Source organism: Gemmatimonadaceae bacterium, from assembly GCA_020846935.1.
In the GTDB taxonomy this organism is placed as follows: domain Bacteria; phylum Gemmatimonadota; class Gemmatimonadetes; order Gemmatimonadales; family Gemmatimonadaceae; genus RBC101.
In genome coordinates, this window is the sequence record JADLCY010000002.1 from 285,051 (window position 1) to 400,393 (window position 115,343).

Here is a 115,343-nt window from a genome sequence, read left to right on the forward strand (position 1 = left end):
ACCATCTCCCGGATGGTGCGTTGCACGTCCGGGTTGGAGACGTCGGCCGAAGCGAAGATCGCGGAGTCCCCCGCGGAGGGGCAGGCGTCGGGCTGCTTGTTGGCGTAGAACTCGGTATTCGCGAACAGCCCGTGCTCCAGGTTGTCGATACCAAGAGCGACCGCCTCGCGATAGCCCACGGAGCACAAGTGCGCGGTCACCTTCACTCCGTGCTTGTGTGCCTCGTCGATCGCGGCGCCGAGGGCGGCGCGCGAGACCTGCGTGTAGGCCTTGAACCAGGTGACGCCCTCCTCGGCCCAGTACTTCACCATGCGGCGGGCGTCGTCAGGGCCGTCGACCGGGTGCATTGCCCCGGGGCCCGGGCCGGGCCCCTGCAGATACGGGCCGGTCACGAACATCTCCGGCCCCACCATGAGCCCGCGCGTGATCGCGTTCCGGACGTTGATCTCCTGGTACGAGTCGGTACTCCCGGCCGTGCGCACCGTGGTGATCCCGGCGCCAAGAAACAGCCGGGGATAGCTCTGCAGCATCATCTTCATCGAGCCGCCTGCTGCAGAGCTGTAGTACATGTGGTCGTGCAACCCGACGATGCCGGGGATGACCGTATGGCCCGAGAGATCGATCACGCGGGCATTCCCCGGGATCGTGACGCTGCCCATGGGACCGGTGGCGCGGATGCGCTCGCCCTCGATGAGGACCACCTGGTTCTCCCTCGGCGCCGCGCCCGTGCCATCGATCACACGCACGTTGGTGAGGGCCACGATCGGCGCGTCGACCGAGACGAACGTGCGAACCTGTGGCGAGAGCTGACGTTCCTGCGCCGTGACGAGGGCCGGCACGCAGGCGAACGCCGCGACGAATCGGAGGAGCGCTGAGGTCTTCATCGTGTCGTGGGTCGAGACGGTGAGTCAAGCTGCATGCGTCGTGCTGCGTCGATCCTGCCTCGTGCCAACCTCCCGCCCCGCGCCTTCACCGCACCTCGAACATGCCCATCATGCCGGTGCCCAGGTGCTCGGCGACGTGGCAATGCATCATCCAGCGGCCGGGGTTCGTGAGCTCGAGCAGGATGTCCATGGTCTCACCGGCCGGCAGGACCGCCGTGTCCTTCCACACCATGTTCGTATTCGGGGCGCCGTTGCGCGAGGTGACGAGAAAGCGCTGGCCGTGGAAATGGATCGGGTGTGCCATGGCGTGCGTGACCGACGGGTCGTTCACCAGGCGGATCTTCGCGACCTGCCCGACATGGAACTGCCAGGCGATGGCCATGTTCTCGCGGCCCTGTTCGTCTCGCAAGATCCACGTGACGTCGCGCGCCGTGAACGGGAAGTTCATCATGGGCATGGCGTCGTTCCAGTCCACCGGCACCGCGATGCCGGTGAGCATGGCCACGGTCGCGGGCGGGACGGCCGGGTCGAGCCGCATGCCCAGCGTCAGGACGTGATCGGGCTCGCGGTCCGCCAGGTGTCGGTAGCGCGCCACCTCCGCGCGCACCTCCGCATGCTCGCGCAACCGTGCGAACGACGACGCGAGGTCCGGGGCGGCACGTTCGGCCCCGACCTCTACCACGCCAAGCGTATCATCGACGGGCTTGGCCGTGCCCCGCATGTGATCGAGCCATCGCACGCTGTTGAGCAGCGGGTAGCGGCCCGGGCGGTCGAATCGCGCTTCGACCACATAGCGTTCGGCGGGCGCCATCACGATCGATTCGACCCAGGCCTCGCGTTCGAAGTCACCGAGGTCGGATCCGATGAGCTTGAGGCGCGCGCCGGGCAGCCGGAGGTTGAAGAGGCGGGCATTGGCGACGTTGGTGAAATGGAAGCGGACGACCTCTCCGCGCCGTACCTGCAAGTGATAGTTGGGCTCACCGTTCACCAGCAGCAGGTTCCCGAACCGCCCCATGAGCGCGTGCGTGACCGTATCGGCGCCATAGGGCATGAGCGTGCCGGTGTCGGTCAGCAGGAAGTCGTCGAGCGCGAGCACCTCTTCGCGGTGAACGGGCACCTGCGCGCGCGCACGCCGGGCGACGAGGATGTTGCCGTAGAGACCGAGGTCCTGCTGGATGTCCTCACGAACGTGCGGGTGGTACCAGTAGATGCCGGCGTCGGGGAAGCGCAGGTGATAGGTGAACGAGTCGCCGGGCGCGACGGGATCCTGCGTGACGTGCGGGACGCCGTCGCTGCGATTGTCGAGCCGCAGTCCGTGCCAGTGGATCGTGGTGGGGAGGTCGAGCGCATTGCGGAACTGCACGGTGACGTTCGCGCCCTGCCGCACGCGAATCAGCGGGCCCGGGTACTGGCCGTTGTACCCGTACATGACGAAGGTGCGACCGGCGACGGTGCGCCTGACGAGTGACGCGGTGAGCTGCAGCGTATCACCGTTCCGCACATCACGCACCTCGCGCGGCCTGGCGGGCGTGACCAGGCGGCCCGTGGTGTCTGGCAGCCACGCGCGCGTCGATGGCGGCGTGTGCGTCATGGAGGTGGGGGCGATGCGCGGATCGACCCACGGCATGGGCCACCCGGTCGCGTGGCCGGCGTGTTCGCTGGCCGGGGCGCCGGCCAGCATGGTCGCCATGGCGTCGCGGTGGGCGAGCAGGAGCGCACCAGGGCTCGTGGCGCGCACGACGAGCCGCCCGCTCCGCGTGCGCACCATCGCCGACGACTCGGCCGACACCAGGACGCGGAAGTTCTCGAACGGAAGTTCTCCGAGGGCGTTGGCGCCATTGCGCACCACGCCGAGCTTCACCTCGCGGGCGTGCGTGAGATCGTAGCCCCAGGCGACGAATGCGCGATAGGCACCTAACGATGCCGGTGGCGGGAGGCCTTCGAGACGAGCCACCAGGAAGTGGCGCAGCTGGCCATCCGGGCGTACCGCTACCCCGAACGGGGTGGGCACCCAGCGCAGCTCGAGCATGCCACGCACGCCGTCGAGTCCCGGGGTCGGCACCAGCTCGGCGCAGAACGGCGTCGCGAAGGGCGGCAGGTCCATCGCACAGCGCGGCTCCTGCCAGCCGGGCGGGGGGAGCTGAGCACGTGCCGCCGTCCCCCCAAAGAGGAGGGCGAGTCCGCAACCCATCGCGAGCCCCCGCAGTCGCGCGTACCGTCGCATGGCGCGGAATCTCGCTGGCGGACCTCCATCGCACGAGCGCCGTCAGGCCTTACGTCGGCCGCTCCGCGCACCGAGCTTAGAAACAGGACCGATGCGCGCTCCCACACACCGCCTACCCGCCGGCTCCGGTCGGCGCCGCATGCGACGTCTGTTCGGCGTTGCGGCGGTGTCCATGGGCGCGATCGCCTGCTCGGGCACGCCGGACCTCGAGGCACCGCCGCCCCTCGTCGTCGACGATCCCGTCGATTCCCTGAAGCCCATCGAGCCCTCGGTCATCGAGTCGGAAGTGCGCTACGACCTCGCACCGGCGCTGGCCGCGCTCGAGCAGGCGGTGCCGCGACGCTTCGGCGACATCGGTCAGAGGCTCGACGTCGAGACAAACCGTCGACTGCATGTGGCCTTTGCCGCCACCCGCGCGCCTTTTCGCATCGACATCGACGGGCTTCGCGTCACCGTGTCCACCGTCGTGGAGTACGAAGGCCGCGGCTGGTACAAGCCACCGATCGGCCCGGAGATCAGCTCGGCGTGCGGCACCGGCCCCGACGTACCGAGGCCGCGTGCGCGTGTGCGGCTGGTCAGCCAGATCGCGATCAATCCCACGTGGGCCCTCTCGGCCCGCACCCGCATCGCGAGTGTCGAACCCGTCACCACCACCGAGCGCGACAAGTGCCGCGTCACGATCTTCCGCGCCGATGTCACGGACAAGGTGATGCAGGCGACGCGATCGGTGCTCCAGCAGCAGATTCAGCGGCTCGATCGATCCATCGCCCAGGTCCAGACGCGCGATCGCTTCGAGCGATGGTGGCGGGACATGTCGCGCGCCATTCGACTGACCGACAGCGTGTGGTTCACGATCAATCCCTCGGACGTACGGCTGATCGGTGTGCGCACCGACTCCGGTACCATGGTCGCGAGCCTGCGATTGACCGCCCGACCACGTATCGAGACGGGCAATCGGCCGAATGATTTCGACCTGTTCACGCCGCTTCCGCGGCTCGAGCGGTCGGACTCGACCGGTGGGCGCCTGCAGGTGACGCTCGACGGCGAGATCGACTACGGCGTGGCCACCGGGATGCTGCGGCGCGCGCTCGTCGGAAAGGAGATCCCGGTCGCCAACCGCACGGTGACCATCCGGTCCATCACGTTGCTCGGCATCGGTGGGGGACGCGTGGCGCTCGGCGTGCGCTTCAGCGGTGGCGTGACCGGGCAACTCTACCTCACCGGAACGCCACGTTACGACACCGACGCGGATCAACTCCTGGTGCCCGACCTCGCATACGATCTGCGCACGAGCGACGCCCTGGCGCGGGGTCTGGCATGGCTCAAGGATGATGCCATCCAGAACTTCCTCCGCGACCGCGCGCGCTTTCCGGTGACGGGGCAGCTCGATCGCCTGCGGGTGCTGGCCGAGCAGGGCATGAACCGCGAACTGGCCAGCGGGGTGCGACTGGTCGGTCAACTTGACCGCGCCGAGGCGGTGGCTGTCCGCGCCACACGAGCGGCGCTTCGCGTGAGGGCCGTGGCGTCCGGATCAGCGTATCTCGATATAGACAAGCCACTTACGTTCCGGCGTCCCGTGCCAGGTCGACCGGCGTCATCCGGCAGGGCCGCCGGTCCCCCCGCCAACGACTAGTAGTTGCCCCAGTGTTCAGGCCGCGTCGAGGGCTGGCATCCTTCGGTCCGACGGGGCCAGGGGTAGCCCCAGTGTCCAGCCGCCGAACCCGTTCTCAGCTTTGGCGTCTGGGTCAGATGGGTGCGGACGCTGGGTGGCGGGGCGAGTGAGGGGCAGGGATCGACGCGCGGACGTCACGGGCGGTGCGTGGGGCCGGAACCCCGGCCAGGGTTATCCGGGCGCGTCGTTCTCCTTCGCCGGTGACGCGGAGAAATCGTCGGGGATACGTGGGGAGCAGAACGCGAACGGCGCGGCGATCGAGTGATCGCCGCGCCGTTTCGCTACCCACGGGTTCGCAGGAGATCAGGGCACGTTGAAATCGGTCGAACGCGTGGATCCGCGCAGCAAGTCTCCCGCACGGGGCTGCGGGGTGATGATGCCGGCGCCCGTCCATCCAAACGCGGTCGTGCCTGTCGTGTTCTGCCCGGCTTCGAGCCGCGACCCCACCGGGAAGCCATTGAGACCAGCGATGTCCGGCATCGCGAGGTCGTACGTGCTCGCGCTGCCTACCGCCGCGAGATAGCCGCCCGTCGCGCTGATAGTGAGGCTGTTTGACGTGGAACCGGCGGATGAGGTGATGGAGAAGCTCACCAGTTGACGGTATTCGGTCGGCAGCGCACCCTGGAACCGGAAGCGCGGATAGGCACCGACGGCGAGCGACGTGATCGTGGGCTCGGTGATCTTGGGGCCCAGGTCCATGGTCTGATTGGCGACGGCGCCCACGTACTTGAGCAGGATCCTGGCGTCGCTGGAATTGCCACCCGCCGGAGACGCGAAGGCATAGAGGCCATGCACGTCGCCGCTGATCATGCGGCTCCCCGGCAGTCCAGCCCAGGTGCGTGCCGGATCGACACTCGGGGAGAAGTCATTGGCAAAGCCCAGCGTCTCGCCGTTCGCGGTGGTGAGGAGCGTGTTGAGCATGAGCTCTTCATTCATCGTGTTCGTGAACGTGGCCGTCGCGGTGGCCGGTGCGAAGGCGCTGGCCGCGTCGAAGTCGATCACGCTCGGCATTGCGCCTCCATCGGGAATGCTGAGGTTGCGGAAGAGCACGACCTTGTCCGCCGGCATGCCGACGGTCGAGCGCGTGCCCACGAAGTCGACGGCGCCACTGGCCACACCGCGGAACGTCACGGTTGGACTCCCGGTGCCGGTGTACATCGCCAACGCCCCACCGAGCGACAGCACGGCAAGCTGCCCGACGCCGACTCCGGCCACGGTGCCGGTGATGGTCTTGGTCGACTGCGTATCGTTGCAGTTGTCCGTGCCGACGGTCGTGAGCTCGGTCGCGGTGCCGTAGAAGACTTCAGTCGTGTACGTCCCGGCGAGTCCGGCGCGGGCATAACTCCCCCGCGCGCGCCGGTTGGTGCTCCGCTGCTGCTCGAACAGGGCCCGCCCCCTCACAAGCCGCGAGCGCGAGCCACGCACGGTGGCATCGGCTGCGATGCGCGCGCTGGTCTCCTGGAGCACATACGCGACCGCGCCGCGACCGGAACTGATGGTGAAGTTGAACTTCGTGACCGTCCCGGCGGTCGATGGTGTCACCCGCTGCCAGGCGTTGGTGCCATCCTGATAGGCAAAGAACACCGGCGTCTCCGACGCGCTGCAGAACTGCCACTCGGCGTTCCCGCCGGAACCCGGCGTGGCGACGGTGAGCGAAAGGGAGGTATTGACCGGCGTGAGTCCCGCACCCGTGCCGGTGATCGTGACCGAATATGTCCCGGCGGGCGTGCCGGCACCGACCGCGATGTTGGCCGTACTGCTGCTCGCCGTCGTTGGTGACGGAGTGAAGCCGATCGTGACGCCGCCCGGGGCGCCGGAGGACTGGAGCGTGACGTCACCAGGATAGTTCGTGCGCGTGATGTTCACGGTCGTCGATCCGCTCGCGCCCTGCTGCACGGTGACCGCGGCCGGTGACAGCGAGAGCGCAATGCCGCCCGGCGCTGCCGACACGGTGACGGGGAAGAACAGCACGCGATCGGTGAGCCCGGTCGCCGTCGCCCGCAGCGACAGGTTGTAGGTGCCAAGCGGCGTGTTGCTGGCCACGTTGACCGTGAAGGTCGACGACGTCCCGGTGGTCGTTCCCGGCGCGAACGTGCCAGAGATGCCGGCCGGAGGACTGTCGAACACCAGGCTCACGGCGCCGGTAAAGTTCGTGCGACTGATCGTGAGCGTTGCCGTGCCCGCGTTCCCCTGCTGCACGGTGAGCTGCGTCGGCGCGATGGCGATGGTGTAGGCCGGCGCGGAGACATTCAGCGTGAACTGCGCCGTGCGATCAGCGAGGCCCGTCGCGGTGCCGCGCACCGTCACGGTGTACGTGCCCGGTGCGACCGCGGCACCAACGCTGACGGTCATCGTCGACGCGTTGGTGGTCGAGGCGGCCGGAAGGAATGTGGCCGAGATGCCGGCAGGCGGACTGTCGAGCGACAGCGTCACCGCGCCCTGGAAGTTGGTGCGGTCGATGTTCACCGTGGCCGTCCCGTTGCTCCCCGGTGCGAGCGCCATGGTGGCCGGCGCTACAGCGAGCGTGTAGCCCGCGGCCGCCGTGACCGTGATCGCCAGCGCCGCTGACTTTGGTGCGATGCCGGTGCCCGTGCCCTGGATGGTCACGTTGTATGTGCCCGGCGCGACCGTGGCCGCGACCGCGACCGAAAGCGCCGAGGCGTCACCCGTGGGCGCTGCCGGCGTGAAGGTGCCGGTAATGCCGGCCGGAGCGTTCTGAAGTGCGAGCGCGACGGCTCCGGCGAAGTTCGAGCGCGTGATGGCGATGTTGCTGGTCCCGTTGCCGCCCTGAGCGATGGTCAGCGCTGCCGGTGTCGCTGCGAGCGTGAAGTCCGGCGCTGCGGTCACCGTGAGAGTGTAGGTCGTGGTGGCTTCACCGATCCCGGCCGCCGAGCCTCGCACGGTGGCCGTGTAGGTGCCGGCGGGCACGGTGCTGGCTACGGCCACGAGCACTGTCGCCGAGGTGGTCGCACCGGACAGCGAGGCCGGGGTCACGGTGGTCGTCACGCCAGAAGGGAGCCCGGCGATGGCGAGCGACACGGCACCGCTGAATCCACCGCCGCGCGTGAGGGCGATGTTCACGGTACCCGTCCCGCCCTGCTGAACGGTCAGGGCACCGGGATTCACCGCGACGGTGATGGAACCGGGGTTACCGGTCGGACCTTCGTCGCCCCCTCCTCCACAGGCCGTACCAATGGCGAGAACGAGCAACACTGCTGACGAGACAGCGCGGTTCCTGATGTGCGACCACATAGCCAACCTCCCCTCGAATCGATGTATGAGCAGCATCGGGGGATCGGCGCGCACACTCGCGCATGCGACGACGTCCCGGTGCGCCGAACCAGTCAACGCGACGGTGGCTGCCTTCGGGGCATTTGCCCGAACCACCTCGCGTGCCGTTCAACGAACCGAGACGTCTGTTTTTCTCGCGTTGCCTCAGGCCTGGTCGCGAACTCGCTAGCCAGCGACCTCGACCGATACATCCGGGCACGCCGCCGCCACGGTCCCGTAGAGCGGGCAGCGCTTCTGGAATTTCTGCACGAGCTGGACGGCGGTGTCGCGCGGGGTGTTGGCGATCCTGAACGTCACGGCCACCTGGTTGAACACCGTGAGATCGGCGCGCACGGGATGGTCGCGATCGACCATGCCACGGATCGTCGCGTGAATCGGGCCAATCGCGACACCATCCTCCTTCGCGATCACCTGCACGAGTTCCACTCCGCACGCGGCGACGCCGGCCAGAAAGCTTTCCGCGGGCGTCAGGGCTTCACCGGGACACTGATTCTGTACCGGTCCGTCGATGACGAAGTGGTGCTGGCGCGCGTTGAGCAGCACACGACCGAAGGTGTCGGTCGTGGTCGCGTGGACGGTATGTTCTCGGATGTTGCTCATGGGGAGAGTCGGGTAGGCCTACTGGGTGGTGGTGCGGCCGATGGCATCCCAGATCAGCGGGTAGGTCGCGTTGGTCTGCCCGCGATACTGCGGGCGGAATCCGAAGAGAACGACCTTGCCCTTGCCAACGGTAGCCTCGACCATCGCGGCCTTGCCGTTGAGCCGCTGACCACCAAGGAGCCAACCTGAAAGCAGCGGGTTGCCGGTCGCAGGATAGGTGAGTACGGCGGTCGCGCGCGTGGGATCGGTGATCTCGAACGCGGGAGAGTCCTCGAACCAGACGCCGAGCACGGGCGCGGTGAGCCCGCGCGCTGCGGGGTGTGCTGGAGTTGCCTCGGCGGCAAGGATCGATCCGGGCGCGTAGAAGTCCGTATTGCGGACGCCGTTTAGGACGTTTCGCACGGGCAGTTTCATCGCGTCGATGGCGAAGAGGCTCGCGTCGTTGAATGTGAGGAGCGTACCGCCCTGTTCCACGAACTCGACGAGGGCGCGAGTTCCCGTTTCGCCGAGTCCACCGCGGACGGAGTCGGGGTAGGCGCTGGGCAGGCCGCGCGTGATGGCCGCGGCGGACTGGTCGGGGATGATGATCGCGTCGAAACGCGCGTTGAGGTTGCCCGCCTTGATATCGCGATCGACGAGACTGGTGAAGGGAATGCGATTCACATCAAAGACCCAACGGGTCCAGCCTTCGTCCATGGAGGCCGTGTAGCTCCGATAGATGCCGATGCGACGGCCGCGGTTCTCGGTGAGTCCTGCGACGCTGTAGTGCGGTTCGGGGATCGCCGCGATGGGCGCGCTCGTGGCCGGGGCCGGGCCCATGACCGTCGCGACGTCGACGCCGAACAGCAGTGGGAGTGTGTGGGCGGTGACGTCGTACGGGCGCTTGGGCGGTCCGCCGGGATACTCCTTGAGGTCGGGGTAGCGCTGACGCTCGAGCAGGGCCTTGGCGTAGCTGCCGAAGTTCTGCCTGACGAGTACGGCGTAGCTCCCCGCGGGGTACGCCTTGCCATCGATGGTCGTCGGTGCGGTGGTCTCGCGAATCTCGACCTGGCCGTGTTGCAGCGTCCAGATCAACCGATCACGCGCCTGCACATCACGCTGCATTTTCGGGACGATGAACGCCGATGGCACGGCGACGCCGTTGGCCCAGGGCGCGTGGTCGGCGAGCGCACGTTCGCCGAGGGCGGCATAGCTCTCGAGCCACATGCGGCGATCGCGAGCGGCAGCCGCGAGCATGGCCCAGGACGCGCTCGTCTGGTAGTCGACGATGTTGCCGATGCCCCACGTGCCACCGCGCCAGACGGCGGGATGATTCCAGCTCGCGACCTTGGCGTCGTAACCGCGTCCGGTGCCTAACGCCTGGAACGCGATGCTGATGGGCGTGGCCAGTCGGGCGCTCGCGGTCTCGGTGAGGATGCGGACGCCGCGGTGGTTGAGCGAATACTGGCGCGCCGGTGACCACTGGTCATACGACGCGTTGGTGGCGACGCCGGTCTTGCCTTCGGCGAGCAGGCGCCAGGCCATCTCCATGCCGAGCGCGTTGGTGCCGGCGGTGAGCACCGGGTCGATGTTGGGTTCGACCGGGTCCATGTACGGCGGGATGAAGATGCGACCGGCGTTGGAGCCTTGCTGGTGGATGTCGTTGACGATCTGCGGGTTCCAGGGCGTGTAGAGCGAGTCGATGGTGTAGCGCGTTTCGGGCTGGGTGAAGGCGTACCAGTCGCGATTGTTGTCGTGGCCGGTGTAGTGGTGGTAGAGGTCCGGCGGCGACGAGCCTTCGGCCGGCGTGCCTAACGTGGCTCGGTACCAGTTGCCGACAATGTCGACGCCATCGGGGTTCTGCGACGGCACGAGCATGATGATGGTGTTCTGGAGGATCGCGCGTGTTTCCGCGGTGGTGCCACGAGCGAGTCGATCGGCCAGAAGCAATGGCGTGAGGAACCCGCCGACCTCGGTGGAGTGGATGCTCGAGGTGATGAGGATGATGGTCTTGCCCTCGTCCAACAGCTGGCTCTTTTCGGCGGCCGTGCGGAGGGACGGGTCCATGAGCCGGCGCTGGATGGCACGGTACTTCTCGAGGTTGCCGAGGTTGGCCGGGTCGGAAATGAAGGCCACGAGGAAGGGGCGTCCCTGGACGGTTTTCCCGAGCGTGCGGACGGACACGCGGGGCGAGGCGTTGTCGAGGGCGGTGAAGTACGCGGTGACCTGTTGCCAGCTGGGGAGCTTCCGATCGGCCCCGGGCTCGAAACCGAGGATGGAGGCGGGGGTGGGGACGCGCTCCTGGGCGGGGGTGGGGACGCGCTCCTGGGCGGGGAGCGGCGTCCCGAGCACCAGGAGCAGGACGAGGGGCAGTGTGTGGCGCATGTCTGACGGGCGTGGGTCGGGCGAAGCTGGTTGCCGGTTCCATGCGGGTCAATGCCGACCGCGTCCTTCACGTGACGCTGACGTGACGCGGCGCGCGAGGTTGGCTGAGGCTGGAGGGGATGTGGGGTGCGAGAGCGGCGCTGCGGCGTCCGCAACTGCGTGAGACCCCATCTCGACGGATGATCGACCTGCGCAACCGCGCAGGGCAGCTCTTGTACGAGATGGAACCATCCAAATGCACAGACACGAGAACCAACACGGAGTACATCGCACCCACGGTCCCGCAGCGCTCATGCCCCGACGGACGGCGATCGGGACTCTGCTTGGCGCCGCGGCATCGCTGATCATGGTCAGCGCGTGCAACGATCAACTGCCAAACCAACCGATTCCGGTCACTGCGATGCCGGGCCTGCTGTCCGACGCTGGTGGTGCCGCGGGCACGACGTTCCGGGCATCGGGACGCGGCGTGATCGAGCTCAAGGATGAGAAGGGCGGGTGGAAGCGCGAGGTCTACCAGCCGTGGACCCTGGCGGCGACGATGGGGGCCGGGGGTGTGGCAGCACTCGATGTCGGCGCGTCGCCTGCGCTTCCCTCAGCGGGGACGGCTGCGACGATCCAGAACTACCTCAGGTACCTGACGCCGATCGTCGCGGTCTCGGGCGATCGTCGGGCCGCGGCGTTCTTCGAAGGATTCAGCCGCAAGTCGATCGACTCTGCCGGTAAGGTGGTCGAGATTCGAGGAGTGGCGGACAACTCCGGAAAGCCGCTCTCCGAGATCCAGGTGCTCCATGACGGGGTTCTGATCTCCCGGGTCCGGCTGACGTGGGCAACGGAGGCCGGCGGGTACATCCTTGTGAAGCAGGTCGCCTCACTGCATCGGGGCCGGCAGGCCGAGCCGTTTGCGGTGATGACCGCCGAGATCAAGTACAGTGAAATCAGTCCGGCCGGGATGGCCGCCCGGGCGGCTCGGTTGCTTCAGCGGTACGCGATCGCGGCCGGCTTGCCCGCGACGGCGTTCGCCCAGAGTTGCGCACGCGGCGTGTTGGATGCCACACTCGGGTTCGCGGGACTCATCGTCACCGCCCCCGCCGCCGGTTCCAATCCGGCAACCGCCGTCATGTGGGTCATCGGATGGGTGAAGTGGACCGAAGTGCTGTACGACGCCGTGGATGCCTGCGACGACGCGCGTCAGGAATAACCCGGAGGAGTCAACTCGATGGCTGGCGAACAAGTCCTGGACCGGTTTCAGCTCATACTCGCGTGGATCACGATCGCACTTTCTGCGCTCACGTTTGTTTGGGTGATCCTGCGCATCATGCGCACGACGCGGGGGCCGTACTACACCGAGTTCAACATCATCGTTGGACTGACCGGGTGTACGCTCTCCGTACTCAAGTACCTCGTGACTCCCGAAGCGCGCGGCGTCCTCGAGACACTGAGCGTGATCGGCCACTACATGTGGCTGGCATCGTGTGCGGTCGCGGTCGCGCTGCACCGGGCGGCGCCCGCTCAACCCCTTGGCTCTGAACGCACGCACGTGGGATAGAAAAGACGCGCGGCGCAGGAGTCATCCTGCGCCGCGCGCCCTCGGTGTCAGCTCGCCGCTACGGCACCACCACGGTGATCCCTCGTGCCCCGATCCGCAGCTGGTCACCGGCCTGCGGACGCGGCGCGACGATGCCCGTCCCCGTCCAACCCAGGCCCGAGACACGCAGGTCATTGGTCCCGGCCGACAGCCTCGACGCGGTCGGGAAACCGGTCAGCGCTGCCAGGGCAGGCATCGACAGGTCAAACCCCTGCAGCTGCGCCGAGTTGGTCAGCCACTGCCCGGTCGCCACCAGGCGATATGAGTTGCCGGTCGCCGTCGGCAGGTTCACGAACAGCTCCACCGCGTTGCGGATCCCCTGTGGCAGGGTGTTGGCCTGCACGCGATAGCGGGAATCGCCAAAGCTGCCGATCGGCGTCACTGCGATCAGATCCATTTCCGGCCCCATCGCCAGGTTCGTATTGGCCACCGGACCCACGTACTGCAGCAGCGAGCGGAAGTCGTTCGCTCCACCGCCGGTCGGCGTCGCGATCGCGAGCAGCCCGTGCACGTCCCCCGAGAGGAACTTCGACGCGGGGACGCCCGACCAGAGCCGCGATGACGCCGTGCTCGGGCTCTCATCGAGGCCAAACAGGCCGGCCTGTCCGTTCCCGGTGAAGAACACCGAATTGAGAACCAGCGTCTGCGCCAGCGAATTCGCGATGTTCGCGGTGGCGACGGCCGGCACGAATGCATTGGCGCCCTCGAAGTCGGCCACCGTGCCAAGTGTCCCGCCGTTCGCGACGTTCAGGTTGCGAAGCACGAGGCCCTTCTCGAAGCCTTCCGATGCCGAGAAGCGCGTGCCGACGAGATCCACGGCGCGCGAGGGTACACCCGTGAACGTCAGCGGCGACGTCGTCGCGCCACCCACGAAAGACTGGCTCACGCCCCCCATCGAAAGCGTGGCCACCTGCCCCGCCCCGACCCCCGCCACGTTCACGAGGTTGGTCTTGGTGTCCACGACCGTGGTGCAGAGATCCTGCCCGAGTGCGCTCATCTCGGACTTCGCCAGGAAGTAGACGAAGGTGTCGTACACATCGACGTTGCCGGCAAAGGCCAGCGTCCGGGAGAGTGTGGCCTGCCGCGACGAAACGCGCACCGCGTCACGTTGCTGCTGGAGTGCAAAGGTCTGCAACAGTCGGTTGCGACGCAGTGAGAACCCGGACGCCACGCGCGGCGTCGTCACGACACGCTTGGTGATGAACGCGACGCCACCGCGATCTGACACGAGGTCGAAGTAGTACTTGCTCACCGTCCCGGCCGTGACGGGCGTGACCGGCGTCCACGTCCCGGTGCTGTCCTGCACCGCAAAGAACACGGGCGTGCGCGCCGGATCGCAGAAGGTGAACGACAGCGAGCCGGTACCGGCCGCGGTCACGTTCACCGGCACCTGGAGCGTGGCGGCAGTGATTCCCGTACCGGCGCCGGTCAGCGTCACGACGTGGCGCCCCGCGGGCGCGGTGGCGTTGGCGGTGACCGTCATGACGCTCGAGGTTCCGGTCGCCGGGTTCGGCGCAAAGGACACGGCCAGCCCGGTCGGCGCGCTCGCCGAGAAGGTGACGTCGCCGGCAAAGTTGTTTCGCGCGATCGCAACGGTCGTGGAGACCTGCGCGCCCTGGAACACCGACACGGACTCCGGCGCCGCCGAGAGCGTGATCGATTGCGGTGCGGCGGTCACGGTCAGGGTGATCGGCAGCGTGCGATCGGCGAGGCCGGTGGCCACGCCGCGCGCGGTGAGGTTGTAGGTGCCGGCCGCGACAGACGTCGCGACGGAGAGGGTGAGCTGCGATGCGCTGGTGGTGGTGCTGGCCGGCGCGAACGTCGCGGTGATGCCCGCCGGCGGTGCGTCGAGCGCTAACGCCACGGCGCCGGTGAAGTTGGTGCGCGCGATCGCGATCGCGCTCGTGCCGGACTGGCCGCCCTGGACGGTGAGCGCTGCTGGCGTGGCGGTCAGTGCGTACGCGGGCGCCGGGAGTGCGACGTTCACGGTGAGCGTTGCGGTGCGCTCGGTGACGCCGGTCCCGTTCGCACGCACCGTTGCGGTGTACGCGCCCGCCGGCACGTTCTGCGCGACCGCGACCGTGAGCACGCTGGCGTTCCCGCCCGTGGCGCCAGGAACAAAGCTGCCGGTGATGCCGGGGTGTGGCGCATCGAAGGCAAAGTTGACTCCATCACCGTAGTTCGTGCGGACGAGCGTGACGTTGGCCGTTGCGGACGCACCGGTGGTGATCGTGAGCGCCGTCGGCGCCACGCTCAGCGCGAAGCTCGGCTCCGCCGAGACCGTGAGGTTGAACGTGGCCGTGCGGTCGGTCATGCCTGACGATTGGGCCCGCACTGTTACGGGATACGTGCCAAGCACCACCGTCGGTCCAACGGTGAGCTGTAGCCCTGAGGTTGTTCCCGTGACCTGAGATGGCGTAAAGACTCCGCTCACGCCAGGCGGCTGATCCTCGATGGAGAGGAGCACCGGCGCGGCGAAGTTGGTGCGTGTGAGCGTCACCACCGCGCCCCCGGTGCCGTTCTGGTTTACGGTCTGGGACGTCGGCGTGACCGCGATCGTGTAGCTCGGTGGCAACACGACCGTGAGCGACGCTGCGGTGGTCTTTGCGACACCGGCTTTGGACGTTGCGGTGACGGTGATCGTATAGATGCCTGGTGCGACCGTCGTACCCACCTGGACGGCCATTGTCGCCGTGGCCGAACCCAGGGTCGGCGCTGGGAGCGGGCCCGGGGGGAAGGTGATCGTCACCCCGGTTGGCGCGCCGGTGGCGCTGAACGTGAACTCCGACGCCGGGCCGGAGGTGATCGTCGCCCGCACGTTGAGCAGGACGTTTTCTCCTTGCCGAGCCGTGACCGCGCTGGTGACCATGGCCACGGTGAACTCCGTGGGCTGGGGCGCATTCGAACCATCGCCTCCGCACGCCGCGAGCACCGGCAGCAGCATGACGGCGAGGCGTGCGTGCGACGGGCGGGAGAACCAACGCATGGAGGCGACTCCTTCTGGTGTGTAGTGTCAGACCGCAGAGCTTGGCTCAACGAGTGCCCTGCTTGCCGTGACCCAAGCTACACTGCGAGGTCGTGACAGGCGGACCGGCAGGCGGGCATGCGTCTGCCTGACGAGCCGGGCATCGACAGCGCCGATGCTCGGCACGCCGCTCTGCCTCATGCCCTGACACCGCGCGCCCTGCGGCCGCGTGTGCGACGCGGTGCGACCGTTGCCCGCGCACGGAGGCCCCGACCATTGGCGTCGACGCACGCAGATCGACGACCCGGTCTCCGACAGCAGCTCGGCGTATCGCTGTCCCACCACGAAGAACGGCCCAGATCGCCGAGGGGGATCTGGACCGTTATCTCTCTCTGTTGCAACGAGTTGGAACGACACTGGGGCGGCTGGATTCGAACCAGCGACTTCCTGATTAACAGTCAGGCGCTCTGCCAGCTGAGCTACACCCCATCACCGGATTGCGGCGAGCGGGTAATCTCTCGACCGCGACCCGCGGAATCAACCGGCGATGCTGCACCGGAGGTATCGGCGCGCTACGGCTTTCCCGGACCTGCAGACACCCAGCGATGCGCGCACGCACGCTCGCGCCCGCTTCGGCGGCTCTCCACATGTACGCACCCCGGACCACATCGAACGCGGACTCAGGTCCTGGGAGCAGCAGGTTGTCGATGCGTACTTCGATCGGTCCGGATCCCTCCTTCTCGGGTCGGCCGGTGGGGGGCGCGAGGTGGTCGGCCTGCGGCGGCTCGGTTACGACGTGGACGCGTTCGAGTGCCACCCCGACCTGGTCACGTATGCCAACGCGCTGCTCGAGCGGCTCGGGTTGGGCGGCACGGTGACGCTGGCCGCTCGCGACGAATGCCCGAACATGGGTCGGCCGTACGGAGAGGCAATCGTTGGTTGGGGTGGCTACATGCTCATCCGATCACGCGAACGGCGGGTGCCTGCGACAGGTCGCTACGCACCTCGTGCCCGGAGCGCCGCTGCTGGTGTCCTTTTTCGCGCTGGAGGCCGAGTTCGACCGCTTCCGTCACGTCGCCCGCATGGCCAACGCCCTACGGCCGCTGCTCGGCGGGCCACGCGTCGAGGTGGGCGACTACCTCGTGCCAAACCTCGTGCACTGCTTCCGACGCGATGAACTCGCGGACGAACTCCGCGAAGCGGGATTCGAGCTCGTGTACTGGAACGCACAACCATACGGCCACGCCGTCGCTCGCCTGACGGATTCGCGAGCCTAGGCGTCGGCACGCGTGCTCAACCGCTTGCGGTACTTCGCGAGCTTGGGAGCGATCACGAACGCGCAGTAGGGCTGCGACGTGTGCTGCCGGTAGTAGTTCTGGTGGTACTCCTCCGCCGGATAGAACTCCGGCAGCGGCCGAATCTCGGTGACGATGGGGTCGCGAAACACCTGCTCACGCGTCAGTTCGTCGATGACGGAGCGTGCGGTCGCAACCTGCATATCATCGTGCGTGAAGATCACGGATCGATATTGCGGACCCACATCGTTGCCCTGCCGGTCCACCGTCGTCGGGTCGTGCGTCGCAAAGAAGGTCTCGAGAATCTCGCGATAGCTGACCTTCCCGGAATCAAAGCTCACCTGCACCACCTCGGCGTGGCCCGTTCCCTTGCCGCACACCTGTTCGTAGGTCGGATGCGGAACGTGGCCACCCGCGTAGCCCGAGACGATGCCCGTCACCCCGGGCATTTCCTGATAGACCGCCTCGAGGCACCAGAAACACCCGCCACCGAGCGTGGCCACTTCCTGTTGATTGGTCATTGGCGTGGTTGCTGTCGCCACACTAACGCCAGGGATGCTCTCTTGATTCCCGGAGCGACTCGGGGCAATTGCCCGGCTCGAGGTCGTCGTGGGCGACAACCAGCCTCACTGGCCCCCACGGACAGCAGCCCGGCCTTCATCGGCGACCCGGCCATCGTCACTAGACGCGCATGCTCTCCGGCGCGAGCGCTGCCGAGCATGCCAAGCCCAGCTCGTCTCGCGACACGCGGGGCGCGGGGGTGGACCGCAGGGTATCTTGCCCGTCGCCCCTTCCCCCGCCCATGCGCCTCCTCGTACTGCTCGGCCTGCTTGCCTCGCCCCTGTCCCTGCCGGCTCAGGGCATGCGGGTAAACGTGGCCGGCGGCCGGCCGATCTCACTCGAAGGCTACGGCGTTGCAAAGGGAAAGGCGACCGCGCCGATCTGGATCGTGGAAATGGCAGACTTTGGCTGCGGCTATTGCGCGAAGTTCGCCGCGGAGACCATGCCGGCACTGGACTCACTCTACACGAAGCCCGGCAAGGTCCAGTGGCGATTCGTGCCCTTTGTGCTCGGGATGTTTCCCAACGCTCGCGAAGCCGCCGAGGGGGCGATCTGTGCCGCGGAGCAGGGCAAGTTCTGGCCGATGCACGACAAGCTCTACGCCAACCGCAAGGCATGGATGGCGTCGCGCTCCCCGCAGATGCTCGTGGCGCGTTATGCCAGCGAAGCGGGCGTGAACCCTGCGGCGTACGGCGCCTGCGTAAAGGGCAAGGCGGTGAGCGCGACCCTCGCGCGCAACAATGCGCTGGCCCAGTCGCTCCTGGTCCGTGGAACCCCAACCTTTGTGATCAACGGGGAGATCGTCCCCGGCGCACTCCCTCGCGACGTGTTCGTGAAGGGACTGGACGCTGTGTATCAGTCAGTGACCGCGCGGCCGCGCTGATCCCTCCTGGCCGTCGCGTACCTCGGAGCGCCGCGGGCGACTCGGCACGAGGCCGCGACCGGCGCCGCACACCGGCGGGTTCGAGCAAGGACGCAGGCGTGTGGGTGTCCCGACCCTGCGCCACTCCGTAAGTTGTCCGGCCACACCTGAATTCATCTGTAACTCATCATCATGACACTCCAGGGGTTTCGCGCCGCCGCCGGCGTCGTTCTGCTCGCGTCGTCCGCGATGGCGCAGTCACAGGGGCCGACCACACCCGGAGCCGGCGCTTCTGCGGGCCGCGCGGGCAAGGTTGCAGTCACGACCTCACCGCCGACGATCGACGGCCGCCTCGACGACGCGGTCTGGCGCGAGGCGGAGCTCTTTACCGACTTCGTCCAGCGGGAGCCCCTGGAGGGGACGCCGGTTTCCGAGCGGACCGAGGTCCGCGTGGCAACCGACGGACAGGCGCTCTATGTCGCGGCCTGGCTTTATGACCGCGACGCCGCATCCATTGTCCCGAGCGAGAAGATTCGCGACGTCACGCTCACCAACTCGGACTACTTCGGCTTCATCCTCGACACGTATCACGATCGGCAGAACGGCTTTCTGTTCGGGACCACGCCGTCAGGCGTCGAACACGATGCGCAGATCGTTCGAGAGGGCGAAGGGGGCGGCGTGTTCGCGGGCGGGCAGACCAGGGCGCAGGCGGGGTCGATGGGTGGCGTGAACCTGAACTGGGACGCCTCCTGGACGGTCGCCACCTCGACGGACTCGGCGGGCTGGTACGCGGAGTTTCGCATTCCGTTCTCGACCATCCGCTACGGTGCCGGCGCGACGCAAACGTGGGGCTTCAACATCATGCGAGGCATCCGTCGCCGGAACGAAGAAGCGCTGTGGTCGCGCGTGAACCGGCAGTTCAACATCCATCGTCTTTCGCAGGCCGGGACGCTCGAGGGTGTGCAGGTACCGGTGAAGCGCATCGCGACGGTCACGCCCTATGTCCTCGGCCAGTCGACGCGCACGTACGCAACGCAGTCCGAGTTCAGGTATCCGGCGGAGTGGGGCCTGGATGCCAAGTACGGTGTGACGCCGAGCCTGACGCTCGACCTGACCTACAACACCGACTTTGCGCAGGTCGAAGTCGACGAGCAGCGCACGAACCTCACGCGGTTTCCGATCTTCTTCCCCGAAAAGCGCCCCTTCTTCCTCGAGAACGCGGGCGTGTTCTCGGCGGGCACTCCGCAGGCCGTGGACCTGTTCTTCACCCGACGCATCGGGATCGACTCGTTAGGGCAGGTGACACCGATCATCGGCGGCGGTCGACTGACGGGCCGCGTGGGCGGCCTCACCGTGGGCGCGCTGCAGATGTTCACCGACGACGTCGGGCAGGTGAACGGCAACTCGTACACGGTGGGTCGTGTGCTCAAGGAGATCTCCTCGCGCTCGCGGATCGGCGTGATCGGCGTGCAGCGGCAGCGCATGGGTGACAGCGACGACTACAACCGCGTATTCGGCGTCGACGGCCGACTCGGCGTCGGGCAGGCGTGGACCTTCGATGCGTGGGCGTCGAAGTCGCAGACGAAGGGCCGCGACGGCGACGATGCCGCGTTCAGCGGCCGCGCCGAGTTCCGCACGCGGGACTGGAACAACAACGTGCGCTTTCTGCAGGTGGGCGAGGACTTCAATCCTGAAGTCGGCTTCATGGGACGCCCTGGCGGGTACCGGTTCTACGACATCTCCACGATGCGCCTGGTGCGCAGCACGAAGTGGACGCGGGTGCGCCAGTGGAACCCGCATGTGAACTTCCGCGGCTACTACGACATGGACGGCTACTACCAGAACGGCACGATCCACGTCGACGTGACCGAGGTGGAGCTGAACAGCGGGGCGCGGTTTGGTCCCGAGATGAACGTGACGCACGAGGGCCTGCAGGTGCCGTTCGCGATCGCTCCGGGGGTGAACATTCCGGTGGGGTCGTACGACTGGGCGCAGCTCGGATTCGATTTCAACTCCAACCCGAGTGCCCCGCTGTCGTTCAGCGGACGCACGGACTTCGGGCCGTTCTACAACGGCACGCGCAACGGTGGCAACCTCACACTCACCGCGCGCAAGGGTTCGTCGATCTCCTCGTCGCTGCTGCTGGACTACCAGGACGTGAACCTCGACCAGGGCAGCTTTATCCGGAAGCTCGTGGGCCTCAAGTTCGCGTACTTCTTCACCCCGCGCGTGTTCTTCCAGTCGCTGACGCAGTACAACAACCAGCAGCAGGTCTTCACGTCGAACCTGCGGTTTGCCTGGCTCAACACCGCAGGCACCGGGCTCTTCATCGTCTTCAACGACGGGCAGACGGCAGACGGCTTCACGCGCTGGCGCGACCCGATCGCGCGGTCGTTCACCGTCAAGTACACGCGGCAGATCGGTTCCGGCGGCTAGCCGTCGTCGCGCTCGCCGCGCCAGTCGGCGTCCAGAGGGCTTTCGTGCTTCGTGTCCCGCGCGTCGACCCCACTGCTTAGCGGCAGGATCGACGCGCTCATGAGGTCGGCGGTGGGTCGTCGCGCTGGGCGGGCGGAACCATCGGGGGCAGGATACCCGCGTCGGTGACCATGCCTTCGATGGCTTCGGGGATCATCGCGGGCCAGAGCACGAACCCCTGCAGCAGGATGAGCGGCCGCGGTGAACGGCCCGTCCCGGCATAGCGGCGGCGTGCCCAAAGTTCGTACGCCAGCACGAACAGGCCACCCGCGGCGGCAAAAACGCACCACGTGACGACGGCAACTTTCCACGGCAGCAGCAGCACCATCGCGAGCCCCGCCGCGTAGCACGTCACGAGTCCGACCGTTCGCATGCCCCGCATGGCACGGTTCACGACCACGACACAGCTCGTGAAGAGCGTGACCCCGAAGAGCATCATGGCCCACATGATGTCGACGTTCCAGATCGTCATGGCGGCGTGGCGGGGGCGATCACGGGTTCGGACCAGCGGATCGTGGAGATACGTTCGCGGGCCTTCGAGCCGCAACGTGCCGATGGCTGCGCGGAGGTCGCCCTGCGTGTAGTTTCGCGACACTCAAACCTGAATGAATCATGAGTTCGCGAACTGCGTGGTGGCGCCAGTGGCATCGCTGGATCGCCTTTCCTGCCTCGGTCTTTATCCTTTTCGCTGCCGTCACGGGCATTTTGACGGCGTTCACCGAGTTCTTCGGCGAGGAGGAGACCATTCGCGAGCGGACTCGGCAGCTGGTGAGTCCGGTGACCCTTGCTGCGCCGGCAGCGGCGTGGTCGGAGCCCATCGGCCGGGCGCTGGCCGCGGCCCGCGAGACGGCTGGTGACGCGCCGATCGACAAGGTGACGATCGAATTCAAGGGTGATGCGCCGCGCGTGATGGTTTTCACGGGTAAGCCTGAGGGCGGCGAGGATCGCAAGTTCGTGATCGATGAAAAGACCGGTCGATTGCTCGCCAACGAGACGTACGCGGACAAGCCGTTGCTCTACCGGATCCACTCCGGCGAATTCCTGGGCGACGGTGGCCTGGTGGTCGCGATGGGCTGGGGGCTGGCGCTCGCGTTCGTCGGCCTCTCAGGCGTCGTGATCTATCTGCGGATCCTCCTGCGACCTCGCACACCCGAGCCAGTTGGCCTGAAGCGATTTTTCTGGTAGAACCGATGGTAGAGTAGATCGATGGCAGGAGGTTCGCAAACCGAAGGAACGCGCCCCACCGCACATCTGTCCCGGTCCGTCCATGCATCCGTCCGTCATTGGACGGGCCGAAGCGCCACCTCAAACGGCGGATAGCCACGAAGGGCCCGGAGGGGGTAGGAGGCATGCCACAGGCTCTTTGGAACACCCTGCTTGTAGGCCTCGGCTAGCCCTGTCATCGCCGCCTCGCGGTCGCCAAGCTCGGCCATGATTGCCGCTCGCCAGAACGTGTGATTGCCAAAGAGCCACGGCCGCGTCAGTGCACCTAACGAATCAGCGACCGCCATCGCTCCGGCGCGGTCACCCTTGCGCGCGAGCGCTAGGCCGCGGTAGCCCGCGAGCGTCAGCAGAGGCGCCGAGGATGGCTCGGGTTCCGTCGGCCCAGTGCGTGAGAACACCTGGAGCGCCGAATCCACGAGGCCCTGCACGAGGAGGGCCGATCCCAAGGTGACGCGATGGAAGGCGTCCGGTCGCCCTCCTCGCTGGGCAGCATACCAACGCGTGACCTGTCCAGCGATCTGTCGAGCGGTCACCGAGTCACCGTGGGCGTCGAATTCCAGCGCTCCAGCCTGAACGGAGTGCACGACGCGGTCGAGACCCGCCGTGCCTCGAAGGAGAGAGTCCGCGAGCGCAGCTCCCCAGGCCCCCTGCCCAAGTCCTGCCAGGGGCATCATGTGCGATGCAAGGAGACGACGATCATCCGGATACGCGCGACGCCGATCCAGCAGCATAGCAAGTTCGTGTGCGTAGTCGGAACCCAGATGATACGTCCCGGCGAGCACTGAAGTCTGAAATCCCAGCGGCCATCGCCGTGCCAGAGACATCGAGTCTACTTCCAACAAGGCGCGGAGCGCTTCGCCATGACGCAGGGACCAGAGTGCATAGAGCCCGGTCAGGTACGCCGGAAGCCCACGTGGATCGCGCTTCATCAACCTGCGAGCGGCCACGAGTTCCGCCTCGATGTCTCCCGCCAGGATGCCTCTGTTCATCGCGAGCCAGTCGCGCTCATCGGCCGACAGGCGATTCTGAAATCGGCCAAATAGGCTGACGACAGCGGCGCTCGAATCCCACATGGCGACGTTCGCGTACGCCGTGGCAAGCGTCACGTACGCTGCGAACAGGGTGGAGTCGATGGCGATTGCGCGATGCAGATGCCGGCGGGCACGTGGATAGTCGACGCCGAAGAACGCCAGGCCCTCGCTGAACTCGAGATACGCCTCGATCTTCGGCGCGCGAGTCATCACCCAATTGCCGTCGATGGCAAACGCGCCAAGCACGCGGTCACGCAGCACGTCGACGGCCTCGCTCGCTGCGGTGCGCACGCCCACCACGGGATCTATGGCTCTGGGCATGGTTCCGCCTGCCGCGCGGGTGATCGTTGCCTGCAAGCGCAGAGAGTCCCCCTGAAGGTAGATGGAGCCATGCACGATCACCGACGAGTTCGTTGCATTCGCCAGGTAGGAGGCGACGTCCACGTCGCGTGGCGCATTGCTGAGCGCTGCCTGAACCGCCGTCGCGGAGAGCACGACCAGCGTATCGTCCCGCGAGAGTTCACGGGTCAGCACGTCGGCCGTGTAGCGTCCAAGAACGTCGAACTGCGGTTCACCCGTCTCGTTCGCGAACGGGGCAACAGCGATGAGCTGCGCCCGAGGCACTACTTCGCGGGGACGCGTCCCGGCAAACCAGCCGCCGACGGCGGCGAGCGCGAGGACCGCCCCGCTCGTCCAGAGCACGACGGCGCGACGAGTGCCCGGAGTCCGCACCGGCGCCGGATGGCCGACGGACGACGCCGCACCAGCGCGTTCCGTGACCGACGAAGGCAACGTGCCGCTGGGTGTGGCGAGCGCATCGAGGGTTTGAATCAGCTCCGACGCCGCCTGCGGTCGGTCCGCGGGTGACTTCTCGAGGCAGCGCATCACGAGAGTAGCCAGCGCGGGCGGCGTGGCCGGCCGCGCCTGCTGAACAGGGACGGGCACCTCGTTCACGTGCGCCGCCAGCGTCGCCTGAGCTGAACGGCCCGCGAAGGGCGTGTGCCCGACGAGCATCTCGTAGGCAACCACGCCAAACGCATAGACATCCGCACGGTGATCAGTCCGCGGGTCAGCGGTGCCCTGCTCCGGGGACATATATGCCGGCGTGCCCAACGCCATTCCCTGCGACGTCAACGAAGCTTCGCCGGCGTCGGCGATCGCCTTGGCGACGCCGAAGTCGGAGACGAAGGCTGCACCATCGGACAGCAGGATGTTTTCTGGCTTGATGTCTCGATGCACGACGCCGCGTGCATGTGCGTGAGCCAGCGCGCTCGCGATCTCCCGCAGCGTGGGAACAATCGCGCCAATCGGCAGTTCTCCCTGGTGTTCGAGCCTTGCTCGCAACGACTCGCCAGCAACGAACGGCATGCTGTACCACGGCACGCCGGCCGCCTCGCCCGCACTGAGAAGCGGGACGACATGTGGGTGCTGGAGCTGCGCAGCCACTCGGATCTCGCGCATGAAGCGCTGGATCGAGACGGCGCCCGCCATCTCCGGCGGCAGGACCTTGAGCACCACTTTGCGACCGAGTGCCGTCTCCGTTGCGACAAAGACGCGCGCCATCCCTCCAGGAGCAAGCTCGCGCTCAAGCCTGTACCGCTCCCCCAAGGTCTCCTGCAGCCGTTCTGTGAGGTTCTGACCGTCCACGCCGCCCTCGGGGATGCAATGTCCAGCTCCTCGAATGCACAAAGTCTGCAAAGCGTGCGAAGGACAAGCAAGGCGTGTGGCGCGAAGCGGTAGAGGTTGCCACCGGTCCGCTGAACCTGTCATCCCAGCCGTCCATCCCTCGACCCTATGCTAATACCGCCAGCTCCGCAGGTCCGCGCCCGTCGGCGCCGTCGTCAGCATGCGCTCCACGAACCATGGCGTCGCCATCTGCACGTAGCGCAGACGAGACCACGCGTTTCCGCGCGTGTGATCGCCGTTCCAGCAATGCTCGTCGCGATCGCCATAGTCCACCACCGCATCCGCCGCAGGGTTCGCAGTCTTCAGGAACTTCTCCACCTCGTAGACCGCGTTGTTCAGGTAGTAGTTGTCCATGTCGCCCACGTAGATCCGCAACTTGCCCTTGAGCTTCGGCGCCAGCCGCGGCCAATCGCGCTGCAGGATGTGCGAGAGATCGTAGTGTTCCTTCCAGTACGCCGCGGTCACGGGGTCGATCTTCCCTGTCTCCTTGTCCCACAGGCGCCGCGGATAGCCGTCATCCCCCACGGGCGAATACACGCTCTCCCACACGTCCCACTGGTCGCCCGAACGGCCCCTGGTGCCGAGCGTGAGCTCGTACTGGTTCACCTCGGCGAGCGTGGCATCGACGTGACCGAGGTAGTTCCGATGCCCGGGACGCGGAGTCTTCTTGAAGCGCGAGGGCATGAAGTACGCGTTCGTGTCCTTGTAGATGTCCACGACGGTGTAGTGCCGGAAATCAATCGGGTCCGGGCAGGCCACCCACGCACCGTTGTACTCCTCAGGATAGAACATCTGCACGGCCATGGACTCCCAGCCGCCGGTGGATCCACCGAAGACAAACCGCGCCCAGCCAGCGCCGATGCCACGGAACCGCTTCTCGATCTCGGGAATCAGCTCGTACTGGATCGCATCGCCATAGGGCCCGTTGTTCGCCGAGTTCACCGCGTACGAGTCGTCGTAGTAGGGCGTCGCATGCTGGATCTGCACGAGCAACACGCGCGGAAACCCGGGGCCGGTCCAGTCCTTGTACAGTTGATACGATTCCGCCTGCTGGATGCGGTTGTACCCGGCCAGCGAGAAGCGCTCGGAGTAGTCCGGAGCGAGGTTCGGGTCCGGTGGCGTCTCCCGCCAGTTGTCCGGCGTCGTCGAGAAGTGCCCGTGGTTGATGACCAGTGGATAGCGCGACCCGGGGTGATCGTTGAAGCCCCACGGCAACGTCACGAACGCCGCGACGTACATGTCGCGTCCCCAGAACTTCGAGAGCCGCTCGCTCCGGATCCGCACGTGCTTGACGTATTCGGTCTCCCTGAACGCCGGGATCGGCGGGATCTCCTCCTCGAGGCTCAGGCGAATCACATCGGCACGCCGCGGATCGACCGCCGTCCATGTCGGGCGGGAGTAGAGGTTGCCCGGCTTGATGTTCCAGTGCTGCCCCTCGCCCTTGTCGGGGGGCAGCTTCACGGTGTGGCCATCGCCGCGGACAAACGTTTCGTAGCGATTGATGATCGCCTGCACGCGATAGCGCCCGGCCGCGAAATCGGCGAGATGCCTGACGGGGAACCCGTGCGCGCCGGCGTCGACGTACCGCACCTCGCCGGGCTTCCAGTTTTCGACGTCGATCGCGAACGCGGCACTGGTGCCGAGGCCCCACGAGAACTGATCCTTGGGCTGGCCGGTGCTGTCCGCCGAGAGCAGCACGAGGAGTCGACCGTCAATCGGCGCGGCACTGCGCGTTGCCGGAAAGGTGACAGCAAAGCGCAGGCGCGCGACGGGCTGCTGCGCCCCGAGCACCGTGGCCGTCGCGAGGAGGAGCGGGAGAAGGCGCATATAGAGGGGGACTCCGCGCACGAGGGAAACGTGAGGAACTTCAGGCCGCTGACGTCGCCCAAACACTGAGGCGCTGTACCGGATCAGGCAAGCCGATGCCGCGCCCGGTACCCCCGGGACGCCACCGTTGCGCGCGCCGCGCGTGACCCCGCGCACGGCCGCTGCTCAGGCGTCAGCGGGTCCGTCGCCCCCAGAGCGTTCAGACACCAGGTACGGAGCACCTCCACCCGTTCGGGTCAGGTCGGAGATGCCTAACGCGCGGTTGGCAGGATGCCTCGTTCGATTGCCGTCGTGACGGCCGCCGTCCGGTCGTCCACGCCGAGTTTCCCGAAGATGTGCAGCAGGTGCGTCTTGACCGTTGCCTCGCTGATCCCCAGGTCGCGCGCGATGAGCTTGTTGCTGGCCCCGCGGGCGACGAGCGCCAGCACCTCCAACTCGCGAGCGCTCAGACTGCGGTCATCGTTGCCGCGCGCCAGACCGACCAGACGCGAGGCGACAGACGGCGACAACACTGACTGCCCCCGCGCCGTCGCTCGTACCGCCCGGAACAACTCCTCGCGCGGCGCCTCCTTGAGCAGGTAACCCGTGGCGCCAGCCTCGATCGCGCGCAGGACATCGGCATCGGTGTCATACGTGGTGAGAACCAGCACATGCGTTCCCGGGAAGCGCTGGCGGATCTCCCGCGTGGCACCGACTCCGTCGAGAACGGGCATGCGCAGGTCCACGAGGGCAACAGCCGGCGTGAAGCGCTCCACCAGAGCGATGGCTTCGCGACCATTCGCTGCCTCACCCACCACCTGAAAGTCGGACTGCGATGCCAGCAGGCCCTGCAGACCGGCGCGCACGATCGGGTGATCGTCGGCCACGATCAACGTGATGCGACTCATGAAGGCCTGGTCCAGGCGCGCGTCTCTGCCGTCTGCCACGTCGGGAGCAGGACGCTGACCGTGGTCCCGACGCCCATTTCGCTCTCGATCGCAAGTTCGCCACCGAGTTGCTCGATTCGCTCGCGCATCGCGCGCAGGCCGAAACCGACTCCGTTCATGGCCTCGGATGGCACGAACCCTGTTCCGTCATCGCGCACGTCGAGCGCGACCCGTTCGCCCATATAGGAGAGCGTCACCACGACCTGCGCGGCTCGCGCGTGCTTCCACACGTTGTTCAGCGCCTCCTGAACGGCACGCAGCAATGTGATGTCCGCCTCGGCATGCAAAGGCAGCGCAAGCCCCACCACCGAAGTGCGTACGGCCACTCCCGTGCGCATCGACCAACGCTGACCAGCGCGCGCGATCGCCTCGGGCAGCTCTGCGTGCTCGAGCAGATCAGGACGCAGCGCCCCGATGACACGACGCAGATCCTCCAGGCTCTCACGCGCTACGCTCCGCGCTCGCCCCAGATGCTCGCCCACCTCCGTCGACGCCGCGGGCAGCATCTGCTCGGCGGATTCAAGGTGCATGATGGCTGCGCTCACACCCTGCGTCACCGTGTCGTGCAGCTCACGCGCGACGCGCTGCCGCTCCTCCAGAGCGCCGGCGATTCGCTCCGCGGCCGCCAGGTCGTCGCGAGTCGCAGCAAGCGTCTCCGACAGAAGCTGGACTCGCGCCGACTGCCGGACGACCGAGCGAAGGAAGAGACCAACGAATACCAGCAGTATCCCCCGCGAAGCGAGAAAGGCGATCAGCTCCACCGCACTCATCTCGGTCGTGCTCGGGGCCCGCCCCGCCAGTCCTGCATGCCCGGCCAGCACGATCGTGCATCCGATCGCCCACGGCAGCGGGAGCACGACGAAGTACATCGGCGCGATCGCGAGACCAACGAGCCAGAAGGAGAGCGCGTGATGGGTGAGCCCGATGTTCAGCGCGATCGCTGCGACGGCCAGCAGCCGCAGGTCCCTCCACCGTGTGACTCGCGGGCGCGTGATCGTGTACACCCACACGACCACCCAGCCGATGAGCGCAAGTGTCAGTGGAACAACGCGCACGGGGCCGGGGGCGCCATCCTGCCACCAACCGGTGAGCGCAATCGCGAGCAGCACCGCGAACGCCAGCGGCCAGCGGCGCATCCAACGCGTCCAGGCCCAGGCGGCCCACTCGTCGCGCTTCAGGTCAAGGGAAGTCGCCACGACCGCAAGTTACCCACGACCATGAACCTTGCAGCGGCCAATTGACGGAGCGCGGCATCCATCGATCGATGGATGGCCGCACGACGAACGAGCGATACAGTGTCGCGCGAGGGGCGCGTAGTGTCGACAATCGCGATGCATCACGCTCGCGAGCACCGACTTCCATACTCGCCATGCGACGCCTCTTCATCACCTGCCTGCTCGCCCTTGCGGCGTGCACCGATAGCACCGCGCCGATCGGGCGCGAGCCCACACGCGGATTCGTCACCGTGGCCGCCGACGTCAAGCTGGAGTACATCGACTACGGCGGCTCGGGTTACCCTCTCGTCCTCCTCGCCGGACTGGGCAATACCGCGCACGTCTTCGAGTCCTTCGTGCCCCGCCTGAGTGGCACGTATCGTGTCATTGCCATCACGCGTCGGGGATTCGGCGCCTCCACCCAGGCCAGCTACGGCTACGACACCGGCACGCTCGCCGAAGACATCCGCACGGTGCTGGACTCTCTCCGGCTGTCACGCGTGCATGTCGTCGGCCACTCCCTCGCCGGTGACGAGATGACGCGCCTTGCCCTGGATCATGCCGATCGCATCGGCAAGCTCGTATTCCTCGACGCGGCCTACGACCGGACCGCACTCGGCGCCCTCATCGCCGCACATCCGTTCCCCGCAGCTCCCCCACCCGGTGGGTTGGATCTGGTTTCCTCGTCGGCGCTCGGCCGATACCTGGCACGCATCCGCGGCATCACGCTGCCGGACGCCGAGGTGCGCGCGACCTACACGTTTGATGCGGATGGAAGCGTGTCCGGTGAAGTGACGCCTCCGGAGGTGCTGCTGGCGCTCCTCCAGGGCATCGAGGCACCAGAGTGGACGCGGGTACGGACGCCGTCGCTCGCGGTGTACGCCGTACCCCAGGATGCGGGTGATGTGTTGCCATGGCTCGGCGCCGCGTCACCCGGATGGGCGAGTGCCCAGCGCCTGATCCGGGACGTCTACATGCCCTTCTACCGACACGAGCGTGAGCGCTTCCGCGCATCCACATCCGATAGCAGGGTGCTCGAACTCCCCGGAGCGAACCACTACGTCTTCCTCTCGGACCCTGCTCGCGTAGCGCAGGCCATCCGCGACTTCCTTGGACGCTGACGGAGTCACGACGATGCGCACTCTGCTCGCTCATGCATTCCTGCTCGCCGTCTCCACCTGCTACGCTGGATGCCATCGGGCGGTGTCGCCAGAGCGGCCGTCACCGCAACGCACGGCGTGGGTGGACACCCTGGGTTTCCGGAATCGGCTCGTTGGGACCGGGGATACGTGGGTACACACGATCGACTATGGCGGACGTGGACCGGCCCTCGTGTTCCTCGCCGGACTCGGCAACTCCGCGCATGTATTCGATGAATTCGCCCCACGCTTCACGAACGCCTATCGCGTGGTCGGCCTCACGAGACGCGGCTACGGCGAGTCAGGGCGGCCCTCCGATGGCTACGACACCGCACGACTGGTGGAGGACGTACGGATCGCCCTCGATTCGCTTGGCATTACCGCCGCCGTGCTCGTGGGTCACTCGGTGGCAGGTGATGAACTCACCGGGTTTGGTGCGCGATACCCTGCGCGCACGCTCGGCCTCGTGTATCTCGACGCGGCGTACGACCGACACGGCATGACAGCCAAACTGGTGCAGCGCTTCTTCCTCAATCAGTTGCCACCGTCGGCCCCCGGGCCGCGCGGCGACGATCGCAAGTCCGCGCTGGGCATGCAAGCATTTCTCGAACGCACCTACGGCGTCCCGTGGCCGCTCACCGAGGTGCACGCCACCCGGCGCTTTGATGCTGACGGTCGCTATGTGGGCGACGCGGGGGCCGGTAGCACCGGCTTCAAAGTCATGCGCGGCGAGGAGGCGATGGCATACGAACGCCTGACCGCTCCCGTGCTCGCGATGTACGCCACCGAGCGTTCGGTCGAGCGGGACTACCCCTGGATCCGCCACATGACGATCGGGCGCGGCTTCAAGTACATGGACGCGCTGCGTGCAAGCCGCGCTCAGGATCGCTTCGAGCGGGGTGAGCGCGAGAGGCTCCGGAAGGCGCTACCGAACGCTCGAGTCGTGGAACTGAAGGACGCGTCGCACTACGTGTTCATCTCGCACGCAACGATCGTCGAGGAGGAGATGCGCCGTTTTCTCGAGAGTCTCCACCCGGCCAGTTGACGCGATCTATCGGAACCCCGCCCCGCCCCGCCGATCGTCCGGAACGAAGCGATCCCGCGACGGCATCCGCACGGCCGGGAGCGACGTGGCGTCCATCACCTGCTCGCGCGGGATCACGTCGTTCTCGGCCAGGATCCACGCGATCACGGCATAGGTTTCGTCAGCCGTGAGCGTGCCGGGCGCGGTCTGCGGCATGGCGCGGCGGATGTAGTCGAAGAGCGTCGTCGCGTACGGCCAATAGTTGCCGACGGTCTTCACCGCGGCTGGCGCCGTGGCAAACGAAAAGTCACGGGACTCGCGGCCCACGAGCCTCGGGTTCGGTGGCACGCCACCCTCGCCACGCGCGCCATGGCACGAGCTGCACCTGGTGGCGTACACGACCGCACCCGCCGCCGCGTCACCGCGGCCGGTTGGCAGGCCCTCTCCCGCGGCATTCACATCGATGTTCCACGCCGAGACCTCCTCCGGCGTAGCCGGGCGACCGACGTCAAAGCGCGCCGGCATCGGCTCGGCCTTGTGCACCGTTCCGCGCTCTGCGCCAGGGGCGGACGGAGCGCACGCGAGGCACACGATTGCGGCCAACTGCACGCCGACGTTCGTGCACGCAGGCCTCACGCCTCGCCTCCGTAGGTGATGCCCCCATCGGCGGCGACCTTCCAGGAGCGGATGTGATTGTAGTGGTAGTCGGTGCCGGGTCCGCGCGCGGCCCTGAACTCGGCGAACGTCGGCTGCACGTAGCCGGTCTCGTCGACCGCCCGGCTCATGAGCGTGGCGGGTGCGCCGTCCCACTTCCACATGTGCGTGAACCGGATCGCGGCCCTGGGTGAGGACGTGCCCTGCAGTTGCGCCTCGATCCACGAGGCACCGCCGTCGGTGGAGACGTCGACCGCGGTGATGCGCCCACGACCGGACCACGCCAGCCCAGACACCTGCACCCACCCCTGCCCGACGAGTCGGTTGGGCCAGGTGGGGTACGTGATCGTCGACTTCGCATCGAGGTCAAACGAAAAGATGCGTGCCTTGCCACCGGGCAAGGGGTCCGTGTACTTCGAGGTTTCGTCCTTCGACATGTTGGGTTCGCGATTGAGCTCGAGCCGCCGCAGCCATTTGACGTTCGTGTTCCCCTCCCAACCAGGAAGCAGCAGGCGCACCGGATAGCCGGCCGGCGGCCGCAAGGGCTCGCCATTCTGAGCGTACACCAGAAGCGCGTCGTCCTGCAGCTTGGACAGGGGAATGCTGCGCGAGAGGAGGGCCGCATCGCCGCCCTCGGCCAGGGCCCACTGCGCCTCCTTTCTGACGCCGCCCGCCTCAGCCAGCACGGTCGAGACCGGGACACCCGTCCACTCGGCGTTGCACAACAGGCCGTCGATGTTCTGCGGGGACAGATCCGGCTTGATGCCCTTGTAGCCGACGCGCCCGTTGCCCGAACACTCGAGGAAGTGCACGCGGGTCACCGACGGCAGCGTCATCAGGTCGTCCAGCGTGAAGACCATCTCGCGGCCCACCAGTCCGTGAACGAGGAGCTGGTAGCTGGTCGGGTCGATCGTGGGTACGCCGGCGTGGTGTCGCTCGAACTGGAGGTCGGTGGGCGTGATGTTGCCGGTGAACTGATGCAGGGGAGTGAACGAGCTGCCCGACACGGCGCCTGTCGGCGACCGCCCGGTGACCACGAACGGTGAGCGTCCACTGGTGGCCGAGGTGGGCGCGCCGAGGACTTTCGTCGGGTCCGGGGGCGCCTCGGGAATCGAGGGCACGGAAGGCGCGGGCGGCGCCGACTGCCCCGCAGCACCTCCGGGAAGCGTGGCGAAGATGACGGCACCGGCCACAGCCGCTGCCCCACCCACGAGGGCGCGGCGACTGAGTAGCGGGTCGGCGGCTGGATCGCCCGATGGCGAATTCGGCATGGACAAGCGAAGGTGACGAGGGCAATTCTGTAGCCCGCCCCACCGCTTCACTAGTTCACGCGGCCTGCCTGCATGCTCCAACGCCAGCCGACGCTCCCGGTCGCGGTACCACCGGCCCGCTCATCTTCACCGCTCCGACCGTGCGAAACCAGATCCGTCTCTACGCACTCGTCCTTGCCGCCGCACTGATCCCGTCGGCGTGCTCCCTGAGTGACCGTCCCGGTCGAGCAACACTGCCGACCGAGCTCAGCGCCGATCTCTCGGGCGCGGAGGCAAGCGCCGGTGGCAACGACATCGTACTCGTCACGGTGACCCCCGATTCCAGTTCGATCGCCATCGGTGGCACAGTCGCGCTCATGGCGAAAGCCTACAACGCGAATGGCGGCCAGAACCCCTGGGTGCGCTTTACGTGGAGTTCGTCGGCGCCGGCCATCGCGGCGGTGTCCGCGTCGGGTCTGGTGACCGGCGTGAGCGCCGGAAGCGCGACGATCAGCGCGACCACGATGGGAAACTTCACCGTCGGCACCGCCACCGTGCATGTCGCGGGACCGCCGCCTCCGCCTCCGGGAGGCTCGGAGACCCTGATCGCCGCGGGCGACATCGGGGTCTGCAGCACAACGTATGACGAAGCAACGGCGACGGTCATCGATGGGATTCCCGGCACCGTTGCCGCGCTTGGCGACCTCGCCTATCCAGCCGGGTCGACCACGGATTTCCAGAACTGCTATGACCCGTCGTGGGGACGGCACAGGGCGCGTACCCGCCCGGCCATCGGCAACCACGAGTATCAATCGGCGAACGGCGCGCCGTACTTCACGTACTTCGGTGCCGCGGCGGGCTCGCCGACCCAGGGCTACTACAGCTACGACCTCGGCGACTGGCACATCGTCGTGCTCAACAGCAACTGCTCGCGCGTCTCCTGCGCCGCGGGCGCTTCGCAGGAAACGTGGCTTCGCGCCGACCTGTCGGCCACGACGAAGGCCTGCATCCTCGCGTATTGGCACCACCCCCGCTTCACCTCCGAATGGCGCGGGGGCAATCTGAACGTCGCACCGCTGTGGGACGCACTCTACCAGTTCGGTGCCGACGTCGTCCTCAACGGACACACGCATTTCTACGAGCGCTTTGGGCTGCAGAACCCGTCGGCGGTGGCCGATCCCAACGGAATCCGGCAGTTCATCGTCGGTACGGGCGGCAAGTCGCCGCTCGCGGCGTTCAGCACGATCAAGCCAAACAGCCAGGTGCGGCAGAATCACACGCACGGAGTTCTCAAGCTCACGTTGGGGAGCTCGAGCTACACGTGGGACTTTGTCCCCGTTGCCGGCAAGACCTGGACCGACAGCGGGACACAAGCCTGCCATTGAGCGGGCGCACACCTCGTACGCTCGTACGCCGCTGACGGGTTCGCAGGTCGCGCAGCTCGCCAGGACACCCCGGCACACCCCTTCCGGTGAGGTTGCGCTCGAGGCTCCGGCCCGGCGGCACGCTCCTGCATCGCGGAGCGAAGCAGCGAGAAGACGCGCTGGCGCTCGGATCGCCGTGCCTGTTTCGTCCTCCAGTCGCTGCCGATCATGCATCTCCGGCGTCGACAGGCGCACGACAGCGAATGCCGCGATGCCCGCGTAACCGCATAGCCGCTGGCACCCACATGCTCTCCGCAGGAGGACGACTCTCATGATCTCCCGTCGCGATTGGCTGGCAGTGAGCGCTGGCGCCGGAGCCGCGCTTTCCCTTACACCGGCTCTGCTGCGCGCGATCGAACAGGGGCAGCTCATCCGTCGCGCCATCCCCTCGACCGGCGAGCTGCTGCCGGTGATTGGCCTGGGCAGCTCGGCGACCTTCTCGCAGGTGGCGCGGAGCGAGGAGGTCAGTGCACTGGAAGCGGTCTTCACGGCGATGACCGACCGCGGCGCGTCGGTCTTTGACACCGCGCCAGGGTATGGCGCATCGGAACAAGTGGCTGGCGGTATCGTCAACCGGCTCGGCATTGCCGACAAGGTGTTCTGGGCCACCAAGGTCAACGTTGCGGGCCGTGGCGGTGCGTCCGCCGATCCGGCGGCGGCGCTCGCGCAGATCGACCGGTCGTTCCAGATCCTCGGCCGGCCAAAGATCGACCTCATCCAGGTCCACAACCTGGCCGACGTGCCAACCCAGCTCGCTGTCCTCAGGGACGTGAAGGCGCAGGGCCGCATCAGGTACCTCGGCGTGACGACCACGAGCGACAGCCAGTACGGCGAACTCGAGGCCATCATGCGCGACGAGCCGCTGGACTTCATCGGAATCGACTACGCCGTCGACAACCGGGGCGTCGCCGAACGCATCCTGCCACTGGCACAGGAACGACGCATCGGAGTGCTCGCGTACGCGCCGTTCGGGCGCACGAGCCTCTTTCGCCGCGTGGCCGGCCACGAGGTCCCGGCATGGGCGCGGGAGTTCGACGCGACCACGTGGGCGCAGGTGTTTCTCAAGTACATCATCGCGCACCCCGCCATCACGGTGGTCACTCCGGCGACGAGCCGGGCGAAAAACATGATCGACAACATCGGCGGCGGGGTCGGCCGGCTCCCGACCGAGGCACAGCGCCGTCAGCTCGAGTCGTTCATCGACGGCCTGCCCGCTGCTTCCCGTCGTTAGCACATGCCACCGACCGCCACCACGAACGAAACCGGGCTCGCCGCGCGACTCAGGAACGCGCTGGGCGCACAACCGGGCGAGGGCTTCGTCCTCCTCTGGTCGACGGCCTACTACTTTCTCGTCCTCTGTGCGTATTACGTCATCCGCCCCATCAGGGACGACATCGGCGCGTCGAGCGGTGCGGAGAACCTGGCGTGGCTGTTCACCGGGACGATGGGCGGCATGCTGCTCGTGCATCCGCTCTACACGGCCCTCGTCTCCCGGCTCACGCGCCGCCGCTTCATTTCATGGACCTACCGGTTCTTCATCCTGAACCTGGTGGGGTTCTACGTGGCCTTCCGCCTCGGCGATCCGGCAAACGCCGTCTGGACCGGGCGCGTGTTCTTCATCTGGACCAGCGTGTTCAACCTGTTCGTGGTGTCGGTGTTCTGGTCGCTCGTCGCGGACGTCTTTGAACCGGCCCAGGGCAAGCGACTGTTCGGCATCGTCGCGGTCGGCGGCACCGTTGGTGCCATGCTCGGCGCCACGATCACCACGGCGCTCGTCGGCGTCCTCGGCCCGCTCAACCTGATGCTCGTGTCTGCCCTGGTGCTCGAGCTGGCCGTGCGCGCCTCACATGGGCTCGACCGTGGCGAAGCGGCGATGCGCCGCGCCACCGACGCATCGGCGACACAGACAACATCGAGCAGCGACGCCGAGCGCGTGATCGGTGGCGGCGTGACGGACGGCATTCGCCACGTGCTGTCGTCGCCCTACCTGCTCGGCGTGGCCGTCTTGATCCTGTTCTACACCATCTCGTCGACGTTCCTGTATTTCCAGCAGGCCGACATCGTTGCCCGCGTCTTCAAGGACGACCCGACGGGCCGGACGCGCGTGTTCGGCGCGCTCGACATCGCCGTCAACGCGCTCACGCTGATCGCCCAGCTCTTCCTGACGGGTCGCGTGATGAAGTGGCTGGGCGTCGGATTTGCGCTCGCCTTCCTCCCCGTCGTGACGCTGGTGGGTTTTGGTGTGCTTGGCGCCGCACCGGTCCTGTGGGTACTCATTGCGTTTCAGGTGGCGCGTCGCGCCGGCAACTTTGCCATCCAGCGACCCGCGCGCGAAGCGCTCTTCACCGTGGTGCCGCGCAGCGACAAGTACAAGGCGAAGAACTTCTCCGACACGTTTGTCTACCGGCTGGGTGATCAGGTGGGCGCGTGGGCCTACGCCGGCATGGCCGTGTTTGGGCTCGGCCTCTCTGGTCTGGCGTTCACCATGGTCCCGCTCTCGGCCGCCTGGCTCGCCCTCACCGTCTGGCTCGGGGGCCGGTACCGTACGCTCGAGCGCGCTCGACAGGACGCCAGCGCCGGAGCCCAGCGCGGCGCGGCGTGAGTGAGCGGTGCCGCGTGAGGAGGCGCGACGACGCACGCCTCACTCACGACGCACCCGTCGAACTACATCTTGTGGAACATCAGGTCGCCGCAGGCAACGATCTTTGCCATGTTGGACGCGGACTCGTGGATGTTCACGTAGTAGCTGCCCTTGTCGGGCAGCGCAACGGCGAGCGTCGCCTTGCTCGTTCCACCGCCGCTGGCGTCCGCCGTGATCGGCGTGTAGGCCGACCCGTTGCCGAACACGCCGCCCGGCTTTGTGCAGCTGCCGATGTGTACGTGCCAGGGTCGCACCGAACCCGCGGCGTCTCCCATCAGCTTCACCGAGACCACGGTGGTGTTGGCCTGGGTGCCGGGATTCATCTCGGCGCTGCCCTTGATCTTCGAGCCGTCCTTTCCGGTGATCGAACCCATCCACATGTTCGCCACGCCGGTGAAGGCGGCCGTCGCCAGCACGAGAGTGGACAGGCCGATGAAGCGATATCGCATGGTCCTTGGGAGTGTGGGTGAGAACTGCAGTCTTGCTCACGGTCGCGCTGCGGGCAATCTGGACGCGGTCGCCGCGCGGCGAAATACACCACGGATCGCTCGACGTTCGTGAACGACCTCCGCCGGCGACACCGGGAGCGCACGCGCCTCACCGTGCGGGCGTTCGCCTATGGCAACGAGCGCTCGGCCGCAACCATGACGCCGCGGATGCCGTGGTCAGCGATGAGCCTTCCCACCATCCCGGCACCGATGGCCGAGCGCACGAAGGACGCCACGTGCTGAGCACCAGCCGGGCATGACCGCCGAGTGCCGATTGCTTGTCGGACGCGCATGAACTGTCCGTCGAGAACGGTGGAGCCCGGCAGTCGCTCCTGATCCTGCAGGAGCCCCGCCCGCAGTCCGGCGAGCGCATCCAGGCCCTCTCGGCGGAAAAGGTCGAAGGAAGCGGGAATGCTGTCCGCGCGAACGAGCTGCGCGGCACGCAGCCCGCGCTCGAGGTGCAGGTCGTACGCACTGCGTCTCGCCGATGCGATGCGGATGCCCGGCGCATCCACGTCGGCGATCGTCCGGAGGCGTGACCCGGGCGGCACCAGGTAGGTGGCCTCGATCTCGACATACGGATCGGAGGACACGATCTCCGATGCGCGCGCCGGATCGGCGCCGATGAACGCGACGTCCCACGCATCGTGCGCCGCCGCATCGGCGGCGAGTCCGGCATTCTCGAACCCGACGAACCGTGGTTCGGCGTTCAGCGACTGTGCCAGCGCGCGCCCGAGGTCGGCGGCGACGCCGGCGGCGTCCGGTGCTGGCGCGGTGACGAGCAGAAAGTTCGCGTGGTTGAGCGCTACACGCAGAATGCCGTTGGGTGCCAGTTCGATGCGCGCCGCCTCGACCGTACAGGCTGATTGCATGTGGACCTCAGACCGCACGCGGCGCACCGCCGGCGCGATCCTGGAGAATGGCGAAGATCTGCTCGGCGGCGAATCCGGAGGCGTTCTTCCTCATTGGGCCCCACAGTCAGTCGCGACTCGGATAGTCATAGTAGAGCAGCTGCTGTAAGCCGTCGGCGGTTGCGCGAGCCGCGTACAGGCCTCGCGCACCAAAACCAAGCAGACGCGTGCCGGCCGGAAACCGTGCGCGTGAGTAGGGCGACGCGCGCGAGGAGAGGATGGCGTACTCCACAGGGTTCTTCTCGTTCTGCGGGGCAACCTGAACCCAGACTTCCCCACTTGGAGCAGCCACCAGCGGAGCATCACCAACAAAGGGAGGCAGGAACTTCGGCCATCGATAGTCCTTGTCGGTTCGTAATGTCCGACGCGCGGAGGCAGCAAACACCTTTCGAGTGCCCTGAGCGTCAATGCCCATGATCATCTGCGGGGTGGCGTTCTTCCAGGACAGCCACAGCTGGCGATGCCATTCAGCCACCGGCACGCGCCGTGCCGGGAGCGCAAGGGAGACGGTGGCGCCCCTGGGATTCACGTCGACGCGCGCGCTACCTGCTCGCGCGACGAAAACATCGCCATTCTCTCCGACTGCCCATGCATCGGTCGCCGGAAAAGCTCCAGGCGGAGCTCCGGCGACACGAACAGGCACTCCCAAAGTCGCCACGGTATCGAGCTTCCCCGACCCCCGGGCCAGCCGCAGGAGCGGAACTGAATCAATCCCGTCAGCGTCACTGCTCGTGCGCGGAGTACCCGAGAAGTACATCCGGCCTTGTCGATCCATGAACTGAGGCGGCTGAAAGCGGACCTCGCTGCCCCGCCATGTCGCGAAGGCAATGGTCTGCAAGAGCCGCGCGTCCGCTCCAAGCAAGGTGAGTCGCTCTGCACCCACATCCACCAACACTGAGGTGTCGCCGCGTAAGGCATACAACGCGGCAGGAAGGACGTACTCGCCAGGGCCCTGCCCCTCTCTCCCCACCTGCGTCGCGCGCCCGCTCCCTCGCGAGAGGATCATCACTCGGCGGTCGCCCGTATCCAACGTGAGGATATCTCCACTTGATAGCTCACGCACGGACACCAGGTACGTGAACTCCTGAGAGTAGACAATCTGGGGTGTGGCAAACGCGATCTCTCGCTGGGCCTCAGCTCGTGAGTTCGCAATCAGCAGTGCGCCACAGCTCAGCACGACCGACAAACGAGCGAGCCAAGGCCTGGGGCCGCTGGGCAGTCGCCTGCTCAACGCACGTGGGTGAGGCGGGGTGTCCCGCTGCCCTCCGAAGTACTTTCTGCCTCGCGTTCTCATTTTCAGGCCTCCGTTCAACTCGTCCCTCCACCGACGTGAAACCTCGGCGGCTCGCCCAACTCGTTCGTCGCGCGATCTGGAGGCGTCGTGCGTCACCCAACCCGCCCGACGAAACTAGAGCGCGCCCAGGTGCCAGGGGCCGCGGATCGCCAGCGTCACGCCCTTCGCGGTGCCGGCATCGACGGTGGCTCCCATGATGTTCAGAAACAGCACGCGACCGTCGGGGCTGAAGCACGCGCCCGCAAACTCGCTGGTGTTGAGCACGTTCCTGGCAAAATCGAAGATCGCACCATCGCGCGTGAGGCCCCGGATGTGCTGTTCGCCGGAACCGTCCTCGCAGATCACGATACCACCGCGCGGACTCACCGTGATGTTGTCGGGATAGTCCAGCACGTCGCGTCCCGGCGACTCGAACACGAGCGTCAGTTCACCACCGTCGCTCGCCGTAGGTCGATACTGCCACACCTGGCCGCACCGGGCATCTCCACCATTGGTCGCATGGAAGTACACGCTGTGGTCGCGCGCCCCGCCGTACCAGCACCCCTCGAGGCGCGAAAAGCGGGCGGCGCCCTGGTCGAACCCCTGCGCAAACACGGCGCCCGTGTCGTCCCAGGTATAGTCGGGGTCGGGGTTGTCGATGTTCACCCACACCACCGGGAGCGCCTCGCCCACACGCTGGCCGTCGGCGGTGTCGTAGTTGGGTCGACCACGCACCGCGAGCATCTGGAGGCGTCCGCCGTCACGCAGCATACCGCGCGTCGTCGGAATGAAGCGGTAGAAGCCGGCGATCAGACGATCTTCAGTCTCATAGACGATGCCGGTGCGCGGATCGACGGCGACGGCTTCGTGGATGAAACGCCCCATCGCGATCAACGGCTCGGCGACCACTTCGGCTTCGGCGCTGGCGCTCACCTCGAAGATGTAGCCGTGCTTCTTCTGCCACCCATCGCGCGTGCCTTCGGTGCTCTCCTCGCAGGAGAGCCAGGTGCCCCACGGGGTGGGGCCGCCCGCGCAGTTGACGATCGTGCCGCTCAGGCTCACGAAGTCACGGACCAGCGTGCATTGCCCATCAGCATCGATGCGCACTTCGAGCGATGTGGTGCCCCCGCCGCCCTTCGGGTCCCACGCCGTGGCCACGTCGCCCTTGAGCTTCGCGTTCGGCGACGAGTCGCGGTTCTCGTGGTTGCGAATGAGCCGCACGTTGCCGTTTGGGAGAGCAAAGGTCGCCATCCCGTCGAACGCATTCGGCGTCTGCCGTCCGTCGGACATGGGCTGCCCCGCACGGCTGATCACGGTGTAGCTGAATCCCTGGGGAAGCGCCAGCTCCGGTCCGGCCACCTGGAGCGGGCCGTAGCCTCCATCGCCCAGTCCGGCGGTCCTCACCGCCACACCTGAAGACGGACGCACGCCACGAGAGCACGCAACGAGGCCGGCGAGCGAAGGAGCAACAAACGGAACGCTGCCGGCAAGGTGCGCCGAGTGTCTGAGGAAAGCGCGACGGGACGTCATGAGAGCTTCAGCTGCGCACCAGCTTCTTGTACTTGATGCGGTGCGGTTGATCCGCGTCCGGGCCCTTCCGCCGCTTGAGGTCGTCGATGTACGCGCCGTAGTTCCCTTCGAACCACACCACCTCGGAGTCTCCCTCGAACGCGAGGATGTGCGTCGCGATGCGATCGAGGAACCAGCGGTCGTGCGAGATGACTACCGCGCAGCCGGCAAAATCGAGCAACGCTTCCTCGAGCGCACGGAGCGTGTCGACGTCGAGATCGTTGGTCGGCTCGTCGAGCAGCAGCAGGTTGCCGCCGCCCAGCATCGTCTTGGCCATGTGCAGGCGGTTGCGCTCACCGCCCGACAGGTTGGCCACGAGCTTTTGCTGGTCACTGCCACGAAAGCCGAACGAGCTCACGTAGGCGCGCGAGTTCATCTCGCGCTTCCCGACCATGATGCCTTCGCTGCCGCCGGAGATCTCGTCCCACACCGTCCGCGCGCCATCGAGCGTGCGCGTCTGGTCGGAGTAGGCGATCTGCACCGTCTCGCCGATCCGGAGCGAGCCCGAGTCCGGCGACTCGCCGCCGGTGATCATGCGGAACAGCGTCGTCTTGCCGGCGCCGTTGGGGCCGATGATCCCGACGATGCCGCCACGCGGCAGCGAGAAGTTCACCTGCTCGAACAGCAGCTTGTCACCAAACGACTTCTTGAGGCCATCCGCGATCACGACATCGTTGCCCAGCCGCGGCGCGGGAGGGATGACGATTTCATTCTGCGCGATGCGCTCGTTCTGCGCTTCGCTCGCCAGCTCCTCGTACTTCTGAATGCGCGCCTTGTTCTTTGCCTGACGGGCGCGCGGGGCCATGCGCACCCACTCCAGCTCGCGTTCGAGCGTCTTCTGCCGCGCGCTGGCGGTCTTCTCTTCCTGCGCCATGCGCGTCTTCTTCTGCTCGAGCCAGCTGGAGTAGTTGCCCTCGTACGGAAAGCCGCTTCCCCGGTCGAGCTCGAGGATCCACTTGGCGACGTTGTCGAGGAAGTAGCGATCGTGCGTGATCGCCACGACCGTCCCCGGAAACGTTTCGAGGTGCTTCTCCAGCCAGGCCACCGACTCCGCGTCGAGGTGGTTCGTCGGTTCGTCGAGGAGCAGCATGTCGGGCTGCTCGAGGAGGACGCGGCACAACGCAACGCGGCGCTTCTCGCCGCCCGAGAGGATGCTGACGTCGGCGTCGCCCGGCGGCAGCCGCAGCGCGTCCATCGCCACCTCGATGTGGTTGTCGAGGTTCCACAGGTCGAGATGGTCGATGCGGTCCTGCACCTTCGCCTGCTCATCCAGCAGTTTCTGCATTGCGTCGTCATCCATCGGTTCGGCGAACGCCATGGAGATCGCGTTGAACCGGTCCAGCAGCGCGCGCTGCTCCTTCACCGCCAGTTCGACGTTGCCGCGCACGTCGAGCGAGGGATCGAGCTGCGGCTCCTGCGGCAGGTAGCCGATCTTCGTGCCGGCCGCGGCCCACGCCTCGCCGTTCCAGTCCTTGTCGACGCCCGCCATGATGCGCAGCAGCGAGGACTTGCCGGCGCCGTTGGAACCGAGCACGCCGATCTTGGCGCCCGGGTAGAACGAGAGCCAGATATCGTTGAGGATCACGCGCGAAGGTGGAACCACCTTCGTGAGTGCCTTCATTACATAGATGAACTGCGGAGCCATGAGTCGGGTCTTGGGGGGAGGTGCGGGCGAGGGAATCTAACGCGGCACCACCGATCCCGAGTCAGCGACCCAGGCCTTCCCGCGCCTTTCGGATGCGCTCGATGTAGTCCAGCGTCTCCCGGTGACGCCACCTCGGCACACGTGGAGCCACCGCGCGGATGCTCGGCCAGACGCGGGGATCGAGCTTTGAACGTCGCGCCTCGCCCTGCGCCCGGAGCAGAGTGCGTCGGCCGGCGTTGTAGCTGCCGAACATGAACTCCGTTCGGTGATCGATGATCGAGTCCGCTTCCCACAGGAGCCACAGGCGCCGGTTGTAGTGAATGCCGGCCGCGATGTTCATGTCGGGGTCGTCGATCCACTTCAGGTCCTCGTTCTCGGACTGGATCGCGCGAAAGGTCGACGGCATGAGCTGCATCACGCCACGCGCGCCTGCTCGGCTGCGCGCCGTGCTGTCCAGATTGCTCTCGGTCATGCCCTGGGCCTTGAACAGCTTCCAGTCGAACGTCGGGCCGAAGTAGCGCTTGCTGTACTTCCGGAAGGTGTCGTCGTAGTCCACCCTCGTCCGCGAGCGCTGCGCGTGTGCCGTCATTGACGCGACGAGCACGGCGAGCGCCGCCAGCAGGTGCCGCCGCCTCACGGTCAGTTGAGCGCCTGGCCGATCACGATCGCGATCGCGAGGAACAGGGCGGCGATGAAGATCGCCACGGCCACGTTCCCCTTGCGCAGCTCTTCATTGAAGTTGACCGACGGTGTGATCCAGTCGATCACGCGGTAGGCCATCACCATGAGGACCACACCAAGCGCGGCGTACAGGAAGTTCTGCCCGACGATTCGCCATTCCATGCTGGTCTCCGCGAAAGACGCCCACCATGCCTGACGACCGGCCGGCCGCCCGGGAAATGTAGCGCGCCCATTCCGCTTCCGTGCGTCGTGTCACCTATTCGAGGGATCTTTGCCATCCCGCGCATGACTCACGAACTCACGCGGCGGGCCTTCGCCCGTCAGGCCGCCCTCGGTGCCCTCGCCGCGCCCCTTCTCCCGCGCGTGACGCTCGCCGAGGCCCCATCCGTGCCGCCATCAGCGTGGCCAGGCTACGAGCGCGCCATGGTGATCGACATGCTCGCGACGCCGGGCCCGTTCAACGTCCCGGACATGTACGCCCGTCCGCTGACGCCGGCGATGGTCGAGAACGTCCGACGCTCCGGCATCACCGCCGTGAACTCCACCATCAGCGGCGGAGGCCGCGCCGAGGAGGCGTTCGAACAAACGATTGAGAGCATGGCGGCGTGGCACCATGAGTTCGTGGCTCATCCGGACCTGTTCCTTCAGGTACGTCACGTGGCCGACCTCCACCAGGCGAAAGCCGAGCGCAAGCTTGGCGTGATCCTTGGATTTCAGGACACCACCGCCTATGGGGATCGCCTGGCGCGTGTCGAGACCTTTCACCGGCTCGGCGTGCGTATCGTGCAGCTCACCTACAACGGCCCGAACCTCGTTGCCGACGGTTGCCTCGTGCCGAAGGATGCCGGACTCAAGCCGTTCGGGCGCGAGATCATCTCCCAGCTGAACGCTCGCGGCACCCTCATTGACCTGAGCCATACGGGGTGGGAAAGCACGAAACAGGCCATCGAGGCCTCGCGCGCGCCGGTGGCGGTGACGCATTCCGGCGCAGCCGCGCTCAACGACGTCCCGCGCAACAAGCCCGACGCGCTGCTTCGCCAACTCGCGGCCAGGGGCGGCGTCGTGGGCGTGTACATGATGCCGTTCCTGCGCGCGCGGGGACAGCCGACAGGTGAGGACTTCCTGCGCCACCTCGGCCACTGCATCAACGTGTGCGGTGAGGACCACGTCGGCATCGGCACCGATCTGTCGATCTCTCCGCTCGACCTCAACCCGGAGTTCCGCGCCCTGCACGCCGGGTTCGTCAAACAACGCCGTGCGGCGGGCATTTCCGCGCCCGGCGAGGCCGAAGACGTGTTCAACTACGTCCCGGAATTCAACCAGCCCCGCCGCCTCGAACTCGTAGCCGACGCAATGGCAAAGGCCGGCCATGGCTCGGCACGCATCGCCAAGGTGATCGGCAACAACTGGTTGCGACTGTTGGGGGAGGTCTGGACGTGACGCTGACACCGGGTTGGCCCCGCCGCACCCCTCTGGTTGCCACCCGCTAGATTGCGCGAATGGACTTTGCACGGATCTCCGAACAGATGACCGGGAGCCCGCTCACCGCGCTCCCGGTGCTGTTTCTTGCCGGCGTGCTCACGAGCCTCACGCCGTGCATCTACCCGATGATTCCGATCACCGCCGCGATCGTTGGTGGCGGAGAGGCGACCGCGGGCGCCGCACGGCCGCGGCTCCGACCACTGCTGTTGTCCCTGACGTACGTCGTCGGGCTCGCGCTCGTGTACGCCGGCCTCGGACTTTTTGCCGGCATGTCCGGCACGATGTTCGGACGCATCTCCACCAACCCATGGCTCTACTTCGCCATGGCGAACCTGCTCCTGTTCGCGGCGCTGGCGATGTTCGACGTGATACCGCTGCGCCTCCCATCCGTCGTTGTGGAGAAAGCCGCAACGGCCGGGTCCGGCGGTCGGTTCGGCGGAGCCTTGGTGATGGGCGCGATGTCCGGGCTGGTCGCGGCGCCCTGCTCTGCCCCGGTCATGATCGCGGTGTTGACCTGGGTGACGGAAACCCGGAGCGCGCTCCTCGGCTTCGTCTACCTGTTCGCCTTTTCGCTCGGAATGTGCACCCTTCTCGTGGTTGTCGGGGTTTCATCGGGTGCGCTCTCGCGACTCCCACGCGCGGGTTTGTGGATGGTGCGCGTGAAGAAGGCCTTCGGTGTCGTCATGCTCGGCGTTGCGCAGTACTACCTCATCAAGATGGGTCAGCTGCTCATATGATCACGAAAACTCTCGCCCTTGCGGCGGTGCTCCTTGCGGCCCCTGCGGCCGCCAGGGCCCAGTACGCCATCGATCTCCCGATGGGGGCCACCGCGCCGGACATGAAGCTCGAAACCCTCGATGGCAAGCCCGCGAACATGTCGCAGTGGCTCGGCAAGAAGCCGATGCTCATCGAGGTGTGGGCCACGTGGTGCGAGAACTGTGAACAGCTCGCGCCCGCCATGATGGCGGCAAGAAAGAAGTACGGCGACCGGATGCAGTTCCTCGGCGTCGCGGTGTCCTTCAACCAGTCGCCCGCGCGCGTAAAGGCGCACATGGAGAAGCACGGCTTCGACATGCTGACCTTCTACGATCGCAAGGGCGAAGCCGACGTCGTTTACGGCGTGAAGGCCACGTCCACCGTGATCGTGATCGACAAGGCCGGCAAAGTCGTCTACGCCGGGGCCGGCGGCACGCAGGATCTCGAGGGCGCGATCAGGAAGGGACTGGGCGGACCGTAGGCGAAGCAGCCCGCGCACCCTCGCCGTCCCCGCCACCCAACGACAGTTCCAGCAGCGTGCGCGGCGGCATCGGCTCGTTGGTGAGCGAACACCGGATGTGCGTGATCTGCACCGGCTCGTCGATGCGCTGGGCGAGCAGCTCGCGAGTCGTCGACGGCTCCAGCGTGCGATAGAACGAGAGCGTGACGTGCGGGGTGAACGCGAACTTGGCCCGCCCGAATCGCAGGCCGCAGCCCGCGATGCGCTCGTGCAGCTCGCGCAGCGCCCCGTGCGGGTCCAGGGGCAACACCACGATGTCCGTCTGCATGAAGCGATGCGGCGCCTGCAGCGGAAGCTCCAGGGCCGGTGTGGATGCGCAGATCGGCTCGAGTCGTTCGCGCAACTCCGCGACCGTGGTTTCCGCCGAGATCGGCCCGACGCCCGAGGACCCCGCAATGGTCACGTGGGGCGGCAGCGATCGGGCCAGCTTGGGGTCATACGCCTGCTGGATCGCGCGGATCCTGGCCCCCACCGCCCCGTCGACTTCGGCGATGATGAAGATGCCCGGTGGCGAACGCCACCCCTCGCTCAGTTCGAGGTCGATGGAGGATGACACGAGTCCTGGACGAGGAGAATGCGCGCCCGCCGAGGTGCGGCCCGCGGGTGTGGACGCTATCCGGCGGACATACCGGTGGAAAGGGCTTGCCGGCGTCTTGCCGAGTTCGCCTGAACCGGCACGCAACGCAGGTCAGCTCGTGACCAGACCTCGCAACCAGAGCACGACAAACGTTCCGTAGAAGACCGCCACCAGCACCAGGCCAATGCGCCGCCAGAGCGGAGGGCGGCAGTGCGCGGGCAGGATCCGCGTATTGAGGTACAACAGGTGCAACGAGGCGATCACGAACACCACGCCGGCGATATTGGCGCCCAGCTGGAGCAGAAACACAGGTTGCGCCAGCTTGAGCGCCACCAGGCCCCAGACCACCAGCACCGCGAGGACCGTGTAGTACACCACGCGCACGTCGCCACCGCGCCATCGGCGAACCCGCTCACTGCCCGTCCACACGATGTCGGTGAGGGAGCGCGTCATTCCCTCGACGATGTCGAGCTGCGTCTTGAAGAGAATCCATGCCCCGATGAGCGCCACCGTCCCGCCGAGCCACGGCGAGCCCGTCCCCACGATGGCCTGGGCGAGCGCCGCCGCGATGCCGTACCCGCGGATATCGGTGCCCCGCGCAAGGAACGTCACGTAGAGCAGAGCTGGCAGCACCATGCCCAGCACCGCACCAATGAAGAACACGCCCCACTGGTCGGCGTGTACGATGCGCCACCACCCGCGCCACTTCGACATCTCCACCGGCGTGTCGGGAAAGACCGATCCGCTGTGGGCAAGCTCGTGTTTGGTGCCGCCGATCGCGGAGGGGATGAACCCGGTCACCCCTCCCATGCCGTAGCCGCGATCGCGCGCCCAGTTGGTCAGCGTGAGGTTGATGACGCCTCCCCCGCCACTGTACCCGGCGAACGCCCCGATCAGGAAGAAGTCGGCGCCCTCGGGAAGGAACGCGAACGACTGCGATGAAGGCGAATAGCCGACCAGCCCGGCGACCGCCTCCCACACCGTGCCCGCGGGCACGAACCGCATCGCCAGCACGACGAAACCGGTCAGGATGCAGGCCACCAAAACCCAGTTCAGCATCTCGAGCGTACGCTCGATCCGTCGACCAACGAGCAGGAGCAGCACGCAGATCATGAAGAGCCCGACCCCGATCAGGTACACCGTGGTCGCATCCGCCGCCGCGGAGAGCCGCTTGGCGAACAGGAAGAAGAACGCCCCTGCCGCAGTGCCGGCCCACGCCGGCCAGCCCACCTGGAGGAAGTACAGCAGTCCGTAGATCAGTGCCCAGAAACTTGCGTGCGGCTTTGTCCGCATGAATCCGGTGACCACGGGTTCGCCGGTGGCCAGCGTGTAGCGCATGCACTCGACGTTGAAGAGGGTCTGCAGGGCCATCGCGCACCCGGCGACCCACAACATCGTGAGGCCATACTTCACGAACGCGGCGGGTCCAAGAAGGAACTCGCCGCTGCCGATCGACGCGCCAAGCACGATGACCCCGGGGCCGACGACACCGAGCCATTGCAGTCCGCGCGGCATCGGCGGCTGTGGCAGCGTGCCGGGCTTCCAGGCAGGCAGGCCAGATCTGGACTCGGGGGCAGGCGTCATCGAGGTGCGGTTGGGTCAGGGACAGCGAACGCAACGGGCTGCCGACCACGTAGCGCAGCGTGGACGCGCGCGATATGCTCGCACGTCCCGATCCGCACCGCTAGGTTCGCATCAACCCGGGGCGCGAGGTCACCCACGCAGCACCCGGGCCCCCTGCACGTCATCGGCAATTCCCGCTTCGCCCTGGAGCTTCATGTCCCTCGCCACCGCTCGCGACCGACTGCTCACGCTTCCCAGCGTTGAGCTGGGCGCGCTCCCCACGCCCATCGACTTTGCCTGGCGATTGCGCGACGCCATCGGCATGGGAGCCCGGCTCGTCGTCAAACGGGACGACGCACTGCCCTTTGGCTTTGGCGGCAACAAGGTGCGCAAGCTCACGCTCGTCGCCGCCGAAGCGCAGGCGCAGGGCTGCGATACGCTCATCACCTGCGGCGGCGTGCAATCCAATCATGCACGCGCCACGGCGGCCACGGCGGCAAAGCTCGGCATGGCGTGTCACATCGTCGCCAACGGCTCGGCGCCGGAGCGACTCACCGGCAATGCGCTCATCAATGCGCTGCTCGGCGCGCACGTGACCTATGTTGCCCAACGCACCGATCGGAATCCCGGCATGGAAGCCATCGCCGCAAAGGTGCGCCGCGAGGGCGGGCACCCGTACATCATTCCGCTCGGGGCGTCGACGCCACTCGGAGCTCTTGGCCTCGCGCGCGGGGTGGGCGAACTGGCCCTGCAGGGCATCGTGCCCGACGTGATCGTGTCGGCGTCTTCGTCAGGCGGCACGCAGGCCGGACTCATTGCCGGATGCGCCCTGTTCGAACTGCCGACGCGTGTGATCGGGATCAGCGCAGACGACTCCGTCGAGGACATCGGACGCGTCGTGGCCGAGATCGGCGCCGGCATGGAAGAGCGCCTCGGCCTTCCACGTGGAGCGCTTGGCACGGGCGGTCGCTTCGAGGCCGATGCCTCGTTCGTGGGCGAGGGCTACGGCATTCCGACCGACGCGTCGCGCGAGGCGCAGCGACTCGCCGCACAGCACGAAGCGCTGTTCACCGACCAGTGGTACACGGCCAAGGCAATGGCCGCGCTCATCGCCTATGGTCGCGCCGGTCGCTTCCGCGACGGATCGACCGTCATGTTCTGGCACACGGGAGGTCAGGTCGGGCTCTTTGCTTGAGCGCCGCCGCAGCGCTCCGGTTCGCACGCGATCTCCCCGCCCTCTGCGACTCATTGGCATGGCACCTCGCCACCGATGCGACGTCATCAGGGCGTCTTGCCCGGGCCGTACAGGATCCGCCCTGTGCGCGCACCGGTGTGCCTGCCCCGATCGATGGTCACGACCCCGTTGACCAGCACATATTCGATGCCGGTGGGGTATTCGATCGGCTTCTCGTAGGTCGCGCGGTCATCCAGCGTTTCGAGATTGAAGATCGTAACATCGGCCCAGTGACCCTCCTTGATGGAGCCGCGCTCGGCGAGCTTCATGCGCGCTGCCGGCCACGAGGTCTGCTTGCGGATCGCTTCCTCCACGGAGATGACCTTGCGATCGCGCGCATAGCGCGAGACGACGCGCACCGCGTTGCCATACGCACGCGGATGCGGCAGGCCGAGTCCGTCCCCGGCGCCCGGACTCAGCGCGGCGCCAGCGTCGCTGCCGATCGACGTCCAGGGAAAGCGGAGCGCGGTTTCGATGTCCGGTTCGCTCATCATGTGATAGATCGCCATGACGCGTCCCGTGCCCTCGAGCACCAGATCCCAGGCGGCGTCCGCGGGCTCTTTTCCCATCTCGCGCGCAATCTCGGTCAACGACTTGCCCACCCACCGATCGTTCGCGGGGTTCTGTGCGTTGGCCAGCACGACGCCGTCCCACCCTCCGGCTGCCTCCACGATGTTCCACCACCCCGGTGAGCCGGTGGTGAGTTCGCGCTTGAGCCGCGCACGGATCTCCGGCCGACGCAACCGCGCCTTGAGCGAGTCGGTGCCGCCTTCCTGCGCCCAGGCGGGCACCGTGGCCTCGAGTCCGGTGCCGCCTGCTGTGTACACGTAGAGGTCGGCCGCAACGTCCACGCCGCGCCCTCGCGCCGCCTCGATGACGCGGCGTACGCTGTCCATCAGCGTGCCCCATCCGGGCCGATACGCGGCCTTGAGATGGAACACCTCGCCCTGCAACCCGGCTCGCTCCGAGATCTCGATCAGCTCACGCACCGATTGCACGACCTCGGCGCCCTCGCCGCGAATGTGGCTCGCGTAGGTGCCGCCATACGCCGCGGCAACCTTCGCGACCTCGACCAGCTCGGCGGTGGTGGTGTAGGAGCTTGGCGGATAGATGAGGGCCGTGGTCATGCCCATGGCACCGGCGCGCATGGCCGTGTCCATGCTCGCGCGCATCCGGGACAGCTCGTCGGGCGTCGGCGCGCGGGACGTGTGCCCCATGGCCAGTGTACGCGCCTGCGTCTGCGAGTAGTAACTGCCGAAGTTGATGCTGATGCCCTGGCGCTCGAGCGTGGCGAAGTACTCCGGTATCCGCGACGCCGATACGGGAAAGCCCCCTTCGCCGCCGATCGCCGTGGTCACACCCATGCGCAGCTTGTTCTCCGCGTTGCCGTTGCGGGGCAGCACGGCGCCTGACTGGTCCATCATGTCGATCCAGCCCGGCGACACGTAGAGGCCCGCGGCGTCGATCTCACGTGCGCCGCGCTCCGGGATGCGGCCGAGCTTCGCAAAGCGGCCATCGCGGATCCCCACGTCGGCACGTATCCACGGATTTCCCATGCCGTCGATCACGCGTCCGTTGCGGATGACGACGTCGAATTCCGCGGTGCGGGTCGGAGTGGCATCGGCCGGGCGCGCCGTCGCCTGGTCGGCAAGGCCGGGCCGCGTCGACGGGGCGCCGGTACGGCAGGCGGCGAACACAACGACCGAAAGCAGGAAGCGTCTCATCGTCGTTCGATGCGTCAGGGAGTCAGACACTGGGGCGCGCTCCACCGGCAGGAGAACAGACGACGGACCTGGTCCAGTGCCTTCGGTGAAACAGGAAACGCGCCACGGCAAGCCATTCGGCCTCACCACGACCCGCGTTCGCCGACCGACGCGATCACCGCGCCGAGTCGCGTCGCGGCGTTGCGCCAGTTGGTCTGTACCGCGGACTGCGCGGCGTCGGGATTGCCGCTCCGAATCGCTCGCGCGATGGCGCGGTGTTCACTCCCCGAGGTCGACAGGTCGCGCACCAGCAGGCTCACGTACAGGCGTTCATACCGCTCGGCCTGCGGCTTGACCGCGTCGTGGAGGGCGACGAGCCGGGGCCCGGCACCGGCCTCCACATAGCAGCGATGGAAGCGCTCGTCGAGTTCCCAGAGCCGATTGTGATCCGGGCGCTTCGCCTTCGCCGCGCGGAGAAACTGATCGTTGATCGTGGTCAGCTCCTTCGCCAGGGCCTCGCGATCACGGGCAGGGCGCATCGCGGCGAGCCGCGCGGCAAGGCCCTCGATCTCGGCGACGATGAAGAACAGCTCGTGTGCGTCTTCCCGGGTGAGTGGGGCCACCATAGGCCGCGATTGCTGCAGGCGCGGCGACTCCACGATGTACCCCTCCTGGTTGAGGCGCTGCAGCGCCCCCCGCACCGGCGTGCGGCTCACGCCGAGTCGAGTGGCCACGTCCGTCTCGATGATGCGCGCACCCGGTGCCAGCTGACCGCGCACGATCAGCTCGCGCAGCTTGCGGTACACGACCTCCGGTCGCGCGCTTCGGCGCGCTGTGGATCGTGGCGTGCTCACCGGCTGGCTCCGGTCCATCCGGGCCCGCGCAGCACGCGACCCGGCTTGGCGCCGGTGTGCTGCCCATCCCGCCAGACATGCGTTCCGTTCACGAACACGTGTCGCACCCCGGTCGAGACCTGGTGTGGCTGGGTGAACGTCGCGCGATCGGCAATGGTGGCCGGATCGAAGATCACCACGTCCGCGTAGAAGCCCGGCTTGAGCAGGCCACGATCGCCGATCGACAACCGCGTCGCGACCGCAGCGCTGGCCTTGCGCACCGCATCTTCGAGCGGGAGGACGTGACGATCCCGCACGTAGTGCCCGAGGATACGCGGGTAGGTGCCGTATGCGCGTGGGTGGGTGAGCCCCCTGGCCGCGGAATCCGGATCCCAGCCATCGGCATCGGTCCCGAACTTCATCCACGGCTGCCGCATCTGCATTTCGACGTTCTCCTCCGACATCATGAACACCAGCATGCCCAGCTGGCCGTTGGTGGCGAGCAGCAGGTCGACGATGGTGTTGGCCGGATCGCGGCCGCGGGCCGCGGCGATCTCGGAGATGCGCTTGCCCTCGTACACCCTGAGCGAATCCTGCGTGTAGCCGACCGTCATCACGCCCTGCGCGGTCGCCATTCGACACAGGTTTTCCCACGTGGTGCGATCGCTGTTCATCTCGGCCAGGATGCGCGCGCGCGTGCTGGCATCACGCAGGTTGTCGAGGAGTTTGTCGTTGGCGGATGCCCAGGGCGGCGTGCACGCGGCCAGGCCGGTGCCGCCGGCGACGTACGGATACATGTTGGCCTGCACGTCCTGCCCCGCGGCCCGCGCCGAGTCGATCTTGGCGACGGCGCGTGCCGCCTTGGGCCAGTTGCGCACGCCCGCCGCCTTGAGGTGATAGATCTCGGTGGCCACGCCTCCTTCGCGTCCGATGCGCAGCAGTTCGTCGATCGCCTCGAGGTATTGGTCGCCCTCGGAACGCATATGGGAGATGTAGAGACCGCCGTACGGGGCCATCGCCTTTGCGATCTCCACCAGTTCTTCCGTGCTGGCAAAGTTGCCCGGCGGGTAGATGAGGGCGCTGGCGACGCCAAAGGCGCCGTCTTCCATCGCACGCCGCGTGGCGGCCCGCATGCTGTCGAGTTCCGCGGGCGACGCCGGTCCTTCCGCGGACCCTTTGGCGAACGATCGCAGCGTGGTGGCGCCGACAAACGACCCGATGTTCGGCGAGACGCCATGTGACGACATCGCGGTGAGCCAGGCGTCAAAACCATGGGGACCGGTGAAGCGGCGCGCGATCGAGTCGGGCGCGTTCGCCGGGTCGATCGCTGGCAGCACGCCGATGGTCTGGTGGTTCGCCGGGGCGTTGGTCCACCCTTCGCCCATGATCTCGGTCGTGATGCCCTGGCTGATCTTGCTGATGACGCGCCCGTCGCCGGTGAGGAACGCGTCGCGCGAGTGGCTCTGGATGTCGATGAAGCCCGGGGCGACGACGAGTCCGCTGGCGTCGAGGCGAAGGGTTGCCGGCGCCTCGCGCAGGCGACCGGCCGGCGTCATCAGTGCAATGCGATCGCCGCGGAGGGCGATGTCGCCCATGAACCACGCGTTGCCGGTTCCGTCGACGATGCGCCCGTTGGTGATGACGACGTCCCACGGCGCGGCACTGACCGGACGCGCGGAGGTCTCGGCGCCCTCACCTCCACAGGCCAGAATCAGGACGACGAGGCCACCGAAACCCATGACGCGCTTGCGCATGTCCCATGCTCCTTTCATTCTTGCCGTTAAATTGTATACAATTCTGGTGTGCACAATAAGACCGGCGGCCGACGCCGCTGGCAAGAGCCCCCCGTCACGCCCCGGATGAGCGCTTCCCCCGACGTCACGATCCGCGACCTCACCACCCTCGAGGAATACCAGGAGTGCTGTGAGCTGCAGGAGGAGACGTGGGGCCGCGGCTTCTCGGAGCGCGTACCCGCGGCCATCCTGCGCGTCGGCCAGAAGGTGGGCGGCGTCACGGCCGGCGCCTTTGACGGCAACGGTCGCATGCTCGGTTTCGTCTTTGGACTCACCGGCGTGCGCGGCGGCCGGCTCTCCCACTGGTCCGATATGCTCGCCGTGCGCGAGGACGCGCGCGGTCACCGCATCGGCGAACGCCTCAAGCACTACCAGCGCGAGCAGGTCCTCGCCCTCGGCGTCGAGGTGATGTACTGGACCTTTGATCCGCTCGTGTCCCGCAACGCGCACCTCAACCTCAACCGGCTGGGCGCGCGCGTCGCCGAGTACATAGAAGACATGTACGGGTCCAACACGAGGAGCCCGGTGCACGGCACGGTGCCCACCGATCGGTTTGTCGCCGAGTGGGAGTTGCGACCGCACATGCCGCCCCCGTTCCCCGGCGCCGACCTCGCGGACGGCGACGCCGCGGATGCGCCGTTGCTCAATCCGCTCGATGGCGCGGGACGCCCAACCGCGCGACCAGCCGAAGGCGCGCGCATCGTCCGTCTCCAGATCCCCGTCGACTCGAGCAGCCTTCACCAGCAGGGCGCCGACCTCCCGATTGCCTGGCGACTCGCCGTCCGCGGCGTCGTCGTGCCTCTCCTCGCCAGCGGATACCGGGTCACGCGTTTCGTGCGTGCGCGGGAGGGCTCGCTGCCCTACTACGTCCTCACCAGTCAGCCCTGAGTCGCATGCTGCAACTCGTTCGCGTGACCCTGCGGGAAATCCGCCTCCCACTCCGGGAGCCGTTCCAGATTTCTTCCGGCACCATGACGGAGCGCCGTATCGCGCTGCTCGAACTCGAGGACGCGAGCGGTGCGATCTCCTGGAGTGAGTGCGTGGCCGACGACGCGCCCAACTACCTGCCCGAAACCATCGATGTGGCGTGGCTGGCCATGACGAAGTGGGCGATTCCCCGCGTGCTGGGCAGCTCGTTCGCGGGGCCGGGCGACGTACACGCCGCGCTCGAGAAGGACTTCCGCGGGCACCAGATGGCCAAGGCAGCCGTCGAGATGGGAATGTGGGGCCTCGAAGCCGAGCGGCTCGGGATCCCGCTGGCCCGACTCATCGGGGGGACTCGAGAGGAGATCGACGTCGGGATCTCGCTCGGCATCCAGGCCTCGCCGGCCGCGCTGGTGGACAAAGCGCGCGCCGCCCTCGCACTCGGCTATCGCAAGATCAAGCTCAAGATCAAGCCGGGAAAGGACGTCGACTACGTGCGCGCGGTGCGCGAGGCGCTGCCCGACGCACCGATCATGGCCGACGCCAACAACGCCTACACGCTGGAGGACGTAGACGCGCTCATCGCGATGGATTCGCTGGGACTCATGATGTTTGAGCAGCCGCTCGCCTGGGACGACATCGTTCGCCACGCCGAGCTGCAGCCCCGACTCACCACGCCAATCTGCCTCGACGAGTCCATCACCAGCCTCGAACGCGCGCAGGACATGCTTCGCCTGGGCAGCGGGCGCATCATCAACATCAAGCCGGGCCGTGTTGGCGGCTTCACGTCGTCGCTCGCCATTCATGACTTCTGCGAAGCCAACGGCATCCCCGTCTGGTGCGGCGGCATGCTCGAAAGCGGCATTGGCCGCGCCTACAACGTCGCGCTCGCCTCGCTCCCCAACTTCGTGAAGCCGGGTGACGTGAGCCCGAGCGCCCGCTACTGGACCCGCGACATCGTCACTCCGGAATGGACGATGACCCCGCAGGGTACCACCCTCGTCCCGCTCGACAAGCCCGGCATCGGCGTGCTGGTCGACCGGAACCGCGTCGACCAGCTCACCGTTCGCAGCGAGACGCTGCGACATGGGAGCGCGTGACCACCGCCAGCGAACGCGCACGACAGCGCGCACTTGGCGCCTTTTCGCCCGCCGAGCGCGAGGTGGTCGTCGCCCTGCGCCGCGACCTCCACCAGCACCCGGAGCTTTCGTGGCAGGAACAGCGCACCGCCGCTCGGCTGGAGAAGGCGTTGCGCGACCTTGGCCTCGGTGACATTCGACGCGTTGCACGAACCGGCGTGGTGGCGCGCATCCCCGGCCGGCGATCCGACGCACCCGTCGTCGCGATTCGCGGTGACATCGACGCGCTGCCCATCCAGGAGGAAACCGGCCTCGCGTTCGCCTCGACCGTCGATGGCGTGATGCACGCCTGCGGACACGACGTCCATGCGTCGTGGGCGGTGGCCGCGGCGATGCGCCTGCTCGCCGAACCTGCGGCAGGCGACGTCCTCGTGGTGCTGCAACCGGCAGAAGAAGTGGGCGCGGGCGCGTTCGCGATACTCGAGTCCGGGGCGCTGGACGGTGTTGCCGCGATCTTCGGCGGGCATGTCGATCGACGCTTCGCGGTGGGCGAGGTAGTGGTGGAGCCCGGCCCGCTGGCCGCGTCGGCCGACAGTTTTTCGATCGAGATCATCGGCCAGGGTGCGCACGGTGCGCGCCCGCACGAAGCCGCGGACCCCATCGTCGCCGGCGCCGCGATCGTGGCCGCGCTGCAGACGATCGTCGCGCGCCGCGTGGATCCGGCCGCACCCGCCGTGGTGTCGGTGGGCTCGTTCCACGCGGGCGTCGCGGCCAACGTGATTCCCGAGCGAGCGACGCTCACCGGAACGCTTCGAGCGATGGATCCCGTCACCCGCCAGCGACTGCTCGACGAGGTGGCCCGGATCAGCGTCGCCGTTGGCGAGGCGCACGGCGTGAACGTCGCCGCTCGCGTGGAGCGCGGCACGCCGCCGATCGTGAACACGCCCCGCGAAGCAGAATGGGCGCGGGCCGCCGCGGCCAGCGCGCTGGGCAGCGATGCGGTGGTGCCGTTCGGCATCACCAACATGGGCGGCGAGGACTTCGCGTTCTATATGGAGCGCATTCCCGGTTGCTTCATGCGCATCGGGGCGCGCGAAACCGGTGGTGAGCGGATCGCCGCGCACTCACCGCGGTTCCACGCATCGGAAGACGCGATCTTCGTGGGCGCTGCGCTCCTTGCCGAGTGTGCCCGGACGGCGAGTCGGGAGCTGCTCGCGGCCCGTTAGGCGACGCGCCCGTTCAGCAGCGCGCCGCGGCGAAGCCGTTGTACATCAGCCTGGAACTGCTCGCCGCCCGTTAGGCGGCGCGCGGTTCAGCGGCGCGACAGCCAGGCGAAGTCGTTGTGCACCTGGTCGAGGGTGCCTGGCAGGAGCGTCATCGAGATCGGCCGGTTCTGCCGGGCGTCGGTGATCTCGACCCTCAGCGTCCCCGCGGCGAACTCCGACGGCGCGTACGCGGCAATGAACGACCGGGCGATCGGCCGCGAGCCGTTGGCCGTGAGCGCACTGTACGTGCCGCTTTCGATCGGCGCGACGAGCGTGTCGTTGCGGAACAGCCGGATCATGGTGACGTCGCCACGACGAAAATCCACGTCTCCGCGCGAGCTGAACGGAAAGGCCGCGTCCTTGTTCGACGCATTCAGCATGACGACGGCGCGCCGCTCGCTCACGTAGGCGTCGAACGGCTGCCAGCCCCGGATGGGATCGGCCGGAATCTTCATCGGATCGGCCGCCTCGTCGGCCCGATACCGCATGACCTGCGGCGTCATGACCAGCAGCGTCACGTCGTTTGCAGTCTGCCGATAGGACTCGATCGTCGGTCGGACACGCTCGGCGACGTCATTCAGCTGTGCACGCGGCACGCTGGCCTCTGGCCAGACGGGGATCGACTCCTCGCTCGCCGCCGTCGTGCGGGCGAGCACGCGCCCCTTCACCACCGCATCACGAATCGCAGTCGGCGTCACGAGTCGGCGTGTAGCGGTTCCAAGCGCCACGAGGCGGCCCTGTGCGCGTGAAATCACGGGCGCGCCGCGCGCGCCGCGCGGAGCTGACGCGGTCGCGATCGACCTGGCATCGAAGGCCGAGACCACCGTCGCCACCGGTGAGCCCTCGGCGCGGTTGCTGGCCGGCAGGAAGAACACCGAGTCCGCCACGGCTGGGTCTTCGGCGACCGGGGCCACGATCGCACAACGCTGACACCGTCGCATGGGCAGCAGGAGCGTCGCCAGACCCGAGGTCCGGTCCACGGACAGGACGGTCGCCTTCAACTGGGTGTTGGCGTCGATGAAAACACCAACCACGGAATCCGGAGGCACCAGGTCCGCCGACGTGAGCGCGAGTCCGGAAGAGTCCACGAGCACGGCGGCCCCACGTCCGGCCGACGACCAGGCGGCAAGCGTTGCGCGACGCGCGGTGAGGAGCAGCAGGGAGTCTGCGGCGGCGTCCGGAGCCGCTGCCGAGTCCGAGCCCACCGGTGGCCCGACTACGGCGACCGAGTCGACCTGCACGGCAGCGGTTGGTGCGACCGGCGCCACGGAGGCCGGCGGCGTCGCCTCACCCGCGTCGCGCGTGACCAACCACCCGATCAGCGCCGCGGCGGCCACACCCGCAACGCCCCAGGTGATGGCGCGCGGCCGCTGACGGCCGCCCGCTGTAGATGGTTTGGTTTCAGGCGACTCCCGCTGTGGCAACGCTGCCGGCTCCTGCTGTGGCGACGCTGCCGGTTCCGGCTCCACGGTGGTCGGCACGGTGCCGGACGGCGCGGCGTCATCCGGCGAAACCGCTTCGGGCGTCGTCGCCACGGGGTCGAGCACCGAATCCGGCGCCCGGGCCACCGCCGGTCGAGGCTGTGTCTGTCGTGGCATCGACGGGGGCGTCAGCAGCGCGGACGCTTGCGCCGCCAGGGGCTCGACCCGCTGCACACCGCTGGCAGGTCGTGCGGGCGGCGTGGGAAGAGAAGGCGTGGACAGCGCGGGCGTCGCAATCGATGGCGACGCAATCGACGGGCTGCGCGCCGGTGTCGCGCTGCGCTGCGACAACGCCACCAGGTACGCCTGTTCCGCGTCGCTCAACGGCATCGCCGAGACCGCCGCGTCGATCTCCGCGACGAACTCCAGCGCATCGGCGTAGCGGGCATTGGGATCGGGCGCGAGCGCTCGATTGAACGCGGCCTGCAACGCGTCCGGCCATGCCACCTCGGGGCGCACGGTCAGCAAGGGTCGCGGCTGACTCGTCAGGCGCGCCACCATCGCTTCGCTGCTCGACCCCTCCGGGTACGCGCTGGCGCCGGTGAGCATGCGGAACGCCATCAGCGCCAGCGCATACAGGTCGCTCCGGCCGTCGAGATCGTCGCCGGCCAGTTGCTCGGGACTCATGTAATCCGGCGTACCGACCACGAGACCCGTGGAGGTGAACTGCTGCGTGCCGCGATGCATGGCGCGCGCAATGCCAAAGTCCACGAGCTTGACCAGATCGGTGCCGTTGCGACCCTTGCCGATCATCACGTTGTCCGGCTTGAGGTCGCGGTGCAGGATGCCCATCGCGTGCGCCGCCGTCAGGGCCTCGCCGGTTTGCCGGACGATTTCCGCGGTGCGGACCGTGTGCAGGCGCCCGTCGCGACCCAGGATACGCGACAAGGGCTCGCCGTCCACGTACTCCATCGCCAGGTACACGATGCGGTCCGTCGTCTCGCCGAAGTCGTAGACTTGCGCCACGTTCGGATGCGAGATCTGGCTGGCGTTCTCCGCTTCACGATGAAAGCGCCCCACCGCAACCGGATCGCCCAGCATCCACGGTCGCATGAGCTTGAGCGCGACTTTGCGCTTCATGCGAACGTGTTCGGCCAGGTAGACCTCACCCATGCCGCCTTCGCCCAGTTTCTCCTGGACCAGGAACCGGTCAGCGACGACGGTGCCAAGCAGGGAGCCCGAGCCGGACGCAACCAACGCGGCGCCGTCGACCGTGCAAAACCGGTCGTCGCCGCCGTAGGTCCGTCCGCATTGGGGGCAGGTCCTGACGTCGTTCACGCGAAGTGGGCGAGAGCGGGCAAGGGGCTAATCTAGCGTTTTGGCGGGTGGGTCATGGATACGACGCTGATTCGCCGGGTAGGCAATCTCCGTGCTGGCAACCCGGGACCGCCGTCCACGTTCGTAACGTGGTGCCATGCGTTGAGTTGCGTGAAGACGGGACGGAACGCGACACCGGGCGCCGACCGGGCTCATGGCCGCCAGCCCGGCCCGCGGAGCGCAACACCGGGCCGGGCGCCCGTGTGCTGACCGTTTCGCAGGACGCGCACCCCGTTGACCCAGACCTGCTCGACACCGCGACTCACCTGGTGCGGCCGTTCCGGCGTCGCGAGGTCCATGATGGTCGCGTCGTCAAAGATCACGAGGTCGGCCTTCATCCCTTCGCGCAGGAGTCCCCGATCGCGCAGCGACAGCCTCGATGCCACCGCCGAGGTCATGCGTCGAACGGCGTCCTCGAGGGTGAGGAGCTTCTGTTCCCGCACGTAGCGTCCGAGGATGCGCGGGTAGGTGCCATATGCACGCGGGTGCACGACCGCTTTGGTGCTGTCGGGGTCAACGCCACCGGCGTCGGTGCCGATGACGACCCACGGAAACTTCAGTTGGGCGCGGACGTTGTCCTCGGACATCGTGAAATTGATCTTTGACAGATCGCGACCCTCTGTCGTGATGAGATGCACGATGGTCTCGGCCCACGGCTGACCCAGATCGGCCGAGATCTCGCTGAGGCGCTTGCCTTCGTACTTCGCGAACTCGGGACGGCGGAAGTCGGCGATGAGATAGGCCTCCGGCCCCTCGAGCTGACAGAGCGGCGCGCCGGAGAGATCGGTCATGTCGCGCAGGATGCGCGCGCGCGTCGTCGGGTCCCTCAGGTTGTCCATGAGCTTCCCGTTTTCGCTCGCCCAGTCCGGAAAACACTCGCCGAGGTTGTTGCCGCTGAACGGGTAGGGGTACATGGTGCCGGCGACATCGAGCCCAGCGCGGCGCGCCGAGTCGATCTTTGCCATCATCCCCGGCGACTTGGGCCAGTTGCGACGCAACGACGCCTTGAGGTGATAGATGTCGAGCCGCACCCCGCCATCGCGCGCGATACGCATGGCCTCGTCGATCGCCTCGAACAGCGAATCGTCTTCGGAGCGCATGTGCGTGATGTAGCTGCCGTGGAACGGCGCCATCGCGCGGGCCATCTCCACGAGTTCGCCGGTACCCGCATACGCCCCGGGCGGATAGATGAGTGCGCTCGAGATGCCGAATGCGCCGTCACGCATCGCGTCCGCGACCACGCGCCGCATGGTGTCGAGGCGTGCCGCATCCGGAGCGCCGGGCGCCTGTCCCATGGCATACGCGCGCACGGTCGTCGCCCCGAGGTACGAACCGATGTTCACCGAGTTGCCGTTGGCCTCGATGGCCCGCAGCCACGTGTCGAACCCGCGCGGGCCGCGAAAACTGCGCTGCAACTCGGCACGGCGGGGCGCCATGTCGTTCACGTCCGCGAGCGCCTCGATGTTCTCGTTGGACGGCGCGGGCGTCGTGGCCTCGCCCAGGATTTCACTGGTCACTCCCTGCGTGACCTTGGAAAGCACACGACCATCGCGCCACAGCACCGCCTCCCACGAGTGACCCTGGATGTCGATGAATCCAGGCGCGACGACGTGGTCGCGCGCGTCCACGCGTTCGCGTGCCGACGTTCCGCGGAGAGTGCCCGGTGGCCCGATGGCCACGATACGATCGCCCCGGATCCCGATCTCCCCGCGAAACCATGGGTTGCCCGTGCCATCGACCACCTTCGCGTTCTCGATGACGACGTCGTAGGCGCCGGTGGGCACGCCGACACCTGGCCCGGGCTGGCGTGCGCACCCAACGGTCGTCAGCAGGACGAGCGCCGCCGTCGGCGCACCGGAACGCAGCCGCCCGGTCACTTTCCTTCCAGGACGGTCGTGATGGCCGCGATGTGTGCCGCCGCGGCGGCGATGGCGCTCGACAGCCGCGTCACCTCGCGATTGGTGGTGTCCCAGTCAGTGAGTTCGATCCCTTCGCGCACGCCGGGCAGCGTCTTCACGCCGTAGCCCGTGTAGAGGCCCGGCGCGTACAGGAGGTGCTTGTACCACGGCCGCTTGGGCAGGCCCTCAGGCGATGTGAACGTGCGCTCGACGTCGCGCAACATCGCGTTGGCGCGCTGGAGCACGGGTACGGCGGGCGGCGTGCGCGTAGCCGCGGCGAATGCGCGCTCGTAGTCGGCGGCGGCGCGCGTCAGTGCATCGACGGCGTTGTCGAGCGGGGCGAAGTTCAGGTGCGGGACGGTGACCGCGCGCGCCGGTGGCTTGACGGGATCTTTTGGATCGGCCGTCGCCGCGATCGTGCCGTCGTCGAGCAGCCGATTCGTCTCGATCGCGCGCGCGGCCGTCTCATCGCGCAGCGCCTTCACTTCACCCACGTAGCCGCGGATCGTTTCGGCGAGGTTGTTGAACTGGTACGGCAATACGTCCGCACTGGCGAGTCGCATGACGGCGAGGCCAACGACCTGCGAGAGCGCACGACCGTATTCGAACGAGGTGTCGCTGAAGCGCTCGAACCACTGCGGCGTATCGTATATCGAGTGGTAGATGCCGCCGCCGTCTTCACCGCCAAAGCCAAGGTTGAGCGAGGCGATGCCGAGGTGCTGCACGAACGGGGTGAAGTCCGAGCCCGAGCCCAGGGCGCCGATGCGCAGGTCGGCGCGCTCCCGTGCTTCGCGCTTCTGGACCGGCGATCCGTTGCGGAGCGCGGCGGCCTGCTGGCGTCGCCACACCGAAAGTCGCGTTTCCGGATCTTCGACGTCGCGAGCGACCTCGTTGATGAAACGCTCCAGCGAGTGCGAACCTCCAGCGCCCAGGTAGCCGCGACCATTGCCGTCGGTATTGATGTATGCGACCGCCTTCTGCCGCAGTTCAGCTGCGTGGTGCTCCGCCCACTCCGTCGAGCCCAGGAGTGCCGGCTCCTCGGCGTCCCAGCCCGTGTAGACGATGGTCCGCTTTGGACGCCAGCCCTGCTTGTACAGCTCACCCAGGGCTCGCGCTTCTTCGAGTTCCGCGGCCATGCCGGCGATGGGGTCCTGCGCGCCGTTCACCCAACCGTCGATGTGGTTGCCACGCACGATCCACTCGTCAGGCGCGGTGCTGCCGCGCAGCGTGGCCACGACATTGAGCACCGGTGTTTGCGTCCAGTTGTGCTCGAGGGTGAGCCGAGCGCGGGCCGGCCCCGCGCCGCCGAGCCGGTAGGTGATGGGCAGCGCCCCACGCCACGATTCCGGTGCAACGGGCCCCCCCATCGCGGCCAGCAGCGGTTGCGCGTCCTCGTACGAAATGGGCATCACGGGGATCTTCATGATGGTCGCTGCGTCCCGCCGATCGATCCGCGGCGCGTCCGCGGTGGCTCCAGTGCCCACGGTGAGCGGGTCGCCTGGCGCGACCGGCATGTCGAGCACGCTGCCGCGCTGCACGCCGTCCCGCGGACGCCAGGGACCTGCGGGGTAGACCGCGCCCTGCGCGTAGCCGTCGTCGCGGGGGTCGGAGTAGATGATGCAGCCGACCGCGCCATGCTCGAAGGCGACCTTGGGCTTAATGCCGCGCCAGCTGCCGCCGTAGCGTGCGATCACGATGGCGCCGCGCACCGAAACGCCGCGCCGCTCGAGTTCTTCGTAGTCGGCCGGCACGCCGTAGTTCACATACACGAGCGGCCCGGTGACGTCGCCGTCGCCCGAGTACGCGTTGTAGGTGGGGAGTTGTTCAGCCTTGAACGCCGTCGCCGGATCCTCCTTGAGCGCCGCTTCTTCCAGCTTGGCGACGTAGCGAGTCGGGGCGATGAGTTCGAGTCGTCTGGTCTTTGGTGTCGGAAACAGAACGGAGTACTCCTCGATTTTCGCGTCCCATCCCCACGAGGCGAACAATTCCCGCATGTACTCCGCATTCTGACGCTGGTAGGGCGAGCCGACGTGGTGCGGTCGGGCCGCGAGTCGCCGGACCAGGTCGCGCTGTCTCATTGGATCCGGAACGGCCTTGAACTTGGCCTCCCATTCCCGCTCGACGCGGGCGCCTTCGGCGGTGAAGCCGCGAATCCCGGCGCCGGGTTGTTGGAGTTGCCACGCAATGAGCGCGGCGTCCGGGAGGGTCGGCGCGTCGGCAACGCCGGTGAGCCGCGGAGCGGCCACGACGAGCAGGAGCGGGGTGAAGTGACGCAGTGCGAATGACATACGGCGGGTGCAGGGGTGCGGTTCGGGGAGGCGTGTGACCTCCCGAAGTTGCTGGTGTGTCGCGGGCCCGGGCTAGGGGGAGCGCCCTTGTTGGCAAAGCCGTGCTGGTCGAGGGAAACGGGTGGCAGTACCTTGGCGTAGCGGACTCCCCCCTCCCCCGGCGCCCGCGCGGTAGACAATCGGTTCGATGGACATTCAACGCGGCGCGGCTCCCCCCACCTCGCGGGGAGTCCGGCGCAACGCGCGGGGGACAGGCACCATGATCGTTTCGATTCCGCGACTGCGTAACTCAGCCTGGAGTGCGGCGTTCGCCGCCTGTGTTCTGGCGTGGCCCGCTGCGGCCGCAGGCCAGCAGGGCGAGATCGGGACCGGGGGAATTGCCGGGACGGTGAAGGATTCGTTAGGCAACCCGGTGGTCGGGGCGATTATTTCGGTCGGCGGCACCGCGACCACCGCCGAGACCGACGAAGAGGGCGCGTTCATCCTGGCGAGGGCCGCCCCGGGCGAGACGTCGCTGCGCATCCGGCGCATCGGCTTCAGGCCCGACACCGTGCGCGTCACGGTGCGGGCGGGTGAACAGCACCCGGTGTCGATCACCCTGGCGCGCCTGGCCGTGGAACTCGAACCGCTGATCGTCTACGGGCGACGCAACCTCACGGGCCGCATGGCGGGCTTCTACGAGCGTCTCAGTCGCGGTCTCGGACATTTCGTGACGCGCGAACAGATCGAGCGACGCAACCCGATGAACATGACGGACATCTTCCGCATGATCCCCGGTGCCCGTGTCGAGTCTCGCGGATTGGGCTCGCAGTCGGTGCGTTTTCGCGGGTCGCGCCAGCCGCCGCTGGTTTGGCTCGATGGCACGCCGCTCTACGCGGGTGAGTTCGACCTCGACTCGGTGGACCCGCGTTCGTTCGAAGGCGTGGAGATCTACTCGGGCCCGGCGAGCGTGCCGGCGGAGTTTCTCGGCAACCGCATGATGAGCAGCACGGGTGGCACGATCATTCTCTGGACACGCCAGGGTGAACTGCGGCCAAAGAAGAAGAAGGGCGAGATGTCGGCGGCCGCCATGATCGCGCGGATGGTCGAAGCCAGGACCGTGTTCAGCTCGACCGAGGTGGACCAGACCGCGCAACCCGACTCGAACGATCTGATCCGGCCGGTCTACCCCGATTCGCTGTTCGACTACGCGGTGGCGGGGAAGGTGCTCGTCGAGTTCGTGGTGGACGCGCAGGGCGACGTCATCATGGACACGTTCAGCGTGGTGACGACGACGCACCCCGCGTTTGGTGAAGCCGTACGGCGCGCCGTGAAGGATCAGCGCTATCGCCCGGCGCGCCGCAACGGCAACGCCGTGCAGCAGGTCGTGCAACAGCCGTTCGACTTCGTCCCCGACACCAACTCGGTCAAGCGGCGTCGTTAGGTCAGGGCGCGTTCAGGCCCTCGACCACCGACATGCCCATCGCGTGGTACCCCTTGTCCACGTAGACGGTGGCGCCGGTGATGCCCGTCCCCAGGGGTGAGGCCAGAAACGCCGCGGTGTGCGCGACTTCGTCCGGAACGAGCGGGACGGGGATGGGCGTGTTCCGGGCGCAGTACTCCACCATGCGCTCGATGATCCCGATGGCACTGGCCGCGCGTGATGCCAGGGGACCGGCACTGATGGTGTTCACGCGGAGCCCCCATTTGCGGCCGGCTTCGAAGGCGAGGGTTCGCGTGTCACTTTCGAGTGCGGCCTTGGCCGAGGACATGCCGCCCCCGTAGCCCGGGACGACGCGTTCACTCGCCATGTAGGTGAGCGACAGCACTGACCCGCCGGGCCGCATGATCGGGCCGAGTCGCTGCAGCATGGCCACCAGCGAATACGCGCTCACGCTGAGGGCGGCGAGGTAGCCGCCGCGCGAGGTTTCGAGCAGCGGCTTCTTCACCTCCGGCCCATTGGCGAGCGAATGCACGAGCACATCGAACGCCGGGGCGCCAAAATCCGCCACGAGGCGATCGGCGAGCCCCTGGAGCGAGTAGTCGCCGAGGTCCTTGTAGCGCTTGCTGTCGCGCACGTCGGCGGGGACGTCGGCGAGCGTGTCGAACGCCGCGTCCAGCGGGTAAATGCGCTCGAACTCGAGCATCGTGCCGTTCGAGAGCTTGCGCGACTCGTCCATCTTTCCGCGTTCCAGCAGACTGAGAAAGATGTTCAGCGCCGGCGGCCACGTGGCCACGCAGACACTGGCGCCGGCCTCGGCGAGGCTGCGCGCGATCGCGAATCCGAATCCGCCGTCGTCGGCCACGCCTGCCACGAGTGCGCGGCGACCGGAGAGATCGATGGAGAGCATGGCGGCAAGATAATGCGGACGGGTTGGTCAGGGGTGAGGGGGTGCGTCGTGCGTTGTGAGTGGGCGTGGTGGTGGTGGTAGTTTCCCGGCCATGTCCTTTTCGCTCACCTCGCTGTACGAGACCCCAGCCACACTTGCCGCGCGGAGTGAGGAGGGGGGGGTCCGCTGCATTCAGCTTGCCGCAAGGGCGTACGCGGCGGTCGACGAGGTACCCGACCGCATCGAGGACGGCGTGCGGGAGCTGGCGCACTCTCTGGGATTCAGTGCGGACTGTTCTGCCACCGGCACCGGAATCTTTCTCACCATTGCGCTGGGTGATCGCAACTGGACGGAGGTCATTCGCGTCCGTCCCTCCGGGCCGGACTTCCAGCGTGCCGTGGCGCTGCACCGTCTCCTCGTGCGAGTGCGCCGCGGCGAGCTCACGCCGGACGAGGGCGCCGACCGCCTGCAGCAGCTGCTCGACTGGCGCCCGCGCACCGCGTCGTTTCCGCTGCTCACGATGCTCTCCAGCGCCACGCTCAGTGCCTCGGCCGGGCTGCTCCTGCGAGCCCAGTGGGAGGAGCTGCTGCTGGCCGTGATCGTCGGGGCATTGGTGGGGGGTGTGCTCGCCCTCACCGGTCCGCGGCCACACCTTGAACCCCTGACGCCCGTGGTCCTGGCGGCCATCGCCTCGGCGGCCGCGTTCGGGTCCGATGCGTTCGGGCTCACGGCGGTGCGACCGGTGCGCGTGCTCATCGCCGGACTGGTGATCCTGCTCCCCGGGTGGCGCCTCACCGTGGCGATGACCGAACTGGCGCAGGGCCACTGGACCTCAGGTGCCGGGCGGTTCCTGGCCGCGATCACGACCTTGCTGTTGCTCATCGTCGGAGTCGTGGCGGGGCAGCAGGCGGTGCAGTCGTCGGACCGCATCGTGTTCACGTTTGGCACCGTCCCCACCTGGGTGCGCGTGCTCTCGCCGCTCCTGGCCGGCGTTGCCCTGACGCACCTGTTCCACGCACGGCGACGTGATGGCGTCATGATCACGCTCATGTGCATCGTGACGTCGCTCGCGTCATATGGTGCCGGCAAGTTCCTCGGCCCCACGGCGAGCGCATTCGTGGGTGCGTTCACGGCCATGGCGATCGGTGCACTGATCGCGCGCCAGCGTCACCTGCCCTACCCCGTGCTGCAGCAGCCTGCCACGGTGCTGCTCGTTCCCGGCAGCATTGGGTTTCTGAGCATGGGTTCGTTGGTGGATCGCAACGTCAACGTGGCGATCCAGACGGGGTTTCAGATGTTGTTCGTGGCGCTTACGCTCGCGCTTGGGGCGATGACCGCGCAGGTGGCGCTGCGGCCCCTGCTTGCGCGACGCAACGGCACGCGCTAGCCGGGGGTTTTTAGGGTGCCGTTCGCTGCCGAGTCAGGTGTCGAACCGTGACGGCGAATGCGTGTCGGGGCGATGAGGATACGGGTTGCGCGTCCACACCCTACTCTACAGCGTGGCGTTCGAATCCTTCAGCCTCGGCGTCTCCACCTGAGCCAGACCCCGTCGGACTTTGACGTTGCCGTACCGGCGATCGCGCGCGCGCAGGCGTCCCGCACCTATGCGCGCGGCCTCTGGCGTATCGCCGCCGCCGACGTGTCGGCGGGGAACCAGGTCGCGCTGCTGCGCAACGGCCCCGCGGCCTTCGACGCCATGGCGGCGCTCATTGAAGCGGCGCGGGTCGAAGTCAGCATGGAGCAGTACATCTTCAGGCGCGACGACGTCGGCCTGAGGTTCCGCGATGCGCTCGTCGCGGCCGCGCGACGCGGGATTCGGGTCCGCTTGCTGGTCGACTGGGTCGGTCGGATGGGCACACCGATGTCGTTCTTTGCGCCGATCACCGAGGCCGGGGGCGAGGTGCGCATCTTCCAGCGACCCGGACTGCGGCCGTGGCTCGGGCTGCTGCCGCGCGATCATCGCAAGCTGCTCGTGGTGGACCGGACGTCGGGCATCACTGGCGGGATCGGCATCGGCATGGAGTGGAAGAACGGCATCCTGCGCCAGCGCCGATCGCCGTGGCGCGATACGGCGGTGCGAATCGCCGGCCCGGCGGCCGTGGACATGGCCACATCGTTCGATCGCATGTGGACGCTCGCGGGCGGCACGGTTCACCTGCAGTTCGGCAGCCTGCGCACGCCAAACGCGTCGCATCTGGATCCGTATCACGATCCTCCCTCGCTGGTGGGCATCATCGAAGGCGAGCCGGCGCGGCAGCGCGTCTCGCGCGCCCTGCAGATGCAGGCGATCGGAGCCGAGCGGTCCATCTGGCTCGCCAGCGCCTACTTCGCGCCGTCATGGAGCGTGGTGGAGGCGCTGGCCGGCGCGGCACGCGATGGCGTTGACGTGCGGGTGCTCGTACCGAGCCGCTACGACCACCCGTGGCTGCGCACGCTCATCTCGCCATTCATCAGGCGCCTGCTCGGCAGCGGCGTGCGGCTGTGGGAGTGGCGTGGCGAGATGATGCACGCGAAGACGAGCGTGGTGGATGGACGCTGGGTGCGGGTCGGATCGACCGACTACAACCTCCTCGGCGTCGCGATCAACTATGAACTCGATGCGGTCATCGAGGACCCTACACTCGGGCAGCAGGCCGAGGCGATGTTTCTCGAAGACCTGGAGCAGTCGCGCGAACTGTTCGTGCGTCGGCCCCACGGGGCCAAACGCCGCGCGGACGACCCACCGACGGCCGTTCCGGCTCTGCAGCAATCAGGGCCCGGTGACTCCGGGCCGGTACGCCAACTCGGGCCACGCAGTGACGTGGACCGAGTCGTGCCGGGCGATGCTCGTGACAACCCCAAACCGTCTCACGCATCGAGAGTCCCAAAATCCGGGGAGTGAGCAGCGCCCGCTCCCCGGATGCGTTGGTATCGGTCAGTCGGTCATTCGCGGAGCGCCGAATGGTGCGGCGTCACGGACGTGCGACCGCGCCGAGCCGGGATCACGGCGTCAGCGGCCGTCACCGATCGACCGACGCGACCGCTCGATCCACCCCCCGCCGCCTTCACCACCAGTGTGTACGTCGCCGTATCGCTCGGCACGCCCGTCGCACTGCCGATGAATCGGATCGAATACGTGCCTGGCACCGCCGTGCTGTCGACACTGATCGGAACGCGCGCTGTGTCACCAGTGATCCCGGCGGTGTCGATCGTCACCTTCACACCCTGCGGCAGTGAATCGGTCGTGAGCTTCACGGTGTCCGTGAACCCGGTGCGCGTCGCGACCACGGTGATCGTGTCCGTCGACCCCGTGGACAGCGAATCGCCGGTCGGCAGGAGCGCGATATCCAGCGACTTCACCACCGGCCTTGGATTCACCGTCAGCGCCATCGTGTCGGTGCGCACCAGGCTCCCCGCGGTTCCCTGCACGATCAACGCATAGATGCCGGGCGCGGTCGAATCGGCGGTGGCGATGGTCAGGACGGTACTGTCGCCACCAAGCGACGGCGTGCCGAACGTGCCGGTGACACCGGCCGGTGCGGGCTGGAGGACGAGTCGCACGGTGTCAGCCAACCCGCCGCTGCGCATGGCTCGCACGCGCACCTGACCGTTGGTGCCCGCCACGAGCGTCATGGTATCGGGCTCGATGGCGAGGGCGAAGTCCGCGGGGACGGCCACGTTCACCCGGATCTTGTCGGTGCGTGTCGTGGTGTCCGATCGCCCGCGAATCGTGACGTCGAACGAACTGGCCGGGACGGCGGCCTCGGCGCGAATCGTGATACGCGTCGAGTCACCGGTCAGCGATGTATCGGCAAACGCAACGCGCACACCGGGCGGAAGCGAGTCCGTCGTGAGCGACACTGCGGCGGCGAATCCCCCCATCTTGCTCAGACGCACATACGCCATCGCCGAGTCGCGGCCTGCGGTGATGTTGACCGTGTCGACGGATGCGCTGACGCCGAAGTCCGCGACCTGCGCGGCCACGACGGAGAGGTTGATGGTCGCGGTCGGACTGGGCGTGATGCCGGTCCCGGCTGCGGTGATGGTGATGGGATAGGTGCCCGGTGCAACGGCGGCGACGACGGTGACGGTGGCCGCGCTCGACACGCTGCCCTGGGCGATCGTGGGTGAGGCGAGTGTGACGGTCACACCAGTGGGCTCGCCACTGGAAGTGAGCGTGACGGGTCCGGTGAACGAGCCGCCGCGCGTGATGGTGAGTGTCAGGGTATCACTGAGTCCCTGGGTGATGGTGAGGTCGGAGCGCGAGGCGGCGACCGTCAGGGTGCCCGGAGGCGCCGCAGGGTCATCGTCACCGCAGGCGGCAGCGAGTGTGAGGGCGGCGAGCGCGGCGGCACGCCGGAGCAGATGGGTCCGTTGCACGAGTCTGGTCCTCCAGGGTTTGTCATGCTTCCTCGCACGTCACGGCCCGGGCGGCCCGCGATAGCAGGCCGTCGGGCGACGGGCTCGGCGCCGTTCGCCGAGCACGCGCCACGCGTGCGAGTTGCGGCGCGCCACGATGGGACACGGGATCGCGCGTACACCATGACACGGCTCACGTATTGCCTAACGAAACGTGTGCGCCATCGCACACTGCAGCACATCACTTGTCCCGGCGTACCACTCGCGACTCCCTCGCGCGAGGCATGAGCGGGCTCGGCTGGCGCGGCGCCCGGTCGCGGCCGGCTCGACGGTCGTTAGGCAGCCTCGACCGGCGCCGCGGCCCGGTTCGTCACTCGCGCGCACACATCGCCAGGGACCGAGGTCCCCGATGCGACACGGCGCCGCCGTGACGAAACGTCACGACGGCGCCGGTCGAACCTGGATCCGCTGGCGAGCGCTACATCGCGACCGGCGGCTTCTCCTTCGTGATCTCGTCGGTGCTCTTGCGCAGCTCCGCGAGCCCGGCCGCACGCAGGATCGCGTTGAGCTTCGGCAGGTTGGTGTCCATCGCGCGGTTCATGGCCCTGGTCTGCGCGTCCAGTTTGGTCACGAGTTCGTTGAACACGGCCACACTCTGTCGCGTCGGTGCGTATTCGCCGGTTCCCACCGTGCCGGCCAGCGCCGCGATCTTGTTGTTGAGCTTGATGGGATAGTTGAGCGGGTCCTGGGACGACTGGTTGCGCACCTGATACACCTCGCCCTCACTCGCGCTCACCTCCGCCATCATCGCGTCGGCGATCGCGGTGAACTCGGCCTGCTGTTGCGCCGAGAGTCTGCCCGTACGGTCGGTGACATTGAAGCGCATGTTGCGCGCCATGCGCACGGCGTTGTTGGCTTCCGTCGTCTTGTCGCGGATGGCCAGCAGCAGCCGGAACTGTTCGACCAGCTGCGCGTCGGTGGCATCGGTCCGCGGGTCCTTGCGGATGCGGAACCGCTGCGTCTGGCTCTCACCGCCCGTCGTCAGGCGCACGGCAAACGTCCCCGGCGGCGCCACCGGCCCCGTCACGCCCGCGGCCCACATGATCATCCCCTCGAACCGCACCGCATCGGGATAGCGCATGTCCCACGCGAACGTGTTGAGCCCGGCTTTGTTCGGCACGCGCGGTGGGCGCGGCGGTCGGCTGAAGAACTCCTCCATGTCGACGTTTTGCATCGCCGCGCGCGGGTCGGCGAAGCGCGCGGTGATGGTCTTTGTTGCCGAGTCACGCGAGGCGCCAGCCTTGACCATCGAATCGATGGCCGCGGCCTTCTGCCCCTCCATGCGCAGCGAGTCGGCCGCGGTCAGCGGATCCTGCTCGCTCGTGAACGAGCGGATGACCGTACCCGCGGCGTCGAGGAAGTCGAGCGTGATGCGCTGGTTCGGTTCCTTGACGTAGTACTGCACCAGCGCGCCCGACGGCGGATTGGCGCCGAGCCCAGGGCCGCCGCCGGCGAGGGCTGCGAGCTGCGCGAAGAACCCACCGCCCCAGTCCGTGCGGAACGCGTCAGGCGGTGCGAACAGGTGCGCCGACTTCGCGGTCACCGTGGGCGTGAGCTGCCGGATCGCGGAGATGTTGTCCATCACCCAGAAGCCGCGGCCGTGCGTGGCGAGCACCACGTCCTCGTCGCGGATGCGCAGGTCATGCACCGGCACGAGCGGCAGGTTGCGGCGCAGCGACTGCCACTGCTCGCCGTCGTCGAACGAGAGGTACACGCCGCGTTCAGTGCCCGCAAAGAGCAACCCTCGGCGCTTGGGATCTTCGCGCACGACGCGCAGGAAGTGATCGGGCGCGATGCCGTTCACGATCCGCTTCCATGAGCGGCCGTAGTCGGTGGTCTTGTAGATGATCGGGGTCTTGTCGCCCTGCTGGTAGCGGTTGGCCGCGATGTAGGCCGTGCCCGCGTCGAAGTTCGACGGCTCGATGATGGAGACGCGGGTGAAGTCGCCGATGTCGGGCGGCGTGACGTTCTTCCACGTGACGCCATTGTCCTGCGAAATCCACACGAGGCCGTCGTCGCTGCCGACCCAGAGCACGCCGGGCCGAACCGGCGACTCGTCGAACGCAAAGATCAGCGCGTAGGTCTCGACACCCGTCTGGTCCTTGGTGATCGGTCCGCCCGAAGCGCCCATGGTGCGCTTGTCCGCGCGCGAGAACTCGGGCCCGATCATCGTCCAGCTCGCGCCTTCGTTGGTGGAACGGAAGAGCCGCGAGCCGCCCGCGTACAGCACGTTGGGGTTGTGTCGCGAGAAGACGATCGGGAACGTCCATTGGAAGCGGATCTTGATGTCCTCGGACGACTCGCCCATCGGATTGTTCGGGTACACCGAGATGTCGCGCGTGAAGCCCGTGCGCTGGTCGCGGCGCGTGAGCAACCCGCCGTAGCTGCCGGCGAAGATGATCCACGGCTTGGTGGGATGCGGCGTCACGTAGCCCGACTCGCCACCGCCGGACTCGATCCAGTCGGAGAGCTGCACGCCACCCGGCTTGCGGCTCGGGCCGCAGAGCGTGGAGTTGTCCTGCTGGGCGCCGCAGATGGTGTAGGGGTACTCGTTGGTGAGGTCGACGTGGTACCACTGCGCGGTCGGGAACTCCTCGTCGGTCCAGGTGCGGCCACCGTTCGTGGACACGGTGGCGCCGCCGTCGTTGGCCTCCACCATGCGCTGCGGATCGTTGGGCGCGATCCAGAGGTCGTGGTTGTCGCCGTGGGGGACGTTGATCGACTCGCGGAAGGTCACGCCACCGTCACGCGACCGGTAGAAGCCGACGTTGAGCGCGTAGACCACGTTGGTGTCCTTCGGGTCGGCCGTGAGCTGCGAGTAGTACCACGCGCGCTGGCGCAGCTTGCGGTCCCGGTTGATGTACGACCAGGACGCGCCGGCGTCGTCGCTCCGGTACACTCCCCCGGAATCGTGCTCGATGATCGCCCACACTCGGCTCGGCTTTGCCGGCGAGACGGCGAGCCCGATCTTGCCGATCACCCCGGTGGGCAGGCCGCGCGCGGTGCGTGTGAGGTTGGTCCACGTCGCACCGCCGTCGGTCGACTTGTGGATCCCCGAGTGAATGCCGCCGGACGACATGGCCCACGGCGCTCGCCACGCCTGCCACATCGCCGCGTACAGGATGTCCGGGTTCGATGGGTCGAGCGCGATGTCGATGACGCCGGTGGAGTCGTTCGCGTAGAGGATGCGATTGAAGGTCTTGCCGCCGTCCGTGGTCTTGAAGAGTCCGCGCGGCCCGGCCTGGAACGGATTGCCGAACACGCCGATCCACGCGACGTCCTTGTTGGTCGGGTGCAGGCGGATGGTGGAGATGTGTTCGTACTTGAAGCCAAGGAACGACCACGTCTTGCCGGCGTCGGTGGACTTCCACAGTCCGTCACCGCCGGCCGTGTTGCCGCGGATGTCGGTCTCGCCGCCACCGACCCACACGATGTCGGCGTTCTGCGGATCGACGGCGATGGCGCCGACGGTTCCGCCGAAGAAGGCGTCGCTCGCCGCGGCCCAGTTCTGGCCGCCGTCGGTCGTCTTGTAGACACCGCCGCCGGTGGTGCCCATCCAGTACTCATTGGGCCGTTGCACCGAGCCCGCCGCGGCGACGGACCGGCCTCCACGGGCGGGGCCCATTTCGCGCCAGCGCAGGCCGGCAAACCAGGTGGAGTCGAGTGCGCCCGGGCCGGCCAAGGAGGTCGCCCGAGCGGCGGGGCGTTGCGCCCTAGATGGCGTGGCCGAGGACGCCAGGAGCGCGAGGAGGCAAACGAATCGTGTGTAGGAGCGGGGCATCGGGAGGGGGTAGCGAGCCCTGCAAGCATATCCGAGCGACCAGCCCTTCGGAACCCGGTGGAGGGCGGCGGCCACGCGCGCTCGAGCCCGACGCCGTGTTCCTCTGACCCCGTCAGCTTTCCTCTGACATCATCGGAAGGCGGGCTCAGCGTGCGTTCCTTCCTGCGTACCCCGGACTGCAGATCAATCTTGACAAGTCCGAGGGGGGGGGACTTACTGTAGCCGACCACAGAGACCCTACACACGAAAAGCGGGCGGGGCTGTTCACCAGGGAGAGTTTCCGCCAACCGTGTGGCGATGACCAACCCTCACATGAGGGACCACGGAGTTTCCGTGTCCGATTCACTGCGTACCCGCGATGGTGTGCGTGCCTGAACGCTCACCCCTTGGATGACACTGTAGACTCACGTCCCCTTGACAGGAGCAACTTCCATGCGCTCAACAGTCCTCCGGCTGTGCCTGTTGTTCACCGCGGCGCTAGTGGTCGGAGGCGCTTCGGTGGCCGCCAGAGCGGATCAGACGGCCCTGGCCTATTGCGAGAACGATGTGTGCGTGTGGGGGATGTTCTGCGAGAATCGGCCCGCCTCCAACAAGGGTTGTGATGTCGAGAACGCATTCCCCCAGTTCTGCGACACGTATCTGTGCGGACAGCAATGAGGGCGTGTCTGTTCGCCGCGGTGGCCGCCATCTGCGTGGTCGGCCCTTCGGTCGCCACAGCGCAGGTCATTGAGCGACATCCGACGCGGGCGAACCTTGCGCAGCGCGCGGACCACGTCGTCGGAATGAGGGACACGGTTTCCGGCAACGTGCGACTGGATGCGTTTGCCCGGCTGCTCCGCGCCGCGAAGCGCGTCGACTCCGTTGGAAGGTTGACCGGGCCGGTCGACGAGGCCATTGGAATGATCATGGATGTGGCCGTCGACAGCGTGGGGCGAACCTTCGTTCTCGACCGTGCGTTCTCTCGCATCCGCATCTTCGACCGGAGCGGCAAGCCGAGCGGTTTTGTTGGGCAATCAGGGGCCGGGCCGCTGGACTTCAGGAGCCCAATGGAAATCTGGGTGAATGCGGGCGAGGTAGTGGTGGCGGACCTGGCGCTTGGCCTGAAGAGAATCCGGTTTGATTCGCGCGGCCAGCCGCAACTGCATCGGGTGATTCCGCCGGATGGGTGGGCGATGTGTCAGTCGCGGGGGCAGGTCATCAGCATGGGCACCGGAGTGCGAGGCGGGGACACGAGTGCAGCTGAGAGACTGGTGCGCGTGCGGGACTCCACCGGCAGAGTCATTCGGCAGTTCGGTGCCGGGTACCAGGCTCGACAGGCGCTTGTTCGGAGCGTGATGAACGAGGGCGTTGTCGCGTGCACGGGCGGCGGCGATGTTGTGATCGCTCTGTCAAGACTGCCGTTCGTTCGAGGGTTTCGGCCCGACGGGTCCGAAGCATGGGTCACCAGGCTCTCCGATTTTCGCGTCGGCGTGTCGAGGGAACGAGTCAACGAGCGAGGGCAGCTGGCCATAGGCGTAGACCCCGACAACCCGGACGGATCGTTCACCATGCGCGCCAGGGAGCTGAGCGCGGGCATTGTTTGCGTTCAGGTAGGCCTGATGACGCTGCGCGCCCTGACAGCAAAGACGCTCTGGGAGCGCATAGACACGTACCTGATAGATGCAGCAAGCGGGCGAAGCGTCTTCGTCGCTTCGGACCTTCCCACGATAGGCAGTGTTCTCGGTCGGAGGATCTATGCGTTTCAGAACGAGCCGTTTCCCATGGTGGTCATCCTTGAAGCGAGGGCAACGTCATGAACCACGATCCGGGAGGGCGAAGGAAGTGGATGCGTGATAGCGCGTTGCTTATCGGCACACTGTGGGGAGGAACATGGGCCGGGAGGGCGGTTGCGAAGCGATCTTTCGCGGCGGCGCGCGATGGCTTCAGTGACGGTGCAGTACCGAAGGTCGGTGGGCAGCTCCTTCTCGTGTATGTCGGATCCTCCAGGTGTGGTCCTTCAAACGCGGCGGACCTTCCGAACCTGGTGCGATCCATTTCCGGAGAGCTCCGCGCCGAGGGCGCGCGGCGCGGCCTCGCATTCGTGTCGGTTGGTGTTGGTCGCGAAGTCTCCGCCACTTCGGGCATGGTGCATCTCCACAAGATCGCAGCATTCGATGAGGTAGCTGCCGGTCAAGGGGTGCTCAATCAGGCGAGCGCCCATTTCGTGGATCGCGATCATCGGGGGATGGCCGCCACTCCTCAGCTTATCGTGCTGATTCGACGCGTCGGGGCCCTTCCGGCCGGAGGTGTGGATCCGGGTTTGGTCTCTGAGCGCGTTCTGCTGAGGAAGGTAGGGCTCCAGGATATTCGCAACTGGTCCGCGCTGGGCGCGCCTGTTCCCGAGAGCGACCTGGCATCAGCTTGACGCGATTCTGTTCACGGAGGTGGAAACCATGGCCCGTACAGCTGAAGGTGCGAAGCGGTCGCGAAGTCGAACAAGGGTCGTCCTTGTTGCGTTGTTGCTGGGAAGCCCGGCAGCGGGGTGGCTTTCCGTTGCGGGCGCTGATTCCGTAAGCAATTCGGCGTTCTGCGAGATGGATCGGTGCTACGCGGGCTACTGCGGGCCCGTCTTCGTAACGACGGGTTGCAACATGACGGGGACGCTGAGGTGCGAGACGTACGTGTGTGAGCCTGAGTAGAACTGGCTCCCCCCATCCTGTGGCGACCTTCGAGCAGGCCATTTTGCTGCGCGATGAATGGGTAGCCGTGGCACGACGCGATCCGTACGGGGTTGACTGGCTGGGCCCTCAGGGCACACTCCCATGAGCCCGCGATCCTTCACGCCAGTCGCCGCCGCTCTCCTGCTTGCTTTCGGCGCTTACGCAAACCTGGAGGCGCAGCCTGCTACCGCGTTCTGGCCGCTCCCGGTCGAGCTACGCTATGAGGGCCCCGAGCGCGCCGAGCTGTGGGCGACTCTGGTGTGGGGGGCCACGTTCGAGGGCGTCTCGCTGACGTCACGTAGCACAGCAACGGGCGGCGACTCGCTACTGGTCGGCGTCGTCTCGATCACACAGAATGCTCTCGGCGGCATGGCCGTTTCGTTTGCGTTCGAAGGGGCCATGTCGCGCCGCGTTCGCTGCAATGGCGCCGGCAGCGCGACCGCTCCCGGAGGCAAACAGTTCATAGCTGGAGCATTGATCTCGTGGTCGATGCAGCGCCTGATCCGCTGAGTAAAGGCGCTCGAGGCCAGTATGGAGCCTCGAGGCGCGGGCGGCCCCTCTGGATAGGCTCGGCGCCGCGTTGTCAGCACGCTGGCCGGGCCTCGGCAAGCCCTGACACCACATGGATCGTGAGGGAGAGTGTACATTGGGGCTCCCGCCTCCCTCCCGAACCTCGTGTCGTTCGCTTCACTGCAGCTGCACCCCGCGCTCCTCCAGGGCCTCAAGGAACTGGGCTTTACCAAGCCGACCCCGATCCAGGGCGACGCCATCCCGCCGGCGGCCGGCGGGCGTGACGTGCTCGCCTGCGCGATGACGGGCAGCGGCAAGACGCTCGCGTTCCTGCTCCCCGTCCTGCACCGCCTGCTCGCGCAGAAGCGGGGCGTCACGCGGGCGCTGGTACTCACCCCCACGCGCGAACTCGCGGCGCAGGTGCTCGAAGAACTGAACGCGGTGGCGGTTCATTCGCCCCTGGTCGGGGCGGCGATCTTTGGCGGCGTGGGCATGGGGCCGCAGGAGCACGCCTTCCGGAGCGGCGTCGACGTCATCGTCGCGACGCCTGGCCGCCTGCTCGACCACCTGCGGCACCCGTATGCGTCGCTCGCGCACGTGGAGTACCTCGTGCTGGACGAGGCCGACCGCATGCTCGACATGGGCTTCCTCCCCGACATCCGGCGCGTGCTCAAGCACGTGCCGTCAAAGCGGCAAACGCTCTTCTTCAGCGCGACGATGCCGGCGCCCATCGTCGAACTCACGCGCGAAATGCTGCGCGATCCGGCAACGATCAACCTCGCCCGCAAGGCGGCGCCGGCGCACGGCATCACGCAGGCCGTCTACCCGGTTCCGCAGGAACTCAAGTCCGCGCTGCTCCTCGAACTGCTCACGCGCGACCTCATGGAGCAAGCGCTGGTGTTCACGCGGACCAAACACCGCGCGAACCGGCTCTGGGAGTATCTCACCAAACACGGCGTCGCGGCCGCGCGGATCCACGGCAACCGGTCGCAGGCACAGCGCACGCTCGCCCTCGCCGGCTTCAAGGATGGCACGCAGCGCGTTCTGGTCGCCACCGACATCGCCGCGCGCGGCATCGACGTCGAAGCGCTCGGCCACGTGGTGAACTTCGACGTGCCCCTGGCCTCGGAGGACTACATCCATCGCGTCGGCCGCACCGCCCGCGCCGAGCTGACGGGTGAGGCCTACACGTTTGTTGCGCCAGACGAAGAGGGCGATCTCAAGGCCATCGAGCGCGCCGTGGGCAAGGCGCTGCCCCGGGTGACGTTGCCCGACTTCGACTACGCGGCCCGACCAGCCGCCAGGCTCGAGATCCCGCTGTCGGAGCGGCTCGCGGCACACCGCGCGCAGCGCAAGACCGCGCGCGAGCGAACGCAGGCGCGCGACCGCGGCACCGCACCTTCACGCCCGGCCACCACGCCACCGCGCGAACGCTCGTCCTCGCAGCGAGACGCGCGGTCGGCCACGCCCGCTCGCGAGCGCTCGACCGGGGCACGCGGCGCTCACCCACCGGCGCAACCACGTACGCACGGATCAGGCGCGAGCGAGGGGGCCGGCGGCGCTCCGCGTCGGCGCCGAAAGCGGCGCGGGGGCCGTGGAGGTGGCTCCGGCCCCTACCGCAGCGACTCAGCCTGAACTACACGCGCCGTGCGCGCTCCTTGATCGCGGCCCAGCTCGCCGAGAAGTCGCGCATGCCGCCGAGCACCTGCCCGCCATCACAATGGACGATGGCGCCATTCACGTAAGAAGCTGCCTCCGTGCAGAGAAACACGGCCACGTTGGCCACCTCGCGAGCCGTGCCGAAGCGGCGCATGGGATTGGCGTCGAGCCATGCTGCTCGAATCTCCTCGCTCGCCGCGAGCCGCGCCATGCCCTCCGTATCCAGGATCGGCCCCGGCACGATGGCGTTGACGCGCACGCCTTCGCGCCCCCACTCGCTCGCGAGCGAACGCGTCAGCATCTCCACGCCGGCTTTCGCCGCGCTCACGTGTGCCTGGCCAAAATACGCCTCCGTGGCCTGCGGTGCGGAGATGTTGATGATGGAAGCGCCAGGTCGGCGCAGCAGCGGCCAGGCGCTGCGCAGCACGTTGAAGGTGCCATTGAGGTCGATATCGACCACGGTGCGAAAGCCGTTCGACGACAGTTCGTTGGCCGGCGCGAGAAAGTTGCCGGCCGCTCCCGACACGACGATGTCGATCCCGCCACCCCACTCCGCGCACGCCGTCATCGCTCGCTCCATCGCGGCGTATTCGCGCACATCACCCACGTGACCGGCCGCGTCCACGCCGGCCGCACGGAGCGCGTCCACGGCGCCCTGCACGCGCTCGGCATTGCGGCTCAGCACGGCGACACGCGCGCCGAACTCGCCGAGCGTTCTGGCAATTCCGAGGTTGATGCCGCTCGTCCCGCCGGCGACGAACGCCACGCGGCCCTTCAGCACGTCAGGCACGAACGTCATGAATGCTCCTCGATACGGGTCGCTGGAATCGGCGGAGGGACGCGGCGCCGGAGGCTTGCTCGCGTCACGCGCGTCCGAAGCGACGCCCGCGGGACGTTCATCGGACGGCGCCGAGCATGCGGCCCAGGAACTCGTTGATCGCGCTGTTCTCGATCCAGCGCACGACCACCACCAGGTCCTGCTCCGGGCTCACGAACACCAGATTCGTGCCGTTGCCGACGTGCCCGAACGCCGAGGCCGGCGCGTTAGGCATCCACTTGCGATCGGTGTTGAGGTACCAGTTCATGTAGCCGTAGGTGGGCTGCGGCACCGTCGGCGTGAGCGACTGCTTCACCCAGGCTTCCGACAGGATGCGCGTCTCGCCCCACATGCCTCGCCGCTGCGTCAGCAGACCAAACCGCGCCATGTCCCACGCATTGATGAACAGCCCGCCGCCCCAGTGCCCGCCGCCCGACACCACCTGCACGGGACGGCCATCGAGCGTGATCCAGGCGTTGTCGTAGCCGTACCAGCGCCAGGTCGTGGACGCGCCGATCGGACCCATCACGTGATCGCGCAACACTTCGGGCAACGGCCGACGCCACACGTTGGTCGCGGCGAGCGCCAGCGCGTTCACGCGCACGTCGTTGTACTCGTACGTCGTGCCTGGTGTCGCGCGCGGGCGCGTCTTCCACGTGGACGCGTCCTGCGCCGGTCGGTCGGCCCAGTCGGGCTTGCCCCACAACGTGCCCTCCCAGTCGCTCGTCTGCCGCAGCATGTCGTCCCACGTGATGCGCCGATTGTGCGGCGTGTTGAACGGCTCGATGAACATGCTGTGCCCCATGCTCGATCCCGGCTCGCTCGGCGCCTGCAGGCGCAGCGGATAGATCGGCGCCTGCGACTTCCACACGGTGTCGTGCACCGACCGAATGATCCCGCGATCGACGGCGAGGCCCACGGTGGCCGAGACCATGCTCTTGGTCACGCTGTGCGTCATGTCGACGCGGTCCGGTTCGCCCCAGCTCGCGACCAGGTAGCCACCGCGCAGCACCACGCCGGTGGGCTCGCCTCGCGGCTTGAGCGGGCCAATGGCCTGGCCAAAAGGCTCGCGACCGAACGAGCGATAGTGCGACTCCTCCATGTCGCGCGGCGCTCTCGCCTCGTTCTTCTTCGCAAACTCGATGGCCTCGGCGAGCCGAGCAGCGTCCATTCCGGCGGCCTCGGGCGTGCGCTGTTCCCAGACGGGGCCGGGCACGTACGGCGTTGCGGGACGCGACCTGGCAGGCGTCTGGGCCACGGCGGCCTGAGCGGCGAGCATGGTGAGGATCAGGACTGGCGAGCGCGTCACAGGAGGCACGGTGGAGGGGGCGGAAGGGCGGGAAGGTACGAGCCAGACGCGACGCTGACGAGACGTGCCCGCCCAGCCGTCGAGCGCGACTCGGCGGCGCCTGGGGGGTCCGGTCTCGACGGTGTAGGCTTGCGAGCGGTAGGCCCCAGCCGGCGTCATGTGTCGCCGCGCGGCAGCTGTGCCGCGCGATCATGGCGCCGACGATACATTGGATCATGGACGTGCGTGATGCCGTGTCGCTACTGGCGCCGGCGCGCGAGCGATTGGCTGGCGGCGGTCCCTGGGTGGACCTGGGCTGCGGGGCCGGGACGTTCACGCGGGCGCTCGCGGAGCTGCTTCCTCCCGGATCGGCCATCGAAGCCGTCGACCGCGACGCGGCCGCGCTTCGACGGATCCCGCGGGAGCATCACGGCCTGTCGATCACTACACGACATTTTGATGTGGAACGCGAGGCGCTGCCGTGGGTCGACCTGCGCGGCGTCATGCTGGCCAACGTCATGCACTACACACGAGATGCAGCGGCCTTGCTCGGCAGGGTGCGCGCCGTCGTGCGGCCGGGCGGCCACGTCGTCGTGGTGGAGTACGACACGGACGATCCCCAGGTCCCGTGGGTGCCCCACCCGGTGAGCCGCGCTTCGCTCGCACGCGTGGCCAGCTCGGCGGGTTTCGTGGCCGTGGAGCCGCTCGGGGAGCGACCATCGCGCTTCGGCGGGCGCACGATGTATGGCGCCCTGCTCTCCGCCGGCACCTGACGCACGGCGGCCGAATGCCACACTTTACGGCATCCCCAAACCACACACAACGACACATGTCCGTCAGACTGAGCTTGCTGACCTTGCTGGTTGCACCCGCACTCATGGCGCAGACACCAACGATTCGCGGCACGCTGATCGTGACCAACAAGACACCGGCGACCGCCACCATCATCGACGTGGCCAGCGGTCGCACCCTCGCCACTCTGCCGACGGGGAACGGGCCGCACGAGGTCGTGGTATCGCGCGATGGCGGCACCGCGATCGTCACCGACTACGGCGCGGCAGGACCCGGCGGCACCACGCTCACGGTCATCGACCTGCCCACGCTTGCCGTGGCCCGGACGATTTCGCTCGGCGAATACCGCCGCCCCCATGGCATCGCGTTCCTGCCCGGCGATTCCGTCGTGGCCGTCACGTCGGAGACAAACCGCGCCGTGCTGCTGGTCCACGTGGCAAGTGGCACCATTCGCAAGGTCATCGCCACCGAGCAGAACGGCTCCCATATGGTCGGCGTGACGGCCGACGGCTCGCGCGGCTACACGGGCAACATCGGCAGCAATACGGTATCGGAACTCGATCTGCGCTCCGGTACTTCGCTACGCCGCTTCGACGTTCCGGCGCAGCCGGAGGCCATCAACGTGACGCCCGACGGCCGCGAGGTGTGGGTCGGCAGCAACGCCACGGGCAAGGTGAGCGCGATCGACGTGGCCACGGGCGCCGTGACCACGGCGGCGGAGGGTTTGTCGTGGCCGTATCGCGTGCTGTTCACCCCCGACGCGTCACTCGTGTTGCTGCCTGACTATCGCGGCGAGACCCTGCGGTTCGTGCAGCGGGCGACTCGGCAGGAGCTTGGCCGGCTTTCGCTCGCCGGGGCGGGCCCGCAGGGCATCGTGCTGACATCGGATGCGAGGTACGCGTTCCTGTCGTTGAGCGTGCAGGCCCGGGTCGCGATCATCGATGTGGCCAGGCGGGAGGTGGTGGGCCATTTGGCCGCTGGCCAGACGCCCGACGGCGTGGCGTTCACGAGCCGAGTGGTGGCCCGCTAGGTGTGGGATCTCCGCTGGTGTCGCGATTCGGAATCATGTCAGGGCCTCACGGCTCCTCTTGCTGTGTCGGCGGAGGTTGTCGCTCACACGAATAGGTGGGATCGACATTCCTGTGGACGCCGATCGCGCGGAATGAGACGGCCGAGGGCGCGGGCTGGCCTCGAGACTCATCCCTGTCACACCCACCCTTCGCACGCCAACAGACCAGAGCGGCGCCTGCGAGGTGCGATACCCAACCCAGGGTGCCAGGTACTGCGCCGACGCCTGACATTGTGGGTGCTCATGAAGGAGACGAAAGGTAGTTGCCGAAGGGTCGCGTGGCCCGGGACTGGTTCACGAGAGCGTTCGAACGAACCTTCCAGCGGCTAACGCTTGGACCAGAGCGCGACGACCCCGCAGCCCGACATCGGAACGGCGAGTGCTTTTGGAACGCTGGAAGCTCCGAGGAAGACTTCTATGGCGGCGAGATCAGCGGAACGTGCGATGCGATCGACGTCGGAGACCATGCCATACGACACGCCATCGAGGAACACAACGATGCCGTCGCAAGTCCGGTTGATCGATGACCCGACGGCGCGCGGCACATAGATGTAGTCGCCGTCCGCTCGCAGACCCGGAACGGTGGAGAGGACGCGGGAGAGTCGGTTGTCACCCCGGGACTCGATGTCGTTCTGTAGCAAGAGCCGACCTGATCGCCTGCCATCGCGAAACTCTCCGGGCGAGCCGGTTCTCCGAAGCCATCCAGGCAGCTCGTCTTCAACGATCCTGTTGGTTCTCAGTGGCGCTGCCAAGGGAACCAGCGTTAGGTCAACGCGTGTTGTGCTATCGGAGAGCTCGTGGCGTCGTGGTCGGTAGCCAATCTTCGTGATATAGATCCAGCTCAGCTTGGCGCTGCTCACAAGAGTTGCTCGTCCCAGTGAATCAGTACTTGTCTGGATACGGGTACCGCTCGATCGCACACGCGCCAATGTCACCTTATGGCCGGTTACGCTATCTGTCACGCTGATCGACAATGCGTGAGGGTTAGCGGGTTGTCGATGCGCCGCGCCTTCGTGCTAGATGTGCCACGCGTCCTGATTCGACGAGCCCGAGGGTGCCCCGGCAAACACCACCAGCAGCAGTGTCGAGCCTGCCACCCAGCGTTCAAGGCGTGCACAACGCGCCGCCCTCCTGATGAGCTTGCGTCTGAGCTGCCCCCGATTTGGTGGACACGTGGTTGCGCCGCCCTACGCGGCCCGAAGGATCTGCGCTTCGTGCCTTGTGCCGTCGATTCCGTCGCACGCATGCCCGCGCCTTGGAGGTCGGAGGGGCGCTTGCCTCGCTGCGGCTGGAAGGTACCCGACCTAACGAAAGATCCAGCTTCCCACGGGCCCCGGCACGGTCAGGTCAGCTGCCGTGGCGGCGCTCTCGAAGAACTTCTGCCCCATACCGTCCGGGAAGTACCCGTCCCTGAACGCATTGCCCGGCAGCGTCAGCCAGGGAAGGCCGTGGGCGTCCCAGAGGTACTGTGCAAGCCCGGCGATCCCCGCCTGCCTCCACGCCCCGAGCGCGCGCCAGCCAAGCCGCAATGTCCCCACCGGCTGCGGCCCACGTGACGTCGCGCCATCGGGATCCCGCAATACCATGTCGATCCACGGCGTGACGTCGAATCGGTAGGTACACGTCACGAGGTCCACCACCAACGTGAGTTCCGGAAGCGGCTGGCCGTTCACGATGGTCAGTACGTTGCCTCCCCCACCGATCGTGCTGCGTGTCGGCGGCGACGCGTTGTTGTTGACGTCGTAGTCCGTCACGCTGGCCGTGCCCACCAGAGGGCCGCGCCACACCTGCTCGTCATCGAGAAGGGACGACACGCGGGTGAGTGTACTGGTGAGCGACGCGCGGTGGAGCGCCTCGATCTCATGGTTGGTGCGCGTCGTGGCATTGCGGCCCCAGGTCCAGCCGAGTATCGCGCCGAAGGTTGCGCGACTGGCGATGTCGTCACACCGCCCGGGCGCGTTGATCCGCAGCGAGGCTGGAGCAGCGACGAGGGTGCCCGACGAGGCGCCAATCATCGCCGTCCCGGCGGACACGCCCGTGGCCTGTCCGCTCACGGACACCGTCGCGACCGACGGGTTCGACGACGTCCACGTCAGCGGTGGCGTTGGCTGCACGGCACCGTTGGCGTCCTTCGCCACCACGGTGAACTGCACGGAGGCGCCCACGTTCGCCGTAGCCGACGTCGGCGTCATGGTCAGGGTCAGCGCGCGCACGTTGACCACCGCTCCCCCGCTGACCCCCGCCGTGGTCGCCGTCACCACGCTCGAGCCCTGTGCGACGCCGACCACCGCGCCCGCGCTGGACACCGTAGCGACGTTGCTCGCCTGGCTGCTCCACGTGAACGTCGTGTTGGGGACGACGCCTCCCTGCGCATCGCGGGCCGTCGCGATCAGGGTTCCCGCGCTGCCGACGTCCAGGTTGAGGAGAGCCGGGGATACGTCCACCGAAACGATCGACTGCGCCGGCGGTGTAGGCAGCCCCGACCCCGGGCTGCCGCCGCACGCGATCGTGACGGACAGGAGGGCTGCAGCTCGAAGCCGGAGCAGGGTACGTGGCATGGTTCAGTTTGGTGCGGGAGGATGCAGCTGCATCATTCAACGGGCAGAGAGGGTCGCTATTCTCACCACACGCTTCCGCTGGCCCAGCTCCCTGCGTTCAGGGTTGCTTCGTGCTGCACCAGACCGTGCCGTCAGACGCCCAGCATCGGCCGCGGCGGGTAGCGCTGTGTTGCATGCCGTTGTTCGGCTCCCGCTCGCGTGCTCGCTGCAGAACGGGCGCATCAGGTCTTCGAGCACCTTGGTCTCGAAGCTGCCGTAGTCCCTGGGCAGCACGCCGAGGAGCGGTTCGAACTCAGCTTCGATGGAGGGCTCGGCTTCGGTCACGAGGCGGGGCAGGTCGACGCCGCTCACGGCGGCCTGCTGCGTCATCCGGCCCTGGCTGGCTTCTTCCTGCAGGCAGAGCGAGCGCCGCATGATGTAGGCAGCCGGGGGCGCCTTGCGTCCGGCATCTTGCCGCTGGCCTAGTCTGCCTCAATCTGGCAGTGGGCGGCGTCGAAGCGATTGGCCGCGTAGCGCAGGCAGGTCACGCCCAGCACCGACATGAGGTAGTCGCTCGAGGTGAGCCTGGAGTTGGTGCGGAATGTGTCCGCCACCTCCTGGAGGTCGGCTTCGAGCCTCTGAATGTCCTTGAAGGCGTTGCCGTCCAAGCGGTGGGGACCTCCTGAGCCTCACCGTTCGGGCTGCGGGCGGCGTTGCGTCGGAGTGCCTAAAGGTTCGTTGGCTGGCGGCTTTGGGGCGTCAGGCTGGCGGCTCGATTGTTCATCGAGTCGTTTGGCCAACTGATAGTGCGTGTGGCCTGGCGGAAAGTCTGGGAGCTGACCGAACACAGCGTATCCCTGGCGCTCGTAGAACGATCGGGCCTGGAAATCGAAGGAGCCCAGCGAAACGCCGCGGCAGCCTCGCTGCCTTGCCAGTTCTTCGGCGGCCGCGAGGAGTCGGTGGCCGTGACCTTGACCGCGATGGTCGGGCGACACCCAGTTACCATCGAGCATCAGCCAGCCCCACAGCGTCGCACCATACACACCACCGTGAAGCGCCCCATTGGCATCGCGAAGCGCGAGCGCGAGCGGTTCCCAGTCACGGCGGCCAACGTCAGGTGGGTCCGCCTCGCGGATCCCGCGGCGCACCTCGGCGTCGATACCGGTACGTCCGTCATGCTCTTCAGTGATCTCGAACGCCATGGTCGGTGCGAGCCGAAGCGGCTCGTCGCGGTGACGAGAAGTCGTGACTGTTTCGGGCGCCAACGAGAGGCCCCAGGTCTTCTTCGGCGAGCGGGCGGACACCCGGATCGATCAACGACTCATTCGATCAGCGATCCTCGCGCGAACGATGTCCCACGCCTCCCGACGCTCAGGATTGGCTTCCAGTTCCGCGCGCCGACGCTCCAGTTCAGCCAGGTCCGCATCGCTCAGCGTGAGCGTCGCGGCACCGGCGTCCTCCACGATACCTCCCATAGGTCCTCCACCACCTGGAGGCGCTCAGCCATCGTGCGAGGGCGGTAGTCAAAGCCGGCGTCTGCGCTCATGGACGGGAAGCTGCCGAGTATCAGCCGTCATCGGCAAGCCCAGGCTGGCGGCGCCGGGGCCATACAGCCCGCGCCTTGTACCGGGCTGTATCGCGCCCTATCCTTCGCAAGACCCCCTCGCCCCCTCCCGATGCCATCCACACGCCCCCTGCTCAAGCGCAAGAACATGCTCATGGACCAGCACAAGCTCGACGCTGCGCGGCGCGCACTGGGGGCGGCCACAGAAACCGCCGCCGTCGATGCGGCCCTCGACCTGGTCGTGTTCAGGACGGAGGTCTTCGATGGGCTCGACCAACTCGTGGCGGCCGGTGGCTTGGCGTCGGTCGAGACCGTGCGGCGCACCAGGTGATCTACACCCTCGACACCAACGTCGTCGTCGACGCGCTGCGTCAACCCAGCGAGATGGAACAGTTGAAGGCGTTCCTCGCGTGGGCCCTCCCCGTCACGGTTCTTTCGAGCGTGGTCGTGGCAGAACTCGCCGCCGGTGCGCGTACGGAACGCGCTCGCCGTGCCCTCGACGAGGGACTGGTGGGCGCATTCGACCGCCGCGCGCGCATCCACGCCCCATCGCGTCGCGCGTGGCATCGAACCGGCGCGGCCCTCGGACGGATCGGCGCGAGCGGCGTGAGTGCGAGTCGCCAGAATGACATGTTGCTCGCGTTTCAGGCCCGTGAGGTCGGATGGATGCTCATCACGCGCGACCAGGACTTCGCGGCACTTCGGTCCGTCGTGCGTGGCCTCAAGGTGGCAGCGTCTTTCCCCATGCGACCGACCTCTCGGGGCTGACTGAACGCCTGCTCAGCAACGAGCGGATGAAACAGGGCGAGCGAAGCGAGCACACAACTCCCCGCTCGTCAGTCTGCTGCAATGGATTGGGACGACGCGAGCCGCGCTGGTCCCGCAACCGCCCTCGGTGAGCAGATCCCCCAAAGCCACACCTCACGCAACGCCCCCCACCGAGGGGTCGATGCCAAGGAGCCAGAGAATGTGGTGAGCCGCGGGACGACCGGATTGCGCCCTACCCTCAGGATGAGGCTGGTCGTCAATCCCCCCTGCCCCGGACTTCCGCATGAAGCGCGCGCTCGTCGCCGTCACCCTGTGCGTTGCCTTCACGAGCCCCGTGGCGGGTCAGGACTCGGAAGCCCGCGTCGTGATCGCGACCAGCGGCGGAATCTCGCTGGGATCGTACCAGGCCGGTGTGAACTGGGGACTCGTTGAGCTGCTGCGACGCACCCAGGTGGACGACTCGCTGCGCGCAATGGTGAGGGCATCGGGCACGGCACTCCCCTCCCTGGTGGGCCTCAGCGGCGCGTCGGCAGGAACGATCAACGCGCTGATGTCGGCGATCCACTACTGCACCGCGGGTGGGGAAATCCGGCCCGAAGCCTCGCTCTACTGGAAGACGTGGGTCGACGTGGGCTGGCGCCAGCTCATCCCGAACGGGAGCCGAGTGCGACCGGGCGAACTGGGACTCATCGACCGTCAGTACTTCGAGACGGTACTCCTGGATCGGCTGCGCGCCGCGCTCGGCGAACGTGGGCGCCCGGGCTGTTCATTGCAGGTGGCTGGTTCGCTCACGCGACAGCGTGCGATCACCGAAGAGGTGTTCGACCACGTGAGCATCGCCGTACAGCGACACGTGGGCACGTACGGACTCGCGGTGAACGACTCGGGCGGGATGGAGCTGCGGCAGGCATCCCTGCAGCTGCGAAACGATCGGGGCCTCGGCGTGCAGATCTCGCCGGCCGCTGGCGGCGCCACCGATCGGCTCGGCGTGGAGCAGGTCTTCGAGCTGGCGCGCGCATCGAGTTCGATCCCGTTCGTCTTTGCGCCGATCTCGTTGAGCTACTATCGCTCCAACGATCTGGACAGCGCCGGCGTGTGCCCGGCCGGGCGCGAACGTCGCATTGGATGCGCAGTACCGCAGCAGGCCCGCTTCGTCGACGGTGGCGCGTTCGACAACCGGCCGATCTCGATCGCCGACCGCCTGCTGCTGGCGTCGCAGGTGGCCTCGCCGCCGACGACGCGCACGTTCTTCCACACGATCTTCATCGTGCCAAGCGCGTTGCGCACCGGCGAGGTGGCCGCGGCCGATACCACCACCGAACGCGCCGGTGGCACGCTGGCCGCCACGCAGTTCCTGGGCGGCATGTGGCGCTCGGCCGCTGAATACGAGCTGCACGCTTATGCACGCAACCGCTCGGTAGACTCCGAGCACCGCATCGCGGTGGCGGACACGGTGGACGTGACGAGTCGCGCGTACCCGATCTTCGGAGAGACGCTGGCCCACTTTGGCGCCTTTCTGGCGCGCCCCTTTCGCGAGCACGACTTCTACGTGGGCGTGTACGACGCGCTCAACTTCAGTGCTGACCGCCTCTGTTCCGCCGCCACGTCGCCCACCGCACGATCACTCACCGAATACCGGGCGCAGTGCCATGCGAAGGCGTTCCATCAGCTCATGCATCGCGTCGACGTGGGCTGCACGGGCCACGTGATGGTCGAGCGCTTCTACGTCCGTGAGCACCACCTGCGCGTGGGCGACGCCAGCGAGGCCGACGCCGGCTGCGCGGGCAACGTCGACGATCGGCGGCGGATCGCCATGCTGCTCTCGATCACCGACGCCTTCGGCGAAACGCACCGCGCCCGACGGCTCTGCCCGGAGAGCTTCAATCCGTTCGAGTCCCTGATGTGCACGAGCGGCATCGCCGCGTTCACGGACCTCGTCAGGCAGCGCGCCCTGGCCGACTCGGCGCGGGCATGGATCGGCGGCAAACCGGCCTGTCGCCAGGGCTACGTGCCGGTGGATTCGGCCTCGGCGGCCTGTTTCGTCGACGACTACTTCCTGCGATTCATCGCCAACCCGCACGACTTCATCAAGCGCCTCGCGTTCCTCGCGCTGCAGCGGGCCGCCGCGGTCGAACGCGTCGCGCAGAAGTCCGAGGGCGTGAACTACGCCGATGCCCGACTCGGTCTCGCCAATCCCATCCTCCGCAGCCTCCTCGGAACGCCGACCACATCGGGGTTCGAGTGGGATCAGTCGACCGTGCCGCGCGAATGCACCGATGGCAACCTCTTTCCCCGCCTGGGATCGTGCGGACTGGCGCAATCGTTCTTTCGACTGGCGGTGCCCTACTACGTGGCCGGCGGTTTCGGCAACACGATGATCGAGACCGGCGTGCGACCCGCGCTGCACCAGGACGCCGAGACGAGCATCGTGTTCCCGCTGTCGCTGCACCATGGGCGCATCGCGACGACCGATCTCGCCCCCGGGCAATCGCTGCCGCGGCGGCCGTGGTACTCCGCGGGTGTTGGCGTGATGTGGCGCAATCACACGCTGGCCATCAACGAATGCCTCACGGCCATGTCGTGGCGCGGCAAGGTGCCGTGGTCCAAAGAGGTCATCATCCCGCGCAATGAACGCGCCCTCTATCGCCTGCAATGCGACCTGTTCGCGTCGCGCCTGACGCTTGGCGTCACCACCACCAGGCTCTCGGGCAACGACGCCAGCAAGTGGACGCTGCTCGTCGGCCTGGCCGACCTCAACGGGCTGCTGTACTGGCTGCTCCCACACGAGCTGCGCAAGTGATCGCGCGCGTCCTGCAAACCACTCCATCCCTGACCATGCGCAAGGCGCTCGTCGGCTTCCTCGCCCTCTCGCTGCTGCCCGCGTCCGCTCGCGCGCAGGACCTCGGCTTTCTCGGGTCCGTGTTCTCGCGCGTGCAGCGACTCACGCTGTTCCTGCAGTCGGCCGATCCTCGTCAGGCGGGCTTCCTCGATCGCAGCGGCGCGGGGTGTATCACGCTCCCCATGTGCGGTGCGGGGACCGAGGTGCTCATCGACCTCGATTCGCGCAGCCGGTTCATCGATCTCGAACTCGGGTTTGCAGCCGGCTACCTGCGGCCGGTGCGCAGCAAGCCGTCGGGCGACATGGACATCCGCGCCTCACTGCGATCGCTGCCCGTGATCTCCACCCACGCCACGTTCATGCGCGAGGGCTGGATCCGCCCCTACTTCACCGGCTCGTTCGGGCTCGTGGACCTGTGGAACGCGCGCGTGCACACGGCGCAGGGCAAGCAGAGCGAGGTGAAGGCGTCGACGTTCGAGTATGGCGTGTCGGTGGGTGCGGGGATCGCGCCGCCGTTCACCAACGCGCGGTTGCTGATCGAGTTCGGGCATCGTGCGCGCAACTTCTCGAGCGTGGGCTATACCCTCACCGATCCGCTGCCGACGTCGTTTCCGCGGGAGATCAACCTCAGCACGTGGCAGACCACCATTGGCTGGCAGTTCGACCTGCGGCCGCTCAGCCGGGCGCCCGCGCACGCCGGCATGTGGATGCTCTCGCGTGTGGACGGCCTTGCGCTGCCCGCAACGTTGCGTCAGGACCGTGGCACGCCCGACGGCGTTCGCGAGGAGCTGGTGAGTGCCTACCTGGATCTGAGCGCGGAGCGGGATGCGTATTCGCTGCAGCTGGTCACACGGCTGACGACGGTCGGGCCCACGGGTGCAGTGGTGGAGCAGCGATTCGCCGAGCCGGTGCGCGAGACGGGAACGTGGGAGGCCACCAAGGGTGGTGTGCGACTCACACAGGGCGGCGTATCGCAGGTGGCCACACGAAGCGACGACGAGCTGATGCTGGCGCATGCGGGCACGGGGCGGCGCCTGTTCTTCCGCAAGGTGCAGCGGTAGCTCTCGGTACCGGCGAGCCCGGCGATGGCAACCAGCCTGAAGGTGAAGCGTCTCTTCGGAGTATGTGCTTCATGAGTGGAAGAAGACGTGTTCGCGCTCGACTTGCGAGCGCATTCTCGCAGCGCTGACGACGCGGGGTGGCTGGTGCCGCTGCGGGATAGCACGCGCTTCGCCGGCTCGTTCACCAATGTGCGCGCGACCTCATCGCGCTTATTGAGCACTTTGTCGCCCAAGACAACTACTCGTGTTGGCTGGCCCGATCGCTGATCTCCACCAACGCCTCGCCCGACTCGAGCAGGGTGCGCGCCCGAGGCCAGGCTGTTCGCAACAATGTGCGCAGGGCGGCGTTGCTGGTATTCCCGCAGGTGAGCCACACGATGGATGGCGGCGGTCCGTGACGCCCCAGCAAGGTCACAAAGTCCGCATCCTTCGTCAGCACCACGGCTCGGGCGGTCCGGGCGGCCGCAAAGATGATCGGATCCTCCGCCCCTTCAGATTGAGGTCGCGGATCGCGAACGCCTCGACGGCGAACTCCGCCCGCAACCAGGTCGCCAACGCGAGCGCGACTTGCGCATCGATCCAGATGACCACGGGGCGCCGGCGAGAAACGCCCTAGGCCGCGAGCACCGGATGGTCCAGCTTTCGACTCGCGAACCGCAGGCACGCCGCGACGTCCGCTGGCTCAAGGTCTGGGAGCTCCGCCACGACCTCGCTCGCCGAAAGCCCCGAGGCCAACAGGTCCAGCACGTCGATCACTCGAATCCGCATCCCGCGCACACACGGCCGCCCTCCGCACTGGTCGGGGTTCACCGTGATGCGGTCCATCAATTCGACCGTCTGGCCCATGGGTTCGCTCGGGAGAAGCAGGACCTCGGAACTTACCCAGCCTCGCTCGGTGGCGTGAGCGGCTCTGTACGAAATCCCCCAGTCTTACGCAGTAGCGATTGCCAGAATCTACGCACCTGCAGACGAGCCCACGGCCCTCGGGGGCTTCGAAAGGGCGGTGACCGACGTGCGGGAGGCCTTTGGTCGGAATCACGGCTCCTCGGACCATGGCTACGTGTCACGGGAGTGTGTCCTAATGAGAAGGCGAGGGCGTCGGCGGGCTGGCGCGCGCACCGAGCATGGCACGCAGCTCGTCGTCCAGCTCGCCGGTCAGCTGCCACCGGATGAGCGCAATCGGGATCTGCCCCGCGGCCACCAGCTCGTGCATGAACGTGCCCACGTCGAATCGCTCCCCAAGCTGTCGCATGCGGACCTGCATGATCTTCTCCACCTCGATCTTGCCGATCACGTAACTCACGCCGTAGGCCGGCTGCTGCAGGTAGAGGTGCTGCTCGCCCCAGACCAGGTTGCCGTCGAGGGCAAGCCAGCCGCGCGGCGTGTTTTGCGACGCGTACGCGGCCGCCTGGTCGATGGACCATTCGTTGGCGTGCATCCTCAGGTCGCCCATCGCGCGCGCGGCGCGTTCGGCGAGCAGAATGAGGATCAACTCGCGCGATCGGGGCGACGCGTCGAACAGCCCGGCCCCCATCATCATCTCCTCCCAACCCGTGGCCAGTCCCTCGGTGCGCGCATTGAACACGTTGTAGAGGAGCGCACCGTTCCGGATCGGATTGCCGTAACCGGCCGCCATGGCGCCCTTGTCGAACCAGTGGAATCCGTGGGTGCGCATCACGACCGGATCCCGGTAGTCGACTTCGGTAAAGAACTCGCGGCGGGCGTCGCTGAACCGTCCAATGCGCGCGCGGAGCCGCGCCTCGAGGTCAGGGTTCGTGGCGACGAGCTGACGCGAACGCAGGAAGGCCATGTAGTCGCTCACCGCCCGGTTGAAGCGCCGCTCATGTTCTGCCTGGCTCCCCACCAGGGCCTGTGTCGGCCGTCCACGATTCCGTACCTCCTCGAGCGCGAGGTACGCATACGCGCGCGCCAGCTCGCGCTGCATGAGCGTGACCTCGTCCTTCCACGTGTAGGGCAGGAGCTGCACGTTGGTCAGGTACCAGTCGTAGTTGTCGCGGCCCACGCCCGACGGCCCGGTCTTCGATGGCGCCTGGGCGTCCAGCCAGGCCGCGAGCGAGTCCGTGGCGGCGAGCGCCGCGCGGGCGCTGGCAGCGAGCGACGACTGCTCCGGCGTGAGCGTCGCAATGAAGGCGGTGAGGTCGCTCGACTGACTCCGGATGCTCCTGGTGCCCCAGACCCAGAGGTCCTTCTGGTTCCCCGTGAGGTTCGTCCGGGCCTGGCGCATGAGGCCCGGGATGCGCCGGAGCCCCGAGTCGATCGCCAGGGTCGCCGCGGCCGAAAGCGGGGTCGGATGGCTCCACAGCTCAACGCCCCCCCACGCAAACGGGCCTTCCCGCGCCGGCTGGTCGCTCTCGTCCGGAAAGAACGTCACGTAGTACGCCGGATTGTTCTGCCACGGCCGCAACACGCGATGATCGAAGTCGAACCCGTTCAGCTCGGCGCGCAGGATGTGGTAGTCCACCTGCTGCGCCACGCTCCATCCGGTCGTATCGAACGCGGCAAGCCGTCGCAGATAGGCGGCGAGCCCCTCGTGCTGCGCCGTCATTGCCGCGGCGGAGTAGTCCGGGACTCCCGCGACCATGGTCGGGCGCTGGAACGCTCGCCAGTCACCAAACAGCGCGACGAGATCCTCGTGTCGCGTGGGTCGCTCAGTGGGTACGGCGGGCGGCGCACCGCCGCCGCAACCGGTGGCCAGCGTGAGGACGACAAGCGGGAGGATGTATCGCATGGCTCGGACGGTGTGGACCCGGCGCCAAGTCGCTCCGCGCCGGGTATGTCGTCAGGCGTCGCAGACGGGTGTGCGTTCCCTGGACGGGCGTGCGCTGTCGCGCCGCGTGACGGGCATGCGGCTGTCGGGAACCTGACCCACGAACACGACGCACGAGCGCCCCGGAAGAGCGCGGTGGGTGGCGCGGCCGGTCCAGCCGCGGCCGGTCACGTACATCAACTCCAGGGTGACGCCGGTTTCCGGCTGCACGGTTACACCGCCGGTGCCGCTTCGTCGGAGTGCGCGACCATAGCGCTCATGATTGCCAAACCATGCATCCTGCGCCTCGACGAGCGCGCGGAGCGCGCTGGTCATGTGCTGCCTCGCCGTTGTCGTATCGCGCGCGGCCGGGCCGCCGGATGCGCCGTGCAACGTGGCAACCTGCGCCGGAGCGGAGCGCGGCGCCCACGCGGTGCACGCGGCGGCCAGTGCCATCGCGAGGGTCGCGGCGCTGCGTCGGTGCGACACGCCGTTCACCATCGGCGCGCGAGGTCGCCGCACCGCGCCGCCATGCCTAACGCTTTGGCCACGGGACGCCCTGCACCCGTGCGACCGAGCCCACGCCCTTGTACGTGAACTTCTGCAGGCGCTTCCCCTCGTACGTCTCGGTCGTGAAGATGTTGCCCTTCGAGTCCGTGGCGATGCTGTGCACGGCGAAGAACTGGCCGGGCTGCCGCCCGCCGTCGCCGAACTCGGTGAGGATCTGCAGCGTCTTGCGCTCGATCACGTACACCTTCTCGTTGCGGCCGTCGGCGAGGTAGAGGTATTTCTGCTCTCGGTCGCGCGAGAAGGCGATGTCCCACACCGAGCCGTCACCTCGCGTGCGCGGTGCGATGCGCACCTCGCGCACGAACTTGCCGTCGCGCTGGAACACCTGGATGCGGTCGTTCGGGCGGTCACACACGTACACCAGACCGTCGCTGGACGGATCGGCGCAATGCACCGGATTGCGGAACTGGCGGATGAGGGGCGCATCCGGGTTGTAGGGCCCCATGTTCGTGTCCTTGGGAGCTTCCCCGTACGCTCCCCAGAATCGCTTGAGGGCGCCGGTGCTCATGTCGATGACCGCCACGCGCTTGTTGGCGTACCCGTCGGCGACGTAGGCCTCGTTGTTCCTTGCGTCGAACGAGATCTTGGCCACGCGGCCGAAGCTCGTCGTGCTGCTGCTGTTGATCGGTTGCCTGGCCTTGCCGTATTGCGCCAGGAACTTTCCGTCGTGCGTGAACTTGAGGATGTGCGAGTCGCCGGCCCCGTTGCCGCCGATCCAGACGTTGTCCTTGTCGTCCAGCGAGATGCCGTGGTTCGATGCCGGCCAGTCGTAGCCGTCGCCCGGGCCGCCCCACGCGCGCACCAGATTCCCCTCGGGATCGAACTCCACGATCGGCGGCGCCGCGATGCAGCACTCGCCGATCGGATTCGCGCCGCCACCGCCGGCCTCGGTCCGCTGGTTGAGCGTCGAGTCGCCCCGATGGATGATGAACACGTGGTCCTTCGAGTCGACCCCCACGCCGATCACCGAGCCCAGGATCCAGTGGTTTGGGAGCGGCCGGGGCCAATGCGGGTCGACCTCGAAGCGCGGAGCCTGCACCTGCTGCGTGCGCGAGGCAGATGCCTGAAGGCGGGCCTGGCCTACGCCGAGTGCCACAATGGCCCCGACCAGGATCATTCCGGTCAGAACCGTGCGACGGTGAGTCATGCCTGCGTCTCCAGCTGGAGGGTCTCGGGTCCGACCGCCAATGGGCAGGCCGGTCGCGCCGCTAACTAACCCCCAGGACGATGCGACGTCCAGTGCGACGGGCGGTCGCTCACCGGCAACGACTCGAAAGGTGGCGAAGGGCCGCACGTTCGCCGATGTTCTGCCGTGTCCTGGTTGCGCTCCACTTCGCCCCACTGTCGCTCGAATGCCGGCTCGCTCGACGCTGCCCCGCACGCTCATTGTCGCCCTTCGCCATGTTCTGCTGCTCGTCATCGCGTTGGGCGCGACCGCGATTGCCGCGCACGAGATCCCGAGCCGTGTCACCGTCTTCGCGTATGTGAAGCCCGAGGGCCAGCGCCTGCAGCTGCTGCTGCGCGTACCGCTCGCGGCCATGCGCGACATGGAGTTTCCGGAACGCGGCGCCGGCTACCTCGACATTCCCAGGCTCGAGCCCTTCCTCCGCGACGCGGTCCAGCTCTGGATCTCCGACCAGCTCCATTTCACCGAAGACGGTCGTGAGCTGGGCGCCGAGGAGGTCGCGGCGATCCGGGTCTCGCTGCCATCCGATCGTGCGTTCGAGTCATTCGGGACCGCGCTCGCCCAGGTCCGTGGACCACGCCTCGGCGACGACGTGGACATTCCGTGGCAGCAGGCCATGCTCGACGTGCTGCTCGAGGTTCCCATCACGTCGGACAGTGCGCGCTTCGCCTTCAACCCGTCGCTGGCCGGCCTCGGGATCCAGACCACGACGGTGCTGCGGTTTCTGCCGCCGGGGGGCGCAGTCCGGGCGTTCCAGTACATCGGCAACCCCGGCGTCGTCGAACTGGATCCGGGATGGTGGCAGGCCGCGTCGCAGTTCGTCGTCCTGGGGTTCGAGCACATCCTGGACGGCATCGACCACCTGCTGTTCGTGTTGTGTCTGGTGATCCCGGTACGTCGGCTGCGGCCACTCGTGGCGATCGTGACCGCGTTCACCGTCGCGCACTCGATCACGCTCGTGTCGGCGGCGGCAGGCCTGGCGCCTGACGCGCTCTGGTTCCCGCCGCTGGTGGAGACGCTGATTGCGTTGTCGATCGTCTGGATGGCGTTCGAGAACATCGTGGGTGTGCGCCTCGAACATCGCTGGAAGTTTGCGTTCGGCTTTGGGCTGGTGCACGGCTTCGGGTTTTCCTTTGCGCTCCGGGAGTCCCTCCAGTTCTCGGGCGACCACCTGCTGGCCTCGCTGCTTGCGTTCAACGTGGGCGTTGAGCTGGGACAGCTGCTCGTGGTGCTCATCGCGATCCCCGTGCTCGCCTTCACCTTCCGGCGCATCGTGGACGAGCGCATGGGCACGATTCTGCTGTCGGCGCTCGTGGCCCACACGGCCTGGCACTGGATGCTCGACCGTGGCAGCTCACTTGGCGATTACGACTGGCAGCTCCCGGCCTGGGACGCGCAGCTTGCGATCACGGTCATGCGCGTCGCCATGCTCGTGCTCGTCGTGGGGCTGGTGGCGTGGGCGTTGCACGGGCTCGTGCGTCGCTTCGCGCCGCCAGCCGTGGGCCGCGACGTGGCGAGGTCGGGATGATCGTCATCCGCATGCCGACTACGGCGCCATCGCGCATACGCGCGACCTCACGTCAGGCAGCACACACCACTGTATGTGACCACCGAGACCACGGTTGACGATGTCGCTCAGAACTCTTGCCACCATCGGCTGGATCTGCTTTGGGCTCGACGTGCTGTTCGTGCTCGTGCTGTTCGTCACGAGGAACGTGGGCGACGACGCTGCGGGGCGCGGCATGGCGCGCGGCTTCGCGATGGTGCTCGGACCGATCGTGTTGGCACTCGGCGCGGGGTTGTACTGGGCCCAACGCAGCGGCTCGTTCGGGGGCGTGCTCACCAGCACACTGCTGGTCGGTCTCCCGTTCCTGTGGATGGCAACAAACGTGGCGATGGGCCCTGTCGGTGCCATCGAGCGGGCCGTGGAGCGCAGGGGGCTCGGCAAGTTCAACGACCCAAGGCTTACGCAGATGGCATCGGCGATCGAGAAGGGCGACACCGCAGCTTTGGCCGCGCTCGCCCACACACGCACGGTCGACTGGAACGCGCGCGACCGGAAGGGCCGCACGATCCTCGGTATCGCGGCTGACAGGGCGAGCAGGCCCGGCGCTGGCGCCGACGGTGCGGCAACGGTGCGCATCCTGGTGGAGACCGGCGCACCCTACCGCGACGATGCCGTGATCGAGGGCGGCCGGCTGTTCTCCGAGGTGGTGTACAACTCCGGCGACCAGTACCTCGAGCTGATGGACGTACTGCTCACCGCTGGCGCCAACCCGAATGACACGGAGAGTTACGACGGTCGCCCGCTGCTGTTGCACCACAACATGACCGTCGGGAAGGCCAGGGTGTTGATGCGCCATGGCGCCGAGCTCGTCGGCATTCGCGATTCACGCGAGGATCGCCCGGGATGGAACGCGCTGATGAACGCGGCGTACATGCGCAACTGGCCGCTGGCCCTGTTCTACCTGCAGTCCGGCTGCGACCCGCGATTCAGGGCTACCGACGGCAAGTCGGTCATCGACGCCATCTCTGACGCGGAGCGGGAAGAGAGCGCAAGCGGAGGCAGTCGGTTCGACGACGACGACTACCGCACCTTCCGCGACAGCCTGGACGCGCGACTCGGAGCCGCGCGTCCGTAGCCGTTGGCAACCGCTACATGCTGGGCGGTGGCGCGATGGTGAAATCTGCCGGGGGCCGCGACCCCAGCAGGTTCTCCACGAAGTAGTCCCACGTACGACGGATGATGTACGGGTGACCGGTGAGGTTGTGGTCCGCGTCAGGCAGCACCAGCAGGTCGAACGACTTGTTCGCCTTCACCAGGGCATCCACCAGCGCGATCGTATGCGCGGGATGCACGTTGTCGTCCATGTCGCCGTGAATGAGGAACAGTTTGCCCTTGAGGTTTGATGCGAACGTCTTGTTCGCGGCCTGGGCATAGTTGTCCGTTCCTTTCGCCGAGTCACGCTGGAAGATTCCCTGGAATCTCTCGCCCCAACCGTGGTAGTAGGTGCGATTGTCGTGGTTGCCCGCCGTGGAGACGGCCACACGATAGAAGTCCGGGAACCTGAGCATGGCGTCGGTGGACGAGAACCCGCCGCCCGAGTGGCCGTAGATGCCGACGCGCGTGAGGTCCATCCAGCGGTGTCGCGCGCCCAGCTGTTTGATCGCCGCCACGTGATCGGCGATCCCGTTGTCGCCCAGGTCACCGAAGTAGCGCGTGTAGATCGCCTTGGCGCGCCCCGTGTTGCCCAGCGCATCGATCGATACCACGATGAAGCCCAGTTCGGCGAGCGCCTGTACCTGGCCCATCGTGGAGTACGAGAAGGCAGCGCGCGTAGGGAAGAAGTCGCGTGGCACCGGGGAAATGAGCGGCCCGGGGTAGATGTGGTCGATGACCGGGTAGGATGTGGTCGAATCGAAGTTCGACGGCTTCCAGATCACGCCGGTGATTTCGGTGACTCCGTCACGCGCTTTCGCCCGAAAGACCTCTCCGGGCCGCCAGCCCGTGGCGCGCAGCGCGCCGATGTCGGCGCGCTCGAGTTCCTTGACCACGCGCCCATCAGCCGCGCGAACGACCGTCACCGGTGGCGAGTCGACCCGCGAATACGTGTCGATGAAGTACTTGCCGCCGGGTACCGGCGTGATCTCGTGGTTCCCGTCTTCGGGAGTCAGCAGCGTCAGGCCCGAGCCATCGAGTCCCGCCGAGTAGAGCGACGCGTGCTCCGGGTGCCGATTGCTCTCGCGGCCACGAGCGGTGAAGTACACCCGACCGAGTGCCTCATCGACCGCGTGCACCGCCGTCACCACCCAATCGCCGCTCGTGATCTGATGCTTCACCGCGCCATCGGGCCCCAGGTGATAGAGGTGGCCCCAGCCATCGCGCTCGGAAAACCAGATCACGTCTCCGCCGCGCAGCGGTCGCCAGTTCGTGGCGCCGTTGGTGATGTCGACGCTTCCCGCGACATAGGTCGATGCACTGTCGGCGGTGAGCAATCGCGGCGCACCGCCTCCCGCATCGGCCACGTACAGTCGCACCCGCTTGGGGCCGCGGTTCACGTGCGTGAAGTACACGCGATCGGATGACGGCGCCCACTGTACCGCCCGGCCACCGAAACTGAAGAACGACATCATCGGCTGCGGCGCCACCTCGATGCGGCGGCTCGCGCGCTGTGCGACATCGACGATGTAGTACTCGACCTGCTGTACCGCCGAGTCACCCGGGAGCGCGTATGGATATGCGTACGCCATCGGCCGCGACGTCGTGGAGGAATAGAGGGAGAACGTCGCCACGCCGCGCTCGTCGATGCGTGAGACCACGAGACGGCGCGAGTCCGGCGACCACGTCACCTGCGGCGTATTCGGGATCCTGTTCCTGATCTGGGAGGGAGACGGCGAGCCGACGCCGTAGGCGTACCCGGGAGCTCCGTCGGTCGTGAGCGCCACGGAGTCGCTGCCGCCAACGCGACGTACCCAGAGGTTGTTGCCGGACGCGAACGCATCCCATTGCGCGTCTGGCGATCGGACGTACCGGCGACGATCCGGAAGTGTGTCCGCCTTCATGCAGGCGTACGACGTCAGGTCACAGGTGAATGCCCGTTTGCCGATGCGCAGATGGATGCGGCGCTCGTCGCGACCATCGTCCGCGAAGTCGAACCGCTGGAACGGCAGCGCGGTGGCCGCCACGGACGAGTCGGCGGCACGAGAGAGAGACGCGGCGATCCGGACGTTGTCGAACAACGGTTGTCGCTGCCCCGTCGCTGGCGTCACCGTAACAAACTCCGCGCCACGCGGAGTCATCACGCGATACCAGAAACGTGTGCTGTCGCGATACCACTGCGGCGTCACCTGGTCGCCGGTGACATGACGCAGCGCATTCCAGGTGAGTCGCTGCTCGGCGCGCTGGTAGTCGGCGAGCGTGGATTGGGCCATCGCCAGGCCGGGGATGGCGAGGAGTGCGGCAGGAACGAGACGATGCATATGGAGTGGGCGAGGAGTCGAGCTAACGTTAGGCGTTGTGCAACGCGAAGCCAAACACCAACGCACGACGGCGCCCCACTGAGGGCGCCGTCTGGTCGGGCGTGCACGGGCGTCTACATCGCCGGCTTGCGTTTCACGACCGTGATCCGGAGTTCCGCAGGGTACTGCTTCGAGTGATGCACGACGTTCGTCGCCACGACGCCGGTCTTCTCGTCGTAGTTGTTCCCGCCCGTGTTGAGGTTGCGATCGAAGCGCGGGAAGTTGGAACTCGAGACCTCGATGCGCAGCCGGTGGCCCGCCGCGAACCAGTTGCTGGTCGTCAACGGGCCAAGCTTCACTTTGTACACCTTGCCCTTCTCCATGAAGACGACCTTGTCGTAACCCTCCCGGTAGCGCACGCGCTGGATCGTCTCGTCGAGGTTGTAGGCACGGCCGTCGGGATACACGTCGAGCAGCTTGACCGTGAAGTCGGTGTCCTTCACGTCCGACGACACGTAGAGGTCGAGTTCCACGGGCCCGCTCAGCTCCATGCCTTCCTTGAGCGGTTCCGTCGAGTACACGAGAATGTCCTTGCGCTCCTCCATCTTCTGCTGGTCGAGCGCACCACCCACCACGGCGTTGCCCGTGCAGCACACGTTGCCACCGTACGATGGCACCGGATTCATCGGGTCGTAGGTGAACGTGTCCGGGGTGTCCTTCGCCGGCGGCTGGTCGGTGAGCCGACCGTCACCCTGGCGCGAGTTGGCATTCCCGCCGCTCGCCAGGAAGTAGCGCAGGGTCTCCGCACCCTTCGGCGGCCACGACTCCGAGGTCTGCCACTTGTTCATCCCCATCGTGAAGTAGCGAACCTTGGGCAGCGTGTCGAGCAACCCGGTGTTTTCACCCTTGAGGAAGTGGTCGAACCACCCGTAGGTGAGCGCGTCGTAGTCGAGTCGCGCATCGCCGACGCTCCGCTCGCCCACGATCGTGTTTTCCGTTGCCCGCTTGTAGGCACAGTGCAGCGTCGGCGCGATCACCGCGTACTGCTGGTTGGCCACCTCGGGGCTCGCCGTCTTCCGCACGTGGTTGAACGTCGCGAGGTTGGGCCCCACCGACACGTCGTACCAGGACATCAGCCAGAGCCCGGGAACGTTGATGCGCATGTCGTCGTGGAACAGTCCGCCCTTGTACCACGCCGGATCGTTCGGGGTGCGCCTGATCATCGCGCCGCCCGTCGCGATCCCCGGCATCGAGTCGGCAAAGATGCCTCGCGGGCCATCCACCGCACGCAGGATGTCCATCTCGGGCAGGTGCCGCAGCGCCTTGGACCAGTCCACCGGTGGCGACTGCTGCGAGAGATCGAACGATTTGGAGAAGCGGACCAGCTCCTCCTGCGACAATCCTCGAGGTGGCATGGGGCGGTTCTGGTTCTGCTCTCCGTAGAGCCATGCGATGAAGAGCATCTGAACAGCACCACCACGATACCAGTTGCCCTGCTCGTAGTACGGTCCGACGCGCCCCACGCCGGCGCCGAACCCCTGCGGAACGATCGCGGCAAGTCCCTTGGGGCCCTGCGCCGCCACGGCCATCTGCCACTCCGCCGTCGATGAACATCCGATCAGGCCGACCTTGCCGTTGGACCATGGCTGACTGGAGATCCAGTCGATCTCGTCCACGCCATCGGTGAGCGGAGGGCCGAGGATGTCGTAGTTGCCCTCCGAAAAGAAGTGGCCGCGCTCGTTCATGTCGACGTACGCGTACCCGCGCTTGACCGCATCGAGGCGGGCGGTCATGTCGGCCGGCGCGCCAAGTCGCACGTCCCACCAGTTGAAGTTGTACGGCGTGCGCACGAAGATCGTCGGCACACCCTTCGTCGCATTGCGGGGACGATACACGTCCGCCTGCATCCGCACCCCGTCGCGCATGCTCACCATGAGCTTGCGATCGACGATGGCGAATCGCTGCAATTCGGCTTCGAGTGAGTCGCGGCGCGCGCGGAGTTGGGCCTGGGCCTGAGCATTCTGCGGCGGCTGCGCAGCGGACCAGGCCGGTACCGTGAGCGCTGCCAGGGCGAGGGTAACGATGGAGCGGTTCAGCATGGCCATCCCCCGGAGTGGAGTCGTGTCCCAGAGAGGCAACGCGCGACGACGCCGTACTGTTCGACCCTCAGCGTCTCCCGCCCACGGCCGCCCGGTTGCCGCTGGCGAGACTCAGCAGCTCGCGACTCTCGAGGATGCGCCCGTTGGCGCCGTCGCCGCAGGCCGTGACCTCGAACATCGCTTCGCCGATCGAGCGCGCCTCGATCGACACCTTGATCGGGAGAAGGGGGGCGTTCGTCACCCGGTAGCGCGTGGTGAACTCCTCTGAACTCTCGACGGGGATGACGCCCGCCGGACGATACGCCACCACGCGCAGCTGCGTCTCCTCGGCCATCGCCCTGAGTTCGCGCTCTGCCCGCGCCTTCTCCCGTTTCCTGGCAGACATGGAGAAGAGTCGGGAAGCGTGCTGGCTTCGGACGTCGGATCGGGATCCGGCGCGGCTCTGGCTCTACGCACGCGAACCCGGGATTCGAGCCGGACTCGCCGCGCTACATGATCGGTCGGCCACTCTCCTTGAGCACCTTGCCGGACTGCATCACGAACGACACCCGCTCGGTCGCGGTGATGTCCTGCAGGGGGTTCCCCGGTACCGCGACCAGATCCGCCAGCATACCAGCGGCGATCGAGCCACGATCCTTGAGTCCCAGCAGGTCGGCCGCGTGCAACGTCCCCGAACGGAGCGCCTCGGCCGGCGTCATGCCGAGCTTCACGTACACCGCGAACTCGCGCGCATTTTCGCCATGCGGAAACACGCCGGCATCGGTGCCGAAGGCGATCCTGACCCTGGCCGCGATCGCCTTCCGCACGCTCGCGCGCGCGAGCGGCAGGATCGTCTCGGCCTTGCTCCTCACCAGCGCGGGAAGGACCGGAAGGTTGATGCGGTCAACGAGGTAGCTCGTGGGAACGAGGTACGTCCCGCGCTCCTTCATGAGCGCGATCGCTTCGTCGTCCAGCAGCGATCCGTGCTCGATGGAGGCGACACCGGCCCGGATGGCCGCCTTGATGCCCTCGGTGCCATGCGCGTGCGCGGCCACCTTCACCCCGTGCCGCGAAGCCTCGTTGACCATCGCCTCGAGTTCCTCGGCGGTGTATTGCTGGGCGCCAACCGGCCCTTCGAGCGACAGCACGCCGGCGGTCGCGCACGTCTTGATCACCTGCGCTCCGTGCTTGATCTGGTAGCGCACAGCCTCCACGACCTCCCACGGACCGTTCGCCACGCCACCCTTCGAATCCTGCTCGAGCACGCCGGGAGCGTAGCCGGTCACGTCACAGTGACCACCGGTGATGCCGAGAGCATTGCGTGACGGAACGATGTGCGGCGCGGTGACGTCGCCGCGCTCGACCGCCTTACCTAACGCCACGGTCACGCTGCCGCCGAAATCACGCACCGTGGTGAAGCCCGCCAGCACGGTCGTTCGGCCGTGTTTCGCCGCCTTGTAGGCCGCGTCGACTTCCGTTTCGGTGACCGGTCCCAGCTGCATGTCCGGGCCGAGTTCGCCGGCCAGGTGCGTGTGCGCATCGATGAAGCCCGGCAAGAGCGTGACATCACCGAGGTCGACGATGCGCGCACCCGCGGGCAGGGTCTGCGGGTTCACGCTCGCGATGCGTGTGCCCTGCACAACGATGCGCGCGTTCTCCACGATTTGCCCGGTCGTGACATCGACCATGCGCGCCGCCCGGACGACGATGGGCGCGGCAGGCGGCGTGGCGGCCTGGGCGAACGTGAGCTGGGGCGCGAGGGCCGCGGAGGCGAGCAGGAACCGGCGAATCGACATGGGTCTGGTGTAGGGGGGAACCGGGGGATTGCCCGCGGACGACCGCGGCTCTGTTGCACCTGATCAAGTGAGAGCCTCAGCACCGGCGAGGCTCCACACGGTGAATGCTCCTCACGGGATGAAGGCTGCCAACGGCAGCTGGCAGCAGCTGCCGTTTGTCAGACATAGATCTCACGCACCCGCCTGGCCTACAGATCCTCTGGCCTGAGTCCAGTGTGCCGCGCCACGCGCGCCATCATCCGAGGCCCAACTTCTTCCGCGTCATGAAACGCAAACACGTAGTCCGGCCAGCCCTCGCGCCACAGCGTCATATGGGACCCGGATTGCCGCTTGACTGCCCAACGAATCCGAAGCAGCGCCGCCAGCAGCCGGCGTGCTTTTCGGCGCCCCACGTGCTCACGCGGCCTGGAATGATAGATCCAGCAACTCCGGTACCGCCTCGCCATGCTCCAGCTTCTCGGCCAGGACGCGCAGGGCCACGGCCTGCACACGGGCCACGGCGTCTGTGCGAGTGGTTCCATAAGCCATGACCCCGGGCAACGTCGGCACCTCCGCAAGCCAGCGGCCGTCCGCCTCGGGCTCTATCTCAATGATGAGCTTCATCGGATCCTCCCTGTGCGCGAAAGCTGTCGGGGCCGTCCGGCGCGCGCCAGCCTTCTGGCTGCGGGCCCAGCGGGCCGACGCCGGAGTTACGACCACCAAAGGGCCTTCGCCTGGAGGCGGCGGCGCTTCTCGCGCCGACCGCGCGCGACCACTGCGTCATTGCCCGACGCGGGCATGAGGCTGCGACAACCGCTCCACTCTGAGCGTGTCACTAAATCGGGCTGGTGCATCTCAACGCGGCGCGCCCCTGCCGCAGCCTGACAAGCGCGACAACTTCTCGCGGCGACGCCCCGCGTTTTCGGATGCAACGGATGACCTGCCAGGCCACACGAGCCACGGCGCGCCGGCCAACCTGTTGGCGCGCACAGCCCGCTCAGGCCTGCGGCACGGTGGGCACGACGGTGACTTCCACGTGAATCGCTTCGCGCACGCTGGCCGTCACCGTGCAGAAATCCTCGAAGACTTCGACGCAGCGGCCGAGCCGCGCGTGCTGGTCCGCGGGCACTACCGGCTCCAGCAGAACTCGAAACCCGGTGACACGCAGACGCCCGCGTTCACTGCGCGCCACCGTGCCCTCGACCTTGGTCCGAACGCCATGCAGATCCACGCGGCTCTTGCGCAGGCAATGCGCCAGGCTCGCCGCGAGACAACTGCCAACGGATGCCGCCAGGAGCCGCGTGGGACTCGCACCCGATCCCTGACCCAATGGCGCCGGCTCGTCGATCAGGACGGGCGCGATGTCGGGGGAGTCGTCGAAGGTGGCGTGCTGCGCAAAGCCTTCGCCGAGATCGAGCGATACGGTGAACGTCTTTTCGTGCACGGGAACGGCCGTCATGCGTCCTGCCCTCCGCGGCGGATGTTCCGCATGCACGCGTCCGCCGGTCAACGTGCACAAGAGCGTCCAGTGTCCGCTCGCGACGTTGGCGCCGCAAGTCGCGCATGGGTTTGCCCGATGCCGAAAGATGAATGGCGCCGTACCACGTGGCCGTCGGGCGGACCGGCACCCATTGGTCGGGCATTGGATGACATCGGTGAGAAACTCCGACGGCGCCTGGCGTTACTCGGACGACCTTACCCGTACTCATGCGCATTCGCTCGGTCCTCGCCCTCACCCTCCTCGTCACCCTCGCCTGCTCGGAGCCCACGGCCTCGCCGTCGAGCCTGGTCACCACGCCTGCCGCAGCGCTGCTGCCGCCGTGGTCGTACAATGGGCCCAAGGTTCCGTTTCCCGGCCAGCACTCCGAGCTCCTCGACGTGAACGATCGCGGGCACATGGTCGGCTTCGCGGGCGACGACGCGGTTCTCCTGGATCTGCATGGCGGCACGTATTGGCTCAACAAAGCCGGCGGCACGCGCGCGGAAGCGCGAGCGGTCAATGCCTCGGCAGCAGCCGCAGGATGGGTGTATGGGACCTGGCAGAACCCGGCGATCTGGCTGCGACCGACGTCCGCTCCCATCCTGCGGCCCGAGTTCGGCTGGGTGTGGGACATGAACGACCGCGCCGAGGCCGTGGGTTCGATCAACGTGAACGGCGTGTACCAGGCGTTCTACTGGGAGGCCACGACCGGCACGTTCACCGTGTTGCCGATGCCACGGGGGGCCACGTGGACGCAGGCCACGGGCATCAACAACGACCGCGTCGTCGTCGGCCTGAGCGGTTCGGGCGGCGTGATGTGGCGCCTGCGTTCCACAGGTTGGGTTGTTACGCGTCTCAAGGGGATCGATCCATGGGCGGTGGACGCCGGCTATGGCACGGTGGGCACGGACCGCAACGGCCGGCCGGCGTGGGGCAATCCGCATCTCGCGCGCATCATGGGGGCCGGTGGCATCGCCAACGGTATTCATCCAGGCGGCACGATCTCCGGGGGCATGAGCGCTGTGCTTTACGGCACCATGGACGCGTTTGTCGCCGATCGCAGTGGTGCAATCACGTTCCTGCCCGCGCCGGCCGGCGCGCAGGGTGCGCAGGCGTACAACAGCGCGACGTGCGGCCTGGTGGTCGGCAGCAGCTACAACCCCGCGATCTTCGCCAACCAGGCCGTGTACTGGGATCCGGGCTGCTGAACTCGACAACAATGAACGGCGCCCGTCACAGGGCGCCGTTTTCGTTTGCAGCGCTGATGCCCGTTGCGGAGCAGCGGGTACGACCTCCGGACGCGCAGATCGACCGTTACAGAAACGGCGCCCGTGTGAGGCGCCGTTCTGTCACCTACGTGCCGCGGAGGCCACGTTCAGGCCTTCCAGCTCAGGTCGTGCTTCGAGAGCGGCAGGGTCCGAACACGTTTTCCCGTCGCCTGCTTGATGGCGCGGCAGAGCGCAGGCACCACCGGCGGCAACGCAGGCTCGCCCAGGCCCGTGGGCGCAAACTCGGTGATGCGGAAATGCACTTCGACCGGCGGTGACTCGCGGAGCCGGATCAGCGGGAACCGATTGAAGTTGGTCTGCACCGCGCGGCCATTCTCGATGGTGATCTCCTGGCCCAGGGCCTCGGCGATCCCGTCGATCACGGCGCCCTGCGTCTGATTCTCCGCGTTCGAGGGATTGATGACGACACTTCCGATGTCGCCGGCAACCCAGACCTTGTCCACCTTGAGTTCGCCGTCCTTTGCGACCGTCGCCTGCACGACTTCGGCGAAGTGTCCACGATGGGAGTAGTGGAACGCAACACCCATCCCAGTGCCTTTCGGTAGCGGCTTCCCCCAGCCGGACTTCTCGCGGACGAGTTCGAGCACGCCGATCATGCGCCGCGCGTCGAGCAGGTTCTGTGGACCCTGCTGACCCTGGGCAGGCGCCGGGTCCGGCACGGCCTGGTTGGAGAGGATGTCGATGCGGAACTGCAGCGGATCCTTGCCGGCCGCCTCGGCCATCTCGTCGATGAACGACTGCACGGCGTAGGCGATGCCGTTGCTGCCGGGGGCGCGCAGCGCGCCCGTGGGCACGCCGAGCGGCATGACCGAGGCGTCGAGCGCAAAGTTGGGGACGAAGCGCGCCGGGAAGTCCGCCCCACCCATGCCCGCACTCGGCGCAAAGTTGTTGCCTTCACCGAACGAGACGAAGTGGTCGCGCCAGCCCACGAGCTTGCCGCTCCCGTCGACCGCGCCGGTGAAGTAGTGCCATCCCGCGGATCGGTACTGATCGTAGGTCATGTCGTCTTCACGTGACCAGACCAGCTTGACCGGCACGCCAACTTCCTTCGCGATGGCCGCAGCTTCCACCATCGGTTCGTTGTACAGACGCCGGCCAAAGCCACCGCCCATGCGGGTGAGGTGGACCGTGATCGCCTCTTCCGGGATGCCTAACGTGCGCGCGACGAGCGTTCGGCCGCCGGCGGGAGTCTGACTCGGGCACCAGATCTCCATCTTGCCGTTGGACCAGTGCGCGGTGCAGTTCTGCGGTTCGAGCGTGGCGTGCGAGATGAACGGGTAGTAGTACGCGGCCTTGACGACCTTCACGCCCGCCGCACCGAACGCGGCGGCCACATCCCCGTCCTTGCGGAGGGAGCGCTGAGGCGCCTGCGCGGCCAGTGCCTCGCTCTGTGCCTGGAACCCGGCGCTCGACTGCGACGCCGTGGCGCCTTCATTCCAGGTGACCTTGAGCTGCTTGCGCGCGGACTGCGCCGTCCACCAGCTGTCCGCAACGATCGCCACGCCTCCCACGAGGCCGGCCAGGTTGCTGGTGCCTTCGAGGATGAACGCGTGTTTCACCCCCGGGATCGCCTTGATGGCATCGAGATTGGCTGACGTCGCCTTGCCCGCGAACACCGGGCATTTCTGATACACGGCGTACAGCATGCCCGGGACCGTGACGTCGATGCCGAACAGCGGCTTGCCGGTCACGATCGCCGGGACGTCGACGCCGCGCGTGGTCTTGCCGATGATCGTGAAGTCCTTGGGATCCTTGAGCGCGACCGTGTTCAGCGCCGGCGCCGTCATGGTCGCCGCCCTGGCCAGCAGCTCCGTGTACGGGGCCTGCTTGCCCGAGGCCCGGTGATGCACCACACCGGCCGCGGTCGTGCACTCGCTCGCCGGAACACCCCACGTTTCGGCGGCGGCGGCGACAAGGACGGCGCGACCTGCGGCGCCCACGCGACGCATGGGCAACCAGTTCGTTGGCGTTGCCGTCGACCCTCCGGCGAACTGCGCCTCGAACTTCGTGGTGTCCAGGTCGCCCTGCACCACGCGGACGTTCTTCCACTCCACGTCGAGTTCTTCGGCGATCAGCATCGGGAGCATGTTCTTCACGCCCTGACCGATCTCCGGGTTCTTGCCGACGATGGTGACGATGCCGTCCGGCGTCATGCGGATGAACGCGTTCGGCGCGAAGTCCGCGAGGGCGGTGCCACGTGTGCCGGACGCGAAGGCCTCGGCAGCACTCGCTCCCTCGATGTAGGTACCGAGCAGCAGACCGCCGCCGGCGATGGCACTCACGCGGAGGAACTCACGTCGATCGGCGCGGAACATGGTGGTCATGGTCGGTTCCTCCTACTCGTCGCGGCTGCCGTTGGCAGCCCCGTCGGTGGTCGCGGTGCCCGCCGCGGTGTGGATGGCAGCGCGGATGCGCGTGTACGTCCCGCACCGGCAGAGGTTGCCGTTCATCGCCGAATCAATGTCCGCATCGGTGGGCCGAGGCTTCTTCGCGAGTAACGCGGCCGCCGACATGATCTGGCCGGCCTGGCAGTACCCGCATTGTGGCACGTCGTGCTGGATCCAGGCCTGCTGCAACGCGTGGCCACCGTCCGGCGTGAGGCCCTCGATGGTGACGACGTCCGCGCCCGCGAGGCGCGAGGCCGGCAACTGGCACGACTTGGTGGCGACGCCCTTCACGTGCACCGTGCACGCGCCGCATTGCGCAATCCCGCACCCGAACTTGGTGCCCTTGAGGTCGAGCACGTCCCGCAGGATCCAGAGCAGCGGCATATCGGCCGCGACATCGACGGTCGTGGGTTTCCCATTGACCTTGAACGAGACCTTCATGGTGACTCCTTGGCCGGCGGTTGGCTGGACGGCAGACCGGAACGATACGGTCCGGGGAGCCGCCCGGACCAGAGGCACAACGCAACCGGGCCGAAAAAAAGCGCTGCCGACCGGCGTCAACCGATCCGCAGCGCTCGACCCCGGGTCACCCTATTTCTTCACGTACCGCTTGAGGGCCTTGGGACCCACCTCGGCGCCATAGATCACCCCGTTCCGGTCGACCGCCACGCCTTCCGCCGCGCTGGTGCTCGGCGGGTTCTCGGCCGGATCCGGGATAAAGAACTTCACTTCTCCGGTCCTTGCCGACCCGATCCGCATGCCACGCTTCCAGTCGGTTCGGGTACGCGAGACCGACCCGGACTCCGAGTCCGCTGCATACAGGTTGTCGCTCGCGTCGATCCAGATGCCGCTGGGGCGCGAGAACTGATACCACTCGTCGAGGACCGTGCCCTTCGTGTCGTAGATGACAATGCGGTTGTTGCTCCGGTCGCCAACAAACAACCGACCCTGCGAGTCCATGGCCATGGTGTGCGGCTGGTCCAGCTGCCCGCGGCCAGACCCCTTCGTGCCCCACGCGGCGAGGAACTTTCCCGTGCGGTCGAACCGAATGATGCGCGCGTTGGCATCGGCCGCGGACGAGTGACCCTCGGCTACATAGATGTCGCCGTTGGGCGCCACGAGCACGTCGTTCGGCTGCCAGAAATAGTCGGCGCCCTTGCCGCCGCCGGGTTTGCCCAGGGTCATCAGGAGCTTGCCGTCGGGGCTGAACTTGAAGACCTGATGGCCCTTGGGCGGCAGTGAGTCCGGCCGACGACCGATGCAGGCACAATCCACGACCCACACGTTGCCCTCGCGGTCCACCTCGATGCCGTGCGGAAAAATGAACATGCCCTTGCCGAACGCCTTCACGAGCTTGCCGTCGGCGTCAAAGTGCAGAATGGGGTCGAGGTCGGAATCGGCGCACGAGTTCTGGCCGCAGCGTTCGAACACCCAGACGCTGCGGCCATCGGGCGCGATCGAGACCGCACTCGTGGAGCCCCAGGTGCGACCCTCGGGCATCTTCGCCCAGCTCTCGACCGTCACGTAGGGATTGGGCAGATCGTTCACCGGCTTCACCTGCGCAGCGAGCGGCGCGGCGGCGAGGGCGCTGAGGACGAGGCTGTGTCGAAGCATTCGGGCGGCCGGGACCGGGACGAGGACGGGGGGAAGTTCGAGCACGGGAGGGAGTTGGGCAACGGGTGCGGGCCGCAGCGGCCCGAGCGAGGAGCGGCCGCGCTCGCCCTCCCTCGGGTGCCGGAACCGGGAACCGCCGCGGCCGTGCCGAGAACCACGGCGTCGCGTGCGGCCGGCGCGGTGCCGTCAGCGAAGCCAATTTGACCTCGGCGCTATTCCTGAGCCCGGCCCCCGGGTTGGCGCAATGTGCGAACCATGCCCACCACGCTGACCAGGGACCACGTCCCCTCCAGCAGCACAAACCCCCACTGGCGCTCGAGCAGCGCAATCACGGTGAGGATGCCCGCGCCGACGGCGTTGAGGAGCTGGAACGCGCGCGAGTCGCTCGCCATGCGCCCAAGCTGATTGGCGGCGAACGGCACGAGAATGAGGAGTGCGCCGAAGAGCGAGATGGCCTGCCTCATGTCGTTGGTCCGCGCCTAACGCTTCGGCTCCGGCACGACATCGGGATAGTACCGGGCCAGCGGGAAGTCGCTGGCCGCCATCTCCTGCGCCACCCACGCCGCCACACGCGCGCGGATATCGGCTGGCACGTTCTTGTAGCGGTCGGCCGTCCCCGCGACGAACAGTTCCGCGTTCGTCTGGAGGATGTGCGGCGGATGCATCTCGAAGTTGTCCTGGTGTTCCTGCATGTAGGCAAAGCCGCACTTGCGCACCACGGCGACCAGCTCCGAGTCACTCAACGGAGCCACATCCAGGAACTCCGCGACGCGCCTGGTGACCGCGCCGAGGTCGCGCTTCATGTCTTCGAAGAAGACGAACAGCACATTGGGATGCTGTTTGGACCGGTCCCACCAGCCCTTCACGTGATCCGGCCACGTGCCCCACCACATGAGGTCGCGGGACGTGTACCACGCTTCGAAGGCCGGCAGTTCCGGCGACATACCGCCGACGTTCGTGTCGACGAAGTCGATGCAGCTCGCGAAGCACGAGACCGGGTGCCGCGCCACGTAGATGTATTTCGCGCGCGCATTGAACGGGCAGAGCGCCACCGGCATGTGCGTCTTGATGATGCGCGAGGGGCGTTCGGTACCGATCGGGGAGGCGAGGGCCATGGGCACGCTCTTTCGCCCTTCGAGCCACGGGGAGAGCGCGTACATCGCCTTCCCCGTTTCCACGAGGTCGCCGTGGCCGCGGTTCAGTACCTCGTACACCACGTTCTGCATCCACGTCGTGCCGCACTTCATCTGCGTGACGACAAACACGTCTTCGGGTCGCGGCTCATACGCCTTGGCGGCGGCAAAGCTCTCGACGCTGCAGCTGCCGGTCGGTCCCGACACGCCATCCAGCTGAATGCGAGCGCGGGCGAAGTCCAGGCGTGCGAGCCGAGCGTTGAGGCGGAGCATCGGCGCGAGACGTCGCGCGTGGGCGCGGAGTTGCGCCTTGAAGGCGGCGCGGCCCGCCGGGGGAAGGCCGTAGTAGTTGAGCCCGACGGTCTGCTCGTCTTCCCACTTGAGCACCGTGGCCAGGTACACGCCGTACCCGATGTACACCACGAACAGCAAGACGAGGATGCCGACGATCCACCAGACGATGGTCATGGCCTGAACGGGGACGGGGTCGCAGGCCCGTCGCGGACGCGGCGGGCGCGCGGGAAACTTAGCGTCGGGGCGCTATTCGCCGGATCCCAGCACGGCGACCATCACCCGATCCGTCTGACGATCGGGACCTACCCAGTAGTCGGTCGACCCACGATCCTCGTAGCCGCTCTTGCGGTAGAAGGCGATGGCACGCGCGTTGTGCTCCCACACACCGAGCCAGAGCGCCGAGCCACCGAGTTCGCGCGCGGCGCGGCGCACTTCGGACATGAGTCGCGGTGCGAGACCACGCCCGTGCCATGGCCGATCCACATAGAAGCGGTGCAGTTCGATCGCATCGGTGATCGCCGCACACTCCGGCGGCGACGCGCGACGAACCTGCGCAAAGCCGAGCAGGCTGCCTTCGTGTTCAATGAGGATGGTGATGGTGTCAGGATCGACAAGTTCGCGCTCCTGCTGCGCGGTCCCGTACGCCGCCGCTTCGTGTGCGTCGAGGTCGGCGGCGCTCGCCGAATGCCCAAAGGTCTCGCGAAACGTGCGAGCGGCGAACGCGGCCAGCGCAGCGGCGTCCCGCGGTTCGCCGCGACGAAAGCTGCCGATCGGTCCCGCGGGCTCGTGCACAATCAGCCTTGCGACATTCACCGGCGTGCGTCGGCGCCCGCGCCAGCGGGGCGCACGGCCTCGGCCGGCACCGCGTACGCCGCAACCCGTCCGCGCCAATACGCCTGCGGACCTGCCTGGAGGAGCCACGCCACTTCGCCAGCGCCCGGGACCGTCACGCCGTCTCGCTCAGACCAGTCGAACCACCGACCTTCCCAGGGCGTCGGCTCCATGGCTCCGTTCACCGCTCGACCGCGACTGGCCGAGTACACGCGTGTCACCAGCCCAGTGCTCGCATCGAAGAAGAAGTCGAGCGAGGCGGTGGTCGGCCCTGACGTGACGGAGGCGCGTGCACTCGAATCGGTGAGCGCGGTCCATCGCACCCCGTTCTCGGGGAGCAGCGCGGTCGGAATCCAGACGGATTCAGCAAGCCAACGCTGAAGCGCCGCGACGGAGAGTTCGGGACTGTCCGCCATGTTCACCACGCGAATGACCCCGTGAATGCTGCCAAACATCGAACCCGCGCCGTCGACGAACGCGTCCCGCACGCGGACCGTGATGCCGGGACCCATCGAAATACGCGCATCCCACAGGAACCCTGCAGGCTGCGACACGATGTCGTGCATCGCCGAGAACGCGCCCCAGACGTCGCGCTCCGGTCGGGTGAGGAACGTGCCCTCCTCCTCGACGCGTACACGGGAAATCACCGGACGCCCCTCACGGAGCACCGTGCGCAGGTACCGCTGCACGGGCCCCGGCAGCGAGTCGAACGCCGCCCCGAACGAGACCGTGCCAGGGTCTGCGCGACTCCCGACCATGAGCTGCGCGCGCACATCGTCAGAAACGCCGTT

General features: G+C 67.4%; 93 protein-coding genes, 1 tRNA gene and 1 pseudogene (2 of these 95 cut by a window edge). 35 read left to right on the forward strand and 60 right to left on the reverse strand.

Annotated features, from left to right (window positions below):
* Together IT361_05205 and IT361_05210 are read right to left on the reverse strand one after the other, a co-directional pair.
* Window positions 1-884, reverse strand: the 5' portion of a protein-coding gene (locus IT361_05205; protein ID MCC6317072.1) for an amidohydrolase family protein. The gene continues 547 nt to the left of window position 1, outside the view; 884 of the gene's 1,431 nt are visible here — the first part of the coding sequence; the start codon lies at window positions 882-884; its stop codon lies beyond the left edge, outside the window.
* 85 nt (window positions 885-969) lie between these two features.
* On the reverse strand, window positions 970-3,108 hold the full coding sequence (locus tag IT361_05210; GenBank protein ID MCC6317073.1) for a multicopper oxidase domain-containing protein: 2,139 nt from the start codon (window positions 3,106-3,108) through the stop codon (window positions 970-972).
* Between the two features lie 139 nt (window positions 3,109-3,247).
* On the opposite strand from IT361_05210, the gene IT361_05215 reads away from it, so the two are divergent.
* Window positions 3,248-4,741, forward strand: coding sequence for a DUF4403 family protein (locus IT361_05215; GenBank protein MCC6317074.1), 1,494 nt, complete (start codon window positions 3,248-3,250; stop codon window positions 4,739-4,741).
* Between the two features lie 342 nt (window positions 4,742-5,083).
* Here IT361_05215 and IT361_05220 read toward each other — a convergent pair whose 3' ends face one another.
* The 3 genes from IT361_05220 to IT361_05230 form a co-directional block, all read right to left on the reverse strand.
* Entirely contained in the window at window positions 5,084-7,993 is a 2,910-nt protein-coding gene (locus IT361_05220) for a hypothetical protein (protein ID MCC6317075.1), read from the reverse strand.
* Between the two features lie 243 nt (window positions 7,994-8,236).
* Window positions 8,237-8,671: an OsmC family protein gene (locus IT361_05225; protein ID MCC6317076.1), complete on the reverse strand. Its 435-nt coding sequence runs from the start codon at window positions 8,669-8,671 to the stop codon at window positions 8,237-8,239.
* An 18-nt stretch (window positions 8,672-8,689) separates the two neighbouring features.
* Window positions 8,690-11,035 carry a hypothetical protein gene (locus IT361_05230; GenBank protein ID MCC6317077.1) on the reverse strand — a complete coding sequence of 782 codons (2,346 nt, stop codon included), beginning with the start codon at window positions 11,033-11,035 and terminating at the stop codon, window positions 8,690-8,692.
* 292 nt (window positions 11,036-11,327) lie between these two features.
* Here IT361_05230 and IT361_05235 point away from each other — a divergent pair, with 292 nt between their 5' ends.
* Together IT361_05235 and IT361_05240 are read left to right on the forward strand one after the other, a co-directional pair.
* Window positions 11,328-12,233: a hypothetical protein gene (locus tag IT361_05235; GenBank protein MCC6317078.1), complete on the forward strand. Its 906-nt coding sequence runs from the start codon at window positions 11,328-11,330 to the stop codon at window positions 12,231-12,233.
* An 18-nt stretch (window positions 12,234-12,251) separates the two neighbouring features.
* A complete protein-coding gene (locus IT361_05240) occupies window positions 12,252-12,581 on the forward strand; it encodes a hypothetical protein (GenBank protein ID MCC6317079.1) in 330 nt (109 codons plus the stop codon).
* A gap of 58 nt (window positions 12,582-12,639) precedes the next feature.
* On the opposite strand, the gene IT361_05245 is transcribed toward IT361_05240, so the two are convergent.
* Window positions 12,640-15,606, reverse strand: coding sequence for a hypothetical protein (locus IT361_05245; protein ID MCC6317080.1), 2,967 nt, complete (start codon window positions 15,604-15,606; stop codon window positions 12,640-12,642).
* A 395-nt stretch (window positions 15,607-16,001) separates the two neighbouring features.
* Window positions 16,002-16,074 (reverse strand) — tRNA-Asn (locus IT361_05250).
* Window positions 16,075-16,613: 539 nt separating this feature from the next.
* Here IT361_05250 and IT361_05255 point away from each other — a divergent pair.
* The gene (locus IT361_05255) at window positions 16,614-16,862 is read left to right on the forward strand and encodes a hypothetical protein (GenBank protein MCC6317081.1); all 249 of its coding nucleotides are present in this window, start codon (window positions 16,614-16,616) and stop codon (window positions 16,860-16,862) included.
* Here IT361_05255 and msrA read toward each other — a convergent pair.
* The gene (gene msrA, locus IT361_05260; protein MCC6317082.1) at window positions 16,859-17,401 is read right to left on the reverse strand and encodes a peptide-methionine (S)-S-oxide reductase MsrA; all 543 of its coding nucleotides are present in this window, start codon (window positions 17,399-17,401) and stop codon (window positions 16,859-16,861) included. The genes IT361_05255 and msrA overlap by 4 nt on opposite strands.
* A 281-nt stretch (window positions 17,402-17,682) precedes the next feature.
* On the opposite strand from msrA, the gene IT361_05265 reads away from it, so the two are divergent.
* Both IT361_05265 and IT361_05270 read left to right on the forward strand, forming a co-directional pair.
* Window positions 17,683-18,324, forward strand: coding sequence for a thioredoxin domain-containing protein (locus IT361_05265; protein ID MCC6317083.1), 642 nt, complete (start codon window positions 17,683-17,685; stop codon window positions 18,322-18,324).
* A 171-nt stretch (window positions 18,325-18,495) separates the two neighbouring features.
* Complete coding sequence (locus IT361_05270) at window positions 18,496-20,739, forward strand: carbohydrate binding family 9 domain-containing protein (GenBank protein MCC6317084.1); 2,244 nt, start codon at window positions 18,496-18,498, stop codon at window positions 20,737-20,739.
* 97 nt (window positions 20,740-20,836) lie between these two features.
* Here IT361_05270 and IT361_05275 read toward each other — a convergent pair whose 3' ends face one another.
* Window positions 20,837-21,373: a hypothetical protein gene (locus tag IT361_05275; GenBank protein ID MCC6317085.1), complete on the reverse strand. Its 537-nt coding sequence runs from the start codon at window positions 21,371-21,373 to the stop codon at window positions 20,837-20,839.
* A gap of 17 nt (window positions 21,374-21,390) precedes the next feature.
* Here IT361_05275 and IT361_05280 point away from each other — a divergent pair, with 17 nt between their 5' ends.
* Entirely contained in the window at window positions 21,391-21,963 is a 573-nt protein-coding gene (locus IT361_05280) for a PepSY domain-containing protein (protein ID MCC6317086.1), read from the forward strand.
* 95 nt (window positions 21,964-22,058) lie between these two features.
* Here the strand turns inward: IT361_05280 and IT361_05285 are convergent, their stop codons facing one another.
* The 4 genes from IT361_05285 to IT361_05300 all read right to left on the reverse strand — a co-directional run bounded on the left by IT361_05285 (window position 22,059) and on the right by IT361_05300 (window position 28,668).
* Window positions 22,059-24,596 carry a protein kinase gene (locus tag IT361_05285; protein MCC6317087.1) on the reverse strand — a complete coding sequence of 846 codons (2,538 nt, stop codon included), beginning with the start codon at window positions 24,594-24,596 and terminating at the stop codon, window positions 22,059-22,061.
* Between the two features lie 234 nt (window positions 24,597-24,830).
* The gene (locus IT361_05290) at window positions 24,831-26,546 is read right to left on the reverse strand and encodes a hypothetical protein (protein MCC6317088.1); all 1,716 of its coding nucleotides are present in this window, start codon (window positions 26,544-26,546) and stop codon (window positions 24,831-24,833) included.
* A 251-nt stretch (window positions 26,547-26,797) separates the two neighbouring features.
* On the reverse strand, window positions 26,798-27,433 hold the full coding sequence (locus IT361_05295) for a response regulator transcription factor (protein ID MCC6317089.1): 636 nt from the start codon (window positions 27,431-27,433) through the stop codon (window positions 26,798-26,800).
* Window positions 27,430-28,668, reverse strand: coding sequence for a sensor histidine kinase (locus IT361_05300; GenBank protein ID MCC6317090.1), 1,239 nt, complete (start codon window positions 28,666-28,668; stop codon window positions 27,430-27,432). Before IT361_05300 ends, IT361_05295 begins: the two co-directional genes overlap by 4 nt.
* Before the next feature lie 173 nt (window positions 28,669-28,841).
* On the opposite strand from IT361_05300, the gene IT361_05305 reads away from it, so the two are divergent.
* Both IT361_05305 and IT361_05310 read left to right on the forward strand, forming a co-directional pair.
* Window positions 28,842-29,807 carry an alpha/beta hydrolase gene (locus IT361_05305; protein MCC6317091.1) on the forward strand — a complete coding sequence of 322 codons (966 nt, stop codon included), beginning with the start codon at window positions 28,842-28,844 and terminating at the stop codon, window positions 29,805-29,807.
* 13 nt (window positions 29,808-29,820) lie between these two features.
* On the forward strand, window positions 29,821-30,870 hold the full coding sequence (locus IT361_05310) for an alpha/beta hydrolase (GenBank protein ID MCC6317092.1): 1,050 nt from the start codon (window positions 29,821-29,823) through the stop codon (window positions 30,868-30,870).
* Between the two features lie 6 nt (window positions 30,871-30,876).
* Here IT361_05310 and IT361_05315 read toward each other — a convergent pair whose 3' ends face one another.
* Window positions 30,877-31,374, reverse strand: coding sequence for a cytochrome c (locus IT361_05315; protein ID MCC6317093.1), 498 nt, complete (start codon window positions 31,372-31,374; stop codon window positions 30,877-30,879).
* 107 nt (window positions 31,375-31,481) lie between these two features.
* On the reverse strand, window positions 31,482-32,774 hold the full coding sequence (soxC, locus tag IT361_05320; protein MCC6317094.1) for a sulfite dehydrogenase: 1,293 nt from the start codon (window positions 32,772-32,774) through the stop codon (window positions 31,482-31,484).
* A gap of 140 nt (window positions 32,775-32,914) precedes the next feature.
* Here soxC and IT361_05325 point away from each other — a divergent pair, with 140 nt between their 5' ends.
* The 3 genes from IT361_05325 (at window position 32,915) to IT361_05335 (ending at window position 36,779) form a co-directional block, all read left to right on the forward strand.
* Window positions 32,915-34,138 (forward strand): Ig-like domain-containing protein, encoded by a 1,224-nt coding sequence (locus tag IT361_05325; protein ID MCC6317095.1) that lies wholly within the window; start codon window positions 32,915-32,917, stop codon window positions 34,136-34,138.
* A gap of 310 nt (window positions 34,139-34,448) precedes the next feature.
* Window positions 34,449-35,408 (forward strand): aldo/keto reductase, encoded by a 960-nt coding sequence (locus IT361_05330; GenBank protein MCC6317096.1) that lies wholly within the window; start codon window positions 34,449-34,451, stop codon window positions 35,406-35,408.
* A gap of 3 nt (window positions 35,409-35,411) precedes the next feature.
* Complete coding sequence (locus IT361_05335; GenBank protein MCC6317097.1) at window positions 35,412-36,779, forward strand: MFS transporter; 1,368 nt, start codon at window positions 35,412-35,414, stop codon at window positions 36,777-36,779.
* A gap of 62 nt (window positions 36,780-36,841) precedes the next feature.
* Here the strand turns inward: IT361_05335 and IT361_05340 are convergent, their stop codons facing one another.
* The 7 genes from IT361_05340 to IT361_05370 all read right to left on the reverse strand — a co-directional run bounded on the left by IT361_05340 (window position 36,842) and on the right by IT361_05370 (window position 43,547).
* Window positions 36,842-37,267 (reverse strand): hypothetical protein, encoded by a 426-nt coding sequence (locus IT361_05340; GenBank protein ID MCC6317098.1) that lies wholly within the window; start codon window positions 37,265-37,267, stop codon window positions 36,842-36,844.
* A 167-nt stretch (window positions 37,268-37,434) separates the two neighbouring features.
* The gene (locus tag IT361_05345; protein MCC6317099.1) at window positions 37,435-38,178 is read right to left on the reverse strand and encodes a transporter substrate-binding domain-containing protein; all 744 of its coding nucleotides are present in this window, start codon (window positions 38,176-38,178) and stop codon (window positions 37,435-37,437) included.
* 106 nt (window positions 38,179-38,284) lie between these two features.
* Window positions 38,285-38,992, reverse strand: coding sequence for a hypothetical protein (locus IT361_05350; protein ID MCC6317100.1), 708 nt, complete (start codon window positions 38,990-38,992; stop codon window positions 38,285-38,287).
* A 633-nt stretch (window positions 38,993-39,625) separates the two neighbouring features.
* Window positions 39,626-41,020, reverse strand: a complete 1,395-nt coding sequence (locus IT361_05355; protein MCC6317101.1) for a DUF839 domain-containing protein — start codon at window positions 41,018-41,020, stop codon at window positions 39,626-39,628.
* Between the two features lie 7 nt (window positions 41,021-41,027).
* On the reverse strand, window positions 41,028-42,704 hold the full coding sequence (ettA, locus tag IT361_05360) for an energy-dependent translational throttle protein EttA (protein MCC6317102.1): 1,677 nt from the start codon (window positions 42,702-42,704) through the stop codon (window positions 41,028-41,030).
* A 61-nt stretch (window positions 42,705-42,765) separates the two neighbouring features.
* On the reverse strand, window positions 42,766-43,341 hold the full coding sequence (locus IT361_05365) for a transglycosylase SLT domain-containing protein (GenBank protein MCC6317103.1): 576 nt from the start codon (window positions 43,339-43,341) through the stop codon (window positions 42,766-42,768).
* Between the two features lie 2 nt (window positions 43,342-43,343).
* On the reverse strand, window positions 43,344-43,547 hold the full coding sequence (locus IT361_05370) for a DUF350 domain-containing protein (GenBank protein ID MCC6317104.1): 204 nt from the start codon (window positions 43,545-43,547) through the stop codon (window positions 43,344-43,346).
* A 123-nt stretch (window positions 43,548-43,670) separates the two neighbouring features.
* On the opposite strand from IT361_05370, the gene IT361_05375 reads away from it, so the two are divergent.
* From IT361_05375 to IT361_05385, 3 genes are read left to right on the forward strand one after another with little or no spacing between them, the layout of a single operon-like run.
* Complete coding sequence (locus tag IT361_05375; GenBank protein ID MCC6317105.1) at window positions 43,671-44,825, forward strand: membrane dipeptidase; 1,155 nt, start codon at window positions 43,671-43,673, stop codon at window positions 44,823-44,825.
* Window positions 44,826-44,884: 59 nt separating this feature from the next.
* On the forward strand, window positions 44,885-45,604 hold the full coding sequence (locus tag IT361_05380) for a sulfite exporter TauE/SafE family protein (GenBank protein ID MCC6317106.1): 720 nt from the start codon (window positions 44,885-44,887) through the stop codon (window positions 45,602-45,604).
* Entirely contained in the window at window positions 45,601-46,104 is a 504-nt protein-coding gene (locus tag IT361_05385) for a TlpA family protein disulfide reductase (protein ID MCC6317107.1), read from the forward strand. Before IT361_05380 ends, IT361_05385 begins: the two co-directional genes overlap by 4 nt.
* Here IT361_05385 and IT361_05390 read toward each other — a convergent pair.
* Together IT361_05390 and IT361_05395 are read right to left on the reverse strand one after the other, a co-directional pair.
* Window positions 46,079-46,699, reverse strand: coding sequence for a 2'-5' RNA ligase family protein (locus IT361_05390; GenBank protein MCC6317108.1), 621 nt, complete (start codon window positions 46,697-46,699; stop codon window positions 46,079-46,081). The genes IT361_05385 and IT361_05390 overlap by 26 nt on opposite strands.
* Window positions 46,700-46,831: 132 nt before the next feature.
* Entirely contained in the window at window positions 46,832-48,304 is a 1,473-nt protein-coding gene (locus IT361_05395; protein ID MCC6317109.1) for an Nramp family divalent metal transporter, read from the reverse strand.
* Between the two features lie 193 nt (window positions 48,305-48,497).
* Here IT361_05395 and IT361_05400 point away from each other — a divergent pair, with 193 nt between their 5' ends.
* Entirely contained in the window at window positions 48,498-49,478 is a 981-nt protein-coding gene (locus IT361_05400; GenBank protein ID MCC6317110.1) for a pyridoxal-phosphate dependent enzyme, read from the forward strand.
* 86 nt (window positions 49,479-49,564) lie between these two features.
* Here the strand turns inward: IT361_05400 and IT361_05405 are convergent, their stop codons facing one another.
* The 3 genes from IT361_05405 to IT361_05415 form a co-directional block, all read right to left on the reverse strand.
* A complete protein-coding gene (locus IT361_05405; GenBank protein MCC6317111.1) occupies window positions 49,565-51,241 on the reverse strand; it encodes an amidohydrolase family protein in 1,677 nt (558 codons plus the stop codon).
* A gap of 122 nt (window positions 51,242-51,363) precedes the next feature.
* A complete protein-coding gene (locus tag IT361_05410; protein ID MCC6317112.1) occupies window positions 51,364-52,074 on the reverse strand; it encodes a GntR family transcriptional regulator in 711 nt (236 codons plus the stop codon).
* Window positions 52,071-53,762: a D-aminoacylase gene (locus tag IT361_05415; protein MCC6317113.1), complete on the reverse strand. Its 1,692-nt coding sequence runs from the start codon at window positions 53,760-53,762 to the stop codon at window positions 52,071-52,073. Before IT361_05415 ends, IT361_05410 begins: the two co-directional genes overlap by 4 nt.
* Before the next feature lie 150 nt (window positions 53,763-53,912).
* Here IT361_05415 and IT361_05420 point away from each other — a divergent pair, with 150 nt between their 5' ends.
* From IT361_05420 to IT361_05430, 3 genes are read left to right on the forward strand one after another with little or no spacing between them, the layout of a single operon-like run.
* Complete coding sequence (locus IT361_05420; GenBank protein ID MCC6317114.1) at window positions 53,913-54,734, forward strand: hypothetical protein; 822 nt, start codon at window positions 53,913-53,915, stop codon at window positions 54,732-54,734.
* Between the two features lie 5 nt (window positions 54,735-54,739).
* Window positions 54,740-55,870: an o-succinylbenzoate synthase gene (menC, locus tag IT361_05425; GenBank protein MCC6317115.1), complete on the forward strand. Its 1,131-nt coding sequence runs from the start codon at window positions 54,740-54,742 to the stop codon at window positions 55,868-55,870.
* Window positions 55,867-57,075: an amidohydrolase gene (locus IT361_05430; protein MCC6317116.1), complete on the forward strand. Its 1,209-nt coding sequence runs from the start codon at window positions 55,867-55,869 to the stop codon at window positions 57,073-57,075. Before menC ends, IT361_05430 begins: the two co-directional genes overlap by 4 nt.
* 86 nt (window positions 57,076-57,161) lie before the next feature.
* On the opposite strand, the gene IT361_05435 is transcribed toward IT361_05430, so the two are convergent.
* The 3 genes from IT361_05435 to IT361_05445 all read right to left on the reverse strand — a co-directional run bounded on the left by IT361_05435 (window position 57,162) and on the right by IT361_05445 (window position 64,098).
* Window positions 57,162-59,873 (reverse strand): protein kinase, encoded by a 2,712-nt coding sequence (locus IT361_05435; protein ID MCC6317117.1) that lies wholly within the window; start codon window positions 59,871-59,873, stop codon window positions 57,162-57,164.
* 191 nt (window positions 59,874-60,064) lie between these two features.
* Complete coding sequence (locus tag IT361_05440) at window positions 60,065-61,696, reverse strand: D-aminoacylase (GenBank protein ID MCC6317118.1); 1,632 nt, start codon at window positions 61,694-61,696, stop codon at window positions 60,065-60,067.
* An 89-nt stretch (window positions 61,697-61,785) separates the two neighbouring features.
* Entirely contained in the window at window positions 61,786-64,098 is a 2,313-nt protein-coding gene (locus IT361_05445) for a M28 family peptidase (GenBank protein MCC6317119.1), read from the reverse strand.
* Window positions 64,099-64,357: 259 nt separating this feature from the next.
* Between IT361_05445 and IT361_05450 the strand changes: the two genes are divergently transcribed.
* Window positions 64,358-65,521 (forward strand): TonB family protein, encoded by a 1,164-nt coding sequence (locus IT361_05450; protein MCC6317120.1) that lies wholly within the window; start codon window positions 64,358-64,360, stop codon window positions 65,519-65,521.
* Between the two features lies 1 nt (window position 65,522).
* Here the strand turns inward: IT361_05450 and IT361_05455 are convergent, their stop codons facing one another.
* Entirely contained in the window at window positions 65,523-66,428 is a 906-nt protein-coding gene (locus IT361_05455; protein ID MCC6317121.1) for an enoyl-[acyl-carrier-protein] reductase, read from the reverse strand.
* A gap of 91 nt (window positions 66,429-66,519) precedes the next feature.
* On the opposite strand from IT361_05455, the gene IT361_05460 reads away from it, so the two are divergent.
* Together IT361_05460 and IT361_05465 are read left to right on the forward strand one after the other, a co-directional pair.
* The gene (locus IT361_05460) at window positions 66,520-67,794 is read left to right on the forward strand and encodes a threonine/serine exporter family protein (protein MCC6317122.1); all 1,275 of its coding nucleotides are present in this window, start codon (window positions 66,520-66,522) and stop codon (window positions 67,792-67,794) included.
* 72 nt (window positions 67,795-67,866) lie between these two features.
* On the forward strand, window positions 67,867-69,288 hold the full coding sequence (locus tag IT361_05465; protein MCC6317123.1) for a phosphatidylserine/phosphatidylglycerophosphate/cardiolipin synthase family protein: 1,422 nt from the start codon (window positions 67,867-67,869) through the stop codon (window positions 69,286-69,288).
* Between the two features lie 41 nt (window positions 69,289-69,329).
* Here IT361_05465 and IT361_05470 read toward each other — a convergent pair whose 3' ends face one another.
* Together IT361_05470 and IT361_05475 are read right to left on the reverse strand one after the other, a co-directional pair.
* On the reverse strand, window positions 69,330-70,766 hold the full coding sequence (locus tag IT361_05470; GenBank protein ID MCC6317124.1) for a hypothetical protein: 1,437 nt from the start codon (window positions 70,764-70,766) through the stop codon (window positions 69,330-69,332).
* A gap of 457 nt (window positions 70,767-71,223) precedes the next feature.
* Window positions 71,224-74,586 (reverse strand): glycosyl hydrolase, encoded by a 3,363-nt coding sequence (locus IT361_05475; protein MCC6317125.1) that lies wholly within the window; start codon window positions 74,584-74,586, stop codon window positions 71,224-71,226.
* 806 nt (window positions 74,587-75,392) lie between these two features.
* On the opposite strand from IT361_05475, the gene IT361_05480 reads away from it, so the two are divergent.
* The 4 genes from IT361_05480 (at window position 75,393) to IT361_05495 (ending at window position 79,430) form a co-directional block, all read left to right on the forward strand.
* Complete coding sequence (locus IT361_05480; protein MCC6317126.1) at window positions 75,393-76,382, forward strand: hypothetical protein; 990 nt, start codon at window positions 75,393-75,395, stop codon at window positions 76,380-76,382.
* Window positions 76,379-76,990 (forward strand): hypothetical protein, encoded by a 612-nt coding sequence (locus tag IT361_05485; protein MCC6317127.1) that lies wholly within the window; start codon window positions 76,379-76,381, stop codon window positions 76,988-76,990. The genes IT361_05480 and IT361_05485 overlap by 4 nt, the downstream gene beginning before the upstream one ends.
* A gap of 397 nt (window positions 76,991-77,387) precedes the next feature.
* Window positions 77,388-77,795, forward strand: a complete 408-nt coding sequence (locus IT361_05490) for a hypothetical protein (protein MCC6317128.1) — start codon at window positions 77,388-77,390, stop codon at window positions 77,793-77,795.
* A 165-nt stretch (window positions 77,796-77,960) separates the two neighbouring features.
* Window positions 77,961-79,430, forward strand: coding sequence for a DEAD/DEAH box helicase (locus IT361_05495; GenBank protein MCC6317129.1), 1,470 nt, complete (start codon window positions 77,961-77,963; stop codon window positions 79,428-79,430).
* Window position 79,431: 1 nt separating this feature from the next.
* Here the strand turns inward: IT361_05495 and IT361_05500 are convergent, their stop codons facing one another.
* On the reverse strand, window positions 79,432-80,253 hold the full coding sequence (locus IT361_05500; GenBank protein ID MCC6317130.1) for an SDR family oxidoreductase: 822 nt from the start codon (window positions 80,251-80,253) through the stop codon (window positions 79,432-79,434).
* Window positions 80,254-80,350: 97 nt separating this feature from the next.
* Window positions 80,351-81,550, reverse strand: coding sequence for a serine hydrolase (locus IT361_05505; protein ID MCC6317131.1), 1,200 nt, complete (start codon window positions 81,548-81,550; stop codon window positions 80,351-80,353).
* Between the two features lie 245 nt (window positions 81,551-81,795).
* Between IT361_05505 and IT361_05510 the strand changes: the two genes are divergently transcribed.
* Window positions 81,796-82,332 carry a methyltransferase domain-containing protein gene (locus tag IT361_05510; GenBank protein MCC6317132.1) on the forward strand — a complete coding sequence of 179 codons (537 nt, stop codon included), beginning with the start codon at window positions 81,796-81,798 and terminating at the stop codon, window positions 82,330-82,332.
* 56 nt (window positions 82,333-82,388) lie between these two features.
* Window positions 82,389-83,381, forward strand: coding sequence for a YncE family protein (locus IT361_05515; protein ID MCC6317133.1), 993 nt, complete (start codon window positions 82,389-82,391; stop codon window positions 83,379-83,381).
* 365 nt (window positions 83,382-83,746) lie between these two features.
* On the opposite strand, the gene IT361_05520 is transcribed toward IT361_05515, so the two are convergent.
* The 6 genes from IT361_05520 to IT361_05545 all read right to left on the reverse strand — a co-directional run bounded on the left by IT361_05520 (window position 83,747) and on the right by IT361_05545 (window position 87,432).
* Window positions 83,747-84,061: a hypothetical protein gene (locus IT361_05520; GenBank protein MCC6317134.1), complete on the reverse strand. Its 315-nt coding sequence runs from the start codon at window positions 84,059-84,061 to the stop codon at window positions 83,747-83,749.
* A 663-nt stretch (window positions 84,062-84,724) separates the two neighbouring features.
* Entirely contained in the window at window positions 84,725-85,978 is a 1,254-nt protein-coding gene (locus IT361_05525) for an Ig domain-containing protein (GenBank protein ID MCC6317135.1), read from the reverse strand.
* Window positions 85,979-86,014: 36 nt separating this feature from the next.
* A complete protein-coding gene (locus tag IT361_05530; GenBank protein ID MCC6317136.1) occupies window positions 86,015-86,392 on the reverse strand; it encodes a hypothetical protein in 378 nt (125 codons plus the stop codon).
* 47 nt (window positions 86,393-86,439) lie between these two features.
* Entirely contained in the window at window positions 86,440-86,625 is a 186-nt protein-coding gene (locus IT361_05535; protein MCC6317137.1) for a hypothetical protein, read from the reverse strand.
* Window positions 86,626-86,646: 21 nt separating this feature from the next.
* Window positions 86,647-87,159 (reverse strand): GNAT family N-acetyltransferase, encoded by a 513-nt coding sequence (locus tag IT361_05540; protein ID MCC6317138.1) that lies wholly within the window; start codon window positions 87,157-87,159, stop codon window positions 86,647-86,649.
* Window positions 87,160-87,270: 111 nt separating this feature from the next.
* Window positions 87,271-87,432 (reverse strand): hypothetical protein, encoded by a 162-nt coding sequence (locus IT361_05545; protein MCC6317139.1) that lies wholly within the window; start codon window positions 87,430-87,432, stop codon window positions 87,271-87,273.
* Window positions 87,433-87,633: 201 nt separating this feature from the next.
* Between IT361_05545 and IT361_05550 the strand changes: the two genes are divergently transcribed.
* From IT361_05550 to IT361_05565, 4 genes are all read left to right on the forward strand, one after another.
* Window positions 87,634-87,852: a hypothetical protein gene (locus IT361_05550; protein ID MCC6317140.1), complete on the forward strand. Its 219-nt coding sequence runs from the start codon at window positions 87,634-87,636 to the stop codon at window positions 87,850-87,852.
* Window positions 87,849-88,289: a PIN domain-containing protein gene (locus IT361_05555; protein ID MCC6317141.1), complete on the forward strand. Its 441-nt coding sequence runs from the start codon at window positions 87,849-87,851 to the stop codon at window positions 88,287-88,289. The genes IT361_05550 and IT361_05555 overlap by 4 nt, the downstream gene beginning before the upstream one ends.
* Before the next feature lie 283 nt (window positions 88,290-88,572).
* Window positions 88,573-91,089, forward strand: coding sequence for a patatin-like phospholipase family protein (locus IT361_05560; GenBank protein MCC6317142.1), 2,517 nt, complete (start codon window positions 88,573-88,575; stop codon window positions 91,087-91,089).
* 35 nt (window positions 91,090-91,124) lie between these two features.
* Window positions 91,125-92,189: a hypothetical protein gene (locus IT361_05565; GenBank protein ID MCC6317143.1), complete on the forward strand. Its 1,065-nt coding sequence runs from the start codon at window positions 91,125-91,127 to the stop codon at window positions 92,187-92,189.
* Between the two features lie 238 nt (window positions 92,190-92,427).
* Here IT361_05565 and IT361_05570 read toward each other — a convergent pair.
* From IT361_05570 to IT361_05590, 5 genes and pseudogenes are all read right to left on the reverse strand, one after another.
* Window positions 92,428-92,780: pseudogene (locus tag IT361_05570) on the reverse strand (DUF5615 family PIN-like protein).
* A 21-nt stretch (window positions 92,781-92,801) separates the two neighbouring features.
* Window positions 92,802-93,035 carry a DUF433 domain-containing protein gene (locus tag IT361_05575; GenBank protein ID MCC6317144.1) on the reverse strand — a complete coding sequence of 78 codons (234 nt, stop codon included), beginning with the start codon at window positions 93,033-93,035 and terminating at the stop codon, window positions 92,802-92,804.
* Window positions 93,036-93,267: 232 nt separating this feature from the next.
* Entirely contained in the window at window positions 93,268-94,938 is a 1,671-nt protein-coding gene (locus IT361_05580; protein MCC6317145.1) for a DUF885 family protein, read from the reverse strand.
* A 51-nt stretch (window positions 94,939-94,989) separates the two neighbouring features.
* Window positions 94,990-95,478, reverse strand: a complete 489-nt coding sequence (locus tag IT361_05585; GenBank protein ID MCC6317146.1) for a hypothetical protein — start codon at window positions 95,476-95,478, stop codon at window positions 94,990-94,992.
* 13 nt (window positions 95,479-95,491) lie between these two features.
* On the reverse strand, window positions 95,492-96,565 hold the full coding sequence (locus IT361_05590; protein MCC6317147.1) for a hypothetical protein: 1,074 nt from the start codon (window positions 96,563-96,565) through the stop codon (window positions 95,492-95,494).
* Between the two features lie 313 nt (window positions 96,566-96,878).
* Between IT361_05590 and IT361_05595 the strand changes: the two genes are divergently transcribed.
* Together IT361_05595 and IT361_05600 are read left to right on the forward strand one after the other, a co-directional pair.
* Window positions 96,879-98,240, forward strand: coding sequence for a HupE/UreJ family protein (locus IT361_05595; GenBank protein MCC6317148.1), 1,362 nt, complete (start codon window positions 96,879-96,881; stop codon window positions 98,238-98,240).
* A gap of 100 nt (window positions 98,241-98,340) precedes the next feature.
* Window positions 98,341-99,354, forward strand: a complete 1,014-nt coding sequence (locus IT361_05600; GenBank protein MCC6317149.1) for an ankyrin repeat domain-containing protein — start codon at window positions 98,341-98,343, stop codon at window positions 99,352-99,354.
* A 13-nt stretch (window positions 99,355-99,367) separates the two neighbouring features.
* On the opposite strand, the gene IT361_05605 is transcribed toward IT361_05600, so the two are convergent.
* The 7 genes from IT361_05605 to IT361_05635 all read right to left on the reverse strand — a co-directional run bounded on the left by IT361_05605 (window position 99,368) and on the right by IT361_05635 (window position 106,983).
* Window positions 99,368-101,692: a DPP IV N-terminal domain-containing protein gene (locus IT361_05605; GenBank protein MCC6317150.1), complete on the reverse strand. Its 2,325-nt coding sequence runs from the start codon at window positions 101,690-101,692 to the stop codon at window positions 99,368-99,370.
* Between the two features lie 113 nt (window positions 101,693-101,805).
* Window positions 101,806-103,770 carry a CocE/NonD family hydrolase gene (locus tag IT361_05610; protein ID MCC6317151.1) on the reverse strand — a complete coding sequence of 655 codons (1,965 nt, stop codon included), beginning with the start codon at window positions 103,768-103,770 and terminating at the stop codon, window positions 101,806-101,808.
* A gap of 67 nt (window positions 103,771-103,837) precedes the next feature.
* Window positions 103,838-104,155: a hypothetical protein gene (locus tag IT361_05615; protein MCC6317152.1), complete on the reverse strand. Its 318-nt coding sequence runs from the start codon at window positions 104,153-104,155 to the stop codon at window positions 103,838-103,840.
* 103 nt (window positions 104,156-104,258) lie between these two features.
* On the reverse strand, window positions 104,259-105,545 hold the full coding sequence (locus tag IT361_05620) for an amidohydrolase family protein (protein MCC6317153.1): 1,287 nt from the start codon (window positions 105,543-105,545) through the stop codon (window positions 104,259-104,261).
* Between the two features lie 188 nt (window positions 105,546-105,733).
* Window positions 105,734-105,991, reverse strand: a complete 258-nt coding sequence (locus IT361_05625; GenBank protein MCC6317154.1) for a type II toxin-antitoxin system HicA family toxin — start codon at window positions 105,989-105,991, stop codon at window positions 105,734-105,736.
* On the reverse strand, window positions 105,942-106,148 hold the full coding sequence (locus IT361_05630) for a type II toxin-antitoxin system HicB family antitoxin (protein ID MCC6317155.1): 207 nt from the start codon (window positions 106,146-106,148) through the stop codon (window positions 105,942-105,944). Before IT361_05630 ends, IT361_05625 begins: the two co-directional genes overlap by 50 nt.
* Before the next feature lie 373 nt (window positions 106,149-106,521).
* Complete coding sequence (locus IT361_05635) at window positions 106,522-106,983, reverse strand: OsmC family protein (GenBank protein MCC6317156.1); 462 nt, start codon at window positions 106,981-106,983, stop codon at window positions 106,522-106,524.
* Between the two features lie 248 nt (window positions 106,984-107,231).
* Here IT361_05635 and IT361_05640 point away from each other — a divergent pair, with 248 nt between their 5' ends.
* On the forward strand, window positions 107,232-108,212 hold the full coding sequence (locus IT361_05640; protein MCC6317157.1) for a hypothetical protein: 981 nt from the start codon (window positions 107,232-107,234) through the stop codon (window positions 108,210-108,212).
* A 167-nt stretch (window positions 108,213-108,379) separates the two neighbouring features.
* On the opposite strand, the gene IT361_05645 is transcribed toward IT361_05640, so the two are convergent.
* The 7 genes from IT361_05645 to IT361_05675 form a co-directional block, all read right to left on the reverse strand.
* Entirely contained in the window at window positions 108,380-110,617 is a 2,238-nt protein-coding gene (locus tag IT361_05645; GenBank protein MCC6317158.1) for a xanthine dehydrogenase family protein molybdopterin-binding subunit, read from the reverse strand.
* Between the two features lie 12 nt (window positions 110,618-110,629).
* Window positions 110,630-111,121, reverse strand: a complete 492-nt coding sequence (locus tag IT361_05650; protein ID MCC6317159.1) for a (2Fe-2S)-binding protein — start codon at window positions 111,119-111,121, stop codon at window positions 110,630-110,632.
* 150 nt (window positions 111,122-111,271) lie between these two features.
* Window positions 111,272-112,294: a hypothetical protein gene (locus IT361_05655; GenBank protein ID MCC6317160.1), complete on the reverse strand. Its 1,023-nt coding sequence runs from the start codon at window positions 112,292-112,294 to the stop codon at window positions 111,272-111,274.
* Window positions 112,295-112,506: 212 nt separating this feature from the next.
* Entirely contained in the window at window positions 112,507-112,758 is a 252-nt protein-coding gene (locus tag IT361_05660) for a hypothetical protein (protein ID MCC6317161.1), read from the reverse strand.
* Between the two features lie 15 nt (window positions 112,759-112,773).
* Window positions 112,774-113,895, reverse strand: a complete 1,122-nt coding sequence (locus IT361_05665) for a sulfotransferase domain-containing protein (GenBank protein MCC6317162.1) — start codon at window positions 113,893-113,895, stop codon at window positions 112,774-112,776.
* A 72-nt stretch (window positions 113,896-113,967) separates the two neighbouring features.
* A complete protein-coding gene (locus IT361_05670; GenBank protein ID MCC6317163.1) occupies window positions 113,968-114,534 on the reverse strand; it encodes a GNAT family N-acetyltransferase in 567 nt (188 codons plus the stop codon).
* Window positions 114,531-115,343, reverse strand: partial view of a hypothetical protein gene (locus IT361_05675; GenBank protein MCC6317164.1) — the 3' portion only. The gene runs 84 nt beyond the window's last position; 813 of the gene's 897 nt are visible here — the last part of the coding sequence; its start codon lies beyond the right edge, outside the window; the stop codon is at window positions 114,531-114,533. Before IT361_05675 ends, IT361_05670 begins: the two co-directional genes overlap by 4 nt.

Bases quoted from the DNA above. Each gene is read 5' to 3' on its own strand.
- IT361_05210 (MCC6317073.1), bottom strand. From the start codon at position 3,108: ATGCGACGGTACGCGCGACTGCGGGGGCTCGCGATGGGTTGCGGACTC.
- IT361_05215 (MCC6317074.1), top strand. From the start codon at position 3,248: ATGCGACGTCTGTTCGGCGTTGCGGCGGTGTCCATGGGCGCGATCGCC.
- IT361_05225 (MCC6317076.1), bottom strand. From the start codon at position 8,671: ATGAGCAACATCCGAGAACATACCGTCCACGCGACCACGACCGACACC.
- IT361_05230 (MCC6317077.1), bottom strand. From the start codon at position 11,035: ATGCGCCACACACTGCCCCTCGTCCTGCTCCTGGTGCTCGGGACGCCG.
- IT361_05235 (MCC6317078.1), top strand. From the start codon at position 11,328: ATGCCCCGACGGACGGCGATCGGGACTCTGCTTGGCGCCGCGGCATCG.
- IT361_05240 (MCC6317079.1), top strand. From the start codon at position 12,252: ATGGCTGGCGAACAAGTCCTGGACCGGTTTCAGCTCATACTCGCGTGG.
- IT361_05245 (MCC6317080.1), bottom strand. From the start codon at position 15,606: ATGCGTTGGTTCTCCCGCCCGTCGCACGCACGCCTCGCCGTCATGCTG.
- msrA (MCC6317082.1), bottom strand. From the start codon at position 17,401: ATGACCAATCAACAGGAAGTGGCCACGCTCGGTGGCGGGTGTTTCTGG.
- IT361_05265 (MCC6317083.1), top strand. From the start codon at position 17,683: ATGCGCCTCCTCGTACTGCTCGGCCTGCTTGCCTCGCCCCTGTCCCTG.
- IT361_05270 (MCC6317084.1), top strand. From the start codon at position 18,496: ATGACACTCCAGGGGTTTCGCGCCGCCGCCGGCGTCGTTCTGCTCGCG.
- IT361_05280 (MCC6317086.1), top strand. From the start codon at position 21,391: ATGAGTTCGCGAACTGCGTGGTGGCGCCAGTGGCATCGCTGGATCGCC.
- IT361_05285 (MCC6317087.1), bottom strand. From the start codon at position 24,596: ATGGCGCGCGTCTTTGTCGCAACGGAGACGGCACTCGGTCGCAAAGTG.
- IT361_05290 (MCC6317088.1), bottom strand. From the start codon at position 26,546: ATGCGCCTTCTCCCGCTCCTCCTCGCGACGGCCACGGTGCTCGGGGCG.
- IT361_05295 (MCC6317089.1), bottom strand. From the start codon at position 27,433: ATGAGTCGCATCACGTTGATCGTGGCCGACGATCACCCGATCGTGCGC.
- IT361_05305 (MCC6317091.1), top strand. From the start codon at position 28,842: ATGCGACGCCTCTTCATCACCTGCCTGCTCGCCCTTGCGGCGTGCACC.
- IT361_05310 (MCC6317092.1), top strand. From the start codon at position 29,821: ATGCGCACTCTGCTCGCTCATGCATTCCTGCTCGCCGTCTCCACCTGC.
- IT361_05315 (MCC6317093.1), bottom strand. From the start codon at position 31,374: ATGCCGGCGCGCTTTGACGTCGGTCGCCCGGCTACGCCGGAGGAGGTC.
- soxC (MCC6317094.1), bottom strand. From the start codon at position 32,774: ATGCCGAATTCGCCATCGGGCGATCCAGCCGCCGACCCGCTACTCAGT.
- IT361_05330 (MCC6317096.1), top strand. From the start codon at position 34,449: ATGATCTCCCGTCGCGATTGGCTGGCAGTGAGCGCTGGCGCCGGAGCC.
- IT361_05335 (MCC6317097.1), top strand. From the start codon at position 35,412: ATGCCACCGACCGCCACCACGAACGAAACCGGGCTCGCCGCGCGACTC.
- IT361_05340 (MCC6317098.1), bottom strand. From the start codon at position 37,267: ATGCGATATCGCTTCATCGGCCTGTCCACTCTCGTGCTGGCGACGGCC.
- IT361_05345 (MCC6317099.1), bottom strand. From the start codon at position 38,178: ATGCAATCAGCCTGTACGGTCGAGGCGGCGCGCATCGAACTGGCACCC.
- IT361_05350 (MCC6317100.1), bottom strand. From the start codon at position 38,992: ATGGATCGACAAGGCCGGATGTACTTCTCGGGTACTCCGCGCACGAGC.
- IT361_05355 (MCC6317101.1), bottom strand. From the start codon at position 41,020: ATGACGTCCCGTCGCGCTTTCCTCAGACACTCGGCGCACCTTGCCGGC.
- ettA (MCC6317102.1), bottom strand. From the start codon at position 42,704: ATGGCTCCGCAGTTCATCTATGTAATGAAGGCACTCACGAAGGTGGTT.
- IT361_05370 (MCC6317104.1), bottom strand. From the start codon at position 43,547: ATGGAATGGCGAATCGTCGGGCAGAACTTCCTGTACGCCGCGCTTGGT.
- IT361_05375 (MCC6317105.1), top strand. From the start codon at position 43,671: ATGACTCACGAACTCACGCGGCGGGCCTTCGCCCGTCAGGCCGCCCTC.
- IT361_05380 (MCC6317106.1), top strand. From the start codon at position 44,885: ATGGACTTTGCACGGATCTCCGAACAGATGACCGGGAGCCCGCTCACC.
- IT361_05385 (MCC6317107.1), top strand. From the start codon at position 45,601: ATGATCACGAAAACTCTCGCCCTTGCGGCGGTGCTCCTTGCGGCCCCT.
- IT361_05395 (MCC6317109.1), bottom strand. From the start codon at position 48,304: ATGACGCCTGCCCCCGAGTCCAGATCTGGCCTGCCTGCCTGGAAGCCC.
- IT361_05400 (MCC6317110.1), top strand. From the start codon at position 48,498: ATGTCCCTCGCCACCGCTCGCGACCGACTGCTCACGCTTCCCAGCGTT.
- IT361_05405 (MCC6317111.1), bottom strand. From the start codon at position 51,241: ATGAGACGCTTCCTGCTTTCGGTCGTTGTGTTCGCCGCCTGCCGTACC.
- IT361_05420 (MCC6317114.1), top strand. From the start codon at position 53,913: ATGAGCGCTTCCCCCGACGTCACGATCCGCGACCTCACCACCCTCGAG.
- menC (MCC6317115.1), top strand. From the start codon at position 54,740: ATGCTGCAACTCGTTCGCGTGACCCTGCGGGAAATCCGCCTCCCACTC.
- IT361_05445 (MCC6317119.1), bottom strand. From the start codon at position 64,098: ATGTCATTCGCACTGCGTCACTTCACCCCGCTCCTGCTCGTCGTGGCC.
- IT361_05450 (MCC6317120.1), top strand. From the start codon at position 64,358: ATGATCGTTTCGATTCCGCGACTGCGTAACTCAGCCTGGAGTGCGGCG.
- IT361_05455 (MCC6317121.1), bottom strand. From the start codon at position 66,428: ATGCTCTCCATCGATCTCTCCGGTCGCCGCGCACTCGTGGCAGGCGTG.
- IT361_05460 (MCC6317122.1), top strand. From the start codon at position 66,520: ATGTCCTTTTCGCTCACCTCGCTGTACGAGACCCCAGCCACACTTGCC.
- IT361_05465 (MCC6317123.1), top strand. From the start codon at position 67,867: ATGAGGATACGGGTTGCGCGTCCACACCCTACTCTACAGCGTGGCGTT.
- IT361_05475 (MCC6317125.1), bottom strand. From the start codon at position 74,586: ATGCCCCGCTCCTACACACGATTCGTTTGCCTCCTCGCGCTCCTGGCG.
- IT361_05485 (MCC6317127.1), top strand. From the start codon at position 76,379: ATGAACCACGATCCGGGAGGGCGAAGGAAGTGGATGCGTGATAGCGCG.
- IT361_05490 (MCC6317128.1), top strand. From the start codon at position 77,388: ATGAGCCCGCGATCCTTCACGCCAGTCGCCGCCGCTCTCCTGCTTGCT.
- IT361_05500 (MCC6317130.1), bottom strand. From the start codon at position 80,253: ATGACGTTCGTGCCTGACGTGCTGAAGGGCCGCGTGGCGTTCGTCGCC.
- IT361_05505 (MCC6317131.1), bottom strand. From the start codon at position 81,550: ATGCTCGCCGCTCAGGCCGCCGTGGCCCAGACGCCTGCCAGGTCGCGT.
- IT361_05510 (MCC6317132.1), top strand. From the start codon at position 81,796: ATGGACGTGCGTGATGCCGTGTCGCTACTGGCGCCGGCGCGCGAGCGA.
- IT361_05515 (MCC6317133.1), top strand. From the start codon at position 82,389: ATGTCCGTCAGACTGAGCTTGCTGACCTTGCTGGTTGCACCCGCACTC.
- IT361_05525 (MCC6317135.1), bottom strand. From the start codon at position 85,978: ATGCCACGTACCCTGCTCCGGCTTCGAGCTGCAGCCCTCCTGTCCGTC.
- IT361_05530 (MCC6317136.1), bottom strand. From the start codon at position 86,392: ATGCGGCGCTCGCTCTGCCTGCAGGAAGAAGCCAGCCAGGGCCGGATG.
- IT361_05540 (MCC6317138.1), bottom strand. From the start codon at position 87,159: ATGGCGTTCGAGATCACTGAAGAGCATGACGGACGTACCGGTATCGAC.
- IT361_05545 (MCC6317139.1), bottom strand. From the start codon at position 87,432: ATGGGAGGTATCGTGGAGGACGCCGGTGCCGCGACGCTCACGCTGAGC.
- IT361_05550 (MCC6317140.1), top strand. From the start codon at position 87,634: ATGCCATCCACACGCCCCCTGCTCAAGCGCAAGAACATGCTCATGGAC.
- IT361_05560 (MCC6317142.1), top strand. From the start codon at position 88,573: ATGAAGCGCGCGCTCGTCGCCGTCACCCTGTGCGTTGCCTTCACGAGC.
- IT361_05565 (MCC6317143.1), top strand. From the start codon at position 91,125: ATGCGCAAGGCGCTCGTCGGCTTCCTCGCCCTCTCGCTGCTGCCCGCG.
- IT361_05575 (MCC6317144.1), bottom strand. From the start codon at position 93,035: ATGGGCCAGACGGTCGAATTGATGGACCGCATCACGGTGAACCCCGAC.
- IT361_05580 (MCC6317145.1), bottom strand. From the start codon at position 94,938: ATGCGATACATCCTCCCGCTTGTCGTCCTCACGCTGGCCACCGGTTGC.
- IT361_05595 (MCC6317148.1), top strand. From the start codon at position 96,879: ATGCCGGCTCGCTCGACGCTGCCCCGCACGCTCATTGTCGCCCTTCGC.
- IT361_05600 (MCC6317149.1), top strand. From the start codon at position 98,341: ATGTCGCTCAGAACTCTTGCCACCATCGGCTGGATCTGCTTTGGGCTC.
- IT361_05605 (MCC6317150.1), bottom strand. From the start codon at position 101,692: ATGCATCGTCTCGTTCCTGCCGCACTCCTCGCCATCCCCGGCCTGGCG.
- IT361_05610 (MCC6317151.1), bottom strand. From the start codon at position 103,770: ATGCTGAACCGCTCCATCGTTACCCTCGCCCTGGCAGCGCTCACGGTA.
- IT361_05615 (MCC6317152.1), bottom strand. From the start codon at position 104,155: ATGTCTGCCAGGAAACGGGAGAAGGCGCGGGCAGAGCGCGAACTCAGG.
- IT361_05620 (MCC6317153.1), bottom strand. From the start codon at position 105,545: ATGTCGATTCGCCGGTTCCTGCTCGCCTCCGCGGCCCTCGCGCCCCAG.
- IT361_05625 (MCC6317154.1), bottom strand. From the start codon at position 105,991: ATGGCGAGGCGGTACCGGAGTTGCTGGATCTATCATTCCAGGCCGCGT.
- IT361_05630 (MCC6317155.1), bottom strand. From the start codon at position 106,148: ATGAAGCTCATCATTGAGATAGAGCCCGAGGCGGACGGCCGCTGGCTT.
- IT361_05635 (MCC6317156.1), bottom strand. From the start codon at position 106,983: ATGACGGCCGTTCCCGTGCACGAAAAGACGTTCACCGTATCGCTCGAT.
- IT361_05640 (MCC6317157.1), top strand. From the start codon at position 107,232: ATGCGCATTCGCTCGGTCCTCGCCCTCACCCTCCTCGTCACCCTCGCC.
- IT361_05645 (MCC6317158.1), bottom strand. From the start codon at position 110,617: ATGACCACCATGTTCCGCGCCGATCGACGTGAGTTCCTCCGCGTGAGT.
- IT361_05650 (MCC6317159.1), bottom strand. From the start codon at position 111,121: ATGAAGGTCTCGTTCAAGGTCAATGGGAAACCCACGACCGTCGATGTC.
- IT361_05655 (MCC6317160.1), bottom strand. From the start codon at position 112,294: ATGCTTCGACACAGCCTCGTCCTCAGCGCCCTCGCCGCCGCGCCGCTC.
- IT361_05660 (MCC6317161.1), bottom strand. From the start codon at position 112,758: ATGAGGCAGGCCATCTCGCTCTTCGGCGCACTCCTCATTCTCGTGCCG.
- IT361_05665 (MCC6317162.1), bottom strand. From the start codon at position 113,895: ATGACCATCGTCTGGTGGATCGTCGGCATCCTCGTCTTGCTGTTCGTG.